81 protein-coding genes and 1 tRNA gene (2 of these 82 running past the window's edge) are annotated in these 115343 nt (G+C 64.8%); 44 read left to right on the top strand and 38 right to left on the bottom strand.

Features of this window, described 5'->3' with window-relative positions:
* Together ACPDIT_RS08320 and dapF are read right to left on the bottom strand one after the other, a co-directional pair.
* A protein-coding gene (locus ACPDIT_RS08320) for an endonuclease/exonuclease/phosphatase family protein (protein ID WP_423442738.1) crosses the window boundary here: on the bottom strand, positions 1-748 show its 5' portion. 248 nt of this gene lie to the left of the window's left edge; only the first 748 of its 996 coding nucleotides appear in the window; it begins with the start codon at positions 746-748; the stop codon falls past the left edge of the window.
* Positions 745-1557, bottom strand: coding sequence for a diaminopimelate epimerase (gene dapF, locus ACPDIT_RS08315; protein ID WP_423442737.1), 813 nt, complete (start codon positions 1555-1557; stop codon positions 745-747). The genes ACPDIT_RS08320 and dapF overlap by 4 nt, the downstream gene beginning before the upstream one ends.
* Before the next feature lie 610 nt (positions 1558-2167).
* Here dapF and ACPDIT_RS08310 point away from each other — a divergent pair.
* Positions 2168-2935, top strand: coding sequence for a M48 family metallopeptidase (locus ACPDIT_RS08310; protein WP_423442736.1), 768 nt, complete (start codon positions 2168-2170; stop codon positions 2933-2935).
* A gap of 475 nt (positions 2936-3410) precedes the next feature.
* Here ACPDIT_RS08310 and trpC read toward each other — a convergent pair whose 3' ends face one another.
* Together trpC and prfB are read right to left on the bottom strand one after the other, a co-directional pair.
* The gene (gene trpC, locus ACPDIT_RS08305; RefSeq protein WP_423442735.1) at positions 3411-4238 is read right to left on the bottom strand and encodes an indole-3-glycerol phosphate synthase TrpC; all 828 of its coding nucleotides are present in this window, start codon (positions 4236-4238) and stop codon (positions 3411-3413) included.
* Positions 4235-5371 (bottom strand): peptide chain release factor 2, encoded by a 1137-nt coding sequence (gene prfB, locus ACPDIT_RS08300; RefSeq protein WP_423442734.1) that lies wholly within the window; start codon positions 5369-5371, stop codon positions 4235-4237. The genes trpC and prfB overlap by 4 nt, the downstream gene beginning before the upstream one ends.
* A gap of 1831 nt (positions 5372-7202) precedes the next feature.
* Here prfB and ACPDIT_RS08295 point away from each other — a divergent pair.
* From ACPDIT_RS08295 to ACPDIT_RS08270, 6 genes are read left to right on the top strand one after another with little or no spacing between them, the layout of a single operon-like run.
* Entirely contained in the window at positions 7203-7442 is a 240-nt protein-coding gene (locus tag ACPDIT_RS08295; RefSeq protein ID WP_423442733.1) for a DUF2061 domain-containing protein, read from the top strand.
* A gap of 38 nt (positions 7443-7480) precedes the next feature.
* Entirely contained in the window at positions 7481-8443 is a 963-nt protein-coding gene (gene cysK, locus ACPDIT_RS08290) for a cysteine synthase A (protein WP_423442732.1), read from the top strand.
* A gap of 13 nt (positions 8444-8456) precedes the next feature.
* Positions 8457-10151, top strand: a complete 1695-nt coding sequence (locus ACPDIT_RS08285; RefSeq protein WP_423442731.1) for an NADPH-dependent assimilatory sulfite reductase hemoprotein subunit — start codon at positions 8457-8459, stop codon at positions 10149-10151.
* Positions 10148-10804, top strand: coding sequence for a phosphoadenosine phosphosulfate reductase family protein (locus ACPDIT_RS08280; RefSeq protein WP_423442730.1), 657 nt, complete (start codon positions 10148-10150; stop codon positions 10802-10804). Before ACPDIT_RS08285 ends, ACPDIT_RS08280 begins: the two co-directional genes overlap by 4 nt.
* 43 nt (positions 10805-10847) lie before the next feature.
* Positions 10848-11753: a sulfate adenylyltransferase subunit CysD gene (gene cysD / locus ACPDIT_RS08275; RefSeq protein ID WP_423442729.1), complete on the top strand. Its 906-nt coding sequence runs from the start codon at positions 10848-10850 to the stop codon at positions 11751-11753.
* A 20-nt stretch (positions 11754-11773) separates the two neighbouring features.
* Positions 11774-13090, top strand: coding sequence for a sulfate adenylyltransferase subunit 1 (locus tag ACPDIT_RS08270; protein WP_423442728.1), 1317 nt, complete (start codon positions 11774-11776; stop codon positions 13088-13090).
* 152 nt (positions 13091-13242) lie between these two features.
* Here the strand turns inward: ACPDIT_RS08270 and ACPDIT_RS08265 are convergent, their stop codons facing one another.
* Positions 13243-13446, bottom strand: coding sequence for a hypothetical protein (locus ACPDIT_RS08265; RefSeq protein ID WP_423442727.1), 204 nt, complete (start codon positions 13444-13446; stop codon positions 13243-13245).
* A gap of 301 nt (positions 13447-13747) precedes the next feature.
* Between ACPDIT_RS08265 and ACPDIT_RS08260 the strand changes: the two genes are divergently transcribed.
* The 6 genes from ACPDIT_RS08260 to ACPDIT_RS08235 all read left to right on the top strand — a co-directional run bounded on the left by ACPDIT_RS08260 (position 13748) and on the right by ACPDIT_RS08235 (position 20994).
* Positions 13748-14167, top strand: coding sequence for a hypothetical protein (locus ACPDIT_RS08260; RefSeq protein ID WP_423442726.1), 420 nt, complete (start codon positions 13748-13750; stop codon positions 14165-14167).
* Between the two features lie 13 nt (positions 14168-14180).
* Positions 14181-15053 (top strand): type II secretion system protein, encoded by an 873-nt coding sequence (locus ACPDIT_RS08255; protein WP_423442725.1) that lies wholly within the window; start codon positions 14181-14183, stop codon positions 15051-15053.
* A gap of 256 nt (positions 15054-15309) precedes the next feature.
* A complete protein-coding gene (locus tag ACPDIT_RS08250) occupies positions 15310-15762 on the top strand; it encodes a hypothetical protein (RefSeq protein WP_423442724.1) in 453 nt (150 codons plus the stop codon).
* An 86-nt stretch (positions 15763-15848) separates the two neighbouring features.
* Positions 15849-17147, top strand: coding sequence for a diaminopimelate decarboxylase (lysA, locus tag ACPDIT_RS08245; RefSeq protein ID WP_423442723.1), 1299 nt, complete (start codon positions 15849-15851; stop codon positions 17145-17147).
* 337 nt (positions 17148-17484) lie between these two features.
* Positions 17485-19449, top strand: a complete 1965-nt coding sequence (shc, locus tag ACPDIT_RS08240) for a squalene--hopene cyclase (protein WP_423442722.1) — start codon at positions 17485-17487, stop codon at positions 19447-19449.
* A gap of 81 nt (positions 19450-19530) precedes the next feature.
* Entirely contained in the window at positions 19531-20994 is a 1464-nt protein-coding gene (locus ACPDIT_RS08235; protein WP_423442721.1) for an NADP-dependent isocitrate dehydrogenase, read from the top strand.
* A 118-nt stretch (positions 20995-21112) separates the two neighbouring features.
* Here the strand turns inward: ACPDIT_RS08235 and ACPDIT_RS08230 are convergent, their stop codons facing one another.
* From ACPDIT_RS08230 to ACPDIT_RS08205, 6 genes are all read right to left on the bottom strand, one after another.
* On the bottom strand, positions 21113-22873 hold the full coding sequence (locus ACPDIT_RS08230; protein WP_423442720.1) for a hypothetical protein: 1761 nt from the start codon (positions 22871-22873) through the stop codon (positions 21113-21115).
* A gap of 193 nt (positions 22874-23066) precedes the next feature.
* The gene (locus tag ACPDIT_RS08225) at positions 23067-24434 is read right to left on the bottom strand and encodes a thymidine phosphorylase (RefSeq protein ID WP_423442719.1); all 1368 of its coding nucleotides are present in this window, start codon (positions 24432-24434) and stop codon (positions 23067-23069) included.
* Positions 24435-24478: 44 nt separating this feature from the next.
* Entirely contained in the window at positions 24479-25738 is a 1260-nt protein-coding gene (gene fabF / locus ACPDIT_RS08220) for a beta-ketoacyl-ACP synthase II (RefSeq protein WP_423442718.1), read from the bottom strand.
* A gap of 66 nt (positions 25739-25804) precedes the next feature.
* Complete coding sequence (acpP, locus tag ACPDIT_RS08215) at positions 25805-26050, bottom strand: acyl carrier protein (RefSeq protein ID WP_423442717.1); 246 nt, start codon at positions 26048-26050, stop codon at positions 25805-25807.
* Between the two features lie 101 nt (positions 26051-26151).
* Entirely contained in the window at positions 26152-26895 is a 744-nt protein-coding gene (gene fabG / locus ACPDIT_RS08210) for a 3-oxoacyl-[acyl-carrier-protein] reductase (RefSeq protein WP_423442716.1), read from the bottom strand.
* Between the two features lie 197 nt (positions 26896-27092).
* Positions 27093-27770, bottom strand: coding sequence for an HAD family hydrolase (locus ACPDIT_RS08205; RefSeq protein ID WP_423442715.1), 678 nt, complete (start codon positions 27768-27770; stop codon positions 27093-27095).
* A 378-nt stretch (positions 27771-28148) separates the two neighbouring features.
* Between ACPDIT_RS08205 and ACPDIT_RS08200 the strand changes: the two genes are divergently transcribed.
* The 4 genes from ACPDIT_RS08200 (at position 28149) to ACPDIT_RS08185 (ending at position 34186) form a co-directional block, all read left to right on the top strand.
* Entirely contained in the window at positions 28149-28601 is a 453-nt protein-coding gene (locus ACPDIT_RS08200) for a type IV pilus modification PilV family protein (protein ID WP_423442714.1), read from the top strand.
* On the top strand, positions 28598-29218 hold the full coding sequence (locus ACPDIT_RS08195; RefSeq protein ID WP_423442713.1) for a prepilin-type N-terminal cleavage/methylation domain-containing protein: 621 nt from the start codon (positions 28598-28600) through the stop codon (positions 29216-29218). Before ACPDIT_RS08200 ends, ACPDIT_RS08195 begins: the two co-directional genes overlap by 4 nt.
* A 9-nt stretch (positions 29219-29227) precedes the next feature.
* The gene (locus ACPDIT_RS08190) at positions 29228-30943 is read left to right on the top strand and encodes a hypothetical protein (protein ID WP_423442712.1); all 1716 of its coding nucleotides are present in this window, start codon (positions 29228-29230) and stop codon (positions 30941-30943) included.
* 672 nt (positions 30944-31615) lie between these two features.
* On the top strand, positions 31616-34186 hold the full coding sequence (locus tag ACPDIT_RS08185; RefSeq protein WP_423442711.1) for an alpha-L-arabinofuranosidase C-terminal domain-containing protein: 2571 nt from the start codon (positions 31616-31618) through the stop codon (positions 34184-34186).
* A gap of 574 nt (positions 34187-34760) precedes the next feature.
* On the opposite strand, the gene ACPDIT_RS08180 is transcribed toward ACPDIT_RS08185, so the two are convergent.
* The 5 genes from ACPDIT_RS08180 to ACPDIT_RS08160 form a co-directional block, all read right to left on the bottom strand.
* Positions 34761-35045, bottom strand: coding sequence for a hypothetical protein (locus ACPDIT_RS08180; protein WP_423442710.1), 285 nt, complete (start codon positions 35043-35045; stop codon positions 34761-34763).
* Between the two features lie 322 nt (positions 35046-35367).
* Positions 35368-36408 carry an arabinan endo-1,5-alpha-L-arabinosidase gene (locus ACPDIT_RS08175; RefSeq protein WP_423442709.1) on the bottom strand — a complete coding sequence of 347 codons (1041 nt, stop codon included), beginning with the start codon at positions 36406-36408 and terminating at the stop codon, positions 35368-35370.
* Between the two features lie 97 nt (positions 36409-36505).
* The gene (locus ACPDIT_RS08170) at positions 36506-39415 is read right to left on the bottom strand and encodes a LamG-like jellyroll fold domain-containing protein (RefSeq protein ID WP_423442708.1); all 2910 of its coding nucleotides are present in this window, start codon (positions 39413-39415) and stop codon (positions 36506-36508) included.
* A 182-nt stretch (positions 39416-39597) separates the two neighbouring features.
* On the bottom strand, positions 39598-40356 hold the full coding sequence (locus ACPDIT_RS08165) for a type II secretion system protein (RefSeq protein WP_423442707.1): 759 nt from the start codon (positions 40354-40356) through the stop codon (positions 39598-39600).
* A 602-nt stretch (positions 40357-40958) separates the two neighbouring features.
* On the bottom strand, positions 40959-42215 hold the full coding sequence (locus ACPDIT_RS08160; protein WP_423442706.1) for a substrate-binding domain-containing protein: 1257 nt from the start codon (positions 42213-42215) through the stop codon (positions 40959-40961).
* A gap of 552 nt (positions 42216-42767) precedes the next feature.
* Between ACPDIT_RS08160 and ACPDIT_RS08155 the strand changes: the two genes are divergently transcribed.
* The 3 genes from ACPDIT_RS08155 to ACPDIT_RS08145 all read left to right on the top strand — a co-directional run bounded on the left by ACPDIT_RS08155 (position 42768) and on the right by ACPDIT_RS08145 (position 48405).
* Positions 42768-46424 (top strand): InlB B-repeat-containing protein, encoded by a 3657-nt coding sequence (locus ACPDIT_RS08155; protein ID WP_423443158.1) that lies wholly within the window; start codon positions 42768-42770, stop codon positions 46422-46424.
* A gap of 198 nt (positions 46425-46622) precedes the next feature.
* A complete protein-coding gene (locus tag ACPDIT_RS08150) occupies positions 46623-47558 on the top strand; it encodes a DHH family phosphoesterase (protein WP_423442705.1) in 936 nt (311 codons plus the stop codon).
* Between the two features lie 166 nt (positions 47559-47724).
* On the top strand, positions 47725-48405 hold the full coding sequence (locus ACPDIT_RS08145) for a hypothetical protein (protein ID WP_423442704.1): 681 nt from the start codon (positions 47725-47727) through the stop codon (positions 48403-48405).
* Positions 48406-48850: 445 nt separating this feature from the next.
* On the opposite strand, the gene ACPDIT_RS08140 is transcribed toward ACPDIT_RS08145, so the two are convergent.
* Positions 48851-51292, bottom strand: coding sequence for a sodium-translocating pyrophosphatase (locus ACPDIT_RS08140; protein WP_423442703.1), 2442 nt, complete (start codon positions 51290-51292; stop codon positions 48851-48853).
* A 728-nt stretch (positions 51293-52020) separates the two neighbouring features.
* Here ACPDIT_RS08140 and ACPDIT_RS08135 point away from each other — a divergent pair.
* Complete coding sequence (locus ACPDIT_RS08135) at positions 52021-56148, top strand: PAS domain S-box protein (RefSeq protein WP_423442702.1); 4128 nt, start codon at positions 52021-52023, stop codon at positions 56146-56148.
* 11 nt (positions 56149-56159) lie between these two features.
* Here ACPDIT_RS08135 and ACPDIT_RS08130 read toward each other — a convergent pair whose 3' ends face one another.
* Entirely contained in the window at positions 56160-57248 is a 1089-nt protein-coding gene (locus tag ACPDIT_RS08130) for a pyridoxal-phosphate-dependent aminotransferase family protein (protein ID WP_423442701.1), read from the bottom strand.
* 203 nt (positions 57249-57451) lie between these two features.
* Here ACPDIT_RS08130 and ACPDIT_RS08125 point away from each other — a divergent pair, with 203 nt between their 5' ends.
* Entirely contained in the window at positions 57452-57985 is a 534-nt protein-coding gene (locus ACPDIT_RS08125) for a ribonuclease H-like domain-containing protein (RefSeq protein ID WP_423442700.1), read from the top strand.
* Between the two features lie 343 nt (positions 57986-58328).
* Here ACPDIT_RS08125 and ACPDIT_RS08120 read toward each other — a convergent pair whose 3' ends face one another.
* From ACPDIT_RS08120 to ACPDIT_RS08085, 8 genes are all read right to left on the bottom strand, one after another.
* A complete protein-coding gene (locus ACPDIT_RS08120) occupies positions 58329-59018 on the bottom strand; it encodes an alpha/beta hydrolase (RefSeq protein WP_423442699.1) in 690 nt (229 codons plus the stop codon).
* A gap of 83 nt (positions 59019-59101) precedes the next feature.
* Entirely contained in the window at positions 59102-59962 is an 861-nt protein-coding gene (locus tag ACPDIT_RS08115; RefSeq protein WP_423442698.1) for a PIG-L deacetylase family protein, read from the bottom strand.
* Positions 59959-61308, bottom strand: coding sequence for an ROK family protein (locus ACPDIT_RS08110; protein ID WP_423442697.1), 1350 nt, complete (start codon positions 61306-61308; stop codon positions 59959-59961). Before ACPDIT_RS08110 ends, ACPDIT_RS08115 begins: the two co-directional genes overlap by 4 nt.
* Positions 61309-61625: 317 nt before the next feature.
* A complete protein-coding gene (locus ACPDIT_RS08105) occupies positions 61626-62297 on the bottom strand; it encodes a class I SAM-dependent methyltransferase (protein WP_423442696.1) in 672 nt (223 codons plus the stop codon).
* A complete protein-coding gene (locus ACPDIT_RS08100; RefSeq protein ID WP_423442695.1) occupies positions 62294-62854 on the bottom strand; it encodes a GAF domain-containing protein in 561 nt (186 codons plus the stop codon). Before ACPDIT_RS08100 ends, ACPDIT_RS08105 begins: the two co-directional genes overlap by 4 nt.
* The gene (locus ACPDIT_RS08095) at positions 62847-63608 is read right to left on the bottom strand and encodes an energy-coupling factor ABC transporter ATP-binding protein (RefSeq protein ID WP_423442694.1); all 762 of its coding nucleotides are present in this window, start codon (positions 63606-63608) and stop codon (positions 62847-62849) included. Before ACPDIT_RS08095 ends, ACPDIT_RS08100 begins: the two co-directional genes overlap by 8 nt.
* The gene (locus ACPDIT_RS08090) at positions 63605-64213 is read right to left on the bottom strand and encodes an energy-coupling factor transporter transmembrane component T family protein (RefSeq protein WP_423442693.1); all 609 of its coding nucleotides are present in this window, start codon (positions 64211-64213) and stop codon (positions 63605-63607) included. Before ACPDIT_RS08090 ends, ACPDIT_RS08095 begins: the two co-directional genes overlap by 4 nt.
* Before the next feature lie 23 nt (positions 64214-64236).
* Entirely contained in the window at positions 64237-65214 is a 978-nt protein-coding gene (locus tag ACPDIT_RS08085) for an energy-coupling factor ABC transporter permease (RefSeq protein WP_423442692.1), read from the bottom strand.
* Positions 65215-65737: 523 nt separating this feature from the next.
* Here ACPDIT_RS08085 and ACPDIT_RS08080 point away from each other — a divergent pair.
* The 3 genes from ACPDIT_RS08080 to ACPDIT_RS08070 all read left to right on the top strand — a co-directional run bounded on the left by ACPDIT_RS08080 (position 65738) and on the right by ACPDIT_RS08070 (position 67782).
* Positions 65738-66481: a YggS family pyridoxal phosphate-dependent enzyme gene (locus ACPDIT_RS08080; protein WP_423442691.1), complete on the top strand. Its 744-nt coding sequence runs from the start codon at positions 65738-65740 to the stop codon at positions 66479-66481.
* 263 nt (positions 66482-66744) lie between these two features.
* Positions 66745-67149: a hypothetical protein gene (locus ACPDIT_RS08075; protein WP_423442690.1), complete on the top strand. Its 405-nt coding sequence runs from the start codon at positions 66745-66747 to the stop codon at positions 67147-67149.
* 183 nt (positions 67150-67332) lie between these two features.
* Positions 67333-67782 (top strand): RrF2 family transcriptional regulator, encoded by a 450-nt coding sequence (locus ACPDIT_RS08070; RefSeq protein ID WP_423442689.1) that lies wholly within the window; start codon positions 67333-67335, stop codon positions 67780-67782.
* Positions 67783-67974: 192 nt separating this feature from the next.
* On the opposite strand, the gene ACPDIT_RS08065 is transcribed toward ACPDIT_RS08070, so the two are convergent.
* Positions 67975-68949: a hypothetical protein gene (locus ACPDIT_RS08065; RefSeq protein WP_423442688.1), complete on the bottom strand. Its 975-nt coding sequence runs from the start codon at positions 68947-68949 to the stop codon at positions 67975-67977.
* 277 nt (positions 68950-69226) lie between these two features.
* Between ACPDIT_RS08065 and ACPDIT_RS08060 the strand changes: the two genes are divergently transcribed.
* Positions 69227-69913 carry a UDP-N-acetylglucosamine diphosphorylase gene (locus ACPDIT_RS08060; protein WP_423442687.1) on the top strand — a complete coding sequence of 229 codons (687 nt, stop codon included), beginning with the start codon at positions 69227-69229 and terminating at the stop codon, positions 69911-69913.
* Positions 69914-70285: 372 nt separating this feature from the next.
* Here ACPDIT_RS08060 and ACPDIT_RS08055 read toward each other — a convergent pair whose 3' ends face one another.
* From ACPDIT_RS08055 to ACPDIT_RS08045, 3 genes are all read right to left on the bottom strand, one after another.
* A complete protein-coding gene (locus ACPDIT_RS08055; protein ID WP_423442686.1) occupies positions 70286-72688 on the bottom strand; it encodes a CHASE2 domain-containing protein in 2403 nt (800 codons plus the stop codon).
* 82 nt (positions 72689-72770) lie between these two features.
* Positions 72771-73616: a FecR domain-containing protein gene (locus ACPDIT_RS08050; RefSeq protein WP_423442685.1), complete on the bottom strand. Its 846-nt coding sequence runs from the start codon at positions 73614-73616 to the stop codon at positions 72771-72773.
* A 219-nt stretch (positions 73617-73835) separates the two neighbouring features.
* Positions 73836-74864, bottom strand: a complete 1029-nt coding sequence (locus tag ACPDIT_RS08045; protein ID WP_423442684.1) for a uracil-DNA glycosylase — start codon at positions 74862-74864, stop codon at positions 73836-73838.
* A gap of 639 nt (positions 74865-75503) precedes the next feature.
* Between ACPDIT_RS08045 and ACPDIT_RS08040 the strand changes: the two genes are divergently transcribed.
* Positions 75504-76571, top strand: coding sequence for a helix-turn-helix transcriptional regulator (locus ACPDIT_RS08040; protein ID WP_423442683.1), 1068 nt, complete (start codon positions 75504-75506; stop codon positions 76569-76571).
* A 331-nt stretch (positions 76572-76902) separates the two neighbouring features.
* Here the strand turns inward: ACPDIT_RS08040 and ACPDIT_RS08035 are convergent, their stop codons facing one another.
* The 3 genes from ACPDIT_RS08035 to cysS form a co-directional block, all read right to left on the bottom strand.
* Positions 76903-80007 carry a vitamin B12-dependent ribonucleotide reductase gene (locus tag ACPDIT_RS08035; protein ID WP_423442682.1) on the bottom strand — a complete coding sequence of 1035 codons (3105 nt, stop codon included), beginning with the start codon at positions 80005-80007 and terminating at the stop codon, positions 76903-76905.
* Positions 80008-80361: 354 nt separating this feature from the next.
* Positions 80362-81012, bottom strand: a complete 651-nt coding sequence (tmk, locus tag ACPDIT_RS08030) for a dTMP kinase (RefSeq protein WP_423442681.1) — start codon at positions 81010-81012, stop codon at positions 80362-80364.
* A gap of 67 nt (positions 81013-81079) precedes the next feature.
* A complete protein-coding gene (gene cysS / locus ACPDIT_RS08025; RefSeq protein WP_423442680.1) occupies positions 81080-82522 on the bottom strand; it encodes a cysteine--tRNA ligase in 1443 nt (480 codons plus the stop codon).
* Positions 82523-83132: 610 nt separating this feature from the next.
* Here cysS and ACPDIT_RS08020 point away from each other — a divergent pair.
* The 5 genes from ACPDIT_RS08020 (at position 83133) to ACPDIT_RS08000 (ending at position 89276) form a co-directional block, all read left to right on the top strand.
* The gene (locus ACPDIT_RS08020) at positions 83133-83999 is read left to right on the top strand and encodes a rhomboid family intramembrane serine protease (RefSeq protein WP_423442679.1); all 867 of its coding nucleotides are present in this window, start codon (positions 83133-83135) and stop codon (positions 83997-83999) included.
* Positions 84000-84110: 111 nt separating this feature from the next.
* Positions 84111-84197, top strand: a tRNA-Leu gene (locus ACPDIT_RS08015).
* 87 nt (positions 84198-84284) lie between these two features.
* Positions 84285-85643 (top strand): Gfo/Idh/MocA family protein, encoded by a 1359-nt coding sequence (locus ACPDIT_RS08010; protein ID WP_423442678.1) that lies wholly within the window; start codon positions 84285-84287, stop codon positions 85641-85643.
* 128 nt (positions 85644-85771) lie between these two features.
* Positions 85772-88099, top strand: coding sequence for a HEAT repeat domain-containing protein (locus ACPDIT_RS08005; RefSeq protein WP_423442677.1), 2328 nt, complete (start codon positions 85772-85774; stop codon positions 88097-88099).
* 529 nt (positions 88100-88628) lie between these two features.
* Positions 88629-89276 carry a hypothetical protein gene (locus ACPDIT_RS08000; protein ID WP_423442676.1) on the top strand — a complete coding sequence of 216 codons (648 nt, stop codon included), beginning with the start codon at positions 88629-88631 and terminating at the stop codon, positions 89274-89276.
* An 849-nt stretch (positions 89277-90125) separates the two neighbouring features.
* On the opposite strand, the gene ACPDIT_RS07995 is transcribed toward ACPDIT_RS08000, so the two are convergent.
* A complete protein-coding gene (locus ACPDIT_RS07995; protein WP_423442675.1) occupies positions 90126-90824 on the bottom strand; it encodes a VPDSG-CTERM sorting domain-containing protein in 699 nt (232 codons plus the stop codon).
* A gap of 1196 nt (positions 90825-92020) precedes the next feature.
* On the opposite strand from ACPDIT_RS07995, the gene ACPDIT_RS07990 reads away from it, so the two are divergent.
* From ACPDIT_RS07990 to rpsT, 12 genes are all read left to right on the top strand, one after another.
* On the top strand, positions 92021-92965 hold the full coding sequence (locus ACPDIT_RS07990) for a ribose-phosphate diphosphokinase (RefSeq protein WP_423442674.1): 945 nt from the start codon (positions 92021-92023) through the stop codon (positions 92963-92965).
* Between the two features lie 26 nt (positions 92966-92991).
* Complete coding sequence (locus tag ACPDIT_RS07985; RefSeq protein WP_423442673.1) at positions 92992-93732, top strand: 50S ribosomal protein L25; 741 nt, start codon at positions 92992-92994, stop codon at positions 93730-93732.
* 54 nt (positions 93733-93786) lie between these two features.
* Positions 93787-94395 carry an aminoacyl-tRNA hydrolase gene (gene pth / locus ACPDIT_RS07980; protein ID WP_423442672.1) on the top strand — a complete coding sequence of 203 codons (609 nt, stop codon included), beginning with the start codon at positions 93787-93789 and terminating at the stop codon, positions 94393-94395.
* Positions 94392-94697, top strand: coding sequence for a 30S ribosomal protein S6 (gene rpsF / locus ACPDIT_RS07975; RefSeq protein ID WP_423442671.1), 306 nt, complete (start codon positions 94392-94394; stop codon positions 94695-94697). Before pth ends, rpsF begins: the two co-directional genes overlap by 4 nt.
* Positions 94698-94717: 20 nt before the next feature.
* The gene (gene ssb / locus ACPDIT_RS07970) at positions 94718-95143 is read left to right on the top strand and encodes a single-stranded DNA-binding protein (RefSeq protein WP_423442670.1); all 426 of its coding nucleotides are present in this window, start codon (positions 94718-94720) and stop codon (positions 95141-95143) included.
* Positions 95144-95176: 33 nt separating this feature from the next.
* Entirely contained in the window at positions 95177-95785 is a 609-nt protein-coding gene (gene rplI, locus ACPDIT_RS07965; RefSeq protein WP_423442669.1) for a 50S ribosomal protein L9, read from the top strand.
* Between the two features lie 632 nt (positions 95786-96417).
* Positions 96418-97758, top strand: a complete 1341-nt coding sequence (locus tag ACPDIT_RS07960) for a hypothetical protein (protein ID WP_423442668.1) — start codon at positions 96418-96420, stop codon at positions 97756-97758.
* A gap of 156 nt (positions 97759-97914) precedes the next feature.
* Positions 97915-101346, top strand: coding sequence for a S41 family peptidase (locus ACPDIT_RS07955; RefSeq protein ID WP_423442667.1), 3432 nt, complete (start codon positions 97915-97917; stop codon positions 101344-101346).
* 126 nt (positions 101347-101472) lie between these two features.
* Positions 101473-102423, top strand: a complete 951-nt coding sequence (locus ACPDIT_RS07950) for a phosphatidate cytidylyltransferase (protein ID WP_423442666.1) — start codon at positions 101473-101475, stop codon at positions 102421-102423.
* Complete coding sequence (locus ACPDIT_RS07945; RefSeq protein WP_423442665.1) at positions 102420-103568, top strand: 1-deoxy-D-xylulose-5-phosphate reductoisomerase; 1149 nt, start codon at positions 102420-102422, stop codon at positions 103566-103568. The genes ACPDIT_RS07950 and ACPDIT_RS07945 overlap by 4 nt, the downstream gene beginning before the upstream one ends.
* 133 nt (positions 103569-103701) lie before the next feature.
* Positions 103702-104766 (top strand): uroporphyrinogen decarboxylase family protein, encoded by a 1065-nt coding sequence (locus ACPDIT_RS07940; RefSeq protein ID WP_423442664.1) that lies wholly within the window; start codon positions 103702-103704, stop codon positions 104764-104766.
* Positions 104767-105331: 565 nt separating this feature from the next.
* Positions 105332-105601, top strand: coding sequence for a 30S ribosomal protein S20 (gene rpsT / locus ACPDIT_RS07935; RefSeq protein ID WP_423442663.1), 270 nt, complete (start codon positions 105332-105334; stop codon positions 105599-105601).
* 139 nt (positions 105602-105740) lie between these two features.
* Here the strand turns inward: rpsT and ACPDIT_RS07930 are convergent, their stop codons facing one another.
* The 4 genes from ACPDIT_RS07930 to ACPDIT_RS07915 form a co-directional block, all read right to left on the bottom strand.
* Positions 105741-106436 carry a protein-L-isoaspartate(D-aspartate) O-methyltransferase gene (locus ACPDIT_RS07930; RefSeq protein WP_423442662.1) on the bottom strand — a complete coding sequence of 232 codons (696 nt, stop codon included), beginning with the start codon at positions 106434-106436 and terminating at the stop codon, positions 105741-105743.
* A 138-nt stretch (positions 106437-106574) separates the two neighbouring features.
* Entirely contained in the window at positions 106575-107504 is a 930-nt protein-coding gene (locus tag ACPDIT_RS07925) for a 1-phosphofructokinase family hexose kinase (RefSeq protein WP_423442661.1), read from the bottom strand.
* Between the two features lie 52 nt (positions 107505-107556).
* Complete coding sequence (locus ACPDIT_RS07920) at positions 107557-114870, bottom strand: S8 family serine peptidase (RefSeq protein ID WP_423442660.1); 7314 nt, start codon at positions 114868-114870, stop codon at positions 107557-107559.
* 87 nt (positions 114871-114957) lie between these two features.
* A protein-coding gene (locus tag ACPDIT_RS07915) for a hypothetical protein (RefSeq protein WP_423442659.1) crosses the window boundary here: on the bottom strand, positions 114958-115343 show its 3' end. 3577 nt of this gene lie beyond the right edge of the window; the window shows 386 of its 3963 coding nt (coding positions 3578-3963); its start codon lies off the right edge, out of view; it ends in the stop codon at positions 114958-114960.

Genomic DNA, 115343 nt, shown 5'->3' with positions numbered 1-115343 from the left:
TGTCCGTCAATCGAATGCGGCCCGAACCCAGGATGGTCCGAACGGGGCGCGAGTTCTTCACATCATTCAAATCGCCGGCCACCAGCAGGTTCGCCTCCGGCTGAGCCGACAGCCGTTCCTCGATCTTTGCGCGTAGAATCCGCGCCTCCTGCAGGCGCATTTCTGCTTCATCGGCAACTCCCACCGGTCGCCGCGATTTCAGATGAACCCCGAACAAGGTGAAGCGGTAGGCGGAGGCCACCTCGATGTCCACCTCGGCGATGCCGCGGCTGACATGCAACCTGCGTCCCGCCAGAAGATAACTCTCGTTGGTATGATGCCGGCGAGCCACGATCGGAAACCGACTCAGCACGGCAACTTGGATGTTCGTGTCCCACCCCGGCACAATCTCCGCCCACGGGTAATCCAGACCTTCCCCCTTGAGACGGCCCCGCAACTCTTCCAGGGCGTCTGACCCGCCCATCTCCTGCAACACGAGGACGTCCGGCGCCAGCGCGCGGATCGCTGCACATACTTGGGCTCGCGATTCGGGACTTTTGACGGGGCGACCCGTCCCCTCCCGGAGGATGTAATTGGCCACGTTGTAGGTGGCGACCCGGAATTTCGGAGCTTCTCCCGACGCCACCACGGCCCAAAGCGCCAGGACCCACACGATCGATACCATCCAGGTCCGCCCCGGCCACCGCCCGAAGCCGGCCGGGGCAGCCTTCCTCCGTCGCTCTTTCGCTGAAACCTCGTGCGTTTTCACAGCTCAATCCGTCCTTCGAACACGAACTCCGCGGGCCCGGACAACTGCACGGTGTCAAAGGAGTCGCCCCGCCGTTCGAACCGAACCTCCAGCGTATCTCCGCTCTGCACCCGGACACGAACCGGAGATGCGAAATCGTGCTGGAGCGCCGTGATCAATGCCGATGCCGTAACCCCGGTGCCGCAAGCCAGTGTCTCTCCTTCCACGCCCCGCTCGAAGGTGCGCACCCGGATCCGGCCCGGCTCCAGCACCTGGACAAAGTTCACGTTCGTCCCCCGGGGAGCGAACTCCGGGTGCCATCGCAGCTCGGGTCCCAAGGTGCTGACGGCCGCCCGGTCCGCGTCCTCTACAAAGAGCACCGCGTGCGGCACGCCCGTGTTGATCGCATGCACTTCAGCCGGGCCGGTACTCAGGTGAAGTTTCAGTCCCAGCCGCAGATCCGTCGGCGGAGTCAGGTCGACCGCCACGCACGCATCCTCCAAACGAGCGCGCACCACACCGGCCAGCGTTTCGAAGCTCAGCGTGTCACGAGCCCAACCCGTCACCCGCTGGATAAACCGCGCAAAGCAGCGCGCTCCGTTTCCGCACATTTCCGCACAGCTCCCATCGCTGTTGTAAAACTCCCATGCCCAGTCCGCCCGGCCCGACTCGCAGCGCCGCAAACCAATGATGCCATCCGCCCCGACCCCCCGATGCCGATCGCAAAGGCGTCGAATCAAGGCCGGGGTCAATGAGACCTCCCCCGCGCGGTTGTCGAACAGGATAAAGTCATTGCCCGCGCCATTCATTTTCCAGAACTGCAGAACCATGGCTCCAACCTATCCGCCCCGGCTCCGGCAGAGAAGTGCAAAGCCCACCGACGCACCCGTGGTCAACCACCCCGCCGCACAGACGGCTGGCTGCCGGCTGACCCGGCCGCCACGAAAGTCCCCGTAAGACGCGGAGCCCGGACCGCCTGCCGGGCTTACCCGCCCAACGACACATCCTCGCGGGCACTCCGCGGGATTGAATTCCAGCGTCAGCCGCCCCGCCCCTGCCCACGTCCTTCGGGACCGGTTGGCGCGCGGCCGGTCACGCACACCTCAGGATGCCAGGGATCCCGTCAGAGCAACGCACCGGACCCGGCCATCGCGGCATCAGGACCACCTGATCGCACAGGGACCTGCAGGGGAGGCCAGGTCTGGGTGCAGCCGGGTTCTCTCCTGCGCGCGAGGGCATCAGACACCAACTTGCAAGGCCACCGGATCGCCCTCCACTCGAACCTCCGGCCCACGCCAGGCCACAGCTGCGGCTCGTCGGGTTTTGGAATTGCAATTTTGCCGGTCCTTCCCATGTTTGCGCCTCAGCGCAGGCACTATGAGGTACCGATCCAGACCAGTCGAAGAATGTGTCTTCGGTCCCGTGGGGGCCGTGGCTCTCATGATTTTGCTGCTGTTTCTGGGCGGGTGCGCCACGGTGCCCGAGACGGGCCGACAGCAGTTGCGTCTGATCTCCGCGGCCGAGGAGGTTCAACTCGGGCTGCGCAGTTTCGAGCAACTCAAAAAGGAGCTGAAGGTCAGCAAGGATGCCCGGGCGCAGGCGATGGTGGAAAAAGTGGGGCGCGCCATCGCGGCTGTCGCGCCCCTGCCTGATGCACAGTGGGAGTTTGTCCTCTTCGAGAGTCCGGAAGCCAACGCGTTCTGTTTGCCGGGCGGCAAGGTGGGCGTGTTTACCGGCCTGTTGCCCATCACGCAGGACGAGGCCGGGCTCGCCACTGTGCTGGGCCATGAGATCGCCCATGCAGTGGCCCGCCACGGTGCGGAGCGGCTGAGTCACGAGTTGCTGCGGCAGGCGGGGGGCCAGGTTCTGGCCGCGAGCATCTCGCACGCCGATCCCCGGGCCCGGCAACTGGCCACCGTGGCGTACGGTCTCGGCACCCAAATCGGGGCCATCCTGCCCTACAGCCGGCTCCATGAATCCGAGGCAGACCATTTGGGGCTGCTTTACATGGCCCGAGCCGGCTACGATCCGCGTGCGGCCATCGCTTTCTGGCAGCGCTTCGCGGAGTACAACCGCCGCCAGGGCGGCGCAGCGATGCCGGCGTGGTTGCGCACGCACCCCCTGGATGAAACGCGGATCCGGCAGCTCGAGGAATGGATGCCGCAGGCACTGGCCGAGTATGAACGGGCCAAAGGCAACGCCCCCTGAACCGCAGACTTGAAATGACTTTCGCGCAGCCCCGCATCACGGGCCGGGCAATCGGTGGGGGCCCATGAGGTCGGGGCCCGAAAGCCGTGGGTCAACCGCTCGTCGAACCCGGAACCCTCGGCGTCGCAGCCACCGTTTCTTGCCATATGGCCCACGCATGCCCGTTTGCATCCGCCGCTGCAGGCAAAGCCCTGGGAGCTCCTTGCCGGCCGCTCCGGAGGTTTGCAGGTTGGGCAAGAGCCACAGAGAAAGGCGCCACTCTTCCAGGGGCGTCGAGTGGAGCACCAACTCTCCAGCCCCGGGTTTCGCGCCGGAAAGCGTTCAGCACTCGGGCCGTGTTCCCAGCGCCAAGGACCGTGGATAAACCCGCTGGCCGCTCCTTCCGCGGGCCGCGATCCACCCTCGGACCATGAATTCGATGGCGCCTCTTACCGGTCTCATCCCGGACAAAGAGGCCGCCGAAGGCTGCGGCACCTCAGTCTCCCAATAATGCACGCATCTGCGCCCGAAGATCCGGACTGCGCATCAGACTTTCCCCCACCAAAATCGCGTCTGCGCCGGCCGCCTGCACCCTCTCCACGTCCGCGCGAGTATGAATTCCGCTTTCGGCAACCAGCAACGGGCGTTGGGCCGCATTGGGAAAATGCATCGCCAGGCGCCCGGCAAGTCGTTCCGTTGTCGCCAGGTCCACCTGAAACGTGCGGAGATCGCGGTTGTTCACGCCGATGAGATTCGCCCCTGCGCCCAGGGCAGTTTCCAACTCTTCCTCGTCATGCACTTCCACCAGCACGGCCAGGCCCGCGCTCCTGGCCAGGGCATGCAACTGCTGCAGTTGCTCCGCAGAAAGAATGGCTGCAATCAGCAACACCGCATCGGCCCCCCACTCCACCGCCTCCCGCAGCTGGCGACTGTCCAGAAGGAAGTCCTTGCGCAACAGAGGCAGATTCACCGCGGCACGCACCGCCCGTAAGTAACTCAACTGCCCCTGAAAAAACGGGGCATCCGTGAGGATCGACAGGCAGGTGGCCCCTGCGGCTTCATACTCTCGCGCAATGCTCACCGGGTCGAAGTCCGGCCGGATCACACCGGCGGAGGGAGAGGCCTTTTTCACCTCGGCGATCAGGGCGATCGAGCCCCGCCGGGGCCGGCGCAGCGCACCCGCAAAGTCGCGACGCGGGCCGTGCTCTTGGACGGCGGCCTGCAGTTCTTCCGGGCTCACCGGCCCGCCCGGCAGGCGCGCCACCTCCTCCCGTTTGCGGGCCACGATGCGGTCCAGGATGCTCGCCGTATGAGGGGGAATCATTCCTCGTCTTCCGTGTCCTTGATGCCCTGCTGGCGTTTGGTGGGACAGCCGGCCCGCAGCCATGCGTGTACGAACATGTCCAGGTCCCCGTCCAACACCGCATCGGTGTCGCCCGTCTGGACCCCCGTGCGGAGGTCCTTGACCATGCGATAGGGCTGCAGCACATAGCTGCGGATCTGGTTGCCCCAACTGATGCTGCCTTTCTCGCCGTAGAACCGTTCCATTTCGGCCCGCTGCTGGTCCTCACGCAGGGCCATGAGCTTGGAGATCAACAGCTTCATCGCCGTGGCACGGTTCTGGTGCTGGGACCGCTGGCTCTGGGAGGCCGCGACAATGCCGGTGGGCAGGTGGGTAATGCGCACCGCGGTTTCCACCTTGTTGACGTTTTGGCCGCCCTTGCCTCCCGAGCGGTAAAAGTCGATCTTGAGGTCGGCCGGATTGATCTCGATTTCCCCGGAGTCCTCGATCTCGGCGATGACGTCCACACTGGCGAAGCTGGTGTGGCGGCGTTTGTTGGCGTCGAAGGGCGAGATGCGCACCAGCCGGTGCACGCCGCGTTCGGCCTTGCAAAAGCCATACGCATTTTCCCCGCGGATGGTCAGCGTGGCGTGTCGGATGCCGGCCGCTTCCCCGGGCAGAATATCCTCGATTTCGACCTCCCAGCCGCGCGACTCGGCCCAGCGCTGGTACATCCGCAACAGCATCGCGGCCCAGTCGCAGGATTCGGTCCCCCCCGCGCCGGCGTTGATGCTCATGATGCAGTTGCGATGGTCGTGAGGCCCGTTCAACAGAATCCGCAACTCCAGCTTGTCCAGCTCCTTCAAGAACCGCTCGGTCTCCGCCGCCAGATCCGCGGCAATGGCCGGTTGAGCCGAAGGCGGTTCGGCGCGGCCCAGCTCCAGCATCAGGCGCAAATCTTCCAGTTGCTTTTCCGCCTTCAGCAGCGGCTCGATCTTCGAGCGAAGCTGACTGGATTCCTCGATGAGCTTTTGGGCCTGCTCACGGTTGGCCCAAAAGTTCTCCCCCGCCATCAGGGATTCGATCTCCCCGAGGCGTCGCTGAGCCCCGGCCACGTCAAAGAAACCTCCGTAGATACGCAAGCTTCTCCGCTGCCGAAGCAATCTGCGTCGCAATCACATCGAACATGCCCTTCAGCATACGTTTTTTTGCTTCTCTGGCAACGGCCCAGCGACCTGCGCAAGAATCGCGACTCCCCTGCGCTTCCCGGAAGACACCCCCGGCGACGGGTTTGTGAGGCTTGGCCACGGTCGTTCCGTCCTTCGTGTCCCGGGAACCCATGCCTGCTCCCACCGCAAACCCGGCGGGAAGGCTCTCCCACGAGTGGTCCACCCGCCCGTTTCCCTTGCGGAGCAAAGCCGCTCTATTCGGTTGCACTTTGACGGGCTCGCGGCGAAACGCTGGCTGCGATAAGCCCGGCGCTCGGAAGGTCCGCCGCTATCGGCTCCCAGGATCAACTTCCGACACCGCCCGCGAACTGGAGTCGAGCTCGCGCAGAGCCGAACCCGGCAGGGCCGAAGGCCATCCGGAGAATTACCGGATCCCGAGCGGGCTCCGAGTGCCTCAGCGGGCGAGAGGGTTTCCCTCCCGCACGCACATTCCGCAGGCTTCGGGTTCTTCGGCCGGCGCCGGACGAGATTGTGAAAAGAGCCGCAACCATTTTGTCGGGTCTCCCAACTCCAATGAGCTGTTCCCTCCAGTTTCCGTGCAAGGAGGTGTTGAGCCGCGCCTTCAGAGGCCCTCGCTCGGTCGGTTCAACAAGGGCCGTAATTTGGCTCTTCGACGCCCCGTGGGCCCTTTCGAGTTTCATCAACAATCATTTACCCCGGGTGCGGGCGCCCTGCGGGACACGTTCCAGAGGGCGCAGAGCATTCCGTCATCGACAGGGACAAAGGCCCATCCAAGTGGTACCGCCGCTGGAAACCTCGAGCGGACGCAAGGGGTCCGCAGAGAGATCCTCGAGCGAGGTTGCCCCGAGGAGTCGCGCGGGCTAGTCAGGCGGGCGGGACTGCGGACCTCCGGTCGGATTATCTGCAGGCTCCCCCGGGCCCGGTCCCCTTCCTGCCCGCGCCCGCGGTTGCTCCGGCTGGCGATCTCCGGTTTGCGGATGCGTTTGGCCGTCCCGGCTCAACCAGAAGTGCTGGCCGAATTGGGCAACAATGGGCGGGCTGCCTCCGGGTCGCGCCCACGGGTTTGGGCCGGGAGCCCATGCAAAGCGCACACATCCCGCAGTCGAGGCACCGACACTTGGACTCTCGAACAAGGCACGATTGACGATGCACTTCCGACCCTGAGGAAACCACGGGCGCGCGTCGGTTCGTGGCGAAAAGGCGAGGTTCGGCAGGAGGAATTGGGTCGTTCGAAACCGGGCGCCCAAACCGACTGACGCACATCCATTTGGCATGCAATGACTTGCGCTCAAGAACAGGCTTTTTCAGTAAAATGCACAATCTCTATTGACATTGTTGTGTTTTTCACTATGCTCTGTCTCGGATGATGTGCGGACAGCCGAGAAAGATGACACTGATCCCAACCAAACGGGCAATTCGGCCGGCCGCGACGGGCCGCCGTCGGAGCGTCGGGCAACGCCCATGCCGTTGCAGCCCGCCAGTTCTGGCCACCCGCTTATCACCAAGCTGCCAAGCGGTGCGCACCATCCGCGCCTCTTGGCGATCGATCCAGCCGCCACGATCTGAACCGGACAACGCCGAGGCCCGTGGCGTTCGGCTCCTTGACCGGGTCGCCCATCGCAAGACGAGCCACACGCCTGTCCGGAAAATGAGTTCGTACACCTCCAGTGGCCGGCGGTCGGGCCACGCGATGCCCGTGCGGGCATCCGCTTCCTTTCTCCCGGCGGGCTTGGGGCGGTCCGCCGGGGGGCCCGCGCCCGGAGGGAAGCTTCAACGAACCGACGCATGAACCGCGTGCCCCTTGCTGTGAAACTTCATGGCCAACGCAGTTACCGAAAAACCGTATCGCAGCCTGATCAAGGCAATTTCCTGGCGCATCACCGGCACGCTGGACACGATTTTCATCTCGTTCCTGGTGACGGGAAAACTGAAGGCCGCTGTCTCCATTGGAGTGATCGAGCTGGGTACCAAAATCCTCCTTTACTATTTGCATGAGCGGGTTTGGAATCGGATTCCCCTGGGCCGGGTGAAAGCTCAGGAGGATTACAGCATTTAGTCGCAGGGAAACCACAGGGAACACAGGAGACAACAGCCATGCCGATGTATCCGGACATCGTCGGAACCGTGGGGCGCACCCCGCTGGTGAAACTCAACCGCATCACGGCCGGGTTGGACGCCACCATCGCGGTCAAGTGCGAGTTTTTCAACCCGCTCAGCAGCGTCAAGGACCGCATCGGGTACTCGATGATTGCCGCGGCCGAGCGGGACGGGATTCTCACGCCGGACACCACCATCATCGAGCCCACTTCGGGCAATACGGGGATTGCCCTGGCCTTCGTGGCGGCGGCGCGCGGTTACAAGCTCATCCTGACCATGCCCGAAACGATGAGCCTGGAGCGACGCACCCTGCTGGCCATGCTGGGCGCCCGGCTGGTGCTCACCCCGGGACCCGAAGGCATGCGCGGCGCCATTCGCAAGGCGGAAGAATTGCATCGCGACATCCAACCCTCGTGGATCCCCCAGCAGTTCGAAAACCCGGCCAACCCCGAGATCCACCGCCGGACCACCGCAGAAGAGATTTGGGCCGACACGAACGGGAAGATCGACATCTTCGTGGCCGCGGTGGGCACCGGCGGGACCATTACCGGCGTCGGCGAGGTCATCAAGTCGCGGAAGAAAGATTTCAAGGTGATTGCGGTCGAACCCAAGGATTCTCCTGTGATCACGCAAACGTTGCGGGGTGAGCCCATCAAACCGGGCCCGCACAAGATCCAGGGGACCGGGGCCGGTTTCGTACCCAAGGTGTTGAACCTGCAAATCCTCGACGAGGTCATCACGGTCAGCAACGAAGACGCCTTTGCCATGGCGCGTCGGCTGGCCCTGGAGGAGGGCATTTTGGCCGGCATTTCCAGCGGGGCCAACGTTTGGGCGGCCCTGCAGGTGGCCAAACGCCCGGAGAACAAAGGAAAACTGATCGTGACGGTGGCCCCCAGCACGGGCGAGCGGTACCTGAGCACGCCGCTTGCGGATGAGGCCCGCCGTCAGGTCCAAGCGTAATCTCCCACTGGTCATGAGCGCACCGAACCCTTCCGCCCCTCTCACCCACAATGAGGAACTCAAGTCGGGTTGCCCCACCCTGGCCGGCACCATCGCCCCCACGCTGGCAGACCCGGCGCAGGACCACTTCAGTCATGACGACTATGAGTTCCTCAAATTCCACGGCATTTACCAACAGGACGATCGCGACCTGCGCAAAACCGGCAAGAAATACATCTTCATGGTGCGCGGTCGGATCCCGGGCGGGGTCATGACCGCCCGCCAATGGCTGGCCTTCGATGAGTTGTCGGCTCGCTACGGTAACAACACGCTGCGGATCACCACCCGGCAGAGCATTCAGTTTCACGGCGTGGTGAAAGCGGGACTGCGTCCCCTGGTCAAGGGCATCAACGACTGCCTGCTGTCCACTCTGGCGGCCTGCGGCGACGTAAACCGCAATGTGATGGCGCCGCCGACGCCGGCCTACACCCCGGCGCGGGCGGAGGTGCTGGCCGATTGCCAGCGGGTCGCCGAGGCCCTCAAACCCCGCACCCCGGCCTATCACACGATCTGGGTGGAGGGCGTGGAGTTGAAGCTCGATCAGCCCGGGAACCGCGATTTCGTGGACCCGCTCTACGGCCCCGGCTATCTGCCCCGCAAGTTCAAGACCGGCTTCGTCATCCCGCCGATCAACGACATCGACATCCTGACCAACGACCTGGGCTTTATCGCCATCGTGGAGAACGACCGGCTGGTCGGATACAACCTCGCCGTCGGGGGCGGCATGGGCCGAAGTCACGGCAATGCCCAAACCTATCCGCGCCTGGCCGATGTCCTGGGATTCCTGCCCCGGGAAAAAGTCGTCGAAGTCGCCAAGGCAGTGCTGACGATCCACCGGGACTACGGCGACCGCACCAATCGCAAACATGCACGGCTGAAGTACGTGGTGGCCGAGCGCGGCGTGGACTGGACCCGGGCCGAGGTCGAAAAACGTGCGGGCTTCCCCCTCGAGCCGCCCCGACCGTTCCATTTCACCACCACGGGCGATCTGCTGGGGTGGCACCGGCAGGTGGACGGTCGGTGGTTCTTCACCGTGTACGTGGAATCCGGCCGCGTGAAGGACACGCCCGGGCTGCGACTCAAGACTGCGTTGCGCCAAGTGGCAGAGCGCTGGCCCGACCTCGAGTTTCGTCTCACGCCGAATCAGAACGTCATCCTGGCCAATGTCCCCGAGTCGGCGCGTTCCGAGCTCGACGCACTGCTGCGCGAGCACGGTGTGCGCACCGATCGCCAGACCACCGTGATCCGGGCGGCCGCGCTCTCCTGCCCCGCCCTGCCCACCTGCGGGCTTGCCTTGGCCGAATCCGAGCGGTTGCTCCCCACGGTGCTCGACCGCCTGGAGGCCATTGTCGCCGAGCTCGGCCTGCAGGATCAGGAGATCATCGTGCGCATGACCGGATGCCCCAACGGCTGCGCCCGACCCTACATGGCCGAGATCGGCCTGGTGGGCAAGGCCCCGGGTCGATACCAGTTGTGGGTCGGCGGCGACGTCGCCGGCACACGGCTGAACCGGCTTTGGAAGGACACCGTCAAAGACACCGAACTGGAAGCGGAGCTGCGCGCCCTGCTCGAGCGTTACGCCCGGGAACGTCTCCCCGGCGAACGGTTCGGGGATTGGGCCGTGCGCGAGCTCTGGCCCCAGCTGACCGAACCCGCCCTGGTGGCATGAATCCCGACCTTTTGAAACGTTGGAATGCAGAACTCCGTCACCGGCCCGCTCCGGAGATTGTCCGGTGGGCCCTGGACCAGGCGGAGGGTCGCGCCGTGGTTTCCACCAATTTCCGTCCGTACGAGGCCGTGCTCCTCCACATGTGTGTCCAGGCCCAGCCTGACATCCCGGTCGTGTGGGTGGATCACGGGTACAACCGCCCGGCCACCTACCGGCATGCCGAGACCCTGCGGCGCCTGCTCAACCTCAATTTGAAGATCTACCTGCCGCGCATCTCGGCGGCCCATCGGGACGCCGTGTACGGTCCCATTCCCGGTCCCGAGGATGAAGAGGGCCTGCGCCGCTTCAGTGCCCTGATGAAATTGGAGCCCTTCCAACGCGCCATGCGCGAGCTGGCCCCGCGCGTCTGGCTCACGGCCCTGCGCAAAGTCCAGAACCCGCATCGCGCCACCCTCGACATCGTCACCTGGGACGAACAATTTCAGACCTTGAAAGTCAGCCCGGTCTTTTACTGGACCGACGCCGACATGGAAGCCTATCTCCAGGCCCATCAGCTTCCCAACGAGTGGGATTACCACGACCCGGCCAAGGCCGATGAGAAACGCGAGTGCGGCTTGCACGCCCCCTGGCGGGCGCCGGCCGCCTCCGCGTGAGGCCGTCCATTTCCCTCCGCCGGGTCCGCGGTGCTGATCGACCATGAGCGTGACTTATCACCTGGATCATTTACAGTATCTCGAAAGCGAGGCCATTCACGTGCTGCGCGAAGTGGCCGCCGAGTTCGAGCGGTCCTGCATTCTCTTCTCCGGCGGCAAGGATTCGATCTGCCTGCTCCGCCTGGCCGAAAAAGCCTTTCGCCCCTCTCCCATCCCGATGCCGCTGTTGAACATCGACACCGGCCATCATTTCCCGGAGCTCAACGAGTTCCGCGACCGCCGCGCGCGGGAGCTGGGGGCCCGCCTCATTGTCCGTACCGTTGAAGACGCCATCGCCCGCGGCATCGCCGTGCCCACGCCGGGCGAGATCAGTCGCAACCGTCTGCAAATCCCCACCCTGCTGGCGGCCATCGAGGAGTTCCGGTTCGATGCCTGTGTGGGCGGAGCCCGACGGGATGAGGAAAAGGCCCGGGCCAAGGAGCGGTTCTTCAGCTTTCGCGACAGCTTTGGCCAGTGGGATCCCCGCAACCAGCGGCCGGAGGTCTGGAACCTCTACAACACGCGGGTCAACCCCGGCGAACACATGCGGGTGTTTCCCCTGTCCAACTGGACCGAACTGGACGTTTGGGAATACATCCGCCGCGAAAAGCTGGAGGTGCCGAGCATCTACTTCAGTCACCAGCGGCTCTGCGTTCGTCGCCAGGGCCAGTGGATGCCGGTCACGGATCTGTTGCCGCCCCGGCCGGGCGAGGAAGTCCGGGAACTGCGGGTGCGCGTGCGCACCATCGGCGACATCATCAGCACCGGCATGATCGAGAGTCCCGCCGACAGCGTGGACGATATCATCGCCGAGATCGCCGCGGCCCGCGTGACCGAGCGCGGCTCGCGGGCCGATGACAAGAGCAGCGAGGCCGCCATGGAAGACCGCAAGAAGCTTGGGTATTTCTGAGACCGGATTCGAGTTGCGCCATGATCACGCCCCCCAGCATTGAAATCCTGCGCTTCAACACCTGCGGCAGCGTGGACGACGGAAAGTCCACGCTCATTGGTCGGCTCCTGTACGATTCCAAAAACCTGATGGAAGACCAGCTCGACGCCCTGGAACGATCGGCCGATCTGACCGGAGGCGGGCAGATCAACCTGGCCAATGTCACGGACGGGCTGCGGGCGGAGCGCGAACAGGGCATCACCATCGACGTGGCCTACCGGTACTTCGCCACCCCGCGCCGCCGGTTCATCGTCGCCGACACCCCGGGTCACGTGCAGTACACCCGCAACATGGTCACCGGCGCTTCCACCGCCAACCTGTCCATCGTCCTGGTGGATGCCCGGCAGGGGGTCACCGAGCAAACCCGTCGCCACAGCTGCATCGCCGCCCTGCTCGGCATCCCGCATATTGTCTTCGCCGTCAACAAAATGGACCTGGTGGATTGGAGCGAGGAGCGTTTCCTGCAAATCCGGGCCGACATCGAAGCCTTCCTGCCCAAGCTGGATGCGTTTCGTGACGTCAAGTTCATCCCCATCAGCGCCCTCCACGGTGACAACGTCGTCGACCCCTCGCCCCACATGCCCTGGTACGAGGGCCCCACGCTGCTCCGGCACCTGGAAACCGTTCACATCGCCAGCGACTGGAACCTCGCGGCACTGCGCTTCCCGGTGCAATGGGTCAACCGGCCCCATCGTCCGACCGACCCGCGCCTGCACGATTTTCGCGGGTTCAGCGGCCAACTGGCCGGCGGCATCGTCCGCGTCGGCCAGCCCGTGTTGGTGCTGCCTTCGGGATGGAAAACCCATGTGCGCGAAATCTGGACCCCGGCCGGGATCGAACCCGAGGCCTTTTGCCCGCAGAGCATCACGCTGGTCCTGGAACATGACCTCGACATCAGCCGGGGGGACATGATCGTGGGAGTCGATGCGCTGCCCGGCATGAGCCAGGACGTCGTCGCGCGGCTCTGCTGGATGCATCCCCGCCCGCTGACCGCCGGCCGCAAGTTTCTGCTCAAACACACCACGCAAACCGTCCAGGCGGTCGTCACCGGTTTGGAACACCGACTCGACATCGCCTCGTTCGAGCCCCAGCCCTGCCCGGCGGAGCTGCAGCTCAACGACATCGGCGAGGTCCGGATCCACACGGCCAGGCCCCTGATCTACGACGGTTACGCCAGCAACCGGCTCACCGGCTCCTTCATCCTCATCGAACCGGGGACCAACGCCACCGTCGCCGCCGGCATGCTCCGTCCGCCCACGGAACCGGCGCGGCTCGAGTACACGGACTTTGTGATCTGACGCAAGGGGCGGGGCCTCCCCGTGCCTCCGTCCGACGCCTGCGGCGCAGAACCGGCTGCACCGTGTTCTCCCCGGGCGTGGGCCCCACCGTTCGTTCCGAAGGAACGTCCGGCAGGGCCCGTTCTCCCTGAGGGTCCGCTCCGCTCCCGAAATCAGCGCGGAACCCCGCTCGGGGTGGGAGCGCCCACCACGGGCGACAGGGACCAACCCCGCACCGGCTCGCCCGCCGCGTCCACCACCCGTCGCATTTGGGCAAACCACCACGCCGCACGGGCCCGCCGCCGGTCGGCCGGCGTGTGGCGCCGGCGCGCTTCACGTCCGAGGGGCAGCTCCAGTTGCGTTGTCATCGTCTTCATGCGTTGCCTCTTTCCGATCATTGGCGGCTCCAGCGTAACGGAGGGGGTCGGACAAATACTGGGGTAGCCTCAAAAAACTCAGAAGCCCCGGAAACGCCACGCGTGTCCGCTCGCGGGGAATCCTTCAGGGGCAGGGCCCCGTTCTGTCCCCAATTCTCATGACATGCGCGGACCCCGCTTGTGGCGTAGGTTGCGGCGTACACCGGCCCGGTGGGTCGGCGCGAAGGGTCCTTGGCCTATGACCGGCAGCAACCGATTCAAGTCCCGCCCCTGGTCGCGTCGCGCAACGAGGGGAGCGCTGATGCTTCTGGTTCCGATGAGCCTGCTGACGAGCTGCCGGGAGCGCGGTTCGGACGAAACCGTGCCCGCCGCGCCTCCGCCGGGCGCGGCAGAGTCCGTGACGCCGCAGCATCCGGCAGCGGAACAATCCCCCGCGGCGATGCCGGCACCCGGCAACGCGCCCGTGCAAGGCAGGGGCGGGCGGTCCTCTCCGGCGCAGACCCAGGGCAACGTTTCCCCCTCCGTGCCGGGCTCGCCCGCAGTGGATTTGGACGCGCTAACCCAGGCCGTGCGCCGTTACGGCGCTGAAAAGCGGCGCGTCCCTTCGAACCTCAACGAAGTGGTCGCCGCGGGATACCTGAAAGTCCTGCCACCCCCGCCGCCCGGCATGCGCTACGTCATCGACCCGACCCGCTTGGAAGTGCTTTTGGTCAAGCAATAATCTGGCGCGGACCATGACCATCCCCCATCGCTGGAGTCTCCCTCTTCGGCCCTCTCCCCGAACGGCCCCGCTCAAATCGCTCCGGGCCTGGGGCCCTCCGGGGTTTACGCTGATCGAACTGCTGGTTGTCATCGCCATCATCGCCATCCTGGCAGGGCTGCTTTTGCCCGCTTTGTCCAGGGCCAAGGCCAAGGCCCACACCACCCAGTGCATGGCCAACATGAAGCAGATCGGCGTCGCCATGGCCATGCACGTGAACGAGAACAGCGACATGTACCCGTACGCCGCCATCTACACCGGCGACTACATGTACCAAATGTCCTGGGACGACCTGCTGCATCGCAGTCTGGGGGGCACGGCGCCTCAGCGGGAACTCGACCTGGCCATCATGGACAGCATCTACGTGCCGAAGTTGTTGAAGTGTCCCGCCGACCGCGTGCCGAACACCGTGGTCTGGGCCCAGTACGGCCAGCGGCGCACCTACTCGATGATTGAGGCGTCCCTGTCGGTCAACCGGTTCGGGGACCCGTTGCCTCCCACGTCACGGGGCGTGGGGGTCTATTACTGGTGGCGGGGCGTCTCGGGCCTGCCCAACTGGGATCAGCCCGGCTATAAAAGCAGCGTGGTTTTGCAGCCGGCCACCACGTTTCTCATCGCCGAAAACCCGAAGACCAACAACATCGCCGGCAACTGTTGGCCGGCGGCGGTGCCCAGCCCGGTCGTGCAACTCGACGGTTACGGAGGACCGGTCTATTTCCTCCACAACGGGCGGTTCAACTATCTGCTGCACGATGGGCACAGCGAATTACTGAAGGTGGAACGCACGATCGGCCGTGGTTCCATGAACGACCCGCGCGGCTATTGGACGGTGGTTCCGAACGACTAGGTCGAGGCGCCCATCCCGTTGGGGGGTTGCCCGATCCTCCCGCAAGCCCGCCAAGGCCGGTCGTCGTTTGTCCCGCCCGGTCGGATTCCTTCCTCCTTGAGCTCAGACCGACCCGCCCGGGAAAAGTCCCCTGGCCTCCGGTGTGAGAACCCGCGCCCGGGCCGGTGTCGGGGCGGGCTCCGAGGAACCTCGGTTGCTCGAACAGCGGCGGAAAATCGGTTGCGCGGGCGAACTCTTTGGCCTAGTAACTGGGCTCATGAGAGTCCATTGGTTGGTGGTGCTCGGCTGGGTGGCAGGCATTGGGCTGGCGCCAGGGCGAACGCCCGCCGCGGAAACCTCCTCTGCGGGCGCGTCCGTCGCCCGACGGCCCTTGTACGCACCCCATCATCCCTTTGGCACCGAGCGCGCCCGGCGCACACTGGACGCGAGCGCGGCTCCCGCAACTCGAACGGAACTCTCTACGGCCCGGTCGAAGCCGGACGAAGGACAAGCGCCCCCGGAATCGCGCGTCCCCTCGGCAGCGGCCCCGGCGCAGCCACAACCCGCAACTGCCCCTTCCGGCTCCCCGGCCCCTCTGCCTCCGGTGGAATCGCCGCTGACCGCCGAGCAACAAGCCCGCCTGGCTGAGCTTCTCGAACGGTACAAGGCCGACCAGATCACGCCACAAGAATACCACCGGGAGCGGGCCCGGATCCTCCGGCAACGGTGAGGGCGACCCGGCACAGGTAAACTTCCCTGCCCCGGGACGCGACGTCTGCTGCTGCGGTCCAGGAAACCTCCTCCAACCCACGATCCATGCACTTTTTCCGTTACCGAGGCAACGAGCTGTTTTGCGAAGACGTGTCGCTGGTCCACCTGGCCCGGCGGTATGGCACGCCGCTCTATGTCTATTCCCAACGCACGCTGGAGCAGAACTTCCGCCGGCTGGACGAGGCCATGGCGCCGCTCCGACACCTGCCCTGTTACGCAGTCAAGGCCAACTCGAACCTGGCGGTGTTGCGCGTCATGGCCGACCTGGGCGGCGGATTCGATGTCGTCAGCGGGGGGGAATTGCAGCGGGTTCTGGCCGCCGGCGGGAAGGCCGAGCGTTGCATTTTCGCCGGCGTGGCCAAGACCGAGAAAGAAATCGCTCAGGCACTCCGGGCCGGTATCTATTGTTTCAACGTTGAGAGCGTCCCCGAGCTGGAACGGATCGACCGGGTGGCCGCCGACCTGGGCACCGTGGCCCCGGTGGCCGTGCGCGTGAACCCGGACGTGGCCGCCCGCACCCACGCCAAGATCACCACGGGCACGTACCAGAACAAGTTTGGAATCGCCTTCGAACAGGTCGAGGGCGTGTACGCCCGGGCCGCCCGCCGTCGACATCTCTGGTTGCGGGGGCTGCAAATGCACATCGGCTCGCAACTGGTGCGGGTCGACCCCTTCGAACAAGCCGTGCGCAAGGTTGCCCCGCTGGCGCATCGTCTCAAAGACCGTTACGGCATCGAGTTCTTCAGCATCGGGGGCGGCCTGGGAATCGTCTATGAACAGGCGCTGGCCAGCGGTGACCCTGCCTGGTGGCAGTCGCCCCAGGGACGTCGCATGCTCACCCCCGAAGTGTACGCCCGGCGGCTCGTGCCCCTGCTGGAACCGCTGGGCCTGCGGATTCTTCTGGAGCCGGGCCGATTCTTGACCGGCAACGCTGGCGTCCTGGTCACGCGGGTCGAATACATCAAACAAACCGGTTCCAAAACGTTCGTGATCGTCGACGCCGCCATGACGGAGCTGATTCGACCCGCGTTTTACGATGCCTACCATGAAATCGTGCCCCTCCGGCGCCGCAAGACCCCGGCGGTGGTCTGCGACGTGGTGGGCGGCGTGTGCGAGTCGGGCGACTATTTTTGCAAGGACCGTGCGCTGCCGCGCGTGCGGCAAGGAGATTTGCTGGCCATCCTCAGCGCGGGGGCCTACGGATCGGTCATGGCCTCCAACTACAACACCCGGCCTCTGGCGGCCGAGGTACTGGTGTCTGGCTCTCGTGCCGCCCTGGTCCGCAAACGCCAACCGGTGGAAGCCATTTGGGGGTTGGAACAGCTGGCGCCGTGGCAGCAGTAACATCCCCGCCCGATCGGGATGCCCCACCAGCCGCTTCGGCTCCGCGTTGCCGTTTCCGACAGCCGCGCCTGCGAGTTTGCCGCGGCAAGACCCGTTGCACCATGGCGGTCCCGAGGCAGGAGCGGACTTTGGTGTTTGAGCCCGGATCCACGAATCCCGGGGAAACGCCCGTTTCCCCCAGCCTTCCCCTGCCGGGGACGCGCGGAATTCCGCCGAGGCTTCCAAGCCGTGCATAAACCTGAAATGCGCCCCGTAAGGAGGGGTGCCCCCGGCGGGTTTGAAGGCTTTACAGCGCCCCGGCCGCCCTGCATGCTGTGGCGCGATGACACAACGTTCCATGAACGCGGTCCCGGTGTCTTCCGTTCGGCCCGGGGCATCCGCTCCGGGAGACACGTGGTCGGCTCGGATCGACGAGGCCATCCGGCGTTCCCAGGAGTTCTGGCTCGGCCAGCAAAAGCCGGAAGGGTATTGGATCGGCGAGTTGATCGTGGACGTCACGCTCGTGGCGGACATGGTCGCGTTTCACCATTGGGACCGCAGCGTGGATCCGGCCTGGCAACGCAAGGCGGTCCGTCACATTTTCGACAAGCAACTGCCCGACGGAGGCTGGAACATTTACCACGGCGGCCCGGCGGAGGTGAACGCCACGATCAAGGCGTATCTGGCCCTGAAGCTGGCCGGCGTTTCTCCCACCCACCCGCGCATGTTGCGCGCACGCGAGGTGGCCCGGTCCCTCGGGGGGGTGCCCCGCTTGAACACCTTCTCCAAACTCTATCTGGCGCTGCTGGGACTGTACCCTTGGAAATACGTGCCCACCATCCCCTGCGAGGTGCTTCTCCTGGGCAAATGGTTCCGCGTCAACTTCTGGGACATGAGCAATTGGACCCGCGCCATGCTCGTGCCCCTGGCGATCATCAACCATTTTCGGCCCACCCGACCCTGTGGGGTGGATCTGGATGAACTGTATCCCGAGGGCTTCCACGAACGCGACCTGCGCCTGCCCCGGGATCCCGACTGGTTCACCTGGCGCAACTTTTTCCTCTGCCTGGACAAACTGCACAAATTCGCCGAGCTCTGGGCACGGGCGGGCATTCATCCCTTCCGCCGCCGCGCCCTGCGCAAGGCCGAGCAGTGGATGTTGGAGCGTTTTGAAGGCTCGGACGGTCTGGGAGCGATCTTCCCGGCCATGCTCAACTCGCTCATCGCCCTCAAGGCACTCGGTTACCCCGACGACCATCCGGAGGTCATCCGTGCCCGCCAGAAGCTGAAGGAGCTCGAGCACGAGACCGCCGATTCCATCCGCATCGAACCCTGTTTCTCCCCCGTGTGGGACACGGCCATCGTCACGATCGCACTGCGCGAATCCGGTCTGCCGGCCGATCACCCTGCCGTCGTGCGCGCGGCCAACTGGCTGCTGGACCGGGAAATCCGCTTCCGCGGGGACTGGCAGTACAAAAACCCCGCACCGGTGGAGCCCAGCGGCTGGGCCTTCGAGTTCAACAACAAATGGAACCCGGACGTGGATGACACCGCCATGGTCCTGCTGGCCCTGCGCCTGGTCCCCACAGAGGATCCCGCCCGACGGGATGCCGCATTCCGACGCGGGCTGAACTGGATGCTCACGTTCCAGTGCCGGGACGGCGGCTGGGCCGCCTTCGACAAGGACTGCACCAACAACATCCTCGAGAAGGTGCCCTTCGCCGATCACAACGCGATGTTGGACCCGGAGTGCGCGGACATCACGGCGCGCATTTTGGAATTGCTCGGCAGGGAGGGATTCCCCCTCGATCATCCGCAGGTCCGGCGGGCCATCGCCTATCTGCGCTCCCAGCAGGAAGCCGACGGGTCATGGTACGGCCGCTGGGGAGTCAATTACATCTACGGCACCTGGCAGGTGTTGCGCGGCTTGCATGCCCTCGGCATGGACATGCACCAGCCGTGGCTGTTGCGCGCTCGCGATTGGTTGGAAAGTGTGCAACACGAGGACGGCGGCTGGGGCGAACGCTGCAACACCTACGACGACCCTGTCTTCAAGGGCCAGGGCCCCAGCACCGCCTCCCAGACCGCCTGGGCGGTGATGGGGTTGTGTGCCTTCGGCGATCCCCATCGACCCTCCCTGCGAGCGGGCGTTGAATACCTGCTGCGCACTCAGAATCCGGATGGCACTTGGACGGAGGAGGAAACCACCGGTACGGGCTTCCCGAAGGTCTTCTATTTGAAATACGACAGCTACCGGAACGCCTGGCCGCTGCTGGCTCTGGCAACCTACCGCCAACTGTGTCAGCGTGCCCGGGGTACGTGAAGCCCGGATGGCACGGGAGGAACCGGCGGGGCAGAACCGGGCAGCCACAATTCCATCGGAATCAACCATCCTGACAGAGGCATGAGCACGTTCACTGCATCCAACAAGCGAACCGTCACAGTGATCCCCGGCGACGGCATCGGGCCGGAGTGTGTGCGAGCGGCACAACGCATTCTTGAAGCGGCCGGTGCGCCGATCGCGTGGGAAGAATGCGAGGCCGGTGCCAGCGTGTTCCGCAAGGGCATCGCCTCCGGGGTCCCCCACGAAACCATCGAGTCCATCCGGCGCACCCGGGTGGTCCTGAAGGGTCCCTTGGAAACGCCCGTCGGTTTCGGCGAAAAGAGCGCCAACGTCACGCTGCGCAAGCTCTTCGAGACGTACGGGAACATCCGGCCCGTGCGCGAGCTGCCGGGCGTCCCGACCCCGTACAGTGGCCGCGGCATTGACCTGGTGGTGGTCCGGGAAAACGTTGAGGACCTCTATGCCGGCATCGAGCACATGCAAACGCCGGGCGTGGCGCAGTGTCTGAAGCTGATCTCGGCCAAGGGCTGTGAAAAAATCGTACGCCTCGCCTTCGAGCTGGCCCGCGCGGAGGGACGCAAACGCGTTCATTGCGCCACCAAGTCCAACATCATGAAGCTGACCGAGGGCATGCTCAAACGGACCTTCGAGCGCATCAGCCCCGAATACCCGGACATCGAAGCCCAGCACATCATCATCGACAATTGCGCCCACCAGCTTGTCAAACGGCCGGAGCAGTTCGACGTCATCGTCACCACCAACATGAACGGCGACATCATCAGCGACCTGACCTCGGCCTTGATCGGCGGGCTGGGCTTTGCTCCCTCGGCCAACATCGGCAACGACGTCGCCATCTTTGAGGCCGTGCACGGTTCCGCCCCGAAGTATGCGGGCAAGAACGTCATCAACCCCACCGCGGTGATCCTTTCGGCGGTCCTGATGCTGCGGCACCTGGGGGAATTCGAAGTCGCCGCCAAGATCGAACACGCCCTCCTGGTCACCCTGGAGGAGGGCAAGGTCCGCACCGGCGACGTGGTGGGCTATGACAAGGGTGCCTCGACCACGGCCTTCACGGATGCGGTGATTGCCAATCTGGGTCGGCGCTCGGAACGCTGCCGCGTCCGCGACTACAAGCCCCTCCGACTGCCCCAGGTGGACGCCCGGCCGGACTTTGTCCGACCCCAGAAGCGGCGGGTGATCGGTGCCGATATCTTCGTCGAGTCGCCCCTGTCGGCCGAGGCATTGGGCCAGAGTCTGGAACGGCTGGCGGCCGACTCGCCGCTCAAGCTGAAAATGATCTCCAATCGCGGCACCAAGGTGTTCCCGCCCACCGGCGCCATCACCGACTGTGTGGATCACTGGCGGTGCCGGTTCGTGCTCCGGGACGGCGCCGGGGAAGTGACCGACGCGGCCTTGTTCGCCCTGCTTCAGCGCGTGGCGGCCGAACATCGCTGGATGCACGTGGAGAAGCTGCAGGAATTCGACGGCAGCCTCGGGTTCACCATGGCCCAGGGCGAGGACTGAACGTCCTTCGCCGGCGAAACGTTCTGCGGGGCCCCGACCCCCGTGGGCCCGGGGACGCAAGCGTGGCCGTCTCCCCCCCGCTCGTCATGCCGGGCCGGCGGGCCGGGAACCGCGGGGCTCAGGCCCGCACCGGCTGGCTCTCCAGGCCAACGTCGGCCGTCAGCCGCGCCGCGGCGGCCGGATCGACCCAGCGCACCACCGCCAGAAAATTCTGCAAGGTGGGACTGTCCGGCCGGACCTTGTGAATCTGGCGCAGGCTGTTGACCACGCGCTGGTACACCGCGGCGTATTTGTCGTGCATCAGGCGGCTGATGTAGCTTTGCAGGACCGGATGGGCGATGGGATCGGTCCTGCCGTCTTTCGTATAGGGCAGGGCCGAGCAAACGCGGATCAGCGTCATCGGGTCGGCCGTGCTCAGGGCCAGCCAGCTCTGGCGCAGTTCATCCGCATTGTAATGGGCATGCAGGCGCTCGCGAATCGCCTCGGCCACGGCGCGCGGGTCGGCGTGATGTTGCAACTGCTCTTGAATCCGCTCCCAGGCCCGTTCCCGTTCCAGTTCGGGAGGCAAAGCCGCGGGCGGCGTTTGCACCTCGAGCGGGGGCAGTCCCAGCGCCGCGGCCAGTTCCAGAGCCAGCGCGCGGGCCTTTTCCTTGGGAAGGCGGTCGGTCCCCATCAGAGCCCGGACGACCATCTTTTGCCGCTCCGGCGGCAACAGGCGCAACAACGGAACCCACTGGGCGGCCCTGGGCGGGGCCCCTGCGCCGGAGGGACACAGGTGGCGAATGAAGTCCAGAATGATCACGTCCAAATCCGTCGTTTCCGGAGCACGCAAACGCAGGATGAATTTGAGAGTGCGGGCCGGGCCCCCGGCCTTGCCCACGTTGTTGATGATCATCAGGCGGTGTTCCGGACTCAGCACCATCCCGAGCAGCTCCTCGATTTTGGCCACCAACCCTTCTTCCAGTTCGGCGCCGGGCCGGTTGAAAGCCAGTTGCTCCACCAACGCCGGCAGGCGCTGGGCGAACACCACGTCCACCGGCTCGGTGGACTGGTGCTCGTAAAAATGGAGGAGATCCAGGATGAAGGAGAGCCGGGTGAACGCCTCGCGCTGGGCCAGTGCCTCCGCGCTGTTGCCCCGGCTCTGCTGAATTCGTCGCTGCAACTCCAGCAGCTCGGCGCGTTGTTGCGGGCTCAAGGGATTGTCCTGCTGCAGCAACTGCTCCGCATCCGGCCGGAAGGCCAGGGCGATCTCCTCCGGCTTGGGCCGCGGGTTCAGCTTGGGATCGGTCGTCATGTCCTGGAAACAGAACAACGCTGCTTCGCCGAACTGCCGGACAATCCGCTCGCGGGGCACCTGTCCCTTGACGAAGCAACGCGTGGCGCGCACCACCGGAGGGGTGAAAAACCGTTCCGGCTCCTCGATGAGGGACTGCAGCATCTCCACTTCCAGGGGCGTTTCCAGGCGCATCAGCTCCTTGACCGCCTCCCGCGCCGCCTCCCGCAGCCGATTCTTCGTGCCCTCCAGGGCTTCCAGCAGCGGCGGCCGCAACAACTCCGCGTCGGTCTGCCCCTTCCCCAACGCGGTCAGGATGTCGCTGACATGCGTGTTGTGTTCAACGAGTCGGGAGACAAACACGCCGACGTCCTGAATGGGCAACTTGCTCACCAGGCCCGTCAGCAGGAGCACGAGTTCCCCGTGCGATTTCTGCCGGTGTTCAATCACCCGTTCCAGCAGCCGGCGCAGCGATTTGACCTCCTCCTCGAGCACCGCGCAGCGCGAGGCCAGTTGCTCCAACCGCAGCCGCACCTCCGGCCACTCTCGCTCGAGCTCTTCCCTCGTCAAAGGCGCGTTCCCGACCTGGATCGTATCCTGTGCCATGCTCGCTCAATCTGCCGCAGTAGAAGCCGGTTTTTCCAATCAAATTTCATCTCCGCACGCGCAGGAGCCGCAACCGATCGACCCCGGGTCCCGGCGGGCACGCCGTTCCTTGCGCCCATGACCTCCCCGTAGCGAGGTTCCGGCCACCCGGGCCCCCGCTACCCCGGATGGAAAACCGCCCCGGCCAACTTGCTCAAGCCCGAGCAGAAGCCGGCTCGGGCCAAAGGCAGTCTCGCACCAGCGGCGGGGGCGGTGCCGCAGCGTCCGCCAGTCGAAACGCCGCACGCAACCGGCGCACAGCTTCGGCCTTCTGCGACTCCTGGCGCAAATGGACCCGGCCGAGCAAATCGCCTTTGCGTACCCATTGCCCGCATCGGGCCAGTTCATCCACCCCGACCGCCGGATCCACTGAATCTTCCGCGGTCCTGCGCCCGCCTCCCAGATCCCGTACCAGTTCGCCGATCTGTCGGGCGTCGCAGTCCACAATCCAGCCTTCCCGATCGGCCAACACTTCGGCCACCACCGGGGCCAGACTATCCGCCTGCAACTGGGCCTCATAGGCATCCCACCGGGTCCCTTGAGCCAGCAGCATGGCTTTCCACCGTTCCCACGGAGCCCGGGACCCCAGGCAGGCTTCGGCTTGCTCGACGGCACGGCCCGGGTCTCGCGCCCGACCCGTCAGCACCAACAACCGTGCTGCACACTCGACCACCAGGGTCTTGAGATCCGACCACCCGTCCTCCGCCGGCATCTTCCCCCCGGCCGCCCGGGCGCAGCTTTCCAAAAACCGATGGCTTTCCCGAACCTCGAGCCAGTTGCCCACGGCCCGTCCCAACGGCACGTCCATGCCGGTGATCAAGGCACAGGTTCGCACGCCGCATGCATGGGCCAGTTCCACCATGGCCCGCGCAAGCGCATGCGCTTTTTCCGGGGTATCCATGAAAGCAGCGCGGCCGCATTTGACGTCCAGGACCAGCGCGTCCAACCCCTCCGCGAGTTTTTTGGACAAAATAGAACTCGTGATGAGGGGCAGGCTGGGCACCGTCCCGGTGACATCCCGCAGGGCGTAGAGTTTGCGGTCGGCCGGCACGAGATCCTCGGTCTGTCCCACGATGGCGCAGCCCACGGTTTGCACCTGCTCGACGAACCGCTCGGGCCCCAGCCGCGTGCAGTAGCCGGGGATCGACTCCAACTTGTCGAGCGTGCCGCCCGTGATGCCCAGGCTGCGGCCGGAGATCATGGGCACTCGAAACCCCAGGGCGGCCAGCAAGGGCGCCAGCGGCAGGGAGACCTTGTCGCCCACACCACCCGTGGAATGCTTGTCCACCACTGGGCGGGGATCGGCGGGCCATTGGAACGTGCGCCCGGAATCGCGCATGGCCAGGGTCAGGGCGGCGGTTTCGCCGGCATCCATTCCGCGAAAGTAGATCGCCATCAACAGGGCACTGATCTGATAGTCCGGAATGGATCCGTCCACCACACCCTGCACGAAGGCCCGCCAGTCGGCCTCGGTCAGCGCGCCGCCATCGCGCTTGGTCTCGATCCAAGCCACGGCCTTCATGAAGCAAGCCCCGCCGACCGGGCCACGCGTTGGGGAAAGCCGGCTCAGCCCTCGAATCGCCGGGCCACCACACTGGCGTTATGGCCGCCGAACCCGAAGGAGTTGTTGACGAACGCGTGGATCTTCAACTCCCGAGCCGTGTTCGGCACGTAGTCCAGGTCGCACTCAGGGTCCGGGACCTCGTAGTTGATGGTGGGCGGCACCACGCCATGCCACAGGGCCAACACGGAAGCGGCCATCTCGACCGCGCCGGCGGCCCCCAACATGTGCCCCACCGCACCCTTGATCGAGCTCACGGCGAGCTTTCGGGCATGCTCGCCGAAGACGGCCTTGATGGCCTGGGTTTCGGCCACATCCCCGGCGGGGGTGGACGTGCCGTGGGCGTTGATGTAGGTGATGTCCTCCGGGTTCAAGCGCGCATTTCGCAGGGCCATGCGCATGCAGCGGGCGGCCCCCTCGCCTCCCGGGGACGGTGCGGTCAAATGGTAGGCGTCAGCGGTGTTCCCATAGCCGACGACTTCGCAATAGATGCGGGCGCCCCGACGCTTGGCATGCTCCAGTTCTTCCAACACGATCACCCCGGCGCCCTCGCCCATGACGAAACCGTCCCGCTCCCGATCAAACGGCCGCGAAGCCCGCTGGGGGTCGTCATTGCGGGTGCTCATGGCCCGCATGGCGCAGAATCCGCCAATGCCGATCGGCACGATCGTCGCCTCCGCTCCCCCGGCGAACATCATCACCGCGTCGCCCGCCTTGATCGTTCGCCAGGCCTCGCCGATGGCATGGTTGGCCGTGGCACACGCCGAGCAGGTGGCGTAATTGGGCCCCTTCAGCCCGTAATACATGGAAAACATGCCCGAGGCCATGTTGCTGATGAGCATCGGGATCATAAACGCCGAGAGGCGATTGGGGCCCCGCTCGAGCAACACCTGGTGCTGCTGGGTCGTGGTCTCCAGGCCGCCGATACCGGACCCGATAATGACCCCGATTTCATCGCGATTGAGCCTGTCCAGATCGGCTCCCGAATCCTTGAGGGCGGCCCATGCCGCGTAAATGCCGAATTGCGCAAACCGATCCGTGCGCCGCAGCTCCTTGGCCGACGGGAACGCCGGGCTGGGATCGAAGTCACGCACTTCCGCCGCGATCTGCGTGGCGAAGGGCGACGGATCGAACCGGCTGATCCGTTGAATGCCACAGCGGCCGGCGATCAGATTCTGCCAAAAGGTCTCCAGCGTGGATCCCAGCGGGGTGACCACCCCCAGTCCGGTGACCACCACCCGGCGTTCACAGAGGCTCCCACCCATAAATTCAAAAAGGGGCAGCGCCCGCCGGTTCCGGCTGCCACTGCCCCGGCCTTCCGTCGTTGGCCCTCACTTCTCCTGCAGTTCTTCGATGTACTTGATGACGTCCCCGACCGTCTGCAGCTTTTCCGCCTGCTCGTCGGGGATGTCATGCCCAAACTCCTCCTCGAGGGCCATGACCAGCTCCACCGTGTCGAGCGAGTCGGCCCCCAGGTCATCAATGAACCGGGCTTCCGGCGTGACCTGGTCGGGATTCACGCCCAACTGCTCGACAATGATTTTTTTGACGCGCTGTTCAATGGTGTTGTCCGCCATGGGTGTCTCCAATTGCTCGGTCTAACGTTGCTTTGTGTCTATGGAACGGCCCCGGGGCCGTCAAGCCCCGAAAAAAACTCTCCCAACCTCCCCTCTTCGCCCTACATCACCATCCCGCCATCCACCACCAGAACCTGTCCGGTGATGTAGCGCGACTCCGGAAGAGCCAAAAACCAAACCGCATGCGCCACGTCCTCCGGCTTGCCAAACACGCCGAGCGGTACGCGGCTCAGAATGGCCTGCTTCTGCTCCGGCGCCAACACCGCCGTCATGTCGGTCTCAATGAACCCGGGAGCCACCGCGTTCACCGTCACCCCCCGGCTGGCAAACTCCCGCGCGCAGGCCTTCGTGAACCCGATCAAACCCGCCTTGCTCGCCGCATAGTTCGCCTGGCCCGCATTGCCCATCAGACCGATGACCGAGGTGATGTTGATGATGCGACCGGACCGCTGCTTCAAAAACGTCCGCGCCAGGGCGCGCGTAAACAGGAAGGCCCCCTTCAAATTTGTGTCGAGCACCGCATCCCAGTCGCCTTCCCCCATGCGCATCAACAAACCGTCCCGCGTAATGCCGGCGTTGTTCACCAAAATGTCCACCCGGCCCGCCTCGCGCAGAATCGTCTCCGCCGCTGCCTCCACACTGGGCGCCTGAGAAACATCGGCGGCCACCGCCCACGCACGCCGATTCATGGCGCGAATGGCTTCCACCGTGCCGGCACACGCCTCCACCGTCCGCGCGACCACGGCCACGTCCGCACCCGCCTCGGCCAGGCGCAATGCCACCGCACGGCCAATCCCCCGACTGCCGCCGGTCACCACCGCCACTTGCTGTTCCAAACCCTGCATGGCGGCGGGATTCTTAACCCAGCCGGGCGCCGAGATAAACATGAAAAATCGTCTCCGGTTCCGCGAAATCTCGCCCGCCCGCGCCGGCCCTTCTGAACACATCGACCCTTTGAAGCCGTACCCCGTCCCGTCAGGAAGTCTTTGGCCTGCTCCGCCCCGGCAACAGAACCAGCGCCTCGGCTCTTTCCCCGGCCGACTCAATCGCTCGTGCCCACCGGCCCCTCGAACCAGCCCGCCAGCTCTCCGACCCCCAACTCATCCAGGCGTCGCACCACGCGGTCGCAGTTGCTCAATCTCTCGGCCGGGTGAGTGCCTGCCACGCCCACCACCTTCATGCCCGCCCGCCGCGCCGCCTCGATCCCGACCGGCGCATCCTCAAAAACCACACAGCGCGCCGGCGCAATCCCCAGTCGCTCCGCCACCCGCAAAAACACCTCCGGGTCCGGTTTCCCCCGCTGCACATCCTCTCCGGTCACGATCACTCGAAAGAATCCACGCAGTCCCAACGGATCCAGTACACACTCGATGTTCGCCCGTGGAGTGGACGAGCCCACGCCACAGGGAACCCCGGCCCGCTGCAGCGATTCCAGAAATGCCCGCACCCCGGGCAACGGCTGAACGGGACGATGCCGAATTTCCTCGCGAAACAACTCCTCCTTCCTCGAGCTCAACCTTTCGATTTCTGCCGGGTCCTGCGTCCAAGCCAGCAACTCCCGGATGACGCGATCGTTTTTCATGCCGAAGCTCCGGAGAAAGAAGCCGGGGAACAAAACCCGCCCCTCCTCCGCGGCGAGTCGTTCCCAGGCCCGTTCATGCGCCGCCGAGGAGTCCAGTATTACACCATCCCAATCGAACACAGCCGCCCAGGTTGACATGGCCCATCTGCTTACGCAGGGCGGGTCCTGCACGCAAGCACGCTCCATCCGGTATCGTTTGCCCTTTCCCCCGCCGGCCTTGAGCTCCAGCCCGTCTCGAACTCCTGTCCGGAGCCGGAAGCGAGGTGCTCGCCGGCCCTCGGAGGGCGCACCTTGCGGGGTCTCGCCGAGGTGAATCCGCCGTGCCCTGGAGCCCTGGGACACGGGTCGCCCTGGCTCTCGCAGATACGCAAGCGCAGCTTGAATGCCCCGATCCGAGACACCCGCGCCACGGGACGAGTCAAGGGCTGGACATGAGACGCCGATCCCGGACTACTCTCAGCACCGGCACAATTCCTGCTTAACACGTTGGCGCAGAACGGGAAAACACTCGTTCGGATGAAACTGGTCTTTTCAGGAAGACAACGGCAATTCATGCACGGCCTGACACTGGCCGAAGTGATGATCGCCCTCGGCATCGGCGCCCTATTGTATGCCGGGATTCTGAGCGGATACATCCTCACCACCAGTCGGGCCGAATGGACGGCGTACTGGCTGGCAGCGCAGGCACTGGCCACCGACCGCCTCGAACAAACCCGCGCGGCCAAATGGGACACCCAGGCGTTTCCCCCGGTCGACCAACTCCTTCCCAGCAATTTTCCTCCGCGCGTGGACATCCTGGACCTGCCCATCAGCGGTGCCCTCATTCCCTATGCCACCTCCACCGTTACGATCACCCTGGTGTCCAGCAACCCACCGCTCAAGTGCATTCGGGTCGACACAACGTGGAGCTTCAAACACCGCGGCACTTTCACCAACACTGTCGTGACCTACCGTGGCCCTGACCAATGAATGTCCCGCGCAGCCAATGCCGCAGCCCATCGCGCAACGCCCGGGCAGCCTTCACTCTGCCCGAGCTGATGGTCACATCCTCCGTCCTGCTGATGTTGGTGGGAGGACTGCTCTCGGTCCACCTGCTTGCCCTGCGGTTGGACCGCATCGGACGCGCCAAATTGGCCGCCACCGATGACGCCCGTCGCTCTCTCGGGATTCTCGAGCAGGAGATTCGTTCGGCCGGCTGGGTTCAAGTCGGCAACGGGGATGCCTTCTCATTTGCCCCGGTGGCCCCCGGACAACCTCAGCAGGGCAATGCCATTCAAGTCTACCCTGACAAAGCCGTGACGAATCGGTTCATCCGTTACTATGTCGAACCGGACACGCAACTCCTGCTGCGGCTCGACTCCCAAGAGGGCGTCGCGTGCACCCTGGCCCGCTTTGTCACCAACTCGGTGGCCTTTGCGGCGGAGGACTTTGCCGGCAATGTGCAGACCAATCCATATAACAACCGGGTCATCAGCCTGACTCTGCACTTTTCCCAACTGTTGTTTCCCTCCATGGCTGTCGGCCCGGGCAGTCTGTACGACCTCTATCAGGTGCGTACCCGGATTACACGACGCGCCCTGGAGTAGCCCTGCCCCATGAAAACTCGCCGCTTACAACCCGCAGCGATCACCGGCTCGGCCTTGCTGTTGGTCGTTCTGTTCGGTGGCGTCGGGGTCGCCATCCTTGCCGCCGCCATGAGCTGGACCGCCGGCACGGCCAGTCTCACCCGTCGCAACCTGGATTATCAGGAGGCTGTTTATGCCGCCGAAGCAGCCACGGAGAAAGTCCTGGCCGAAATGATCACGGACTACAACCGCCAGGGCGTCAGTGTGGTTCAAGCCAAACTACCAACCTACCGCCTCCGCATTCCCCTGCCCGAGGAACACCCGATTTGGGCCAGGTTTCAATTCGGCGATCCTCTCCAGGGCGGGGATCTGCTCGTCGAACAGGCCACCCCCTGGACGATGACTGCGCTGCAATCCCAATACCGCGGACTTTCGGGGTACGCCGCCACTTTCCGCGTGCGCGCGGCCGCACGCAACACCGCTCGTGACCCGGCGGTCGCTGCCGCCGTCCAACAAGAAGTGCAATTTGCCCTGGTACCGATCTTTCAGTTCGCGATCTTTTACAACTTGGACCTCGAGATCAACCCGGGCGCCGCCATGACCATCGGAGGCCGTGTGCATGGCAATCGGGACATTTACTGCAATCCCAACTCCGGAGTGACACTGCGGTTCCTCAACGACGTGACGGCGGCCGGAACGGTGTATCTGCACAAACATCCGGACGATCCCGTCGCACGCGGCCTCGGGACCACGATCTTCCAGGCCCGCTCGGACAGCGGCGTGATGACCCTCAACGTTCCGCTGGGCATGCCCAATGATCCGCTTTCGGTGCGCGCTCTGATCGAGCCGGCGCCGCCCGGCGAGTTGCTCTCCAGCGAGTTGGCTCGTGCCCGCTTCTTCAACACCGCCGATCTGCGCGTCGTTTTGCAGGATACCGGCGTGGAGATCCGCGGCGGATCCCTCACCACCGCCGCGGGCGTCAGTCTGCCGTGGACCGCGGTCACCAACTTCATCTCCACCAATGCGACCTTCACCGACCAACGGGAAGCCAAGACCGTCCGGGCCGTCCAAATCGACGTCGGCAAACTGGCCACATGGGCGTCGGCCACCACCAACCCCATCCGCGCCGCGCTGGGGCGGCCCATCAGTTCGCTTTACGTGGCCGACCTTCGCTCGGCGCCGTCGGGCGTGCTTCCCGCCGTGCGTCTTGTCAACGGTGCCACCCTCCCGGCCAACGGCCTCACCGTGGCAACCCCCAACCCGCTCTACGTCCAGGGCCACTACAATGCCCCGGACGGTTACCGCGGCACCACCAACACCGTCTTCACCAAGCCCGCCGCTCTCATCGCCGACGCCATCACCATCCTCTCGGGAAATTGGAACGACGCCAACAGTTCGAAATCCATCTCCTACCGCCCTGCGTCGGACACGACGGTCAACGCGGCTTTCATGGCCGGTATCGTGCCCACGCAACCCGGAGCCTACAGTGGAGGGGTCGAAAACTTCCCTCGGTTTCTGGAGAACTGGAGCGGACGCACTGTTACCTACAACGGATCCATGATTGTGCTCTTCCCCAGCCAGATGGCTACAAATCGCTGGCCGGGCACGGGCTCGGTGTACAATGCCCCGAATCGCAACTGGCATTTCGACCTCAATTTCCTGGACCCCAACAAGCTGCCTCCCCTCTGCCCGTCCGTCCGGGCCGTGATTCGAGGCCGCTGGCAAACCCTGGCAGCAGCCCCCTGAGAGGTCCCCGGGGAGCATCCCTCATCGGGCCCGTGACACGGCCTTGCGCAGCGGTCTCCAGCACAGGCTCATGGCTGGGGTGGCCTGACTCTCTCAAGGGTTGGCCGGCCCACCTTTGAGCCGTGGCTCTTCTCTGGAGCTCTACCCCGGCGCGCACAACGACTCCAGCTTGGACCCGGGCAGCGATGGACAACCCCGTCTCGTGGTGCTTTGCGAGCGGGAATCCGGCTCAAGCAATGCGCCACGCTCGGTGCACCCATCGCGCACGAACCACGGAACGGTTCAAGGCAACGACAGATCACGATCCAGTTTCGCAGAGCCGGGCCCGAGCCGAGACACCCCGTGGCTCCACTTCAACCCCCGATTGCCCCACGATCGCGGGCCGGCAAGGGAACCCGGCAGAGAAAGCTCTTCGCCTTGCGAGCGAAAACCCGACTCTGACTTTGCTCAGCTAAAGAACGCTTCCTGAAGGCCCCGCCTTGTTGGCATGAGGAGGACTTCGGCTCTCTGGTGTCCTTCGACAACAAACTCGGAGCAACTTTCAGAGCTCGCCCGAGACGAAGCGAAGATGGATGTCGGGCTATAACCCGGCCGCCAGGGTACAGCAGCCCCAACAGCCCCGCCCAAAACCATTGATTGCCGCGGCCCAGATTCCTACCCTGCCTCGCCATCATGAAAGGGTGTCACAGAATTCTGGCCGCTGGATCCTTGCTGTGTCTCTGGCCAACCTTTGGAGGCACCGGAGCTTCGCCCGCCGTGCCGCCGTCGTCCGGCACACCCTCAATTCGGTTGACCATTGATCTCCGCCAACCGGGCAAGCCCATCAGCACAAATCTCATCGGCGTGTTTTTCGAAGACATCAATTACGCGGCGGACGGCGGACTGTACGCCGAGTTGGTACAGAACCGGTCCTTTGAGTATCAGCCCACGGCGCGCCCCGACTGGACGGCTCTGACCGCATGGGAAACCGTGCGGTGCGACGGTGCAGAAGGTTCGGTGGTCGTGGCAGACGCCTTTTCCATCCACCCCAACAACCCTCACTACGTCGTCCTCGAGACCCGGCAGCCCGGCCGTGGTTTCGGGCTGAGGAACCGGGGTTACGACGGCATCGCGGTGGAGGCAGGGAAGCCCTACGATTTCTCCCTCTGGGGCCGCCAGCTTTTCACGGGCAACCGCTGGGGCAACAGCGGGGTTTTGGACGGGCCGGCCGAGTTCACCGTGCTGCTGCAGGATTCTCGGGACGAGGTCCTGGCCTCCGCCACGGTGGCCATTCGGGGGCGGGAATGGCACCGGGCCACGGCCACGCTCGTCCCGTCGCGAAGTGAATCCGAAGCCCGGCTCGTCCTTCTCTCCCACACGCGGGGCGGCGTAGCCGTGGACGAAATCTCGCTCTTTCCCCGCGCGACTTTCAAGAATCGGCGCAACGGCCTGCGTGCCGACCTGGCGCAAGCCATTGCGGATCTCAAACCCCGCTTTGTGCGCTTTCCCGGTGGCTGCCTGGTCCATGGCTACGGACTGAACAACATGTACCGATGGCCCCGGACCATCGGACCGGTCGAGCAACGTCGCAGCCAGCCCAACCTCTGGGGATACCACCAGTCCATGGGGCTGGGCTACTTGGAGTATTTCCAGTTCTGCGAAGACATCGGGGCCGAACCGGTTCCGGTCGTGCCCGCCGGGGTGTGCTGCCAGAATGCCGATCACCAGGGCGGCACCGGCCAGCGCGGGTTACCCATGGAGGAAATGCCGGCTTATGTTCAGGAAGTCCTCGACCTGGTGGAGTGGGCCAAGGGGCCGCCGGATTCGAAGTGGGGTTCGCTCCGCGCCGCCGCCGGGCATCCCGAGCCCTTCCACCTCAAATACATCGCCGTCGGCAACGAGGAACACATCACGCCCGTCTTTCGCGAACGGTTTCGCATGATCTACGAAGCCCTGCGCCGCAAGCACCCGGAAATCACCGTGATCGGCACGGTCGGGCCGTCCCACAGCGGTCCCGACTATGACGCGGGTTGGGCCTTTGCCGACGAGCTGCGACTGCCCATGGTGGACGAACACTATTACGTCCCTCCGCGATGGTTTTGGGAGAACCTGATGCGATACGATCGCTACGACCGACAGCGCTCCCGGGTTTACCTGGGCGAATACGCAGCTCACGACGCAGGCCGCCGAAACACCTTGCGGTCGGCGCTGGCGGAGGCGGCGTACCTCACCAGCCTGGAGCGCAACGGGGATGTGGTCGCCATGGCCTCCTACGCACCGTTGCTCGGCAAACGCGGCCGGACCCAGTGGAATCCCAACCTGATCTATTTTTCGAACACACAGATCCTGCGCACCATCAACTACTACGTTCAGCAGCTGTTCAGCGTCCACGCAGGGGACACCTACCTTTCCGCAACCCTGGCGGAGGACACGACCTTCGCCCGCCCCTCCCCAGCGGAGGACCGTGTGTTCCTTGGCACCTGGGACACGCAGGCCGAGTTCGACGACGTGCGTCTGGTGGTCGAGGGAAGAACGGTGGTGGCCGAGGATTTCTCCGGGCCCACGGACCGTTGGGAGCCCATCTTCGGAACCTGGCAGCTTCAGAATGGCGTGTACCAGCAGCAAAGCCGCGAAACCCCGGCCTTGAGCCTGTTGAAAGCGCCGGCGGGCGCTTCTCGTTACACATTCAGCCTGAAAGCGCGAAAAACCGGCGGATCGGAGGGTTTCCTCATCGGATTCCGGTACCACGACGCACAGAATTATTTCTGGTGGAATCTGGGCGGGTGGGGGAATACCCGCCATGCCATCGAAAAGGCCACCGACGGAGCAAAGCAACAGCTTGGCCCGGAGAGGATCGGGCGCATCGAACCGGGTCGTTGGTACGATCTGCGGGTCGAAGTCGATGGAATGATCGCACGATGCTACCTCAACGGTCATCTGGTTCAGGAAATCGAAGACGCGGGGTTCCGGCCTCCCCCGGATTTTGCTCACTCCGCCGTCCGCGACTCTGCCACCGGTGACGTGATTCTGAAATGGGTAAACAACCGGCCCTCTGCCCGCTCTGTTCAAGTGGGACTGCCCGGACTTCCGTCGCGCATCCGGGCAACGGTGATTCACCTTGGCCATCAGGATCCGCTGATCGTGAACGATTTTGACTCCCCCGATCGTGTGGTGCCGCAGACGAATTTCCTCGAGGTGGCCGAGAACTTCGCATACACGGTACCCCCTTACTCGCTAACCGTCCTCAGGATCCCCGCCCGCTGAAGGATGGCCGGATCCACTGGGCCGGTCGACCCTCGCCATTTCCGCCCGCGCCCTGTCATCCCCAACGCCGTCGGGCCAAAGAAACGTTCCGCAGACATCGGGGCGCGGAGAACCCGGTGATGCCGCTCTCCACAAGGGGATCGGAGTCCGCGGGCGTTGCGGATGCTTCTCCTGCCCGCAAACAAGCGCAGCCTTTTCCTCACGAGGGTGTTGAAAAAGGCCGCGTCCCCAAAAAGGGCCCGCGCAGGTCCTTGAACCGCAGGCGACCCTTTCGGTGGAAAAACGCATTTCGCGGACACGCCGGGGCATTCCGTACCCGGCTACCGTCACGCTTGTCTGAAAGATTCCGCTGATTCTACAAATATCGGGGATCGTCGACACCCCTCCCCCTGAACCCGCACATCATCATCTTACGGGAAACCATGCCCATGGAAGGTCCCGATGTCGGGGGCGGTGCCGTGCAACAACCCCCTGTGCTCCCCGGGGCCGGCACCGCGGAGGATCGCCACCGCCCAATCAGGCCGCGTAAGCCGATTGTTTACAAACTACGACGAAGAACGGCCGCGTAGAACCATCAGGTTCGTTGCCGGGCCCGCTTGCAGATCCGCTCGAAGTTGGGATCCTTGACGGTAAGCCGCCCTTCATAATTTCCGCCGGCCATCAGAATGAAGGGCGCCGCATTTCCGATCTCGCAGTTCGGGATCTGGAGGTTTTTCACCGGGCCACGGATGTCGAAAATGGGCACGGATCCGAATGCGTACGGGTCGACGGAAGAGTTCGCGCCATAACCTTGGTTACAGGATTCGAAGCGAAAGATGTCCACGTGACTCTCGGTCCGCACCACGGATGCTTTGGCCACGAGCAGAGCCGAGTCACGTACCTGGAGGGGGCTGCAATTCACCGTCCATGGGCAGTGTTCGAAATCCCGGATGTACAATCGTTCGAGACGAACTCCCTCTCCGCCAAACCGGCCGCTGGTATGGATGACGATTGCACTGCCCTCTTTGACCGAGGCGCCTCGTTACAGAGCCGGGTCGTGCACGAGTATTTGGGATCCTGATCTCACGAGGAACAAGTTTGTGTTCGCCCGCTGTTCGAGCACCGTGATTCAAGGACCGGGAAGCGAGTCGTTAATTTAAAAAGGCCGCTTCTCGGCCCTACAGAGTTCTTCCAACAGGCTGTCAGGGGTCGCGCCGACCCTTCACTTGGGGCCAGCCTTCGGCATCCCATTGCACCGGCAGGATATCCAAAGCGCTTCGGCCGCCTTGGGCTCCGTCGTAAAAATGATAACTCATCCAGAGCTGGCCATCGGCTTCGAAGAAGGCCGCATGGCCCGGCCCGATGAAACGGCCCGAACTCCCGAGCAACAGGGTGCCGCCCCCTTTGCGCAGGTCCCGACCCTCCCGATCCACGTACGGCCCGGTCACGCTTCGGCTGCGGCCGACCCGGATCTCATACGTGCTGTTGGTGCCTCGACAGCATTGGCCCCAGTTGACAAACAGAAAGTAATCATCCCCCTGTCGCAACAGAGCGGCAGCCTCGATCGCCTCCTTCCACGCCAAATCGATCACAGTTCCCTTCGGCTCCTTGCGCAATCCCGTATCGGGGTCCAGCTCGACAAGTTTGATTCCCGACCAGTAAGAGCCGAACACCATCCATAGTCGGCCGTCCCGATCCTGAAACAGGGCGGGATCAATGGCGTTATAGTCGTCCTGGGGCGTGGTGCGGACCACGGGGCCGCGATCTTCCCAACCATGGTCGGGAGCCTCGGGATCCAAACGGCGTCCGACCAACAAGCCGATGGCGGACTGCCGCGAGCCCCAAGTGGAAACGGAGTAGTACAGGTAGTAACGATCCTTTACGCGAATGATGTCCGGCGCCCAATAGCGGAATCGGTGATCGGGAACCCACTCCGTCGCCCATGCCGGCGGCTCGCGCAAAACCGAAGGTCCCATCTCCCAGTCCACCCGGTTACTCGACCACAGGGTCAGGATTCCCCGGCCGGTGCCGAATACCCACCAACGGTTACCGTCGCGTACGATCGTCGAGGGATCGTGAATGCGGGTGGCTCCCCGCAGCATCGGAGCCGTTTCCACCTTCCCCGCGGTCGCAGCCGTACCCGGCACGGTAAACACCTCGGAGACCAATGCCGGGCCCACCAACATGCATACCGCGATCCGGAGTCGCAGGCGGTCCGAGGTCGGGTAAAGCCGGGTGGCCATGAGAGGACGCCTCAAAAAGGCAGGGTTGCATGGGGGACCGTCAGCGGCCCTCCATGCAACCCTTGGGAATCATGGCTGCGCTCTCAGTCCGGACAGCCTAGCGCTGCAACCGGAAGTACCGTTGCGGCGCGTCGCCCAGCGGCACGGCCAGCTCGAGCTGATCACCCACGACGGTGGGCGTACCCGAGACCGGCGACCAACTGGCGCCCGGCCCCAGCGCGGTGGTGGAGTAGGGCGCGAAACCGGCGGCACTGGTGGGCCAGCTCAGGATCAGCTGGTTGCCCTGGATGCGAGCGGCCAGTCTCGGAGCCTCCGCGGGCGGATTCGGGCCAATGGCGTAATTGGCCGCGATTTGAGCGGAGGTAAGGAGCCCGGAGTAGATCCGGAACTCGTCGTAGGCCGCTTGCAGATAGGGATCCCGCCACGGCGTGGGCATCGGTTCGGAGTAGAGCGACCGACCGAGCCAGTTGTTCGTGTCGTTGATCTGGCTCAGCGACAGGTTCGCCAGACCGGGCTGGCTCTGCTGCGAGAGCACGCCGTTCACGTAGTACTTGGCCTGTTTTTCCGTCTCGTTGTACAGCACTACCAGGTGCACCTTGGAACCGGTCGGCAGGGCCGCCCCCGCAATGCCACCGCTCACCCAGTCGAGGCGCGACCCGCGCGCAAAGAACAGGTTGGGCTCGGCAATCCACGTCGGACCACCGGGCAGACTCCCGAAGTCGAAGACGCGCGACCAGTAATCGGCATTGTAGGTGGTCACCCAGACTTCAAAGGTCGCATTATTCGTCAACCGCGAGATGATGCCGTCCGGAAGGTCGATGTATGCATCCGTGGCTCCCAGGGCCGCGTTGGTGTTGATGACCAGTTCGCCCTGCCCGGTCCAGTAGGCGTTCGTCACGCCGAGCGTGTTGGTGCCGATGGTGATGTAACCATGAGCACCACCAACGACATCCGCCACACGGTTACCCTCGGTTTCATTGAACGTCCAGCGATGCACAAGGGTGGCCGAGGGGGCGACCACGGTGATCTGCTTGGTGGCCTCGATGCCCTGATAACGGGCCCGAATCGTAGCCGTGCCGGGGGCCACCGCGGTGACCAGTCCGCCGGCACCCACGGTGGCGACCTCGGGATTGAGCGAAGTCAGTTGCAAATCCGGATCCGCCAAGAGATCCACGTTGGGCGCGTTTTGCCAGTTGCCGACCACGCGCGCCCGGGTTTGCCACTCCGCCGTGATCTGAGCGGGCACGTCAATATCCAGGCTGACAAAGTTGCCCGGCGCATTGTTGGTGTTGTTGGGCCCCGCCAGGTAGCTGGCCACGACCTCTTGCGCGCTCAGTGCTCCGTCCCAGATGCGGAATTCATCGATCGAACCGTTCAGGTAGGCGTCCGCACCATACAAGGAGCGGCCCAAGTAGCTGAAGTTGTTGATGATGGCGGTCAGCTCCCGCGTCATTGAGGCGTTCAGGCCCGCCAGGCGGCCGTTCGTGTACACCACAGCCAGGTCCCGACCGAAATCAAGAATCGCCACAATGTGTACGTTTGTCTGATTGTCCATGATCCCGGGAATAAAGACACCCTGTTCTCCGCCGCCACTCCAGCCCGGCTGCGTGTTGGAGATGATAAACCGGGTGTCCCCGCCGCCCGAGCGCGGGCAGAAGAACACGTAGTTGCCTCCGGCCCCGCCGACGGAGTTGCCGAAGTCAAACAGCCGGGCCCAGTTCCCGTTCACGCCGAAACTGGCCCATGCTTCGAAGGTGATGGCGTTGCGGGTGATGGTGTCCACCGTGATGAGGTTGGCGGGCAGGTCCACGTAAGACAGGGCCTGGCCGCTGAGCCAGACCTGGCCGTCCCGCTGCTCTGCCATGAGGTCCAGTGTGCCGTGAGCCCCGCCGACGCTGTCGATGGCGGTCATGCTGCCGTCGTCATTAAAGCTGTAGCGATGGATCAGGCGCGGCGGCAGGTTCAATACGGTGATCGTCCGCTGATCGGAACGCTGGACCCCGCCATGGTCGAAGGTGACGGTGATGGTGGCGGTACCCAAGCCGACGGCGCGGACCATGCCTGCGGCATCCACGGTCAGCACATTCGGGTCAGAAGATTGGTAGGTCAGGCCGGGCATGCCGGTGACATCCACCGGATTGGTCAACCGAGACGCGCTGGCGCGCACGCGCGCGCTGGCCCCGGAGCCTTTCGAGAGAGTCGCCGGCAGTTGCAGTTCCACAGCGGTGATGGTGCCGTAGTCGGTGCTTACGGTATTGGGACCGGAAACGTAGCTGCCCGCCACCTCCAGGGGAGTCAAGGCCCCCTCCCAGATCCGGAACTCGTTATAACTGGCCGACAGGTACGGGTCGGCGCCCCACTGTGAGCGGCCCAGCCAGTTGTTGGTGGTGGGCCCCATCATGGCCGGGGTGTTGGTGAATCCAATCGTCTCCCCTGCCAGGACACCATTCACGTAGATGCGAGCAATCCCCGACGCGCCGTCCGAGGTCCACACCAGGTGCGTTTCCGAACCGAGTGGCACAATGGGGCCGCCGACCTGCTGCGTGTTTCGGGCAGGCTGCATGATGGTGATGTCGCCGAGGACACCAGAGGCGCTGTCGCCGGAACGCATGAAGAAGTACGACGTCTGCGCTCCGCTGTTGTTCAAGCTGTTGCCAATGTCCCAAACGCGGCTCCACAATGCCGAGGCATAAGGAGTGTACCAAACCTCGATGGTGACGGCCGTATAACCGGTAAGGATGTTGGCCGGCAACGCCACGTAATCGCCGCTGGGATCACTGGAAGGAATCGTGCTGTTCAGCCATACCGACCCTGCGCCGTCGAAATACGCGCCATTCATGAGGGTGGCATGCCGTCCACCGACCGAATCAGTGGCCGTGGTTTGTCCGCTGGGCTCGTTGAAGCTGTAGCGATTCTTCAACGTGGCCCCGGAGAGGGTCCCATGGGCCCCCAGTAGCAGAACGCTGCCCAGGAGGATCAGTCGAGTGCTCACACTGGTTGTACGCATAGTCACAGGTGGTTTTGGGGTTTCAGGTTTCCTGACGGACGAATCGGAAAGGCAGAGCAGTGCGGAGGCAACCCGGAAAGGGGTGAGGCGTCGTATCGGTCCAATCCCGGCTCGCCCGGCCAGGGCAATGGCGGAAGCAACAGCCTGATGATGAACGGACTTCTCATGGCCCCGGGCAAGGGTTACCACCAGAAATAGGGGCCGGACAGAGTCCGGACACGCATCGGAGGGAATTTGCGCCACTCTCCGTGTCCGTCCAGCATCCCCACATTGCCACCGCTGGGGATCGGTCCGTTCAGGTGGGGAGAGCGGTGCGGCTTGCTCCATCCGCCCATGATGCGGGTGTAGTTGTTGATGCTGCGATTGGCCTCGTTGTTGCCGGTCGAGATGGTCGCACAGGCCAACAGGACGCGCTCCGAAGGCGACGGCGGCGGCAGCGTCAGACTGCCCACTGTGATGGGTTGTGGCGTGATCCGCTTGTTTACGTTCGTGGGATGAAGAATCGGCTGGCCGCTGAACCCGGTGCCATCGAAGGTAAATGCGTAGCCGACGACGCGAAAGCCCGTGCCTGCGGCATTCGTGGCAAATCCCCACAAGTCGTCACTGTTTTGATCGGGGAACCCGGGATCATACCAGACATCCCGAATGGCCCCTTCATTGCCCATGCGATCGGTTACCGCCTGGGGAATGTCCCAGAGCCAGTTGCCGTTGTTTTGCCAGCTGGGCAGCCGATCGTTGTTGTCATTGGCGTACATGAACAGGGCGTTGATCTGTTGCTTCACATTGTTGAGGCATTGAACGCGCTTGGCCCGCTCCTTGGCGCGGGACAACGCGGGCAGCAACATTCCCGCCAAGATGGCGATAATGGCAATCACCACCAGCAGCTCAATGAGGGTAAAGGCGTGATGACGCCGTCGGTAAGCACTGCGGACTTCAGGCATGGATCGGTCCCCTACTCGCATAACGGTCTGGTTGTTTGGCCGGCCGGCCGGAGCTCGGCCCACCAGCACACCAAAGCAAACTAAGGACTCTTAAGAATCGTGGCAACGCCATTTTGCGTAAAGATTTCGCCATTTTGCGAACGTGCGGATAGCCCCGGCCCGCGAGGCTCCGGTTCGAAGAGCAGCACAGTTCCCAAGACCGACAAGCACGAGAGGTTCGCGGTACAAAATGGCCAGCGCCGGAGCCGGGTGGCAACGGCAACCACGGCTGGCCCGGCGATCGCCTAGCGCTGACCCCGGTCCACCTCTCCTGCTCCCAGGGAGTGGCCGCGTGGCTGCCCTCCTGCATTGGAACCGCACCTTCGCCGGGCCGGCGAATGGCAGCCGGTTCGAGCGTTTGTTGAGCTCCGAAAGCACAGGGGAACGACCAACAGCAACCGGGCGGTCAGCCGGGTGCCAATTCTCCGAATAGTCGGAGGGCCTGGCGCTGCCCGCTTTCCAAAGACGGGAGTGGTCTGGGAAGCCGGGCGGGCCGCCTCGTTGGCGGAACCGCGGGTCAGCCGGCCGGGCCTGGATTCCAAAACGCGAGTTGCGGGGCCTCTTCAGGAAGGGCGCCCTCCATGGAGTTTTCTCCAGGCCAGCGGACTCATCCCTTTGGCGGCGCGGAAGTATCGGGCCACGTGCTGAACATCGGTAAACCCCAGCCGCTGCGCGATCTCCGCCACGGGCAGGTCGGTTTCCACCAGCATCCGGGCAATTTGGTCCGTGCGAACACGCCGAATCTCATGGAGGACCGACCGCCCCAACAAGCGCCGGAACCGTTTTTCCAATGCACGCCGGGAAATGCCAGCCGCCCGCGCCACGTCATCCACCAGAAAAGGCTCTCGAGCATGATCCCGAATGAACTGCAGGGCTCGCGCCAGAGCGGGGTCGTCCACAGCCAGGATGTCCGTGGAACGCCGCGGCACCACATGACTGGCGCGGACCAGGATCCGACCCGTCTCGCTCCGCCCTCTCCGCATCAACCGATCCAACACCTGCGCGGCCTCATAGCCGGCCTGCTCGAAGTTGATGTGCACACTGGACAACGGCGGATCACTCAGACCACAGACGACCTCGTCGTTGTCCGCGCCGATCACCGCCACATCGTCCGGCACCGACAGGCCCACCATCTTGCAGGCCGCCACCACCTCATGGCCCAGGTCGTCATTGCAGGCCATCAACGCGACAGGACGGGGAAGCGTCTGCAACCAGCGGGCGATCGCGGGACGCTGATCCTGCCACGGCGCTCCGGTCACCTCGGCCTGGACGCGAAAGACTGTGGCTTCAAATCCGGCCTGACCGATTCGGCGTTGGAAGGCCTCCCACCGGCTTTCCGACCAGGTACAGTCCTTGTACCCGCAAAAGGCGAAGTGTCGCATCCCGCAGGCCAGCAGATGCTCGGCGGCCAACTTCCCAATGACCTCGCCGTCGGTAACGACACTGATGACCCCCTCCATTTCGCCGTGCCGATGACAGACCACCACCGTCGGGAGGCCCCGGGCCAGAACCTGCTCCACTTGACCCGTGTCGCGCATGATCACCCCATCGGCGTCCAGCACCAGGGCCGAAGGCGAAGGATTCTCCAGCCCCCGGGCTTCCCAGTAGAAGGACCACGGCCCGTGGTGGTGCGCGTACCGGGCTATCCCACACAACAGGGCGCGTCCGGCGGCGCGGGAGGATTCGATCAGAAGTGCGACCCGCGGAATGCCGAGCGGGCGGGTTGGTTTGGCACGCGGACGCCGAACCTGCCGCGCCGAGGTATCGGGCCCGGGGTCGAGGATCTGGGATCCAGCCGGCTCTGGCGGTGCCGTGTTCATGGGACCAACCACGCTCTGTGCCTTACAATCCCCGGTTACGCCAGAACGTCAAGCTCCCTTTCACAAACAGGGGTTGGAACGGGAATGTCACCCCGCGGATCCGGACCCCGCCCTGGATCCTCAGGCCGCGCCGGAAACTGCGAGTCCATCAGGGCCCGGGCAAGCCGCGGGTCCCGGTTCGCCCGGACCCACGCGCCGTTGGGTAACCAGGGACCCTGCGGGGCCTGCCCACAGCGCATTGGAACAACTTTACATCCGGGCCTTGAAGTGCCCGACCGCCGCCGGACGAAACAGTCGCGCCCATTGGGAGAAGGCAGGCTCCCGGGCTCGGAGCATGGCCTCCGGCACACCCCGGTAACCTGACGAATCATGTGCCCCGCTGCATCCCGCCGGCGCGGAAAAAATCTCTCAAGTTCGACCGAGGTTGCGCCGATTCTCCCGTTGAGGGAAAGTCGCACCGTGGGCACAGGATCGAGGCGAAACCGTTTCAACCGCGGTTGGAAGAGTGGCGCGTTGGCACGGCGGGAGCGCGCGTTCAAGCGCTCCTCCTTGATGCGTCTCCTCCGGCCGGCCCTGTTGTGCCTTTGGCTCTCCGGTGCGGTTTCGCAGGCTCAACCCCAGCTTCCCGGAAGGGCCTCCAGCCCGGAGGTGTTCCGGCCGGGCGAATGGACCCGGTTGGAGGAGCTGCCTGCGGGTCGGCTCCGTAGCCAGCTCGATCTGCTGCCGCAGGTTGCTCGTGAACGCGCCCGGCAGTGGTTGCAGAGTTTCCAGTTTCCGGCCCACGACGTCGCCTCGCTGCACGCGGATCACGAAGGCGGCATCTACTACGCGTGCCGGTTCGAGCGGGTGCCACACGCGCACGCGGCCCTCGCAGCCACTGCAGAGCCGCAGCCCGGTGCGGCCGCTTTGCCGGTGTCGCCCTTTCCGGATTCGCTGAAGTTTCACAGCCGGCCCGGCGCACCCAACGTGATCTACCTGAATTTCGCCGGCGAAACGGTGACCAACACCCAGTGGAACACCGATCTCGGCCGTGCCGAAATCCCGGCGCTGCCGTTCAGCATGGACGGAGATTACGCCACTTACAGCGAGACCGAACAGGCTGTGATTCGTGCGGTCTGGCAGCGGGTGGCCGAGGACTACGCCCCGTTCGATGTGGACGTCACCACCGAGCGGCCTGCCACGCTCAACAATCGCACCGCCGTGGTCCTCATCACCCGGAACACGGATGCCAACGGGCTTCCCAACCCGGCCAGTGATTCGGGTGGGGTCAGTTACGTCAACGTGTTCGGCACCGTCTTCTACGCCAAGTATCGGCCCGCGTGGGTATACGCGAATAATCTGGGAAACGTGGAATCGTACATCGCGGAGGCCGCCTCGCACGAAGCGGGGCACAATCTGGGGCTCAGCCACGACGGCCGCACGGACGGCATCGAGTATTACGGCGGCCATGGGACCGGCGACACTTCCTGGGGGCCGATCATGGGCACCGGCTACAATCGCAACGTCTCCCAATGGTCCAAGGGCGAGTACTACCTCGCCAACAACACTCAAGACGACCTGGCCATCGTGGCGTCCAAGCTGAGCTACCGGGCCGACGATCATGGTTCATCGCCCGGCACGGCCACACCCCTGGTTCTCACTGGCGGCACCAACGTCGTGTCCACCACGCCCGAAACCGACCCGGCCAACACGAACCAGGTCAACAAGGGCATCATGGAGAAAACCGACGACGTGGATTGGTTCTCGTTTGTTACGGGCACCGGCCCCGTCGGGTTGACGGCGCGTCCCTGGGTCATGCCCAGTGGCACGCGCGGCGGGAATCTCGACCTTGGCCTGGAGCTGTACGACGCCACGGGCAATCTCTTGTTGACCAACAACCCCCCCGAAACCACCTCCGCCACCCTGTCCACGCAGTTGGCCGCGGGCCTGTATTTCGTGGCCGTCCGCAACAGCGGCGCGGGCAACCCCTTCAGCTCGACACCGACCGGTTACACCGCGTACGGCAGCCTGGGCCAGTATTTCTTCAGCGGCTGGGTGACCGATCCCCAGGGGGTCGCCATTCCCCCCGTGGCCGAGTTGAACACGACGAATCTGACCGAGACCGGACAATCGCAACACTTCCTCACAGTTACGTACTCCGACAACCTGGCCATTCAGGTGGCCACGATCGGAGACGGCGATCTCTGGGTCACCGGCCCCAACGGTTTCAGCCAAATTGCCCGGCTCGTCAGCCTCAATGATTTCACGGACGGCACGCCGCGCACCGCGGTCTATGCCGTGGCACCGCCCGAGGGGTCCGTCTGGTCCGCCGCACACAACGGGGTTTACGAGGTGTGGATGGCGGGACAACAAGTCGCCGACACCGAAGGTCAATGGGTGGTCCCCGGAAAACTGGGAGAGTTTCGCGTGGCCGTCCCGGTAGTGTACTACGAGGCGCGCATGGACGCGGACCCGGGCTGGTCGCTGGATCCCCTCTGGCAATTCGGAAAACCCGCCTATCCCAGCGGGGGCCCGAGCGCGGGAGCGACCGGCACGAACGTCGTCGGCTACAACCTCAACGGCACCTACGAGAACAACCTCGCCCCGCGCCATGCCACGACTCCCGCAATCAACACCCTGGGAAGCACAAGCCTGACGCTGCGGTTCCAACGATGGCTGCGCCTCCGCCGGGGCGACACCGCCACCATCGAGGTCTCCACCAATGGGCTCGACTGGCAGACGGTTTGGTCCACCACCAGCCAGGTGGCCGACAACTCGTGGCGTCGAGTCCAATATGATCTGCCGCCGGCTGTCGTCGGCAGTCCCACGTTGCGGATCCGGTGGGGGCTGGCTTCCAACCAGGCGCAAACCGATCTCGGCTGGCACCTGGACGACGTGGAGCTGCTCGGGCAGGGGGTCTTCGACAACGCGCCGCCAAGGCCCGCCCTCAGTGTCGCCAACATCACCCTCGCCGGTACCATTGCTCACTCCTGCAGTGTGCAGTTCACGGATGAGACCGCCGTCCGCCTGGGCTCACTCGACTCGGAAGATTTGCTCATAACGGGCCCGAACGGGTACCAGGCGTATGCCCAGTTCGTGGCTGCCGACGTGCCCATGGACGCCCCCCAGGTGACAGCCAGTTACACCATTCCGCCCCCCAACGGGGCGTGGGAATCGCAGCACAACGGCACCTACACGGTGACCCTGGTCGAGAGCGCCGTGGACGACGTGTGGGGCCACGCCACCCCTCAGACCGTGTTGGGCACATTCGAGGTCAACATCCCGGCTGCCGAACCCGGCATCCTCGCCGTTTGGCCCGATGCTGACTGGACCGTTTCGGGGCCGGTCGGAGGCCCCTTCGAGCCGGGAACGACGGTCTACATCCTCACCAATGCCGGCGGCTCCACCCTGCACTTCACCGTCAGCAGCAGCGCAGACTGGCTCACCGCAGATCCCGAAACGGGATCGTTGGCCCCCGGACAGGCGCAACCGATCCAACTCTCCCTCACCCCCACGGCCACCGAGTTGCCGGCCGGCACCCACACGGCAACGATCAGCTTTCTCAACGCCACCACCGGTCAGGGCAATGCCGCGCGGCTGGCCATTCTCGAGGTCCTCAGCAATCGTGTATTCCGCTTGACGGTGACCGCGCAGCCGCCCGAGTGGGGAACCGTCGAGCCCGCCGAGGGCGAATTTGCTGAAGGCGCACTGGTGGAGATCCGCGCGCTGCCGGGGCCGTGGTTTGACTTCGTCACCTGGACCGGGTCCGTGGTCCGAACCGAGAACCCTCTGAGCCTTGTTTTGACCCAGGACATCTCGCTGACGGCAGTTTTCGTGGAACGGCTGACCACCAACCATCCGACCCCACTTTGGTGGCTGGCCAGCTACGGCTACACGAACGATTTCGAAGCCGCCGTGGACTCGGTGGGTGCCAACGGACTTCCGCTTTGGCAGTCCTACATTGCCGGCCTGAACCCCTTGGATCCGGAGAGCCGATTCCAGTTGGACATTGTCCCCCTGCAGCCCGGCACGTCAGTGATCCTTCGCTGGCATCCGCAGCCGGGACGGTTGTACACGCTTTGGGAAGCAGCGGACCCCTCGGAAGAGTTTACCCCGGTTCCCGGAGCGGTGGATTTGACCGAGTCCGTGGCTTCATGGACCAACTCTTGGGATTCCGTTCCCGGCCCGCGTTACTTCCGTCTCAGTGTCCGGCGTGCCTCGGCGCCGTGACCTTTTGCTAACGCGGACCCGGGACTCCGGAGACCCAAAATGCCCCCGAAGTGCCCGGCGTGAATTCACCAGGCGAGCCTTGCGCAATCTTGTGTCGGCCATCCCCAAGTCCCACGCCGGCTCGAGCCTGTCAACGGCCGCTGTCGCCGACGCCACTCCGGGCTGGCCATTCGGTCTCCTCTACTCTACGTTGCCGCCATGGCGCCTTTGCCCAAGCCCGATGTGATTCTCACCCATGAGAGCGACCTGGATGGTTTGATCTCGGGTGTGCTTCTGCAGCGCCTGGCCGAAGCGGAGTTCGGCGTTCGCCCCCGTCTGGAAGCCTGGAACTATCACGGTCTGCGCCAACGTCCCCTGCACGAACCGTCGGCCTGGGTGGCCGACCTGGCCCTGGACCCGCGCATGGACCGGCCCAACTGGGTCATCATCGATCACCACGCATTCGACACACCGCCCAGAAACGCCGTGCTGATCCACGATCCCCACAAGTCCGCCGGCCGCCTTTGCTACGAGCTCTGCCAGGCTGCGGGATTGGGATCGCCCGAACTCGATCGCCTTGTGCATCTCAGCGATGTGGCCGATTTGTTCCGCGACGACGACCCCGACTTCGTCGTCGCCACCGACTATGCCAACCTGGTCAAGATCTACGGCTTCTGGAACCTGCTCACCCTTGTCGAGGGCCAAATCGAGCGGCTCCTGAACCATCCCCTGCTGGAGGTCATGGCCGTCAAACGTCAGGTGGAAAACCCCATCGGCCTGGCCTGGAGCCGTTCCAACGTCATTGAAATCACGCCCACGGTGGGGCTGGTCGAGACGGTGGTGGGCAATCCGAACCTGATCGTGCACGCGCTGCTGGACGATCCGGCCATCCGGTATTCCGTGCTCATGACGGCGGTGCGCCGGGGGAACGGATCGCTGGCAGTGAGTCTGCGCAGTCGGCACGGCGAAGCCCTGGCGGTGGCCGAACGACTCCAGGGCGGTGGTCATCCCAATGCCGCCGCGGCCACCCTGCCCCGCTCCGTGCGCACCACCGAAGACGCCGTTCAATACCTGCGCCAGGTGCTGAACCCCCGACCCGAACCCGCGCTGAACCGATTGAACGATCTGTTCGCAGGCGTCGAACCGCCCGCATGATTCCAGGTGCCTGGTTCCGCCCGGCTGTATGGGTCCGAACCTGCCTACGAAGCCGGTGCTTGCAAAGCCCGCAGGCCGGAGGTCGGCTCTCCGAAATTGGATGGATTTCCGGACCCGCGGGAAGCGGGATTTGACACCCCGGCCCGGCTATGTGTATTCGGAGCCCATGAGACATCCAGGATGCCGGCCCGCGGCGCTCGTGTTGCTCGCCGTTTGCCTGATCGCTGCCGCACTCCGAGCAGGCACGGACGAAACGGTCACCATCCCCCGCGCACGGTATGAGGAGCTTCTGCGCAAAGAAGAGGAATTGGCGCGATTGCGGGCGAAGCTGACCCCTGACATCCCCGACCGCCCGAGTGCCACAACCGGCGCCACGCGCGCGCTACTCCCCGGTGCAGGTGCCAGCGGCGAGGCGGCGAAGTCCTCGCCTCCCCCGGGTGCCGCCAACCTGCCGCCCCTTCCCGAAGACGGCCGCATCTCCGCTCCTCTGCTGGCCGAATATTTCCTGCGCGATCCCGCCACTGCTGCTGCCCGCCTGCAGAACCGAAACCTGCAAGTCATCGGGCGTGTGGTCGGTTTTGAAAAGCCATGGCTGACCCGGAATTACCAGGTGTTGCTCGAGACCGATCAACCCGCCGTCCGCGTTCGTGCCGTCGTGGAGCCGCCCCAGGGAATCCGGGGCGCCTACGTGGCCCAGGGAGGCACGGTGCTCATGGTCGCGGATGCATCCGGTCAGCGTCGCCCGCTGTTGCGCCTCGGGGACACGGCGACGGTGGAGGGACGCGTCAAGGGTCTCCGGGGCAATGTGGTGGAGATGAGCGGCTGCCGACTTCTCCCGCGTCCCTGAACGCAACGCGAGTCACGGCGCCCGGCCCCCGTACGCGCACACAAGTTCGCCTCACCGTGGAGCCGCAACCTTCTGCATCCGCCGCACTGGTTGGTTGGGGTCGGGAGGGGTTCCCTCCCGGCCATCGGCCCGACGGCAACAGGTAGGGATCCGACCCTTCCCCCGTTGTTGCAGCCAGCAACGCCTCCCCCGGAATCGAGGTCAAACTCCGGAGAGGCCGGCTGCACACCCCGAATCAGCCTCTGAGAAGTCCTCACCAACGAACTGGGCCCTTGAAGGAAGCTCGCGCCCGTGACCGGAAATGATTGGAAACGCAGAGCCACCCGGAAGTGCCCAAAACCCGTGCCCGGTTACATCGCCCAAGAGTCATCCGAAAAAGCGACCGGCCGGGCCCTTCGACCCGGCCGGGTTCAAGACTCGGGCAGCCGGAACCTGAAGGCTCTGCCTACTTCTCCTCCGGGATGCGCATGCCGTAGAACGACCGGTACACGAAGGTGAGCGCGATCAGGAGCAGAACCACCGCAATGCCGGTCTTGAGGCCGGTCTGACCCTGTTTCTGCATGGCCACCGCAATTTCCACCGCCAACAGCCCGAACAGCGTGGTGAACTTGATGATGGGGTTCATCGAGACGGAGCTGGTGTCCTTGAACGGATCTCCCACCGTGTCACCCACGACGGTCGCGGCATGCAGATCCGTGCCCTTCTGCCGCAGGTCCACTTCCACGATCTTCTTGGCGTTGTCCCACGCCCCACCCGCATTGGCCATGAAGATCGCCTGGAACAGCCCGAAGAACGCGATCGAGATCAGGTATCCGATGAAGAAGTAGGCGTTGAAGAAGGCCAGTGCGAGGGACAGGCAGAAAATGGCCACGAAAATGTTGATCATGCCCTTTTGCGCGTACACGGTGCAGATCCGGACCACTTCCTTGCTGTCCTCGATGGAGGCGGCCTTGGCCGTGAGGTCGAGGTTCTCCTTGATGTACACCACGGCGCGGTAGGCGCCGGTGACCACCGCCTGGGTCGAAGCGCCGGTAAACCAGTAGATCACCGCCCCGCCCATCAGGAAGCCGAGAACGATCTCCGGCTGCACCAGCGACAGCTTGCTGATGACGTCGCCGAACTCCTTGTCCAGCAGAAGGATGATCCCAAAGATCATCGTCGTCGCCCCCACCACGGCCGTACCGATCAACACCGGCTTGGCCGTGGCCTTGAACGTGTTGCCGGCCCCGTCGTTCTTCTCCAGGTTGTGCTTGGCCGCCTTGAAGTCGGGCTTGAAACCGAACTTGCTCTGGATGTCCTGTTCCACGTTGGGGACCGACTCGATCTGGCTCAATTCATAGACCGATTGCGCGTTGTCCGACACCGGACCAAAGCTGTCCACGGCAATGGTCACCGGGCCCATTCCGAGGAACCCGAAGGCGACCAGGCCGAACGCGAAAATCGGCGCGGCAAATCCGACCCCTTCCGGCATGATGGCTTGCAAGGCTTCGTGCCCGGCCATCACGGCTGCAATCAACATCAGGAACAGCATCAGCAGTCCCTCCCAGAAAGCCGAGAAATTCCCGGCCACGAACCCGGAGAGGATGTTCAGCGACGAGCCACCCTGTCGGGACGCGGTGACAATTTCCTGCGTGTGCCGGGCGTTGGTGCTGGTGAAGACCTTGGTGAATTCGGGGATCAGGGCGCCCGCGGCCGTGCCGCAGGAGATGATGATGGACAACACCCACCACAGATCCGGCTGCGGCCGCCCGTGGACATCCTTGAAATCGCCCAGCATCAAATAACTCACCACGAACGTGAGCACCATGGAAATGCCCGAAGTCAGCCACACCAGCCAGGTGAGCGGTTTTTCCGGGTGGAAGTCGCGGGCCGTACCGTACTTGGCGCCGAAAATGGCCTGGTTGACCCCGTAGGCGACCAGCGAGGTCACGATCATCATGATCCGCATCACGAAGATCCACGTGATCAGCTTGGCGCAAATGGCCCCGGTGAGTCCCTCCGCCCCCAGGGTCAACGCCAGGAACGAAATCAGCGCCACCCCGGTCACCCCGTACGTCTCGAACCCGTCCGCTGTCGGGCCCACCGAATCGCCCGCGTTGTCCCCGGTGCAGTCCGCAATCACCCCGGGGTTCTTCGGGTCATCCTCCGGCAGCTTGAAGACGATCTTCATCAGGTCCGACCCGATGTCGGCGATCTTGGTGAAGATGCCGCCGCAAATGCGCAGGGCCGAGGCACCCAGCGACTCGCCGATGGCGAACCCGATAAAGCACGGACCGGTCAGCTCCGGCGGCAGGAAGATCAGGATGCAGATCATGAAGAAGAGCTCCACGCTGATCAGCAACAAACCCACGCTCATGCCCGAGCGCATCGGAATCGCCAGCGGCGGCCACGGCAACCCGCGCAACGCCGCAAAGGCCGACCGGCTGTTGGCCTGTGTGTTGATGCGCATGCCGAACCAGGCCACTCCGTAACTGCCCAAAATGCCGAGGACCGACGACAGCAGAATCACCACCACGCTGCCGGCCGGCATGTGACGCAGCGAACCGAAGTAATAAATGATGCAAATCCCGATCAGCGCCCACAGCAGGGCGAGGAACTTGCCCTGCTGGATCAGGTAACTCTTGCACGTCTCCCAGATCAACGTGGAGACATTCCGCATGGCCTCGTGCACGGGCAGGGCCTTCGTCTGCAGGTATTGCACCAGCCCGAACAGAGCCCCGACGGCGCAGACCCCGATGCCCAACAACATCAGCGCATACCCACTGGCATCGCCCAGGCCGGGGAAATGGACCTCACGCAAACTGGGCAGCCGCAGTTCCGCTTCGCTGGCCCATGCGGAAAGCAAACCGCCCCCGAACAGCATCAGAACTGTTGTCAGCGCGCGCATAGAATGTTGCCTTTGCATAAACAAGAACGTGCCTGCAGAGTGCCGACCCGGGCGGGGCAGGCCAACACTTTTTTTGCGCCTCTGCCAACCATTCTTGGCGTGGTCACCGTTTTTCCCCGGCCCCGGGGTGCCGGCCGGGATCGCGCTTTTCCAGAGCACCAGGGCGGCGTTCTCCCCAATCGGGATTCGGGAGGAGGAGGCTCTCTGGCGCCCGTTTCCAGTGGGACGAACGAGGTCTCCAGGCCTCCGGAGTGCCATCGCACCCCGAACACGGGTGGGGCGGGCTTGTCCCCGGGCCCCGTACGCGAAGCCGGCGGCGGTCTTGGAGATGGCCGGTATTTTACCCGGATCGGCCGGCGCGGTCCCCTCGACCCGCAACCGTTCTGCACCTGACCCAGCGCCACCGCGCCGTTTGGGGAACTGAGGGTCGCCACGGCGCCGGTTGACAGCGTCCCAACCCGTGTCAGATTGAGCGTGCCAGTGGCATGTGCACTGCCGAGCGCCTCAGCCCGTCCGAGCGCCCCACAAACCCGCCCAACCGGTTTGTGCCGAGCGGAGAACGCTTCGAAGCGCCGGCCGTTGTGTGGAAGGAGGTCGTCGTCGTCTTCCGGAACATTCGCCCGAAGACGTCGTTGCCCCGACGCGACAGAACAGTAGACGGACCGATCTCCACAAATGCTCTCGCGTCACTCCTGGTGCAGCCGCGGAGCGAACGGTGAGACAATGCAATGACTTTTAATGTCGATCTTGCGCATTCTCAGGACCCTGATCCGCAGCGGCCGGAACGCCCCGCCGCGGACTCGCATGGGTTTGACTTGTTCCCCCACCCCTTGGTGCTTCTGGACGCCGGAGGCCGCGTGCGCGACGCAAACGCGGCCTTTTGTGCCCTTACGGGACTGAACAAAGAGGCCGTGCTGGGGCGCAGGTTGGAGCACCTCTGCGACTTCTCCCCAGCCGTTCCGGAACCGTCGCCGGGAATGCCGGTCCCGGCACACGGCCAAACCCCGCCGTCGCGGCTTCGCTTGCGTCGCCCCGACGGTACGGAGACGGTTTGGTGGCTCAGCGTCGTGCCCCTGCCCGACGGCAGCCGGCTGGTGCGGTTTTTGTCGGAACCAGTTGGTTCCACGGCCACGGTCCCCGAGACCGAGGCGCGTTTCCAGACGATCCTCCAGAGCATCGGGGACGCCGTTCTGACCACGGACGCGCATGGCCGGGTGGATTTCATGAACGCGGTGGCCGAGCGTCTGACCGGTTGGTCGGCCGAAGAAGCCCACGGCCGACCCATCGAGGAAGTCTTTCGCATCGTTCACGAGGAGACCGGCCAGCCGGTGGAATCGCCCGTAACGCGCGTCCTGCGGGAAGGCGTGGTCGTGGGGCTGGCCAACCACACCGTGCTGCGCTCGCGCGACGGCCGCGAGATCCCCATCAGCGACGCCGGGGCCCCGATTCGCGACGCGGCCGGCCGGGTCCTCGGAGTGGTCCTGGTGTTTCGCGATCAAACGGCGGAGCGGAGCTGGCAACGCCACCGCGAAGCCGAACGGCAGTTGCTGGAACAGCATGCCGCCGCCCTCCCTCTGGAGGAATGGTTGACCCGCCTGTGCCTGGCTTACGAAAGGCTTCACCCGGGCGCATTGTGTTCGGTGCTGCGGCTGGACCGGCGCAGGCTCTATACCGCAGCCGCTCCTTCCCTGCCCGCAGCCTACTCCAGCGCCATCGATGGCGTGCAGATCGGCCCCTGCGTGGGCTCCTGCGGAACCGCAGCCCACCGGAATGAACCGGTGATCGTGGAAAACATCGCCACCAGCCCCCTCTGGGCCGGCTATCAAGAGCTGGCGGCCACCCACCAGTTGGCCGCGTGCTGGTCCTTTCCCATTCGCGATTCCCGGGGTCGGGTGCTCGGGACCTTTGCGGTGTACTATCGGCAGCCCCGGGGACCCACCGAGGAGGAGTTTCGCACCCTGGAGCGTTGGGCCCATCTGGCCAGCCTGGTCATGGAACATCACCAGACCTTGGACGCGCTTCGCCAAAGCGAGGCCAGGCTGGCGGCCGCCCAGGCCCGGGCCCGGCTCGGGAGTTGGGAGCTGGATTTGATCGAGGGCCGTGCCGAGTGGTCGGCCGAGATGGCCCGGCTCCATTCCTACGACCCGGACAAGCCGGCTCCGAGTTTCGAGGAATTCCTGGAACTGGTGCATCCAGACGACCAGGCACGCCTGCGAGCGGTCCACCAGCGGATTACTCAGGCGCGGGCTCCGTTTTTGATCGAGTACCGCACCCACCCGGACCGCGGGCCCGTGCGGACGATTCAAGCACGAGTGGAGGTGCTGCGAGACGAAACGGGCCGAGCCGTCCGCATCGCGGGCACGTCCCTGGACATCACGGAGCTGAAACGACTGGAAGAGTCGGTCCGGCGCAGTGAGGAGCAGTTCCGGCGGCTCATCCAGTTTGCCCCCGAGGCCATCGTGTTGTTGGACGTGGCCGCCGGCCGATTCGTGATGGCCAATCCCGCAGCGGAGCGTCTGTTCGGAATGCCGGCCCGGGAGCTGTTGCGCCACGGCCCGGTGGAGCTGAGCCCGCCGGTGCAACCGGACGGACAACCCTCCGACCGGAAAGCCCACCAATTCATCGCCGCCGCGCTGGCGGGCGAGACGCCCGCGTTCGAATGGGTGCATCGCAACGCCGAAGGCCGCGACATCCCTTGCGAGGTGCGGCTCCTGCGACTGGAATTCGACGGGCGGACCGTCATCCGGGGCAGCATTCTCGACATCTCCGAACGCAAAGCCGCCGAGGAACGCATCGCCCGCCTGACCCGCACGTATGCGCTGCTCAGCGAGATCAATCAACTGATCGTGCGCGAGCGGGATCCGGCGGTCCTCTTTCAGGGCACCTGCCGAATTGCCGTGGAAACGGGCGGCCTGGCCCTGGCCTGGCTGGGCCGGCGCGTCCCTGAAACCGGTCAGTGGCAGGAACTGGCCAGGGCCGCCACTCACCCGGACGCACCCGAGCTTTGCCGCATCCTCGGTTCAGGTTCCAATCAATGTTGCGCTTTCGTGGAGCGAGCCTGGACCACTCTGGCACCGGCGATCTGCAGCGACCTGCAAACCGCACCGGAGATGGCCCCGTGCCGGGAAGAAGTGCTCCGGTTCGGCCTTCGCTCGGTGGGATGTTTCCCCGTCGTCACCGCGGGCGGCATCGTTGCCGTGTTGGCACTGTTTGCCGATCAACCCGGGTTTTTCGACGCCGACATGCAGCGGTTGTTCCAGGAACTGACGGCGGATTTGGCGCTGGCGCTGGAGAATCTGGAGCGGGAGCGGCAGCGCCAGGAAGCCGTGGCCCAACTGCGTCAAAGCGAAGAGCGGTTCCGCAAGCTCATCGAGAATGCCACCGATCTGATCGCCGTGGTGGATGCTCGGGGAACGATCCATTACGGCAGTCCTTCCGTGACGCGTCTGTTGGGCTACGATCCCGTTGCGCTCGTGGGCCAGTCGGCGCTGCAGTTTGTTCACCCGGAGGATTTGCCCGCGGTCCGGGAAGCCCTGGAACGGGCCGTCACCCGGAAGGACGGACTCCCGGTGGCGGTGAGTTTTCGCATTCGGCATCAAAGCGGTACCTGGCATCACTTGGAGGCGGTGGGGCGGTTCGTGTCCGACCTGGCCCCTGGAGGCGGGATCGTCGTGAATGCCCGCGACGTGACCGAACTGCGCCAACTGGAAGAACAACTGCGCCAGGCTCAGAAGCTCGAGGCCATCGGGCGCCTGGCGGGCGGCGTCGCCCACGACTTCAACAACGTTCTCGCCGTCATCCTGATGCAGACCGAGCTGCTCAGCATGGAGGAGACCCTGCCGGCGGACGTGCGCGATGGCCTTCACCAAATCCGGTCCGCGGCCGAGCGGGCGGCCACCCTGACCCGCCAGCTGCTCATGTTCAGTCGCAAGCAAATCATGCAAACGCGCGAGTTGGATCTCAACGAGCTGCTCACCAGCCTCGTCAAAATGGTCCAACGCATCATCGGCGAAGACATCCAACTCCAACTTCGACTCCACCCCCGCCCCCTCATCGTGCGAGCCGACCCCGGCATGCTGGACCAGGTCGTCATGAACCTGGTGGTCAACGCGCGCGATGCCATGCCCCAGGGCGGCGTGCTGATCCTGGAGACGGATCTGGTGCGTCTCGAGCCCGGGCACCCCGAAGCTCCCGCCGATCTTGTTCCCGGCCCCTATGCCTTGCTGCGCGTCAGTGACACCGGGGTGGGCATTCCGGCCGAGCACCTGGAGCGAATCTTCGAACCGTTCTTCACCACCAAAGAGCCCGGCAAAGGCACCGGTTTGGGCCTTTCCACGGTTTTCGGCGTCGCCAAACAGCACCGCGGCACCGTGACCGTGCGCAGCGTGGTGGGCGAAGGAAGCACCTTCGAGGTTTGGCTGCCCCTTCACTCCACAGAGGCGGCGGCGGGCGAGGCACAAACTCGAACCCGGCCGCCCGGCGGCACCGAAACCATCCTCCTGGTCGAAGACGATGAATCCGTTCGCACGTTGATGCGGGCCATCCTGGAATCAGCCGGCTATCGCGTCCTGGCGGCCTGCGACGCAGCGGAAGCCATGGAAATCTGGCGGGCCCAATCCCCGGAGATTCGGCTGCTCTTGACGGACGTCGTAATGCCCGGGGGGATCAACGGGCACGAACTTGCGGCGCGCCTCCGCCGCGACAATCCCGGCCTCCGGGTCCTTTTCACCAGCGGCTACAGCGCGGAAATGGCAGGACGCGAACTCAACCTGGCCGCCGGCCAGACGTTCGTGCCCAAGCCGGCCAACCCGCATGAACTCCTGGAAGCCGTACGCCGCTGCCTGGATGCCCGCTGAGGAGGCGCGGTTCAGAGCAGCTTCATGGCCTCGTCCATCGCCGCCAGAAGCTCGGCCATGGTTGCCTCGGTCTCGTCGCCCATGTTGGAGATCCGGAAGGTCTTGCCCTTGATCTTGCCGTAACCCCCGTCGATCAAGAATCCGCGCTCCTTCACCAACTGCTGCAGCCGGGGCACATCCACCACGCGGCCGCCCGGCTTGGCCCCGTTGTTCACGCAGGTGAGGGTCCGGGACTCGAACCCCGGCTCGGGGAACAAGGTGAAACCGTGCCGGGCAGCCCAATCACGCACCATCTGGTTGGTTCGGCGGTGCCGCTCGAACCTGGCTTCCAGCCCCTCGGCAAGGATCTCGTCCAGCTTCGCGTCCAGTGCATACACGTGGGCGATGCTGGGCGTGCTGGGGGTCATGTTCTGTTCGGCGTTTTTCTGGAATTCCAGGAAGTCAAAGTAGTAGCCGCGATCCGGGACGGTGGCGGCCCGCTGCAGGGCGGCCTCCGAGCACACAAACACGGTCATGCCCGGTGGCAGGGCAAAGGCCTTCTGCGTGCCCGCCAGCATCACATCGATGCCGAGCTCGTCGAAGGGCAGCTTCACCGCCGACATGGAGCTGACCGTGTCCACGATGAACATCACGTCCGGGTACTTGCGTTTCAGCGCCGCGATTTCCTCGATCGGGCTCATGACGCCGGTGCTGGTCTCGTTGTGGATCACGGTGAGGGCGTCGAACCGGCCCGTGGCCAGCTTCGCATCCACCGCCTCGGCGCGGATGGGGGAGCCCCACGGCACCTGCAGGGGTTCGGCCTCCTTGCCGCAGCGCAGCGCCACGTCGTACCACTTATCCGAAAAGGCCCCGCACATGCAGGTGAGCACCTTGCGCTTCACCAGATTCCGGATGGCCGCCTCCATCACCCCCCACGCGCTCGAGGTGGACAGGTAGACCGGCCGCCTGGTGTACAGCAACTGCTGCAGTTTGGGCTGCAGACGGGCGTACAGGTCTTTGAAACCCTGCCCGCGATGCCCGATCATCGGCTGGCAAAACGCCCGGAAGGTCCGTTCGCTGACCTCCACCGGACCCGGTATGTGCAATTTCACATGGCCCATAGACAACGCACCGCCGGCGCGCTCCTTCGCTCCGGGCGGCTTGCGCGCAAGGGTTTCACAACCGCGGCCCTTTGGCAAGTTCGCGCCATGGTCCGGGTCGTATGACGCCCTCCCGACGAACCCCGCGCACCGCTCTTCGCGCCTCCAGAAGGTGCGCTCCATGCTTGCCTGCACGGCGCCCGGCGGTTTTTCATCCTCCAACCGTGAGCAACATCGTCTATTTCGACCTCGAAACGCAAAAGTCCGCGGGCGAAGTCGGCGGCTGGCACCACATCAGTCGCATGGGCATGAGCATCGGCGTCACCTACAGCACCGCCCGGGGCGAATACCGCATCTACACCGAGGCCGACGTGGACGAGCTGATCCGGGACCTCCAGCGGGCCGATCTGGTGGTCGGGTTTAACATCCTGCGGTTCGACTACGAAGTGCTGCACGGTTACACGCCGCTGGATCTGCGTCAGTTGCCCACCCTCGACCTGCTGGTGAGTCTGCAGGACAAACTCCAGCATCGTCTTTCCCTGGATGCTCTCGTCTCGGCCACCTTCGGACTGGAAAAAACCGCGGAAGGATTGCAGGCCCTCGAATGGTACAAACAGGGTCGGTTGCTCGAAATCGCCGAATACTGCTGCTATGACGTGAAACTGACCCGCATGCTACACGAGTACGGACGCGCGCACGGACATGTGTACTACCGCAATCGCCTGGGTAAAAAACTGAGCATCCCGGTTTCGTGGTGAGCAGGTGTTGAGTACGGGCCGGGGGTGCTCTCCGAGAAACGCGCCTCCGCGGGCAATTCGAAAACCCACCGCACGGGCTCACGTAGCGCCCGACCCGTGGATCCGTCTCACCAGAATCCCGCGCCCCCTCCCACCTGCCCGATTTTTTATGAAGCGAGCACGGCGGATCGTCTGCCGAGCGGTGGCGCCGCAGCCAAGCATCAGGCCGAATCACGCCTTCGCGGGCCGGCTTGGCCGACGCCACCAGCCCCGGGGATGCAACCGGCCGCCGCGCCCCTCACCACGGGGCCTTCGGGCGATCGCGCCATGCCGGCAACCCCGCGCACTCGGGCTCGAATCACGTTCAATCACGCGCCGGTTCGGTGGAAGGATCGCCGCCCGTCCGGCCGGGCGCACCGACTCCCGCCTCCCCGCAACACGACTGGATGAACCTCCGGAGCAGCGCCAGCTCCGTTTCCCCCGCAATGGTGTGAGCCTTTTCGAATTCCACCCATTCGATCGGGATGCCCCCCTGTTGAAGCCGGCGGATCTGACGGCGGGTGGTTTCGATGGGCAGCACATCGTCGTACCGACCATGGGTGGCCAGAATCCGTTGCTGACGCGCCACCGGCGATTGCTCGCGCAGAAGTCCTTCCGGATCGCACACCGCGCCGCTGATGCAAATCACTCCGGCGAATCGGTGCGGATAACGCAGCGCCACCTCCAGGGCCATCAACCCGCCCTGGGAAAATCCACCCACGACCATTTGGTCCGCGGGCCAGCCCCGCTGCTGCAACTCGTCCAGCAGCTCGGCCAACCACGCATAACTGCGACGCACCCCGGGGACGGGATCCCCGAAGATGTCGAACCATGAGTATCCCCCGTAATAGGGGTCCGGAGCATCGGGCAGTGCGTAATGCAGCCACGGCAGTTGCAACGCTGAGGGCAGCCAGAGGTATCCCTCGTGACTGTCGCCCAGGCCGTGCATCATCAGCAACAGCCGCCGTGATTCCGGCTCTGCGGCCGGCAGAAAATGACATCGGAGTCGGGCCATGAATCTTCCGGCGAAAACATCCGTGCGCCCCGGGCTCGCTCCGCAAGGCGCCTCGAGGCAGTTGTCCTGCTCTCAGTTCCGGTTCAGGCGAGCAACTTGGCGGCTGAAACCGTCGCAGGCAACAGCTTTTCCGTCCACGGCGCAGGTTCCCACCGGCCGCCGCGCCACAAACGAAACCGAAACAATTGGGCGAACAGAAAAGAGGGCGCTGCGGCTCCCTGCCCTCCGACCAGTTCCGCCCCGCGCCGCACGTTGTCCATCATCCAGGCCGGCAGGGTCAGATGATAGGGATTCCGCTGGACCTCACCGACGTGAAAGGTGGTGGCGGCGATGAGGTCCGCCAACAGGGAGGGCGCGATCTCCACCATGAGATTCGGATCCTCCATGGCCCCCCAAAACTCCGTCTCGAACACGCGGCAGCCAAAGCCGGGTCCCATGCGGCCCAACGCATCCACGATCAGGTAATGGGTGCCCACATGGGTGGAGTTCCAGTCGCGGTCATGGGGGAAAAAGACCGCCACCGGGTGGTAGCGGTCCAGGAGTTGTGCCATCCGATCCACCATGCTCTGCCAGCGGGTCGGCTCATGCTGACGGGTGCCGACGTGCACCTCCTCGAACCCGTCCGGCGCGCTCAGCTCCAGTTCGTACCCCAGGAACGCACAGGCCTGGCGCAACTCCGCGAGCCGGGCCTGGCGACGTTCCTTCTTTCGTCCCAACGTCACCGCGACGTTCACAATGCGCACGCCCGCCTCCCGGAAGAGCCGCAGGGCCAGTGCTCCGATGATGCTCTCGTCGTCCGGGTGAGGGGCGAAGTACAGTACGCACGGCGCGTCGGGTGCCAAGGGCGGCCGCGCGCAGGGGGTAAATCCGCCGCAGGGCAGTTGCGCGCCCCGTTGCCACCAGCCTTCCAGGTCTCGAATCCATTCGTGATACGGCGTGCTCATGGGATCTCCGTCAGGGGCTGAATTTCCGGCAGGCTCGCCGCGGCGATGGCCTGCCCGTGTCGTTTGAACCGTTCCTCCGGTAAGTGGAGGGACAATCGCGTCGCCAGGGCCGGGAACTCGACGTGCAGGACCTGCCGGGCATGTTCCACCATGACCTGGCCGCCCGGCCCGCTGGTCACGCGGCCCAGCACCAGCACGTGTTCCATGGGATAAAACTCGGCCAGATACGCCAGCTGGTAACCCAGATACGCTCCCAGCGTTTCGTAAATGCGCCGTGCCCGTTCGTCCCCGCCTGCCAGGAGGGCCTGGACATGCCGGAGTTTTTCCGGCAACGACATCGCGGCCGGAACCTCGATTCCCGCCGGCTCCAACAATCGGCCCACCGCCTGCTGCGAAAAGTACTGCGCGCCCACGCCGCAGTCGCCCGACCATTCGTCGCGGGGGGCCTGGGGCTGGAGATCCACCGGGACAAACGCCAGCTCGTTGATCCATGAAGTGAGGTTGCCCTCCCGGTTCACCCAGCCACCCGCAGTGCTGGTCCCCAGGGCGATTCCCAACACGCTCGTGCACCCCAAGAGCATCGACCCGGCCAGGGCCGTGACCTCTCCGTCGTTCATGACCACCATGGGTACGCCGCCCCAGGCCCGCTGCACCTCAAGGAACAAATCCTTCACCCGCCGCTCGAACAGCTCCGGGGGAACCCCTCGAAACAGCGAGGCCACTTTCACGCGATTGTTCACGTACACCCCCGCGGCGCTGCCTCCGATGGCGTCCACCCGCGGCAGGTGCGCGGCAGCCCGACGCAGCGAGTCCATGATACCCTCGTAGTGGTACTGCGGATCCTTCTGAAAATACGGATCCCACGGGGTCTCCTCGCTGAAAAGGACCTCGCCGTCCTTCACTGCAGCCACCTTGCGATCGCTGCCGCCCAGGTCGAACCCGATGCGACAGCCCTCCCAGTGACGACCCAGCCGCAGGCTCGATGCACGCTCGGGCGGCGGATGGCAGGTGGCCACGATTTCCAGGGGATGATCGAACATGCGCCGCGCCACCGTCTCTTCGTCGAACCGGCCGGTCGGGGATTCCCGGTAGTGCCGCTGCAAGGCCGCCACCAGTTCCGGCGGGCCGTCAATGTGAAGTCGCCAGCCACCCCGCGACCAGAGCAGCGTTTTCACCACCCGCTCCAGCACGGGGAAGTTCGCGGATGCCCGCGGATCGTCCGCCGGAAACATCCACATCCGATGATGCGAGACGAGGCCGTCCAACTGTTCCAACGCCAGGGTGACGGGACGGGCCCCGGGCGTTTCGCTCGCCGCTTCGAGAAACTTTCGGTATGCCAGCGCCATCGGACGAAAGCCGGGGTCCAGCGGCGGGCGCACTCGGGGAGCAACCGACAGCCATGTCTCCGACCACTGCATCGCGCCTTTTCCACTACGCGGGGCACCCGGTCCAAGGCAATGCCGTCCGCAGACCGGCCTGCTAGCAACGCCAGGAAGGGCCGTTCACTCGAAGCACCCCCGCGGGGGCAATCGGCCCGAGGCCACGCCCCGGACCTCGCAGGGACGGGCCCAAACGGGCACACATGCCTCGGATCGAACTCCGGTGAGGTGAGCCCCCCGGCCCGGCCGGTTTCCCTGAACGGCCGCTTTGGGAGACACACCGGCTATTCGTTCAACCGACCGCTGACGAACAGATGACGATCGCTGATGACTTCGACCGTGAAACCGCCCAGCCCGGCCGCACGCAATTGGGCGCTTACTTCCGCCGGCGTAAACGCCGCCAGTAGCGAGCGGTAAAAGTCGCGCCGCAAGACCTCCGGTGCCCCGGCCGCGTACCGTTCCGTGAGCCGGCGGGCTTCTTGAACGGTGCGCGGCCGCCGCAAATCCGCCACCATCACCACCGTGCCGGTGCCTCCGTATTGTCGTACGGCGTTCCACAACACCATCGGATCCGCCAGATGATGCAGGAAGCTGGTAGCCAGGATGACGTCATACGGCCCCCGGGGCAATCGTGCTCCCGGCAAACGACCCAACCGGTAGCGAATCCGCGCCCGCAGATCGGGCCAGGGTTGCGTCAACCGGCGAGCCTCGCGGAGCATCGCCGGCGAGCCGTCCACGGCCACAATCTCGTACCCGGGGCACGCCCGCGCAAAACGTCGCGTGACATCCCCGGGGCCGCATCCCAGGTCCAGGGCACGGCCCCGGGGCGGCAGATCGGGGAACTTTTCCAGCAACAAAGCGACGTAGCGGCTGTGCGGCTCGGGAAAGTCGGCCTCCGCGTATGCTCGGGCCTGCGCCCTCTCGGTCATCAGCTCCGGTTCGAGTACCCGTTTCATCGTTCCACCCGGTCGCGGTCCGTGCGACGAGCCCGGGCTCTCGACCGCCCCCGGGGCGCCGGAGCGCCCTCCCATGCGCTGTTCGCCAACAGAATTTCCAGCAGGCACTCCAGTCCCGCCTGATCTTCGGCATCGAAGCGCCCCGGTTCGGGACTGTCCATGTCCCAGACCCCCAACAAACGGTCTCCCACAATCAGCGGGATGACGATTTCCGACCGCGAAGCCGGGTCGCAGGCGATGTGCCCGGGAAAGGCCGTCACATCCGGCACCACAATGGTGGCACGGCGCGCTACGGCCGTGCCGCACACGCCCTGACCGGGTCGGATCCGCGTACAGGCGGGTTTGCCCTGAAACGGGCCCAGCACCAACTCACCGTCCAACCACCGATAAAACCCCACCCAGTTGAGCCGGGGCAAACCATGGTAGAGCAGCGCCGCGGTGTTGGCGGCGTTGGCCAGAAAATCGCGTTCCCCCGCCAGCAAACTTCGCAAGGCTTCCGCCAGTGCCCTGTACCGGGCGGGCTTGGAACGCGCGGACAACCGGGGCATTTCAAACATGGTTGGGATGGGGATGAACGTGTTGCAGAATGTGCGGCCGCTCCAGGCCGTGGGCCAGCATGAACGCCTCGTCGTTCAACAACTCCAAGGTCGCCCCGTCGGCCACCAGGCGACCTTGATCCAGAATCAAGCAGCGCGGACACAACTCCACCGCCAGCTCCAGGTCGTGCGTGGCGATGAGCTTCGTGCCGGGCAACCGACGCAACAAGGCCTTCAATTCCCGCCGCCCCCGCGGATCCAATCCGCTGGTCGGCTCGTCCAGCACCAGGATGGAAGGCTCACATGCGAGCAGACCGGCCAGACACGCCCGTCGTTTCTCTCCGTGACTCAGATGATGCGTCGCGCGGTCCCCCAGCCCCGCCAGCCCCACCGCGGCAAGCGACCGTTCCACGCGCGCGCGTACTTCCGACTCGGGCAGGCCAAGTTGGCGCGGACCAAATGCCACATCTTCCGCCACCGTGGCACAAAACAGCTGATCGTCCGGATCCTGAAACAACAACCCCACCTGCTGCCGAATCCAGGGCAAATGCGCCGGCTGAACCGGCCTGCCCAGGATTCGCACCTGTCCGTTGGCCGGCCCCTCCTCGGGCAGGATGCCGTTCAAGTGGAGCAGCAGTGTCGATTTGCCCGATCCATTCGGCCCCAACAAACCCACGCACTCCCCCACCTCCACCCGAAAACTCACACCCCACAAGGCTTCCGTCCCGTCATGGTAACGGTAGCACAGATCCCGAACCTCGACGGCTGCAGTCATGACCACCCTCGCGCCAGCATCGCCTGGTAAATGCGGCCGGCCCGCGCCAGCGCCCGCACAAACAAATGCCCCACCACCGAGGCCTGGATCTCCCACACCCGACGCCGCACCGGCCGGAACGTCCGACTGGCCCGCGCGCGCCGCATCCGTTCCATCTCCTCCAGCAACACGAACAAATATCGGTGCATCAACGCCAGGGTGCTCACCAACAGGACCGGCACACGCAACCGCCGGGCCAGGCGCAACATTTCCCCAAACGGCGTGGTGTTGGCCAGAAGAATCACGGTCACCAAACTCGTCACCGCCTTGCCCGCCAGCACCCACCACGGAGGTCCCCCTGTCGGCCGCCACATCCCCGTCACCAACACACCCAGCACGAAGGGCGACAACCACAGCAAACGCCCCAGCACGAAGCCCAACGGCAGCCGACTCTTCCACCAGGCCCAGGCCAAAACCAGCCACACCGGCCCGAACCAGAACAGGGTCAAGCGGGGCTGGACCACAGTGCCCAACAGAATCAGCATTGCGCCGGCCAGCTTCGCTTCCGCCGGCCAGCGGTACACGCCACTGACCGGCCGTGGGTGGATGTGTCCGGGCAAACGCATCGGTTCCCGTCCGCAGGGTCGGGTCACACGAGCGGCGACGCCTCGGGCGGCTTTTGCCCGCCAGCCCGGCGACTCTCGGTCCGCGCGAGAGTCCGACCCAGCCACATGGCCAGCCCGAACACCACGGCGGTCCCCACCAAGCCGGCCATCCCCACGGCCAATGCGGACCACGGAATGCCGGGCAGCTCGTAATCCGGGATCGGCGCCCAGGCCGCCGTCGTGGCCCGCTCCGCAAATCCGAACCTCTCGGCCACCCGCTCCAGCCCGTCCGGCCAACTCGACGCCCACGGCGCCAGCAACACTGCCAAAACCAAACTCACGCCCAATCCCCAGGCCCACACCGGCTCGGCCCTTCGCCCCACGCCCGTGAACACGGTCCCTTCTCCCAGGTCGGGGCGCACCTGCATCACCGCGCGATACACCAGGGCACTGATCAACCCCTCCGCCAGCCCGATCACCGCGTGAATCCCCACCATCGCGGGGAGCGCCACGGAAAGGGCCACCGTGCGCGACCAGGCCAGCTCCAGTGAGCATGCCACCGCTGCCAATACAATGGAACACCACGCCCCGAAAGCCACACCGGCCACCCGACCCGCCATGCCGCGCATCCAACGACTCACGCCACGGTACACCACCCATCCGCTCACCGCCCCCACGACGCCCAAATTCAAAATGTTCGCCCCCAGGGCTGTGACCCCGCCATCCGCAAACAACACGCATTGCACCACCAGCACCGTGGTCAGCACCACCACCGCGGCCGCCGGCCCCAACAGGACCGCCACCAGGGTTCCCCCCGCCAAATGTCCGGAGGTCCCGCCCAGCACGGGAAAATTCACCATCTGCGCCGCAAACACGAACGCCGCACTCAGGCCCAGGAGCGGGACGCCCGCAGGGGAGAGCTGGCGTCGCGCCTCGCGCAGGGCCAGGGCGACCGCCCCGGCTGCCAGGGCCGAAGTGACGCCCACGGTTTTCGCATCCAAAAAGTTGTCCGGAATGTGCATGGCCGGTCTCCCGCCACGAGCCCTGGTTCACATGGCTCGCGCCAACCGTAACATCCGCTCCAGTCCGGGGCAACCCTCGCAGCACGCCCGGGCCGTCGCCTCGAGCCCCGCGAACACCCCTCGGGCCGTGCGGCCCGGGCGCGGCAACCAAGACACGTCCTCCGACGTCCGCACGGCCCGCGCTCCACGGTGGGGCGGGTTCCTCTGGCACGGGGAGCCGTTTTTCCCCGACCTCTGCCAGGCGCTCGACGGGCTGCACGCTTCAGCAATCGAAGCCTCCGAATCACAAGATCACCCGGGAGCTCAGAACGAGAGCACACTACCGCCCCGGGCGTGAGGCTTTGGAAAGACCGGCTTTCTCGGCATCGCCGTCCCGCTACACGCCCCGCCATGCGACAAGGCCCTGGACGCCGCCCGGCCGTCGGCTCTGCCCCGAGACGTTGCCGGCCCCAGGGTCTCTTTGACCCAAACGCCGCGCGCTTCCAGCCTTTCGAGTGGCCCCAACTCCCGATACGATGCAGGCGTGGACTGGACCGAACGCATCGCTGCGAACCTGGCTGCGGTGAACGAACGAATCCGGGCCGCCTGCGCGCGCGCCGGACGCGATCCCGCACAGATCACCATCGTCGCGGTCACGAAAACGCATCCGCCGGAGGTCGTGCGGGCCGCAGCCGTCTGCGGTTTGCGTGTCTTTGGCGAAAACCGCGTCCAGGAGGCGAAGGCCAAGATTCCCCACTGCCCCTCCTCGATCCACTGGCACCTGATCGGCCACCTCCAGACCAACAAGGTGCGGGACGCCGTGGCCCTGTTCGAAATGATTCAAAGCGTGGACAGCTTGCGATTGGCGGAGGAAATCCAGCGGCGGGCCGAACAGGCCGGGCGGCGCCTGCCCGTGCTCCTGGAGGTGAACGTGGCCGGCGAAGCCAGCAAATCTGGTTATTCGCCCGACCGTCTGTTGGAAGAACTCAGTGCCCTGAACGCGTTGCCCCGCCTCGAGATCCAGGGCCTGATGACCGTACCGCCCTGGTCTCCCGACCCTGAACGGGTGCGCCCGTGGTTTCGCAAACTCCGGGAACTCAAAGATGCTTGCGAGGATCGACTCGGAGCGCCCCTCCCGCACCTCAGCATGGGGATGAGCCAGGATTTCGAAGTGGCCGTGGAGGAAGGTGCCACCATGGTCCGGCTCGGCACGGTGCTCTTCGGTCCCCGGGCCTCAACCGTGCGACCCATTCCGGTGGAAGGTGCGGACCCCGGTACGGGCGACTGACAGGTTTCGCCCCCGCTTGCTTCTGCGCCCGCGCAGACCGGCGCGCCAGCCCGTTTCCATCGGGACCCGAGGGGGCTCGGCTCCAAACAGGACCCGCCACACCCCTGCTCGCATCATCGCGGATCCGCAGCAGCCCGAGCCACAGCCTCGGGCCCTTCCGAATTCCGCGCAAACGCCCCGGAAAACCGTCGGAATCCCGGGCGTTCCCGACAAACCTGCTACCACGCCTGGACAAAGCGAACCGACCGTCGCAGCGGAAAACCGTGCGAACGATCCCGCTCGGGTGGTTCGGGGTGCCACTTGAGTTTCGCCGGTTCCAGTTTAATCTGGCGGATGTGACGCCGGACGATTTCAAACCTGAAATGGAAGCCGCGATTCGGGCCTACGACCGCTGCGTGGTGTGTCTGGAACGGCCCACGCCGGATTTCGAGCGGTCGCTGCGCTCTTTGATGGCGCGGGCGATCCAGGCCTACGAAAACCGCGGCCCCGGCATGCGGCACGGCGTGGCGCTGGACAAGTATGTGACGGTGATTCTGAGCGTCTCCGACACGGACCGCCCGCTTTGTGGCATCTATTTCAACCTGCACTCCCCCTACTACGGCAAGCCGCTGCCCAAAACCGTCCAAGAGGTGCGCCCTTCGACCCAGGACAAGTTCGACGAGGAATGACGGGCCGGCAGCCACGGGACTCCTCCCCTCGCATGGGAGTCTGGCGGTGGGTTCCGGTCGACTCGAACCCGCATCCCGGCGCCGCAATCCGGCGCAACGGTGGGAACGGTTCACCTGCGGCCGGTGGCCCGATCCGACGCCGGGCTTGACGACAAGCCGTGGAAACGCGTTCCATCGGGTTCCGTGAAGCTTTCCGTTCGCTGTGAATACGCGTTGCGGGCCCTGATGGCGCTGGCCGAAGCGCCGGATGGCGCTTTGCTGCGCATCCAGGCCATTGCGGAGCGCCAGCGAATCCCCAAACGCTTCTTGGAGCAGATCCTCAATGACCTCCGCAGCGGCGGGTTCGTCGAAAGTCGGCGCGGTGTGACCGGCGGCTATCGACTGGCCCGGCCCGCCCACGCGATCAGTGTCCGCGAGGTGGTCGAGTATCTCGAAGTTCCGGGGGCCACCAACACCGGCAGGAACACGTCTCCGGGAAACCGGGAAGCCAGCGATGAAGTCCTGCACGAGGTGTGGGCGCAGGCGCAATCGGCGCTTTTGCACGCCCTGCAGCAATGGAGCATTGCGGCCCTGTGCGACCGGGCGCGCGAATTGCGTCGGCAGCGGGGCGAGCTGATGGATTTTGTCATTTAGGCCGCTGTTTCCGCTGCGCGAAGGATCCGCAACGATTCCCACGGCGAGCTTTCAAGTCGGAGCGCACCCACTTCACGGACCCGGCGGTTCCGACGAGCGGGAGCCGGCCCTGCCCTTAGGCACCTGCGCTGCGCAGGTAGAACGACTCATTCGGGAAGGCCCGCAGGGATCTCCGCCGGCCCCTGCGGAGCGTCAGGCGCACCACGGACGAGTCCGCTTGTGGTTGGGTGCGAGGACGGTTCGCAAGACGCGCCGGGCCAACGCAGCGTTTTCCGGGATCTGCCAGTCGAACATCCCCACCAGGATGAAATCCGCCCCGCTTTGAAATGCATACGGGAAGGCGTTGCGGGGATGGATCGCCCCGGCCGCAAGGATCTTGAACGCGATCCAGGGCTTTCGGACTCCGGCCATGAACTTCACCACGGCTTCCGGATCCAGGCACCAATAGTTGTCGGCGCGTCCCACCGCCTCGGTTTCACCACCGCGGGGCGCACTGAAATAGTCGTGCGTGTGCAGGGTCTTCACGTAGAAATCGGGTTGGAACCCGCGCCGTTCGCTTTCCATCACCACCTTCAAATCATGGGCCCCGATACCGGCCGGGCACCGCTGCGCCCGAATAAACTCCACCATCTCCCCGACCCGGTCGAATTGCTCCCGGTACAGCATCTGCTCTGCCGCATCCCCCGTAACGTGAACCGCCGTCGCTCCCTCCGCCACGGCGCGCCGTACCTGGTCGAATCCGTCCGCTCCCCCGAAGCGGACCTGCGCAATCCACTTCATCCGGCCCCCGTTCCTCCAGTGGTCGAACAACGGCCGGTTGTCATCCATGACCCACGAATTCAGGGTGTCGATGCCGTGACTCTCGGCCAGTTCCAGCGTCTGACGGATCTTGGCTTCGGTATGGTAGGCCCGCATCAAGTCCCGTACATACGCCAGGTCCCGCGCGTGCGCGTGGCCCGAGAGCAGGTTGCCCCCCAACATCAGCCGGCTGAACGAGCAGGAACCGATTCGCCCCTGAGGCAGCCGCTCCTCCACATTCCCCTTGGATGCATCGCTGCCCTGCGAGCCGGAACCATCCGTCCCCGCGGCCGCTGTCAGCCACGGGGCCGCCACCGTGGCCAAAACGGCCGATTGCATGAAGGCGCGGCGGGAAAGCTTCTGTGTCATGAGACCCGTTTAATTATACGCAGTAACATGTCAAGTGTTCTTTTCCAAAAACACCGCCCGTCGGATGCCGGCCCCTCCGGACGTCGGAGAGAATGCCCGGGCGGGCCTCCGGCCGCCCGCGGTTTTCGGACGGCCTGGCCCCAGGGCGAAGCGCACGGACCGGTTGCATGCCGGAACCGCCAGCCGCGTTCGAACCCGAGTCCAAAGGAACGGTGACGAAACCGCCCCGAGCCAAATTGGCGTTGCCGGAACCCCGGCTTGGCCTACCTTGGGCGCCATGTTGCGAGCGGAAGACCTCTTCGACTTGAGCCAGACGGAGCATCGAGATCTGTTTCGTGACCTGGTGTATCCCTGGGACGCCTTGCGGCAGCTGGCGGAGTACATCGAGGCCCGGGTCCAGCCGATCCTGAAGAACCGATGCGACGGCGTCGCCTACATCGGGGACAAGGTGTACATCGGCGAGGGTACGCTGGTGGAGGACGGTGCGATGATCAAAGGCCCGGCCATCATTGGCCGCAATTGCCGCATCCGACACAACGCCTACATTCGGGAACATGTCCTCATTGGCGACAACTGCGTGGTGGGCAATGCCTGCGAACTGAAGCACTGTATTCTTTTCAACGGGGCCCAGGTGCCGCATTTCAACTACGTGGGCGACTCCATTCTGGGTCACCGCGCCCATCTGGGCGCCGGGGTCATCCTGTCCAACTTCCGCTCGCTGCCGGGCACCATCTGGGTCGAGGTGGAGGGAGAACGCATCGACACCGGCCTGCGCAAACTGGGAGCGCTGGTGGGGGACTTCGCCGAAGTCGGTTGTCAGGCCGTGCTGAATCCGGGCAGTATCCTCGGGCGTCGCGCCGTGGTTTATCCCTGCGTCAACTGGCGGGGTTATCTTCCGGCGGATCGGATCGCAAAGAACCGTGCGGCGATTGAAATCGTGGAGCGAAGGCCCGCGGAAGGTTGATGCGGTTGCATGGCGCCCCGGTCGTGGTTTCAGTGCCCAGGGCCGCCGGTCCCCGGTCGCGGTGAGCCCGGAAACGGCGGGGGACAAAGTGCCCAAGGCGACCGGAACCCGAGGGGCGATCGCATGCCTGCGCCCACGGCCGCGTTACGCTCGCAGGCTCAGCCTCGCCCCGTAACCGGTCTTACTTCATAACCCGCAGCGAGCGGAGGGAAAAGCCCTGCCATGGGCGGCGCGCACATGAAAGGCCTCCATTCGACGAGTGTGGTCCCCCGGTAGCCTGACGCGTTGAAGACTTTCCGGCACCTCCGGAATCAGGAAGTGGCCCGTTCGAATCGGACAGCTTTCCCACCCGTGGAGCCCTTGGAGTTCTTGCTACGCCGCCCGGGGCCGCTGTCCCGGCGGTGGAGAGTCCAACTTCGCCGCTGACAGAGCCTCATCGTCACCATCCTGCCACAGGACTTCGTACACGGCGATCGGCTCCCGAATGCCTTTGACCGTAACCGGAGGCAGGGGCCGACACCGCCGCGCCAGCGCCGGGTCGTGTCGAAGCAGATGTTCGTAGGTCACCTGACTGATGAGAATGCGTCCCTGCCCGGAAATGTTCTCCAACCGGCTGGCCAGATTCACCTCCCGACCGAACACGGTGTAATTGAGCAGGTGCTGATCCGATCCCATCAGTCCCACCGTTACCACGCCGGTGTGGATGCCGGTTCCCAGATGCAAGGGGGGCAGATGCGGCCGGGGCGGCAAACCGGTTTGGCGCCGTCTTTCATTCTCCATCTCACGGATGCGGTTCTCCGCCTCTCGACGTTCGTTCAACGCACGCACGGCGCGCTGCGCGTCGATCGCCGCCCGCACGCACGCGGCGGCGTGGTCCTTGCGGGCCGTCGGCGCCCCCCAGAACGCCATCACGCAATCGCCAATGTACTTGTCGAGCGTACCCTGGTGGCGCTTGATCACGTCGGCCACACAGGCCAGGTATTCGTTGACGGTGGTCAACGTCTCGCGGGCGCACTCGGCGTAGCAGGCTTCCGCTTCAGGACCGGACCACCCGCGCTCCCGAACCAGTGCCTCGGCCTCGGCCTGCGCGCGGTCGGTCAGCTCCGTAAACCCGCGGATGTCCGCAAAGAACACGGTGACCTCGCGACGCTGGCCGCCCAGGGACAATTCGCGCGCCCGGAGCAGCTCCTGCACCACATCCGGAGAAACAATCCGACTGAAGACGGATTTCACCCGCCGCTTTTCGCGTTGTTCGAACAGGGCCTGGTACGCCAGCAATACGCCATGGGTCAGCCCCAGCCCGCCCGCCACCGGGGCCACCAAGGGAAGCCAGAGCCGGTGCTCCTGATAGGCCCACGTCACCGCCGCGGTGTACAGCAGCCCGCCACCAAGCACCCCCAGGGGCGACCACGGCGGCCGCCCCAACAGGGTGATTGCCGCGGCCACCGCCACCGCGCCGGCCAACACCAAGAGATCCACCCCAAAACCGCTCCGCTGTACGAACCGGCCGGTGAGGATCGAGTGCGCCACATTCCAGTGTTTGCTCAGCAGGAAGGTCTCGCGCGCCAGCGGGGTGGCACCCAAATCGGTCAGGTCATTGCCGGTGGCCGTGGAACCGATGACCACCAACCGGCCCTTCCACAACCCGGGCTGGTCCATCGGCTCTCCTGCTTCCCGCGCCAGATCCTGACCCAGAACCTCGATGAAGTTGCGGGCCACCAGCCCGGGTTGATTCGGTTGAATGGTCCAGTCGATGAGAAAAAAGCCCTGCTGGTCCACCGGAATCACTCGCGTCACACCGGGTCCCCGCAAAACGATCCGACCACCCTTCAAATCCACTTCGGCGGTCTCCAGGTCCAGTTGCAGGGCCCGGGCCGCCAACACGATCCCCATATGCCACACCCGGCGTTCCTCGAAAGGCCGGGCCCGCTCCGGCCAGCCCGCCGGCAGGGTATCGCCCACCAGATCGGACAAGGAAAAGCGGCCCTCCCGATCCAGGGAAATGGGCGGCAGCTCGGTGCCGTCAGGGAGCCTCAGCACAATCCGATCTGCTTCGATCCGTGCCTGCTGAAGATCCACGCCGAACTGGTCGGCGGCCTTCTGAAACAGCGGGTGCCAAACCCGGTACATTTGAAAGGCGCGCGCCCGACGGAGCACGCCGTCCATGTCCTTCTCGGCCGAGATGTCACCGATGGCAGCCGCATTGGTGGCCAGCAACGAATAGGGGAGCACACCGCGATCCGCGGCCAAGATGCCAATGCCGGTGCGATGCAGCTGCCAGGCGAAAAAGGCGTCGGATTCGACGAGCGCCATCTTGCGATCCTCCTCGTCGAACAACGCAGGACGCAGAAACTCGGGCAACCCCCGCCAAAAGGGGTCGTTCACCGCCGCCTGTCCGGCCGGCAACTTGACCGGCGCATGGTCATCCCGGGGATCGGCAAACAAGATGTCCAGCCCAACGGCAGTCGCGCCCTGCGCATGCAACTCCCGGAGGACCCGGCCATAGAGGTGGCGGGGCCAGTAAAGGCCGAATCGGAATCTCGGATCGATCGCACCGCTTTTGAGAAGCCGGATGCTTTCGTCGTTGATGTCCACGAAGCCCAGGTTGGTCACCGCCGGCGGCGGAAAGCGCGCTGCCCAACGCACCCGCCAGTCGTAGGTCAGGGCCTCCACCCGTTCCAACGGGCCCCAGCGGAGCCGCAGCGGAACCGCCACGACCACCAAAACCAGGGCGGCCAAACCCGGCCCGATGCAATGTCGCCAATCGATTCTCACCCGCTGGAAAGCGCGAAGGCCAGGGCAACCGTTGCTGCTACCCTGGCCTTCGTTGGAGAGACTGACACTTCAGCCACGAGGATCAGCCGCCATTGCCACCGCCGCTACCGCCACCGCTGCTCCCGCTACCGGAGCTGCCCGTGGTGGGCGACACGAAGATGGTGGTTTGATCCTGCGTGTAAACCGTCGGAGGCGCCATCTCACCCGTGCCCACGGTTTGCGCTGCCGTGGACATCTCCTGCGCCAACGTGTCGGGCAGCGGCGTCAACTGCCCGGTCCGCACATCATATTGGTAGCCGGCGTGGATGACCTGGGTAATGACCCGACCGTCCTGGCCGACCACCGAGAGCACCACCGTACCCACCAGCACGCTCACGACGCCCTGGGCGTTGATGTGATAGATGGTCCCGCGGATGCCGGCCACGCCATTGGGAATCTTGACCTCATACCGGGAAGCCGCCGTCATCCGCTTCACCTTGCCGAAGATCGCGCCCGCACGCAGGTCGAGCACCGTTTCCCGGACCTCATCCATGCCCGTAGCCGTCGAGATCAGCCGATCGATCGCCAGCGTGGTGTCCGAATAAAGCCGCACGGTGTCGGGCCCGGTGATGGGCTGGAAAATGACCTCTGCCGGCGGCAGGACCGTAATGTTCTCCGTAACCTGCGGGGCCAGCCGAATGGTGTCCTCGGGCCCCAGAACCAGGTCCACCATGGAGTTTGCCGCCGTCTGGATGACCGTGCCCGGAGAAAGCGTTTGACCCGTCTTCAACGTCTTCCACGTGGTCCCATCCGTGGAATAACGAGCAGCCCCTTTGATGCGGGTGACCTTGGCGGTGAGATTCTTGGTTTCTGCAAACGCACTACCGGCAATGGCCAGGGCGGCAACGGCGACCAGGAAGCTTTTAATCCACGTGGCTGTTGTTTTCATAGGCTCTCCGAGACTGTGCTGCTAGTGCTCTGTCAGTCGCCGCCACTTTAGGCTTAAGCACCGATTTGTCAACAGGATAATTCAACGTCTGCGCGAAAAAACTTCGTTCGCACGCCGACAGCGCGAATTCCGGGGCGGCGCCAAGGGCCGCCCCCTCTGCGGGGCATCCAAACAAGACCGTCTCCTCTTCTGACCCCGCCGCAGCCGGGGCGATCCGATTCAGGTCCGTTCCGTGCCGGCCCGTGTGAAATAGTTCCGCTGGCGTTCGGTAATGGGTCGTCCCAGCCGCTCCAGAACCTGCAGCATGTCCTCCCACACCTTTCGTTTTTCAACCAGGGATTGGTTCCGCAGCAAGTAGGCTGGGTGATACGTCGGCATCACGGGAATGCCCTCCCACTGTTGCCATTGCCCGCGCAGCCGGGTGATGCCGACGGTGCTTTTGCCCAGCAACCCCTCCACGGCCGTGGCGCCCAGGGCCACAATCACCTTGGGCCGAATGAGCAGCAGCTGCTCGCGCAGCCAGGGAAAACAGGTGGCCATCTCCGTGGGCGTGGGCTTGCGATTCCCACTGGTCTGACCCGGGGTATCCGGCCGGCACTTCAGGATGTTCGCGATATACACCTGCTCACGCGTGAAACCCATCGCCTGGATGATCTTCGTCAGCAACTGCCCCGCAGCCCCCACGAAGGGCTCGCCCTGCTCGTCTTCGTCCACTCCCGGCGCCTCGCCCACAAACACCAGCTCCGCCTCCGGGGAGCCCACGCCAAAGACCACGTTTTTGCGCGTGGCCGCCAAATGGGGGCATTTGACGCACTGCAAAACGCGCTGACGCAGTTCGGCCAGGGCGGCGATGCGCGCCTCCCGGCTCAAACCCGCAGCCACGCCCGACACGGAAGCCGCGCCAGGGAACAGCTCTGGCGACAATTTGCTGGCGGGCGGCGCCACCGCAGCGTCCACCACCCCCCCAGCGGCCTCCGCCCCCTGTGTCCCCGTGACACCTTGGGTCCGGCTCGAAGTAGCCGCGGCCATCGACGGCGGGTTTGGGGCTTCTTTGGAAACGGCCGCGGGCCCGCTCGCTGTCACGGGGCGCGCCCGCGATTCGACCCGCGCCTCGGTAGGTAACGACTCCAATTGTTCCAGCAGCGCCGCAGCCCGGGCAGAAACACCCACATACAGCACACCCAGCGATCTCCGGCGCTCCAATTCGCTGATCAACGCGTCGAGCAATGCGATCCAACTGCCGTTCATTCGCCACCCCATGGTATTCTTCCAGGCGCTCGCGTACACCTCCAAAAGCGGGTACGAACGCAGGATCTTTGACTCGCTCCGGCCCCCCGGGAAAAGCCCGACCGGCCACATGGCGAATCCCCGGTCGCCGCGGCGTTCTGTGCGAGGTGCGCGCCGAGGCGAATGAACGACCGGACGTTCCCGGCACGCACCCAATCCCGCCGGCGCCAAATGCCTTTATTGAGCTCCAGTGCGTAAATCACCCAGGCAAAACGGCGCCCGGTCCCTCTTTTGTCCCGACCTACAGGCGTGCAGTTCGCCCGCGGGTTCATGTTTCCACGCAAGAGGTTGAAGGGCTGGAAAGCCGACCACCTCCAAGGGCAATCAGCGAGATCTCCGCTGAAGTCGCTGCCCGTAGTTGAAACCTCCCCCGGCCGCAGGCGCCGGTGACGGAATTGCGGCCCGGCTTCCGCCACGGCTGGCGCGGCAGGGCGCACCGCTCCACGCGCGTTTCCCAAAGCCCCGGAAGCGCTTCGGCTGCCAACCCGAGCTCCCCGGCCCTGCAGGAAACCTCCCTGCGGAGGGTTTGCACCGGGTCCGTTTCTGGACAACTAATGGGCGGGGATCACCTTTATCCTGCAAACCGCGGGTGGAGCACACATGAAAGGAAGACCTACGGCCAGCGGCGCCTCCGCCGGTTCTCCGGAAACCCCGGGAACCGGACCGATCGCTTTTAGCGAAACCAGGTTCTGGCGGCCGTTGGGCAACGGGTGGCAACGGGTCTTCGGCAGCTTCAAGGGCTCCGGCTACAGCATCGAGTGGCATGACTTCCAGACCGCACGCGATCTGGATTGGGGGGCCAGTTTCCACCCGGGAAGCATCGAGGTCTGTCTGAACCTGGCCGGACGGGGATACGTGCGAACGGGCGAGGCTCTCCTCGAGTTCGAACCCGACACCGTCGCGTTCTATCATCGCGGAGAACAGCCCCTGGAAGCCCGGCGTGTCGGTGGCGAGCGCCACCAGTTTTTGACGGTGGAATTCGCGCCCGGCTTCCTGCGGGAACATCTGCCCGGGGCGGAATCCGTGCTGCATCCCCTGGTTCGGGCGGTCATCGAGGGTCAACCGGTCAAAAACCCCCTGGGACCGTTGGGCCGTCTGACCGTGGAACAACGGCAAATGGTCGAGACCCTCCGGCATCCCCCCGTCTATGCCGCCGCCCAGCCCATTTGGTATCGATGCAAGGCAGTGGAGCTGGCGGTGCTTTTCCTCTTCCGTCCCCCGCCCGAGGCCGAGCTGTTCTGCACGCGCCAACAGCGTCTGGCTCAGGAACGCGTGGATCGGGTCATCGAAATCCTGAAACAAAACCTGGCCGAGCCGCCTTCCCTGGAAGAGCTGGGGCGACGCGTCGGCTGCAGTCCGTTTTACCTGAGCCGCATCTTTTCGGCCCAAACCGGTCGGACCATTCCCCAATATCTGCGGCAGCTGCGGTTGGAGCGGGCCGCCGAATTGCTTCGCAGCGGTCGCTACAACGTGACCGAAGTGGCCCTGGAGGTCGGCTACAACAGCCTCAGTCACTTCAGCCAGGCGTTTCACGAATACCACGGATGTTGCCCCGGGCTGTATCCGGTCCGCACGCCGACGCAATCGCAAGCCATGGATTGGCGCGAACCGAGGCCGACGCAGCCGCCCCCTGCCGGCGCTTCCGGAGCGGGTCGGACGTCACTTTGAGCCCTGCCCTCACGGCCAAGCGCGGCCCGGGGCTTGGTCGTGCCTGCAAGCCCTCCGGGAACACCGGCCGCGCAATCCGCAAACTCTGGGCTCAGGAGGTCGATTCGGCTCTGCCGCAAACCAGCCCCTGCCACGCCCGAGCCGGTCATTGGCGGCGATCCCCCTCGCCTCCCCTTGCGTTGCCACCAATCCCGTTGGGAGGGGTGCCGTCCACGGACAAAGCGGCCCGTTCGCGGTTGCCGCGAAGAACACGCCGGCCCGCCTCCTGCTGGAGGAGGCGGGCCGGGACGACGGATTTTCGCGGGAAGCCTGCGGACCGCTCCGGCTGCGATTACGAGCAGCCCAGGCTCTCCCCGCAGTTGAGGCATTTGTAGCAGGCGCCGTTGCGCACGGTGACGTGGCCGCAGTTGGGGCAGGTCGGCGCGTCGAGTTGGAAGTGCGCCACTGCCTCGCTCAGCGAGCGGGGCCCGGCCGCCGGGGCGCCGGGTGCCGGGGTTTGTGCGACGGAGGCTGCCGCTCCGGCAGCGGCCACCGGCATCACCTCCGTGTCGTCCCCGGTCCGGGGCAACTCCGGCACGGGGCGGTTGATCTTCTTCTTCAGCTCCTCGATGAGACCGGGGATGGCCAGCTCGGGCTGTTGCGCGGCCGCCTGTTGTTCCCGGTAGCCGGGCAGGAACTGCAGCGCCATCCAGCGGAACACATAGTCCGTGATGGAAGAGGCGTTGCGAATCTCGGGATTCTTCGTGAATCCGCTGGGTTCGAACCGCTGATGCGCGAACTTCTTGACCAGCGCCTCCAGGGGCACGCCGTATTGCAAGGCCAGGCTGGTCAGCGTCCCAATGGCGTCCATCAGGCCCCCGATGGTGGAACCCTCCTTGGCCATGGTGATGAACAGCTCGCCCGGCGTGCCATCGTCGAAAAGGCCCACCGTGAGATAGCCCTCGTGGCCGGCAATGTCGAACTTGTGCGTGATGGCGGTGCGGGTTTCGGGCAACCGGCGTCGGATCGGTTGGCCCACCTGCTGGCGCAGGCGCTCCACTTCGGCCTCCAGCTCCTGAATCCGCTGCCGCAGGGTGGCGATGTTGGCCTCCTCGCCGCTGCCCGCCCCGTCACTCTTGCGCGTGCTCAGGGGCTGCGAGCGTTTCGACCCATCCCGGTAAATGGCCACGCATTTCAAGCCCATCTTCCAGGCCTGCACGTACGCGTCGCGGATCTCCTCGATGGTGCTGTCGTGCGGCATGTTGACGGTCTTGGAGATGGCACCGCTGAGGAAGGGCTGGGCGGCAGCCATCATTTTCAGGTGTGCCATGTAGTGGATGGCACGCCGGCCCCGGGCGGGTTTGAACGCGCAATCAAACACCGGCAGGTGCTCCGGCTTGAGCCCGCTGGCGATGCGCTGGCCGTTTTCTTCGACGTCTTCGATGGTGTCGTACTTTTCGATGTGGGCCACGATGCGTTCGATTTCCGCCGGGCTGTACCCCAGCCGGCGCAGTGCCTCCGGCACGGTGCGGTTGACAATCTTCAGCATGCCGCCCCCGGCCAGCAGTTTGTATTTGACCAGCGCAATGTCCGGTTCGATCCCGGTGGTATCACAGTCCATCATGAAGGCGATGGTCCCGGTGGGGGCCAGGACCGTCACCTGGGCATTCCGATAACCGTAACAACGGCCCAGTTGGAGGGCGCGGTCCCAACAGGCGCGGGCTTCCTCCTTCAAATAGGCGAACTCGGCGCTGGGCTGGATCTGCTCCACGGCGTCGCGGTGCAGTTGAATGACCTCGAACATGGACTCGACATTGTCCGGTTTGAGCGGCTTGGGCACGTGCGCGCATCGGGCATCGTGCAGGCCGGGGAAGGGCCCGAGCGCCCTGGCCAGCCGGGCCGATTGTTCATAGGCGGTACCCGTCATGATCGCGGTGATCGCTCCCGCCAGGGCCCGAGCCTCGTCCGAGTCGTAGGGCAACCCGTAACTCATGATCAACGAGCCCAAATTCGCATACCCGAGCCCCAACGTCCGGAAAATGTGCGAATTCTCGGCAATCTCCTTGGTGGGATAGCTGGCATTGTCCACGATGATGTCCTGCGCGGTAATGAACACGCGCACGGCCGCCTGAAACCGCTCCACGTCAAACCGTCCGTCCGGCCGCTTGAACTTCATCAGGTTCAACGACGCCAGATTGCAGGCGGTGTTGTTGATGAACACATACTCCGAACAGGGGTTGGTGGAGTAGATCGGCTCGGTCCCTTTGCACGTGTGCCACTTCTGGATGGCCCCGTCGAACTGCATCCCCGGATCGCCACAAATCCAGGTGCCCTCGGCGATTTTCCACAGCAGTTTGGCGGCGTCTTTTTTCTCCAACGGCTTGCCCGTGGTCACGGCGCGCGTCCACCATTCGCCTCCGGCCAGGGCGGCCTCCATGAAGGCGTCCGTGGCGCGCACCGAGAGGTTCTCATTCTGATACATCACGCTGCCGTAGGCCTCGCCGTTGTAACTGCCGTCGTATCCCTGCTCGATCAGCGCCCAAGCCTTCTTCTCCTCCTTGGCCTTGGCTTCGATGAACTCTTCGATGTCCCCGTGCCAGTCATACAGGGTGTTCATCTTGGCCGCCCGGCGGGTTTTGCCCCCGCTTTTGACCACGTTGGCCACCTGATCGTACACCTTCAGGAAACTGAGCGGACCGCTCGGCCGGCCCCCTCCGCTGAGCTTCTCTTTGCTGGACCGGATGGGCGACAGGTCCGTGCCGGTGCCGGAGCCGAACTTGAACAGCATTGCCTCCGAATAGGCCAACCGCATGATCGACTCCATGTTGTCCTCCACGGACTGAATGAAACAGGCGCTGCACTGCGGATATTCGTACTGGGTCCGCGCCCGTTCCGCCTGGCCGGTCCTGGGGTTGTAGTACCAATTGCCCGGGGCCGACCGCGTGCCGATGCCGTACTGATGGTACAAACCGACGTTGAACCACACCGGCGAGTTGAACGACCCGTACTGGTTCAGGCACAGCCAGACCAGCTCGTTGTAGAACACCTCGCCGTCTTCGGGCGTGAAGTACCCGTCCTTGATGCCCCAGTCCGCGATGGTCCGGCAGACACGGTGAATCAATTGGCGCACCGAGGTCTCCCGTTCGGGGGTGCCCATCTCGCCGTAAAAGTACTTCGACACCACCACCTTCGTGGCCAGATGCGACCAACTCTTGGGCACCTCCACGTTCTCCTGCTTGAAAATGACCTTGCCCGAATCGTCGGCGATCTCTGCCGTCCGGCGCTCCCATTCGATCTGATCGAACGGGCTGACATTCGGGTCGCTGAAGACCCGCGGCCACGGCAGGGGTCGTCGCTCCGGGGTCACCGGCGATTCTTCGCCCCCGGCCGGGCGAGAGGACACAGAACTATGACGCGACGGTCGGGCCGCCACTTCAGGAGTCGGTGCTTCGATCATGGCTGCTGTGTTCATTTGGGTTCGCCGGCCGGCCCAGGGACACCGCATCCACAGGTCCAGCCGACGGGGGTTGCTAAAAGTTACGCTTTCAAACTTGGGCCGTTACCCGGGCGAACCAGCCGCCCGGAAAGGCTCATTGCCCAACCTGTAGGGCAACGACGCGACGATATCCCCAATATATAGGGTTGCAAGCGAAAAAATGAAAAAAATCTCCGATAACGAAAAATCTCCGGTAATGAAAAATCTCCGATAATGAAAAATCTCCGCTAATGAGAAATCTTCGATGATCCCAAATCTCCGATTACGATATCCGACGCGGCTTTTCGCTCCTCCGGCCAACTCAGCAAGACCGGCTCACGGCTCGCTCAAGGCCACCAGGGGCGCCACCTCCCGCCAAATGGCCGCTCGCACCTGCTCGATGGAACCCGTGGCGTCAATGACCTTGACCCGCTTGGGATCCGCTTGCGCAATGGCTCGATAGCCCTGAGCCACACGTTCGAAAAATGCCGGGTCAGCCTCCTCCATTCGATCCCGCACAAAAGGCAGCGTGGCCTGCCGGGACCGCAAACGTTCGGCGCTGACCTCGGGCGGCACGTGCAAGAGAAGGGTCAAATCCGGCCACGTACCGCCCACCGCCACCTCGACGACCCGACGCACCATCTCCAGATCCAGGCCCCGACCGTACCCCTGATAAGCAATCGTCGAGTCGGCAAACCGGTCGCACAACACGATCTCCCCGGCCGCCAGCGCGGGCCGGATCACCTCGCGCACCAACTGGGCCCGGCTGGCATTCATCAGCAGCAGCTCGGTCTCCCAGGTCATGGCGTGGTTGTGCTGACTGTGCTTGAGTGTGTGGCGAATCTCTTCCCCGATGGGGGTTCCGCCGGGTTCACGGACCACGCGCACGCGTCGCCCCCACTCGCGCAATCGCTGGGCCAGCAGGGCCACTTGTGTGGTCTTTCCACTGCCCTCCGTGCCTTCAAACGTGATGAAGAGCCCTTTCACAAACCTCGTTACAACCTGGGGTGCACACCGGCAGACCCGCACAACTTGCGGCCGCCGGGACCGGCGCTCAGCTCTGAATGCGTTTCAAGCGGGGCCCCTTGGGAGTGTCCTCGACCAGCCAACCCGCTGCCCTCAATTGCTCCCGCAAGGCGTCGGCGCGCGCAAAGTCCCGGGCCTTGCGTGCCGCCTGCCGCGCTTCCACCAGAGACTGGATCTCGGGCGGCACTTGCAGCTCCTGCACTTCGCCCACCCCGAGGACCTGATCGACGCGCTGCCACTGATCCAGGGCGACCCGGGCCTGGTCCGGCGTCAGTTCCCCGGCCGCCATGGCCCGATTCAATTGCCGCACCCACTCGAACACCGCAGCCCACGCCGCCGAAATGTTCAGGTCTTCATCCATGGCCGCCGTAAACGGCCCCACCAGGTCCGGGACCGACACCGCCTGCGCCGCGGTCGGAGCGCCGTTGCCGGTGGCGGCGGCTGCAACCTCGCGCAGCCGTGTCAGGCACTCGTCCAGCCGCCCCAACGCGCCGCGGGCGGCCTGGAGGCCTTCCAGCGTGAAGTTGAAGGTCTCCCGGTAATGCGCCGTCAGCAGCGTGTAACGGATCTCGCGCCCGCTGAACCCGCGCGCCAGAAGATCGCGCAGGGTGAAAAAGTTGCCGAGCGACTTGCTCATCTTGCGACCCTCGACCAACAGGAACGCCCCGTGCAGCCAGTACTTCACAAACCGCTGGCCGGGGGGCTGCAGCGCAGCTCCTTCGCTCTGCGCGATCTCGTCCTCGTGATGCGGGAACATCAGATCCTCGCCCCCCAGATGCAGATCGAAACTCGGCCCCAGGGCCTTCATGCTCATGGCGGAACATTCGATGTGCCAGCCGGGTCGGCCCTCGCCCCAGGGACTGGGCCAAAAGATCTCGCCATCCTCGGGCGTCCGGGCCTTCCAGAGGGCAAAATCCACCGGCGTTTCCTTGGCGTATTCGTCGCTTCGCACCCGTTCCCCCGGGCGCAATTGATCGAACTGAACCCGCACCAGCTGCCCGTAGTGGCCCCCGGCGGCGCGATACTTCTCGATGCTGAAGTACACCGAGCCATCTGCGGCCCGATAGGCCAGGCCGCGCGCCATCAGCCGCTCGATCAGAGCGATGATGTCCGGGATGTGTTCCGTGGCCCGCGGGGTCAGATGCGGCCGCCGGCACCGCAGCGTCTCGAAATCCTCGAAGAAGGCCGCCTCGTACCGGGCCGTGTATTCGCGCAGGGACATCCCCGTCTCACGGACGCGGCGGATGATCTTGTCCTCCACATCGGTGATGTTCATCACATGCCGGACCCCATAGCCGCGGAATTCAAGGTAGCGGCGCAGCAGGTCGGCAAACACGAACGTGCGCCAGTTGCCGATGTGGGCGTAGTCATACACCGTGGGGCCGCAACAATACATGCCCACGTGGCGGCCGCCCGGGTCCAGCGGCACAAACTCCTCCAGCGTTCGCGTCAGCGTGTTGAACAGTTTCATCCGTCGCAACGGGCGCGCAGGGTACGCCGACGGGCCGATCCGAAAAAGTCCAAACCTTGGCCGCGCCCTGGCATGCCCCGAAGCGCAACGGCCCCTGGAGAGGTCCTCACCCGTGCGGGTGGCACGCAAGGGCCGTGTTCGCAGGCCCGTGCAAGGTGCCACCGCTCCCGGCACTGCTGCTGTCCATCCCGCCCGGCTGTCCCCGCCCCGCTGCTTGCCATCCGGCGCCGCCGGTTACGGACCTGACTGGGAACGCCATCACTTGTCATAGCGCCCCCATCGCCCGGCGTCAGCCTTGCACACCCCCCAGGTCGAACGCAGCAGATTCGTCACGAACCCGGCGCAGGTCTGTCTGTCATCTCGTTGTGCCCCAACACGGTGGAGCCCTTGGCTTCAGAAGCACCGCGGTACGCGGTCCTCGGATTCAGAGTTGGACGCGGCAAACTCGCAAACCCGGATGTCCCAAAACCTGTGGCGGCACCCAGCTTCGCCAAAGACTCCGTCCCACGGCGCGAACGTATGCTGTCCAACGTCGGAGCCCGAAACCACGTTTGATTCGGCCGCTCAAAAACGGTAGCTTGGCACTGGGATGCTCGAGGACCGGGATTACATGCGGAGCGCGTCGTACGGCCGCACTGGCTGGCCCGTGGCGGTGTGGCTCATTGTGGCCAATGCCGTGGCGTTCCTGGTGCAGAACGTCCTTTACCGAGTTTTCCCGGGCTTCCCCACGGATCCCCTGCTGGCGCTGAGTCTCGAGGGATTGAGCCGCGGCTATGTGTGGCAGTTGATCACCTTTCAGTTCATGCACGGTGGGCTTTTGCACCTGCTGCTGAATGCGTTCGTGATCTACGTATTCGGCCGCGCCCTGGAGGAGGAGCTGGGCTGCCGCCGGTTTCTGACGCTGTACTTCATCGGTGGGTTCGCAGGCGGCCTGTTGCAGGTGCTGGCGGCCGCCATTTCTCCGCGGTGGTTCGGTGGAGCCGTGATGGGGGCCTCCGCCGGCGCTTTCGCCCTCATGTCAGCCTTCGCCATGCTCCACCCGGAGCGGCCGCTCACCCTGCTTCTGTTCTTCGTGCTGCCACTGACGCTCAAAGCGAAGTACCTGCTGCTCATCAGTGCGCTGTTGGCCCTGTTTGGGATCCTCTTCCCCGGAGATTCCATCGCGCACGCGGCGCACCTGGGCGGAATGCTGGCCGGCGTGATCTATGCGCGCTGGGGGCTGGATTGGTCCTGGCCGGGGCTGCGGATCCGCTTTCAGAGTCGCTCTTCGAAGCCCCGTTCCACGCCCCGCTTGATGACCTCTCCCCGCGCCGCTGCCCCCGAACCGCGTTTGCCGGATGACCTGCCACCCGACGAGTTCCTCAGCCGGGAGGTGGATCCCATCCTGGACAAAATCTCCGCGCACGGCATTCAAAGCCTCACCCCGCGCGAGCGAAAGATCCTGGAGGCCGCCCGACAGCGCATCGCCCGCCGTTGACGAGGTCCGCCGCCGGCACGCGGAGCTGTGGAGCTGAAGTGCGTCCGCGCCCCGACTTCATCAGGGGGTTTACAGAATGGCGCAGATGTGTATGCTAAAAGTGTCGTCGGTGCCGATGTGGCGGAATTGGCAGACGCGCTAGACTCAAAATCTGGTGCCCGCAAGGGCTTGGGGGTTCGACTCCCTCCATCGGCACCAATTCTTTTTTGCCTCAACATGCGCGGCCCCCTCGAACCCCTCGCACCGAGAATGGAACAGCCGCGCACATCCCATCCCCGGCCGCTCATGACCCAACGCAAGCTGACTCGGTCCCCGGGTGTGTCCCGACGCAGGTTCCTGGCGACGGCCGCACGAGGATGGGCCGCCCTCTGCGCAGCGCCGTGGATCATCCCGGCGACGGCCCTGGGCCGGGGCGGGCTGCGGCCGCCCAGTGCGCGAATCCAAATGGGCTTCATCGGTCTGGGCGGTCAGGGCATGGGACACCTGCTGGGGGGCGCGTGGACCTATGTGCCGGGCGGGTACGTTGCCCGTGCCGACGTGCAAGTGCTGGCCGTGTGCGACGTCCGCAGAGACCGACGCGAGCACGCGCGCCAGCGCTGCCTTCAAGTGTACGCCGAGAAACTCGGCCAACCGAACTACCGCGGCGTCGAGGCCTACGCCGACTTTCGAGAACTCCTGGCCCGCCCGGACATCGACGCCGTCCTGCTGGCCCTGCCCTACCACTGGGCCGCCCCCATGTCCGTGCTCGCCATGCGCGCCGGCAAGGATGTCTATTGCGAGAAACCCGTCGCGATCACGATCCGTGAGGGCGGACTGGTACTCGACACGGCCCGCCAATGGGGCGCCGTCTATCAGGCGGGCACCCAGCAGCGCTGCGAGTATTCCGGACGCTTCCGCCTCGCTTGCGAACTGGTGCGCAACGGCCGCATCGGAACCTTGCGAGAAGTTTTCGCGTATCGCCTGCCCGGCGCGTTTTGGCCGCAGCCGTGGACCACCACCGAGCAACAACCCGTGCCCGAGGGATTCGACTGGGACCTCTGGCTCGGGCCCCTGCCCTGGCGGCCCTACGCCGGCGAGCCCGGCCATGCCCTGCCCGGATGTTTCGTGGGGGACGTCAACTGGAGCCCGCATCACTACGACATTGTGCTCTGGGGCACCGGTCTGACCGCGGAGGCCACCGTGGAGATCGAGTTTGTCCCGCCCACCGGCCCCGGCAGGCAGCCTGCCGTCCGATATCACCTGCCGGGCGGCGTCGTGGTTCATTCGGATCTCCACCCCGGCGAGCCGGTCGGACAAGAAGGCGGTGTTTGTTTCGTCGGCACGGCCGGCAGAATCGCCGTCGACCGGTCGCAAATCGTGGCCGACCCGCCCGACCTGTTGCGCACACCCCTCCGACCTGGAGAAACCCGGCTGCACAGCGCCAGCAGTCATTCGGGCAACTTCCTCGACTGCATCCGCACCCGTCGCGCGCCCGTGTGCAATCCCGTCGTTGCGGTGCAAACCATGGACTTCATCCTGGCCGGCGGCATCGCCCTGGCCCTTCAACGTTCGTTGCGGTGGAACGGAAGCCAACGCCGGTTCGAGGGCGACGCCGAAGCCAATCGGTTTCTGTCTTACGTCCCGCGTCCACCCTGGGGATTATGAACCTTGCCGCCTGCCCACCATGGAGTCGGTTCGCGAAATCCCTCGCGGGCACCTGGGTTTTGGGCATTTCGTTGGGGGCAACCAGCGTCGGTTGGGCAGAAACACTGCGGGAGAATCCGGCCGAGCTAATGAGCCGGTTGCGCGCGACCACGAATGCAACCGAACAAGCCAACCTGTGCGCCCGGTTGCGCACCGTGGCCGGCCCCGAGGCCGTGCCCGTGCTCACTCCGCTGCTCCAGGACCCGCTCACCGCTCATGCCGCGCTTCATGCGTTGGAGGTGGTGCCGGGCCACGAGGTCACCGCCGCCCTGCATGCCGCCCTGGCCCAGGCCACCGGCGCCGTTCGCCTCGCAATCGTGCAAACGCTCGGGCTGCGGGGGGATCCGGCCAGCGCGGCACATCTGGCGCCGCTGCTCGGTCCGTCGGATCCGGCTCTGCTGGCTGCGACGAGTCTGGCGCTGGCCCGCATCGGTTCCGCCGAGGCAGAAGCGGCGCTGGAAAGGGCATGGATCCGGCTGGGTCCACAAGGGGCCCGCTTGATTGCGCCGGCAGTCCTGCTGCTGGCAGACATGCGCAGGAGCGCGGGGCAAACCTCCGAAGCGCTGGCATGGTTCGAGCGCTTGATGAGTTCGGACCAGCCCGCGGCCATCCGCCGTGCTGCCTGGATCGGCAAATTGCGATCAGCCGGCCCCCGGCTCCTCGAGGAGGCCGCGCAGGCGCTCACAGGCTCCGATCCGGAGGCCATCCCGGCCGTGCTGGCCTTGTGGCCGGAATGGCCGGTGGAGGCCCGCACTGCACTGGCGATCCATGCCTTGTCGAGAGCGGGCCCGCTCACGCAGGCGGCCGCCCTGGCCCACTTGGAGTACGGCGCCGGCCCTGAAACTGCGCCCGCGGTTCGCCAGTTGATCCATGAGGGAGAGCCTCCCGTCCGTGTCGCTGCCATTCGTGCGCTTGCCGTAGTGGGAGACGCAAGCGACACCGAGCTCCTGCTCCAACGGGCCGCCCATGGGGTCGGAGCCGAACAGGAAGCCGCCCGCTGGGCCCTCGCCCATATGGCACACCCCGGAGTCACCCCAGCCCTGATCGAACAGCTGCGGCGCGCCTCGGGAAGCGTCCAACTCGAGCTGGTCCGGGTTCTGAGCGCCCGACACGACACCGCAGCGGTGCCGCCACTGATCCACGTGGTGAGAACCGGCCCCGCGTCTGCCCAATCGGCCGCACTGCGCGCGCTGATCGAGCTGGCCGGCCCCGCCGAGTTCGCTCCCTTGGTCCGGTGGATCGCCGAGGTGTCCCAAGCCGAGGTCCGACGCGAAGGCGTCGAGTTCTTTCAGCGCTGGCTGGAGCGGCTCGACCCGCGATCCCTGGATCCCTCGCCGTTGCTCGAGGCCATGACTACGACCGCTGGAGACACCGCCGTCGCGCTGCACCAAATCGCCGGCTGGCTCCGCCACGAAGGTGTCCGCGCCGCGATCCGCCGCGCATTGACTGCCGCCGACCCGGCCCGACGTTCCCTCGCCCTGGAAGCCCTGACCCAAACGCGCGACCCTGCCCTGCTCCCGGACCTGGTTCGGGAATGCGAGAAAACGCAGAATCCCAAACAACGTGCCCGCTTGTTCGAAGCAGCCATCCGCTTGTTGAGTGAGCACGCTGCGACGGCGCCAGAGTCCGAGGAATCCCGAGTAACGGCGCTGCGTCTGCTGGCCGTGGCCGACACGCCCGCGCTGCGGCGGTTGGGCTTGTCGGTCCTGCCCCGGTTTCCGCACCCGGACACGCTCCGTGCGGTCGAACAACTGCGCCGCGACGACCCGACGGTACGGGCAGAGGCTGAATCGGCCTCCTGCCAACTGGCCAGCGCCCTGGCAGACTCCTGGTCACCAGCCGAGGACATCCTCGCAACGCTGGCCGCCGAAGGCACCACACCCGCGATCCGTGCGCAAGCGGCGGATCGCCTGCGCCAGCTCCATTCCGGCTGGCAGGTGGCCGGCCCTTATCGCGTGCAAGGCCGGGAGGGGCCGGCATTGTTCGACGTGCCCTTCCCACCAGAGGAAACCGGGACCCAGCAGATCGCTTGGCGAACGAAACCAGCCGCATCCCCCAATCAGCCCGGCCATGTGGATCTGACCGACTTGCAGCCGGGTGACCATTGTGTGCTGTACGCCCGCACCGGGGTGTACGCGCCCGTGAACCTGCCGGTGCTTTTGCGCATCGGCAGCGACGACGGGATCAAACTCTGGATCAACGGCCGGCTCGTCCATGCCCACAACGCGATCCGCGGCCTGGTCCGGGGACAAGATCATGCCCCGGCTCACCTGCAGCGCGGCTGGAACACTCTGCTCGTCAAACTCACCCAACACACCGCCGGCTGCGGTTTTTGGATCGAGATCCTTCGACCCGATGGCAGTCCCATCCCGGACCTGGTCTGGGACCCCCGCGGCCGGGAATCGCAGGGACCTTAGGAGGTTGCCGGAAAGCCGTTTTGCCAGGAAAAGACATGGGGGCTCTCGAGAGAATCGAAGCACGTTTTCGGGAAACCCCTTTTTTCGACCGCTCGCTCACGCGCAGGTCCACCGGTCCCAAAGAAGCCCGGAGCAGTCCAAAAACCGCGACACTCGGGTTCTGAGGGCGCAGCCCCCGGCCCGCAGGCCGGCGAAATACAGGAATGGAAAACGCCAAGTTCTTGCTGGTCAATAGCTTGCCAGGATGACTCCAGGGGAATCGGCATGCTTCGGAATCACCGCCGGCCCGAAGCGCTTCCCACCATCGTTGCTTCTCGCGCTGAGGCCGCATGCCGCTGCGGCATCCACGGCCGATGAGGATTCGGGCCACCGACCCGGCGACAGTCGTCCCATCAGGACTGGCACCGTGCAAAAGCAGCCACGGCGGCGGGCTCATCCAGAGTCTCCCGAGCCGCCGGTAAAAAGAATCGTGGCCTGAAAAAACTGTTGACTGCCGCATGGGCTCTGCTAAAAAAGCCGCAGCGATGCCATGAAAATCACGGCTCTTCTGAAAGCGACGGCGCTCGCAGCAGCTCTCTGTGCACCCCAATTGCGCGCGGGGATCGTGATTGCAGACAACCTGAATCAAGATTTTGCCGCCTCTGTGGAACTTGACCCAACTACCTTTTGGGCGGCGCAGTCATTCTTCAGCGGGAGTTATGGTGCACTGGCAGCGGTTCATTTAAACCTCTACAGTGACACGGAAGGCCAGTACAACGTTGAGCTATGGAACGCTTCGGGCGCCGGGGGCAGACCGGGGTCAATGGTGGCCGTGCTGGCTGGCGGGCTCAGCAATCCAATAACCGACAACGAGGATAACGTCGTTAGCATCACCGGCCTCAATGTGCCGATCACCAAACTGCGGCATTACTATATCGTTGTTAAGCCGCTCAGCGGGTCCATTCACTGGGGTTACACGGAGTCCACATCGGGAACCGGATTCCCGAGCCGGTTTTCCTATTATGATGTTGGCGGGGGGAATTGGAGCGAACCTTCATTATCAGATCCCCAACGCATGATGGTCGAGGCTGTTCCCGAGGCTTCTACCTGGCTGGCCGGCGCATTTGCCGGTCTCGCTCTGGCGGGTGGTTGGGCGCGCAGGAAATGGCAGGCCCGCCAGGCCCGGTCTCTCAATTAGCTGGTTTTGATCGCTTCTCCTCGGGGGATGGCCCGGCGCCATCCCCCGTTCGTTTTTCCTCGGTCCAGCCCGGGGCCCTTAAAGAGTGTACCATCCCAGCCGCTGCTACGCTTGGTGCACGCAGCGTTCCACCTCGAGCGCGGCCCGGAATTGGAACTGTTCGAGCAGGCCGCAAAGTTGGTGGTTCTGCTGCAAATCCACGCCGGACATCGTGTTCGGTGCTCGAGAGAGCTCAATTCAGCCGGAGCCTGTCCTCCGAAGGACGTTACCGGCCCAGACTGCTCGGGCTCGCAGCCAGGCCCGAACCCTGCAAAAACTGAATCCCGGGGCGACGTGCGGGCACCACGGTAAACGCGCGCGGTCGGACTCGGTCACGAGCCGGTCGCAGGTGGAGCTCAAGCCATGCCGAGACAGGTCTCCAAGCGAAGCTGATCGCCCGAGGCGCCCTGTGACGAATGTTCATCCAACACCGCAATGCACCCTTCGACGGCCTGTTTCAAGTTTGGAAAGTAGTGCAGCACGGGCCGGTGGCTTTGGACGGGAGATCGACAGGGCTGTGGCCTCGCACAGGAAGGCCTGTTCCGCGACGAATGGCACACCATTGTCGCATCGCGCCCTCGCCGCGATCCAGTGGACTTGCGGCGTTGGTGATCTGCAGAGTCGGTCGACGGCAAACGGCGTCGCTGCCGGGCCTCTGGTAAAGTCCGCCCATACAGTCGGTACATCGGCAGAAGTCAGGGAGCGAATCCACAGTTTCAGAAGAAGGCAGAAGCGGCTCACCCCGTCCGAGCGAGCCGCTTCGGTAAAAAAAAAGCCGCCCGCTTTACAGGCGGGCGGCAGCGGAGCGCGTTACCGTGACCGTCGCCAAATCTGCAGGCCGATCAAACTCAACCCCAGCAGTACCGCAGTGGTCCCCCCATCGGGCATTTGGTGCCGAGGAGTGTAGGGCAACCCACCGCCAGTAATGCCGCCCCCCGGCAGAGGGGGGTCGCCAAGCTGACGGTACCGATCAAACCATACCGCGGCATAAGGCCCGTCCACGGGAGCCAAGGGTGAAATGAACCCAAAGCCGTCCGCAGACGGTTCATACTGATTCTCGGCGAAAAACGCGTTATACCCGGTTGGCACAATGCGCTTGTTCCTGCTGATCCCGCGAATCAGTTCAGCATCGTACCACTGAAGAACGTACAAGGCATCGAAAGGGTTCTCCACCCCGTACAGATTAACATATTCTTCGGCGCTCAGGATTTGCCAATCCCATGTGGGCGGTGCAGTAATTGCCGTTACGACACCCGGCGAGTCCAAGGGGATCTCCCAACCGATGATTTGGGGCCAGACCCACATCTTGCGATTGCCAGGATCCCTCTGGCGTTCGGAGTCGTTCCAGACGACATAGCTGTAATGATAAAAGCCGTTCCCCAAGTCAGTCACGACAGTCTCGACTCGGGACAGGCGCACGATCTCGGGTGGGGCCATCACAGCTGCCTGCGCTGTGATCAAGCCGGCGGTAAACATCAGGCCGCTCAGGGCTCTCAAGTTCTTTTTCATGGCCACCTTTCCTTTCCAAACTTTTCGGTTCACGGTTTCGCGCTTTTCTTCAGCTGAAACCATCATGAGCTGATTTCATGCCAACGCGGCATATCAATCGTAAGTAATTGTACATTAGAATGTTACGGATTTGCTGTGGAAAGCGGCAGCCAACAGATGTGTAAGGAAAAGATTACACTTTTCCCCACCGAATCCGTAGTTGACCCGATGGCGGCCATGCATCCGATTGTCTTGTAACCAGTTACCGCAATCTCAGCCAACCCACCAAAAGTGTAAACCTGGCCGACGGGTTGTCGGAAAACCAAACACTTTGCGTGGCCCGAACCCCGGCCAAATTGGCTGTGGTGGACTTCGGACGGCCAGCCCTGCCGAGCCCGAGGAATTGCCAAGCGCGCGCAGGAGCATCTGTCGGGCCGCGAACTGAGCGCGCTCGAAGTAGCGGTCTCCGATGTCGAACCGACGCATCTCTCGAGTCTTTCATCTCGGAATCTCGAGGCCGGGAAACCTTGCAGACTCCAATACGCCACCCGCCGTGCCGATGCAGCCCCCCTTTCCCGGCCGCCCTTTGCGCGACGGTTCGGTCCCGGGTTTTGCTCCGCGGAGGCGAGGAGAACGGCCACTCCCAGCCCCCTGGCCATGACATCCATCTCTCGAAGGGGAAGGGCCTCTCGCCCATGGGTGGGCGACCGAACCCGGGCTTTGGAGCCAACTCAACACCCGCCAAACGGCGGCCCCAACAGGTCGGGGTCGCCGGCTGCACGCCACAGCCAGCCGGGCCGATCGAGACGGTCACCGTCGCCTCCACTGACTCCCAAGAAATCCGGAAGCAGCCGCTCGAGACGCCCGATTTCGACGGAGGGACCCGAACCGGCCATTGCCCGACCCCGACCGACCCGCGGTCACGGTGGGCGCACGGCTTTGGAGCCCCCGGATTCAAGAACCCGGGTGCAATGCCCTTTACCCTCGGTTTTCTCATGCCGAGGGGACGCCCGGAATTGCGCCGGGCTTTTTGGGGCACGTCCGCAACCTGCAATACGGCCGACGGCAGACCGGTCCGAAGATGCCACTTGCACGGACCATGGATCCTGGTAAAGTGGAAGCCGCCTTTACCACCGAGGATCGGTGGCTTTTTGTTTTGAGCCGCTCGGTTTGCAAGCCTCCGAGCGCGAAACCCGGCATCAGGACAACACGGTTACGTGAAGGTTTTCAGCGGCACGGCCAACGAGCCCCTGGCTCGGGCAATCTGTCAGTACATCGGGATCGAACTGGGAAAGGCCACCATCCGGCCTTTTCCGGACGGGGAGACGTTTGTCAAGATCGAGGAGAACGTCCGCGGTCAGGACGTGTTCGTGGTGCAGCCCACTTCGCCGCCCACGAACCACAACCTGATGGAGTTGTTCATCATGATGGACGCGTTGCGGCGGGCCAGCGCGCAACGCATCACGGCGGTCGTGCCCTTCTACGGCTACGCCCGACAGGACCGCAAAGATCAGCCGCGGGTGCCCATTACTGCCAAGCTCGTGGCCAACCTGATGGTTGCGGCCGGGGCCAATCGGCTGTTGACGATGGACCTGCATGCCCAGCAGATCCAGGGCTTTTTTGACATCCCCGTGGATCATCTGTATGCGGCGCCGGTCATGTACGCCTACCTGCGCCAGAAGAACATTCCCAACCTGGTGGTGGTGAGCCCGGACGTGGGGGGCCTGAAGATGGCCTATGCCTACGCCCAGACCCTGGAGGCCGGGCTGGCCATCGTGGCCAAGCGCCGCCGCAGCGCCACCGAGGTGGAATCGCTGGCCGTCATCGGCGAGGTCCGCGGGAAGAACTGCTTGTTGGTGGACGATCTGACCGAGACGGCCGGTACGTTGGTGCAGGCGGCCGAGCTGCTCAAGCGCAAGGGGGCCCGCCAGATCCTGGCCTGCGTGTCCCACGCCATCCTGAACGATCAGGCCATCGAGCGGCTCCGCAACTCCGAGATTGACGAACTGATCACAACTGATACCGTGCTGCGTCCGGTCATCACCGGCGTGAACATCACCACGCTGTCGGTGGCCGGACTCTTGGGCGAGGCGATCAAGCGCATCCACAACAACGAATCGGTCAACTCGCTCTTCGAGTTCAAGGGCGGGCGTACCAGTTGAACGCCCCCGAGACCTGAGACACTGAAATGAAAGCCGTACCGCTGAAAGCAGTTCCGCGCAATGAAACGCGTCGCAGCGGCACCCGCCGCGTGCGGGCTTCCGGGCACGTGCCCGCTGTCATTTACGGCCGGCACACCCGGCCGCAAACCCTCCAAGTGCCGCGGCGCGAACTGGAGAATCTTTTGCACCACACCGCCTCGGACAACATTTTGGTCGACCTCACCGTCGAGGGCGACGCCCGGCCGCAACGGCTGGCGCTTCTGCAGGACATCCAGCGTCACCCCTTGACGGGCGCCATCCTGCACGTCGATTTCCACGAGGTGGCCGAGACCGAAAAGGTGACCGTGTACGTGCCGGTCGAGACCGTGGGCGAGGCCGTGGGGGTCAAGACCGGCGGCGGCATCCTCGAACACGTGCTGTTCCGGGTCAAGGTGCGTGCCCTGCCCAAGGATTTGCCCGAACAGATCGTGGTGGACGTGACGAACCTTCAGGCCGGCCAGACGATTCATCTGGGCGAATTGCCGGTGCCGCCGGGCGTGGAGATCCTGGGGGAGAAATCCGCCCCGGTCATCACGATCGCCGTGCCGAAGGTGGAGGCGGAAGAAGCCGCGGCCGCAGCCGCTCCGGTGGAAGCCGGCGCCGTCGAGATGATCAAGGAAAAGAAGGAAGAAGCTGCCGCCGAGCCGGCCGAGAAAAAGGCTGCGCCGGAACCCGCCGAGAAAAAGCCTGCGGCGGAGAAGAAACCCGCAGCCGAAAAGAAGAAATAGCCCCGTCGCCGATGGCACCGCGGCGCCCAACCGTCTCTGTAGCCCGGCCTGTCCATGGAATCCTGGTATCTGGTGGCCGGATTGGGCAATCCGGGACCCGCGTACGAACGCACCCGGCACAACGCGGGGTTTCTCGTGGCCGAGCGGTTGGCGCAGCGGTGGCAGGCCAAGTGGACCTGGGAACGGGCCTTCGAGGCGAGGCTGGCGCGGGTCCCGCGCGGCCCCAACCGGGTCTTGCTCTGTCAGCCCCAAACCTATATGAATGCCAGCGGCCGGTCCGTGGCCGCCGTCGCCCGGTACCATCAAATTCCCGTCGACCGGGTCCTCATTGTGGTGGACGACGCGGATTTGCCGCTGGGGCAAATTCGCATGCGCCCCGGGGGCGGCACGGGTGGCCATCACGGACTGGAGTCGGTCACGGCGCATCTGGGGACCACCGCGTTCCCCAGGCTGCGCATTGGGATCGGACGCCAGCCCGGTGCGCGAGAGATCACCGACTACGTCCTGGGCCGATTCAGCCCCGACGAATGGGAACGACTGCAGAAGGTGCTCGAAAAGGCGGCGGACCAGATCGAGTGCTGGCTGGACTTCGGATTGCAATTGGCGATGAACCGATATAACGGATGGGTCGAACGCCCAGCCGAAAGGACAGACGAGACGTGAGACGATACGAAGGACTCTTCATCCTCAACACGGCCGGTCGCGAAGAAGGCATCAAGGAGGCCATCGACCGGATCACGGCCGAAATCACCCAGGCGGGTGGCCGCGTCGAAACCATTCAGAAAATGGATCGCCGCAGCTTCGCCCGCGTGGCCAACAAGAAGGTCACCTCGGGCTTCTACGTGAACTTTATTTTCGAGGCGCCGCCAGAGGCGCTGGCCCAGCTGCGCAACCGGTTCGCCCTGAACGAGGAGATCTTCCGCGTCATGTTCACGCTGGCACCGCCCGTCAAAGCCGCCGCCTGACCACTGAAAGGAGGTGCGCGATGGCCAATTTCAACAAAGTCATCCTGGCCGGGAACCTGACCCGGGACCCGGAACTGCGCTACACGCCCAAGGGCACCGCCGTCGCGCGCCTGGGTTTGGCTATCAACCGCCGTTGGCGCACCGAAACCGGGGAATTGAAGGACGAGACCACCTTCGTGGACGTGGACGCCTTCGGCAAAACCGCGGAAACCATCGCCCAATACCTCAAGAAGGGGCGGTCCGTGCTGATCGAAGGACGCCTGCGCTACGACACCTGGGAGGACAAGCAAACCGGGCAGAAACGCTCCAAGCTGAGCGTCGTGCTGGAAAGTTTTTCGTTTTTGGATTCCGGGCGCGCCGAGAACGCCAATGCCGGCGCCGGCAAACCGGCCCCCGAGCCGGTCGAACCCGAGCCGCTGCCCCCGGAAGACGATGTACCTTTTTGAGCCCTCAACCCGGGGTTTTTCGGAGTTTTCTTTATGGCCAAGATGCAAGTCATTCTCACCAGCAATATCGTCGGCCTGGGCGCCGAATCCGACCAGGTCACCGTGGCCGCCGGCTACGCACGGAACTACTTGTTCCCGCGCGGCCTGGCCATCCCTCTGACCGCCGCAAACAAGCGGCGGCTGGAAGTACTGCGGCAGCGCCGTGCCGAACGCGAGGCCCAGGAGTACAACACGATGTGCGAACTGGCCCGCTCCCTCGCCAAACTCGTTTGTGTCATCACCGTCAAGACGGGCGAGGATGGCAAGCTGTTCGGCAGCGTCACCAACGGGACCATCGCCGACGCACTGAAGACCCAGTTCGACGTGGTGCTGGACAAGAAGCAGATCCATCTCGAGCACCCCATCAAGAGCCTCGGGGAATACGAGGTGGAGCTGCGGCTGCACCCGGAAGTCAAGGGCACGCTCAAGGTGCGCGTGGAGAGCAGCAATCCGCCTCCCGCGGCCGAGACTGCAGCCGCACCAGCCCCGGCCGAGCCAAAGACCGAGAAACGGGCCGGCGCACGCCGATCTGGCGAAGCAGCGGCAGAATCCGCTGCCCCGGAAACCGACAAAGCCTCGAAAAAATCTGCCAAGAAGGCCTAGCCCGGCAGGCGAAGGTTTTCCCCACGCCCGTTTGGAAAACCACGCCGGTTTGCCGAGCGGCCGTGAAGCGGCATCGGGCACGGCCGGATCGACCGGCTTTCTGAGGCTTGCGCAAGCAGGCTGGCGCCGAAGAACAGCCGGCCCGTTGTGCAGGGTCGGCGCATTGAAGCGGATCGGGCTCTGCGCTCCGGCGCTCAGGATGCATTCAACGGCTCTGCCCGGGCCGACGGGCCGGCAGCTCTTGGCCGGGCCGTGGCGCGCCCTCGAGCCTGCGGGGCGGCGTCGGACACTTGGCGAATGGGGGAATCCGGGGTCACTTCTGCCCGGGCGATTCGAATCCCCGGACTCATACTTCGCCGAGGAATTTTTCTCAGGGACCCTCCCCCAGACACGACCCGCATCGAGCCGGAGATGTCCCGGGTGGGCCTTTACGCCCGTAGTGCTCACTTGACGAGCCGGACCCTTGGATCACGCCCCTGAGTGGAGTTCCACACGCGTTTGCGGAACGAGCGAACGGGTAAGACCCGCAGGGCCTTTCCTCCTGCCGGAACATCCAGAGGCGTTGCGGTTGGCGGGACGGCACTCCGGACTGGCCCTTGAAGGCGCCCCTTTACAGACTGGGGGCGCGAGGCATGCATCGTCTGGACGCGCAACAACTGGTGGCCCTGGGAGCCCCCCACAAGGGCGGCGCCCAACAGATCGAGGAATGGCTGCGAGGCTTGCTCAAAGGCGGGACCGTGCGGCTGCAGGATGGAGTCGTGGAATTGCGCGGCAGCCAGCCCGTGGTGACGACGTTGGGCGATTTGAAGCGGGCCTGTGGGGTGGCGGTGGAAACCGTGAAACAGGGCTTGCGGCCGCTGGAGCTGGACCATTACGTCCTGTTGGTCGATGGTGTTCACACGCGCCTGTTGGGCCCGCCCCGGTTCCGCGTCAGCCTTTCCCGGGAGAACATTTCCGGCAGCGTCGGCCGCGCCATCCAGGTCTCGCCCATGGATGGCCTGAATCCCCTGGAGAGTGTGGATTACGACCAATTGTACCGGGGCGGCCGGGTCCGATGTCGAAAATCGCTACTCACCGTCGAACCAGTGACCCTCTCCTGGTCTGCCCGGTTGCGGCTGGCCGATGGAAAGGAACGGGTGTTGGCGCCCGACACCCCGCTGGTACTGGCCGCCGGCAGCCGTGTCGCGTGGGAAGGACATCAGGGATTGCTCGAATCCGATTTGGAGGTGCGGAGCACCTCGGGCCGGGAGGTGCGCACCGCGCGGCCCGGTCAGCTCATCACCCGCAATGGTCAGAGCCTGCCCTTGCGGACCGGAGTCCGGCTGCAGTTGGAATCGAGCAACCTGGTCCGGCTCGGGACCGGCCAAACCGGGCTGCTCGAGGTGGAATCGCGAGCCCAACTGGAGAGCGGCGAGGTGATCGATTGGGGTTGCGACAGCACCTGGCTGGGCCGTTTCATGGACGGGGTCCCGCTGGTGCTGCTGCGCCGGGCCGTGGTGGCCGAGCTGGAAGGCATTGTGGCCGAGACCTGTGCCGGCGTGGGCGGCGAGAGCGGCGAGGTTTGGCGGCTGCTGCTCGGAGTGCACGACTGTTTCCTCGACGCGTCGATTCCCTTCCGCGCCGGTCGTTGTTCCATGCACCGCTCCGCGCAGCACCTCCTCCGTTGCCTGCGCGCCTTTCAGGACACCACCTCGCTCCGCGAGGAAATGGAGCGCCAGTACGGATACACCGTGCACACGGCCGATGTACGCGTTTCTCCCACCCGCTTCGCCAGCGGTCCCCTGCGCGATCTCCTGCGCCGGCTTGCGGGAGACCCGAACCTGAATTCCGAACTGCTCACGGTGGGCCACAAGGTCCCCTGCTGGACGCAGCTGGGTGCCTATTACGCCAAGGGTCAGGCCTGGCCGTGGGAGGTCACCCGCGAGATCTACTTCACCTTCGTGGACGTTCATTACCAGCAGCCGGGGCCATGAGGGTTCGGCCAGTTCCAACGAACGGATGCGCCCCCGAATTCCGCTGCCGCCCGGAGGCCTGCGGAGACCCCCCGCATTTCCGGGCTTGGTTTTTCCCCTTTGCCTGACGCACATTCAGGCCCGTCTTGTATGCTGCACCTTGGATTGGTCCTCACCGTGCTCGCCACCGCGAGCGTTGCGTTCACCCCGCTCCGCGCCGCTGACGATCCGCCGCGCGCGCTCGACGCGCGGATGATGCGGCAGCCGGATGTCTCGGCCACGCACATTGTGTTCGTGTATGCCGGCGACATCTGGCTGGTACCGAAGAGCGGAGGCGAAGCCGTCCGACTCAGCTCGCCGCGGGGTGAAGAGTCCTTCCCCAAATTCTCTCCCGACGGCAGCCAAATCGCTTTTAGCGGCAACTACGACGGCAACCTGGACATCTACGTCATGCCGGTGTCCGGCGGCCTGCCCCGACGCGTCACCCATCACGGCGCGCCGGATCGCATGGTGGATTGGTACCCGGACGGCAAGCACCTCCTCTACGCCACCACCATGACCAGCTACAAAGATCGGTTCAACCAGCTTTACAAAGTTCCCGCCGAAGGGGGCCTGCCGGAGAAACTTCCCGTGCCCTACGGCGAATTCGGCGCGATCGGGCCGGACGGTCGCACCCTTGCCTACCACCCCATCAGCGTGGATTTCCGCACCTGGAAGCGATACCGGGGCGGGATGAATCCCGACATCTGGCTTTTCGATCTTGCAACGTACAAGGCGCGCAATCTGACACGATCCGACGCCTCAGAATCCATCCCCATGTGGCACGGCCAAACGCTGTACTTCCTGTCCGATCGCGGCCCCGACAAACGCTTCAACATATGGGCCTATGACTTCGGCCGGGACCGCTTCCGCCAGGTCACGTTTTTCAAGGAATTCGACGTGCGGTTCCCCAGCATCGGCCCGGGGGACATCGTCTTCGAATGCGGCGGGCGCCTGTACCTGCTGGATTTGCGCACGGAGCAAACCCGCGAAGTCCCCGTTACGGTCCGCACCGACCGCGCCACCCTCAAGCCGCGCGCCCAAAACGTCTCCAACTTCATTCAAAATGCCGCGCCCTCGCCCTCCGGCAAACGCGCTCTGTTCGAGGCCCGCGGCGAGATCTTTTCCGTGCCGGCCGAGCACGGCGTCATCCGCAACCTCACCCGCAATTCCGGGTCTGCCGAGCGATTCCCCGCCTGGTCTCCTGACGGCCGCTGGATTGCCTGCTTCAGCGATCGCACCGGCGAATATGAGCTCACCCTCCTGCCTGCCGAGCCCGGCCCCGGCACCAATGCCGAACCGCGCACGCTGACCCGGCTCGGCCCCGGGTTCCGCTACCAACCCCAGTGGTCGCCGGATTCGAAAAAGATCCTCTGGATCGATCAGGCCATGAAGATCTGGGTGTACGATTTCGACACCCGGACCAACCGCTGCATCGACCAGCAAATGTGGATGTACCACGGCGCGCTCCAGCGCTTCCGCGTGAGCTGGTCCCCCGACAGCCGTTGGATCGCTTACGCCGCCGACTGCGAAAACCGGCAAACCGCCATTGTCCTCTACGACTATCAAAACCACCGCCGCCATCAGGTCACCAGCGGCTTCTACAACGACGACCTCCCCGTGTTCGATCCCGACGGCAAATACCTGTTCTTCCGCACCACGCGGCATTTTGCCCCGTTGTACAGCGAACTGGACAACACCTGGATTTACGCCAACGGCGCCCGGCTGGCCGCCGTGCCGCTGCGGAAGGACGTCCCCTCCCCGGTGGGGCCTCGCAACGACGAGGAACCCGTCAAAGAAAAGGAGGCTGACAAGCCCAAGGACGGCGACAAACCGAAGGAGGACAAGTCCGGGGGGACCGGGATGGATCCCGCCGGGGTCTCCGAAGAACTCGCGCCGGTTGCCGCCGGCCTTGTCCTCGCCGACACGAACACACCCCCGGCCGAGAGCGCCGGCTCCGGCACCACCAACGCGGCGCCCGCTGCAGCGAAAAAGCCCGACACCGCTCCGGGCAAGGCGCCCAAACCCGTCGAAATCGATTTGGAGGGATTCGAATCGCGCGTCGTACTCCTGCCCACCAAACCGGGTCGTTACGACGACCTGGCCGCGGTGTCCGGCAAGTTGATCTACCGGTGGCTCCCCCGCTTGGGCAGCGATGCCACCGCCAGCCCGATCGAGTACTACGACCTGGAAAAACGCGAAACCAAACGGATCCTCGACGACGCGGACGATCTCCAACTGACCGCGGACCGCTCCAGGCTGCTAGTGCGCAAGGGCAACAACTACGCCTTCATCGAGCCGAAGGAAAACCAGCGCATGGACAAACGGCTGGCCACCGATCGGCTCGAGGCCACCATCGATCCCGTGGCCGAGTGGCGTCAGATCTTCAACGACGCCTGGCGGCTGCAACGCGACTATTTCTACGATCCCAACCTCCACGGCGTGGACTGGACCGCCATGCGCGAACGGTACGGCCGCTTGCTGGAGGACGCCGTGACACGATGGGACGTCAACTACATCATCGGGGAACTGATTGCCGAACTGAACGCCTCGCACACCTACCGGAGTGGAGGCGACACGGAGCGTCCCCCGGAACGGGGCGTGGGCTATCTGGGCTGTGACTTTGTCCTGACCAACGGGGCGTATCAAATCGCCCGGATCCTGGAAGCTGCCCCGTGGGACGTGGAAGTGCGCTCGCCTTTGCGCGAGCCCGGTGTCACCAACGTGCAGGTCGGAGATTACCTTCTCGCCGTCAACGGAGAACCTCTCGACCCCGCCAAGGATCCCTGGGCCGCGTTCCAAGGCCTGGCCGGGCAACCGGTGCTTCTCACCGTCAACGACAAGCCCGTGTTCGAAGGCGCCCGGCAGGTCCTGGTGCAAACCCTCGATCTGGCACAAGAGTCGCGTCTCCGTCACCTGGCCTGGATCCACGAGAACCGGCTTCGCGTGGAAAAACTCAGCGGCGGCCGCATCGGGTACATTTACGTCCCCGACACGGGCCAGAACGGCCAAACCGAGCTGGTGCGCCAGTGGCGCGGGCAGATTACCAAGGAGGGCCTGATCATTGACGAGCGCTTCAACAGCGGCGGCCAGATTCCCGATCGCTTCGTGGAACTGCTGAACCGACCCCTCCGCAATTTCTGGGGCGTGCGCGACGGACGCGACTGGGCCTGGCCGCCCGTGGCCCATTTCGGTCCCAAGGCCATGCTCATCAACGGCTGGAGCGGCTCCGGGGGCGACTGTTTCCCCTACTATTTCAAGCAGTCGGGCCTTGGGCCGCTGATCGGTCAGCGCACCTGGGGCGGCCTGATCGGCATCACCGGCGCGCCGCCCCTGGTCGACGGCGGCTCCGTCACGGTTCCCACCTTCGGCATCTACAGCAAGACCGGGGAGTGGATCATCGAGGGCTACGGTGTGGACCCGGATATCGAAGTGGTGGACGATCCGGGAGAAATGGCCCGGGGCGGCGATCCGCAACTGGAACGGGCTGTGCAAGAAGTCCTGAAGGCGCTCAAGCAGAACCCACCGCCCAGGATTCAAAAGCCGCCCTACCCCAACCGGGCCTCCTGAGCCGACACACCCGGAAGCCGAACCGTCGCTGTCGGGTATGCGACTGAAGATCCGCAGTGATTCCCCCTGCCGACGCGGCAGACTGGCTCTTCTGCCGGAAGCAGGCGCGCTCCGAAGGGCAATGCCATGAACGCGGACTCACCAGCGCCTCTCGGCACCGGCGTCGCATCCCCGGGCAACGGCCCCGGCGCGAAAACGCGCACCTTTCTCCGGCGGCTGGCCTCGTCGGTCCTCCTGTGGTCTGCGGTCCTCCTGGCCTTGTTTTCCAAGCATCCGACGGTGGCTCAATGGATCTTCCTCGCGATCATGGTCGTGCTGGCCGGAGCGGGCCTGATGGAGTTCTACGGCCTGGCCCAAAAACGCGGGCTGCCGTGCTTTCGCGGGTGTGGTCTGGCCGGAGGACTGCTGCTCATGGTGGGGACCTTTCTCCATTGCACGGGCCAGCTCGGCATCCACGGCACTCCCGCGCGGGTCAATGATTTCGAGACCAGTTTCCTCATCGTGTTTGTGCTCGGTCTGGCGGTCCGACTGCTCGTGGCCGGCCCCACCGGTCACGGCCTGCCGGCACTGGCGGTCAGCCTGTTGGGCCTGATGTACGTGCCGTGGCTGCTCAACTTCATCCAGAAAATCCACTTCTTCCCGGGCATTGATCACCTCGGCAAGTACTACGTGCTCTATTTCATCGTCGTCACCAAGCTCAGCGACACCGGAGCTTATGTCGTCGGCTCCCTCTGCGGACGCCACAAGCTGGCACCCCGGCTCAGCCCGGGAAAAACCTGGGAAGGTCTGGTCGGCGCCCTGGGACTGTCCACCGCTGCCAGTTTGACGCTGGCCGCCGTGCTGGGAAACCATCTTCCCGGCATGAATGGCGTCCACGCGCTGATCCTGGGGCTGCTTTTGGGAGCCGGAGCCGTGGTGGGCGATCTGATCGAATCTCTGCTCAAGCGCGAGGCGGGCGTGAAGGATTCGGGGCGATGGTTTCCCGGAATCGGAGGGTTGCTCGACCTTCTGGACAGCCTGTTGTTCAATGCGCCGTTGATGTATTTGTATTTGCGCCACGTCCTGACGCGGCCATGAAGAACGTTGTCATTCTGGGCAGTACGGGCTCCATTGGCACCAGCGCCTTGAAGGTTGTGGGCGACCTCCGAGACCGCCTGCGTGTGGTGGGTCTGGCCGCCGGCAGCAACATTTCCCGCCTTTTGGAACAGGCCCGGCAGTATCAGCCCCGGGCCGTGTGCGTGCGCGATACCCGGGCCGCCGCGGACCTGGCGACCGCCCTGGGCGCCGACTGTCAGGTTTTCAGTGGCGAAGAGGGACTGATCCGACTGGCCACACTCCCGGATGCCCACATTGTGTTGGTGGCCATCGTGGGCACCACCGGGCTCCGACCTGCGCTGGAGGCCATTCGCGCCGGCAAGGATCTGGCCCTGGCTTCCAAGGAAATCCTGGTCATGGCCGGCGAAATCGTCATGCGCGAGGCCCGGGCCCACGGCGTTCGCGTCCTGGCCGTCGACAGTGAACACTCGGCCATTTTCCAATGCCTGGACGGCAAGCCGATCAGCTCCGTGCGCAAGCTCTGGCTGACCGCCTCCGGAGGGCCTTTTCGCGATGCACGCCTGTGGCCCAAGTGGCGATTCCGCGAGATCACATTGCAGGACGCCCTGCAACATCCCAGTTGGGTCATGGGCCGCAAAATCACCATCGACTCGGCCACCCTTTTCAACAAGGGACTCGAAATGATCGAGGCCCGGTGGCTGTTCGACATTCCCATTGACCAGGTCGAAGTCCTGATCCATCCCCAGAGCGTGGTCCATTCGATGGTCGAGTTCGTGGACGGTTCCTGGCTGGCACAGCTTTCGACGCCCGACATGTGTCTGCCCATCCAGTATGCGCTGACCTACCCGGAGCGGGTCCCCAGCGCGCGCGTCCAAACCGACTTTGTCAAGCTGGGGACACTGACGTTCGAAGCCCCGGACACGGAACGGTTCCCCGCACTCGAGCTGGCCCGTCGCGCCGGCCGCATCGGCGGGACCCTGCCCGCCGTGTTGAACGCGGCCAACGAAGTCGCCGTGGCCGCCTTTGCCGAGGGCCGTTTGTCCTTTGCCGAAATCCCCGAGCGCGTCCGCCGCACCATGGACGCTCACCGGGTCATCGATCATCCCTCGCTGGAACAGATCCTGGAAGCCGACGCCTGGGCGCGGCGTGTGGCTCTGGATATCTGACGACCCTGCAACCTGGCTTCGGAAACCGTGGCTGTCCTCTCCATGCCTCCACCGCCGGTCCGGCAATCGTCGAAGCTGCGTGTCTGCCCAAGCAACCTCCTCAACCGACATCCTCCCCACCTGCGCAAATCTTATGCGTCCTGAACAATGGCAGCGATTCAAGGCCGCCGCCAAACGCCAGCCTCTCGAGGGCCCCGTGCCCGTCGCGTTCATCGTCGATTGCCCCTGGATCCCGCCGTATTGCGGCGTCCGCCATCGCGATTACTTCTTCGACCCGGACACCTGGTTTCGCTGCCACCTGCGCGTGATTCAGGATTTTCCCGAAGTCATCTGGTTCCCTTCCTGGTGGTCCGAGGTCGGCATGGGGGCCGAACCTTCCGCCCTCGGGGCCCGGTTGCGTTTCCATGATGATCGGGTCCCCGATGTCGAACCCCTGCCGGTGGCGGTCGAGCGGCTGCACGAGGCCACTGCCCCGGACGCCGTCCATGACGGGTTCATGGCCCTGTGCCTCTACCGCTACGAAAAACTCAAACACCGCATTGCCGAAGCCGGCTGCTGTGTCCCTGTGGTGGCAGCACGGGGCCCGTTGACGATCGCCTCGTTCGTGCGCGGCGTCACACAATTGATGGAGGACATCATCGACCATCCCGAGCAAACCCTGCAGTTGCTCGAGCTCACCACCCGGCTGGGGATTCAGTGGTTGCAAGCCCAGGCGCAAGTGCTCGGCGAACAGGTCGAGGGCATCCTGGTCCTCGACGACCTGGCCGGCTTCATCGGCCGACGTCATTACCTGCAGTTTGCCCATCCGTTTCTCAAGCGTTACGCGGAGGCCTTCCCGCCGCATTGGGTCAAGGTCTTCCACAACGACGCCAGCGTGAAGGCCTGCCTGGATCTTCTTCCCGACACCGGATTCGATGTGCTCAACTGGGGCGTGGAAACCCCCATGGCAGAGGCCTGTCAACGGATTCAGGGCCGAATGACCCTGATGGGGAACGTGCCGCCGTTGGACCTAGGTGTGCGAGGAACTCCGGAGGCGAATTATGCGGCGGCGTGGCAGGCCCTGGAAACAGCGGGGAATCATCCCCTCATCCTGTCCTTCGCCGGTGCCACCACCACGGGCGTCAGCCCGGAAAACATTCGAGCCATCGCCCGGGCCGCACAAGACTTTTACCACCAGCGTCGGTCCAGGGCCGTGTAGTGGGGACCCACGACAAGCCTGCGATCCCCAGACCCTTGCGACAACTTGATCGCCAAAGCTCCCTGGGAAAGCCATGGCCGAATCCGATGGCGCGCTCGGCTACGGCAGGCAGTGCCTGCGGGAGAAGCACCCAGGTCCCGCTCCGCCGCTCAGGAGACGGACGCCTCTCCGTACATACAGCCCCGGCGGCAATCAATTCTTTCGGAACCGGCGCCAAACCCGACGATCCACCCGCGGGCTCGCCGGCAGGCACCGAAAGCAGACATGGCCGGAGTCCCATCCAAATCGGTCAACCCGGTCGCTCTCGGCGGGAAAAGGCGATTGCGCGACCGCGGCCCCAGCGGCCGTGTGAAGCCACCTCCGCCGGTCAGGGACCGGGAGATAAAAACCCGTTCCGTCCGGAGACCAGGTCGGGGCCAGATACGACCTGCACTTGTGGGTTTCCCAAGCGGATCCCACTGGGCGCATCGCGCAGAACCCCCAAACAGGGCGTTGACATCATCCAGTCGCCGTGTACCCTAGCCGCCCTTGAATTCGACCGGAGCAAGCTTGAGACCGTTTTGCTATGGCCAATACAAGATCGGCAGCACGCGCAGCCCGAGTGAGTGAACGACGCCGTCGCCGGAACCGGGCAGTCAAGACCCGCGTCCGACGGCTGCAAAAGGCTTACCTGCAGGCGTTGACCAGCGGCGACCGCAAAGCCGCCGAGGAGGCCCTCCGGGCATACACCTCGGCCGTCGACAAGGCCGTACAGGCGGGTGTGCTTCATTGGCGCACAGCGGCTCGCGCCAAATCCCGTCTCAGCACACGCCTCAGCACGCTGGCGACCGCCTGACCCGGTGCCCGCAGCGTGACGCCGTACCGGCAAAGGGGCGTGCTACTGAATCTTCGGTTTCCTCCCGCCGCGCGCAAGCACCCGGCTTGGGGCCAAAACCTGAACGGGCCGTGTTGCGCTGAAAGCTCCATCGCCGCCTTCAGGGTTTGACAGGCTGGGCCCGCGGACCTGTCATCGGCACGAACAACACCGGCAACACTGCACGCCGTTCCAGTTTCCCCTCCTTTTTCCGCAACACCACCAATTGTTGCATGCCCGGCGGCCCCACCGGGATGATCATTCGGCCGCCCTCGCGCAACTGCTCCACCAAGGGTTGCGGCACGTGATCCGGCGCGCAGGTGACCATGATCGCGTCGAACGGCGCGGCCTCCGGCCAGCCAAGATAACCGTCGCCCGCGCGTACCTGGACATTCGTGTAGCCCAGCCGACGCAAGGTGGCGGCGGCCGTTTCGGCCAGCGGCTCCAGAATCTCGATCGTGTACACATGGGCCCCAAGCTCGGCCAGGATGGCTGCCTGATAGCCCGATCCGGTGCCCACTTCCAGAACCTTCTCTCCGGGCTGCGGATCCAGCTGGGCGGTCATGAAGGCCACGATGAACGGCTGCGAGATCGTTTGGCCGTAGCCAATGGGCAGGGGGCGATCTTCATAGGCCTGGGCGCGAAGCGCCTCCGGGACGAACTCGTGCCGGGGAACCTTTTCCATGGCCCGAAGCACGCGTGGATGCGTAATGTCCCGGCCCGGCGCCTTGAGCTGTTCCTCCACCATGCGCCGACGCAGGTCCACCATGGAAAGCGGCTCATCCAACGGCGCACAACTCACCAGCGAGACACCCATGATCCAACCCAGATAGCCAACGGCTCGGTCCCACACACGCACACGCCTCACGTCTCCAACATTACACCGAATCCCCCGCCCCGCCACCGCTGATTTGGAACCCGGCCTCCCCCGGCAAAAGACCCCTGCCCTCTCCACTCACAGGGGTCTCGAGCCTCCCGCGGCCCGCAGAACCGTCTTCAACCTCGCGCGCGGCGGCAACACCCCGCCCGGATACTGCGTGGCCATCGAACCCACCAAAAGACCCGACCGCAGCCAGCTGTCCGGAGGACCATCGTGGAGGATCGCCCGGCAAACTCCGGCCACCAACGCATCCCCGGCCCCCAACCGGTTGCGCGGGCGGACATGCGGCGGTCTCATGGCCCTTTCGATCCCGAGCCGGGCGTGCACCAAGAGAGCCGGCCGACCGCCCCGCGAGACCAGCACCCAACCCCCGGTCATTTCGGACATCCGCCGGGCCGCATCTTTCAGGGACAGCTCCGCGCGGAAGAAGGTCCGGGCCCATTCCCTCAGTTCGGCCTCGTTGGGCTTGACCAAAAAGGGACCGGCCGGCACGGCATGCCTGAGGGTCGGCCCATCGCAATCCAAGACCACCCGTACGCCCATACGCCGCGCCCGCCGCACCAGCTCTGCATAGCCCCGAGCGGGAACGCCCGGCGGCAGGCTTCCGGAAAGAATCAACAACGAACTTCGCTGCAGTTCTTCTACCACAGCTGCCACGGCCGACCGCCACTCCGCAAGGCCGACCCTGGGGCCCTCCGGATTGAACCGCCACTGGCGCCCCCGGGGATCCGTCACCAGCACGTTCACTCGCGTAGCGCCACTCACGGGAATGCAATGATACCGAATCCCCTCCCTGCGCAGGAGCTGAAGCAACGTCCGCCCGGGTTCTCCCCCCGCCAGAAGCACCAGGCGCGCGGGAACCCGCAGCCACCCCAACCATCGCGCCACGTTGACCCCTTTGCCTCCCGCCCATTGCCGCTTGCGAAGGACTCGATTCTTCTCCTCCCGGCGGACCCCATCCACTTCCCATTCCTCATCCAGGGCGGGATTGGCACACAGAATCACGACCTTGCGCGATGAAGCCACCGCAATCGGGCCGTCGGGCGTGGCTTGGGAATCAGGGTTCGGGCACAATGCCCTCCACCACTCGGAAGAAGGAGTACTCCGAGGGCAACGGGATGCACCACTGCAGATTCGTCGAGGTGGCGGTCAACGTGGACGAGACCGGCGTCCACGAGCTGCCGTCCAGGGCTTCCACGCCTTCCACGAAGTACCGCGCGCCGGGCAGCGAGCTCCAGGTGAGACAAAGATTCGTCGCGGTGGCGGAAACGGAGGTGATGACCACCGGCCGGCCGGTTACGGCCCAGGCCGTGGCAACCACGCTGTACGACGCCGGCACGCCATCTGCGCTCACCGCGGACACATACCACTCGCCCGGAGCCAGCGGTACGGGATCGCTGTTGCTCAGAACCAGGATGTACTCCTCACTACGGCCGGGGTTTGCGCTCAGGTAATCAAAGTTGGCCATCGTGGCCGGCGGCCAACCGCGACGGAGCACAAGATTCACATCCGCACCGGGCTGTCGAATCTCGAATTGCGCCCGGGCCGCGTCTGCCGGGACCACGAACCGGTAGTAATCCACCTCGTCGGCGGGCACCGTGCTCGAATAAGGCACTCCGTTGGTCAAGGTGATGATCGGCCGCGCCCACGCCTGCTCCTGAGCCAGCAGGGTGTACTCTGCGGGCGCCGTGTCCCGGTTAAAGAGTCCCAGCAACCAGACGCCCGGCCGCAACGGGACAGGGGCCGAATTGGTGAGGATGACGATTTCCTCGTCCGCCAAGCCGGGGTTGAAACTGCCGTAGTCGAAGGACAAGAGGTTCGGCAAATCCGGGGCGCGCCGCACCACGAGATCTGCGTTCGCGGTCAGCTCCGCGAGCCGGAAGACCACCGCCGCCGCAGCGGGCGATACCACGAAGCTGAAATAGCGAGGTCCCCGCCCCGGCGGTTCCACGCCGTAGAGGGGCACACCGTTGGTCAACGGCGTGATGTTGAAATCCACGCGCAGGCTGTAGGTCACTGCGTTGGTGTTGGTGTTTTGCACTCCCAGATAGTACCGGGTGCCGGGTTGAAGGGCCGGCACGCTGCCGGGTGTGAGCGTCACACTGCCGGCGGTCACCTGGGACAACAGCAGGTAATCGCCGGCATTGGTGCCAAAAGGCGGCTGGCTCTGGTTGAACCACAGGTTGAGTGGCCGGGTGGCTGCGAGGAGCTGGTTGGTGGCCGCCAGGGCCCAATCCGGCACGTCCACCGTATAGAACCGCATTTGACCGGCCGGCAGTGTATTCGTCAACGCCTGGCCGGTGGCCAGCCGATCCGGCAACGCAGTCTCGTTCTGGAACACGAAGCGGAGCTGCCAGCTCAGCAACACCGGCTGCACATTCGTGGCACCCGCGCGCATGTCCCAGATCTCCAGCTTCCACTCGCCGAAGGCCTCCTCGCCGGTCAGTGCACGCAGCGATTCCTCGGGCAATGCATACATGGGACTCGGGAACTCCGTCAGCGTGAAGGTGTCCAGCCAGATGCGCGAACCCTGGGGCGGCGATTCCAGAACAATCGTCGTTGCCGGCCCCCGCGCCTGGAAGGAGAGCATGTTGGTGACCCAGTTGGTCGAGGCGTTGTAGATCACATTGGTCACAATCCCGGCCACTGCGGCCGCGAACCGGGTTTCTCCGCCGCAGACCGCCGGTGGATTCGGCAGCCCACACTTGCCGCGCGCACCGGCCTCGAAGATGGCGCGCACCTCTTCAGCCGTCAGTGCACGCCCGTACAGCGTTGGCTCGTCGATGTAACCGGCAAAGGGAGACAAGAGAGTGTTATTGGAGACCTCTCCGCCAATCACCAGGTCGTTGTTCCCGGGCCAGATCGAACCCGGCAGAAGGACCTCGCTCGCCAGCGCGCCGTTGACGTACAGGCGGATGTACTGACCATCATAAGTGCCCGCCAGATGCGTCCAAGTCCGGAGCGGCAGTGGTGCCGTTGCCCGGGCCATGCACGGGGTGGGCGAGCAATCGAACCCGTTCGTGCTGATCACGAAGTAGGGACGGCCCAGAGGATCCAGAGAGAGCCCAAAACTCCGATCGTCAAGGCCGAAGGCGCCCCAGCGCGTCAAAATGTCGTGAAAGGCCCCGTGAGCCAGAGGGTACACCCACGCGTCGACCGTGATGGCGTCCCGCACTTTCAGAAGGTCGCTCACCGGCACCCGGATGGCATCGATGGAGCCGTCAAAGCCAAAGGCGCGGCCCACCACCCCGTTGGTAAAGCGCGTCGCAGCGGTTCCGAGGAAGGCTCCATTCTGTCGGTTGACGATGTCCACTGCGTCATCCTCCCCGGGCCACCAGCTGATGATTCCCTCCAGCGCGGGCGCAGCGCGCGATGCGAACTGGAGCATGTAATGGCGGCCGCTGACCGTGGACAGCGTCCGCGCCAAACCGCCGTCGTGCAGGGCCAGAAATTGAGCCCCCGTATGCGCCCAAGCCGCGTTGCTCACCACCTGTACGGGGCCCGACTCCAGGACCGTCCAACCCTCCACCACCTGCCCGGGATCATACCACCCGGGCGACACGCTCTCGAACCCGCCCAAGAAGGTTTCGGTCCGATTGGTCGGCGGGGCAAACGGCGGAGCAATGAACTTGATCGGACCGGGGGCGAGATTGGTGTTTTCCGTGAAGATCAAGTAGTTGTGCACTTCTCGTATGGAGGTGAGAACGTATTTCCATAATGTGTTGGTTTCTGGATTTCCCCCCTCGTTGACCGTGATGGTGAGAAGCGTGGAAGCCCCGGGCCCGTAATCGACCTGGATCCGTCCAGCCCCGCTGATCATTCCGGTATCATGGAGCAACTGTCCCTCGTAATAAACCTTGAGCCGATCCGGGAGCTGATAGAAATCGTAATCGATGGTTACTGTTCCCTGGTTGATGCCCAGATCCACTACATTCGTCACCGCCTCTGCTCCGCCGCTATACTGCACCGGCACAATATTCGTAATCAGATAGGTCGACCCCATGCCGGCGGTGGACGCCCACCCGCGCGCCTCGCTCAGCAAAATCCGGGTCCCTTTCGGACTGACCAACGTAAGGGCCAGATCGGACACCCGCGGATGGTCGATCCGCACCCCCACCTCGACCGAGCCGATCCGGCCACGGTTTGTCACGAGCAAACTCGCATTGGTGACCGCATCATCCAGCAGCGGTGTCTCTCCAGTGGCGGTAACCACCAAGGGCACAATCCCGCGCGGGTCCCGGTCCAGCGTGACGACGATCTGCACATGTTGGGCAAAGGGCTGCGGATTGTACACGCCGATGTAGTAACGTCCCGCCCGCAGCGGGGGCACACTGCTGCGCCCGATGCTGAGGCAGGCCGTGGGCACGGGAACCGCCAAGAAATGGTCGTACACTTGGCGCGTGGGGAAGTCTCCGTGGCGCACGTAAAGCTCCACCGGCGCGTTCGTCGTGGTCACGCAAATGGTCAGGTTCGTGGCATCCTCGGGCACATCGATCACCTCGTAAAAGAAACTGAACGGTTGGATGCCGCGCCACGCATTCGTCTCATCCAGCCGCTGCGGCTCGATCCGCAAGAAGAGGTGCTGCACCGCTCCCGTCTGTGTCAGTGCATCGTCCAGGGCCTGGAGCACCCACAGTCCCGCGGCCTGCTCACCCACGAAGTCCCGCAAACTGCCCGGGCCGTCCGTCCGCTGTGCCCCGGGAATGTCGCGTTCGCCTTGATCCTCGTAGACGGTCCATGCGGTCAGGGGAGGCGGCACTGCCGGGTAGGTATGATTGCGCAGCACCGCGAAGCGATTCTCGTGGTGGAGGCTCACCACAAGATCGCCAAAGCTCTGATGAGTCAGGGCATTCGTCACCACGACACGCCGCACCTGCATGGGGAACGTGGCCACGCCGAAGACGTACGCAGCCCCGGGGGCCGCCGGGCTGCCGTCCGGAATCCACGTCGGCACGGGGAAGCCACGCACGATCTGGTTGCCCTCCTCCAGCGTGCTGAACGGCAGCAGGCTGAACACGCCCAGGAAACCGAAGTCCGAGGCCATCTGATCCTCGGCCTTGACCCCCACGTAGTACACCCCGCCCGGCGCGGCATTGGAGTACACGAGGATCTCCGTGCCCCCGCGGCCTCTCGACTTGTCCGCCGTGGCCAGCGCTGCCGGGTCGAGGTTTGTCAGGGCCGGATTGCGCGACACGTACAAATCGATATCGGCCTCCAGGCGCGTCGCGTTCTCCTGCTCGTTTTCATTCACCCCCATCCGTGGAATGGAGAGGTTGTGCGGAAGGAAGGTGATGAACGCCGCGTTGGTGTAATTCTGCGTGTTCGTAAGCACATAGAACCGCCATTGCGAGGGAAGTCCGTTGGTAATCCCCAACAGCGCCGGATTCGCGCCCACCCGCTGACCCAGTAACAACATCCCGGTGTAACCCGGCGTCGTTTCCGGGGTGAAGTTGAAGGCGTTTGTGGTTCCGGCAAAGCTGGCATTGGTCGAGCTGGCTCCCGGAAGTTCGGTCACCGTGATGGCATCCTCCAGGTCGCCGTCGCCGCTGGAGATCACCAGGGCGTAATCCTGGGCGATGTTGTTCGTGTGTGCGGTGACGGCATTCACATTGACGCGACGGCCGATCACGGCCACGACGTAATTGGTGCCCAGGGGCGGGGCCAGGAAAACGTTCTCCACGTTGTTGATCATGTCGGTCGTGGGAGGTTCGTTGGTACGCCAGGGCTGGTTGAAGTCGCTGCCGCCCGGGATGTCGTTCCCGAAATAAACCTCGCCCGTATCCACATTGGTCACCACCAGGTCGAGGTCGTTGACCAGTTTCACGCCGGCCACGGGGTTCCCCGGCGGGTCGGTCCAGACCAGAGTTACGCGCAAGGGCAGGGCCCGGGCGGCTTCGGTGAGAGTGAGGCGCCGAAGATGGCGGTCGCCCGTGACCAGAGCGTTGGTGGGATTCTGGTCATAGAGGATCATGGCGCCTCGATTGGGAGGCGTGGTGTTGGTCAGAGCCGGAGGCAACGTCGTGGGCAGGTTCACGCGGCCCCAGCCCTGGTAGTTGTGAAGCGTGCGGACTTCAAAATCATAGACGGGGTTGAGGGATCGGGCGCCGTTGATCAGGAGGGCCTTCATGAGGGCCGGACTGTTGGTGCGGCCGCGGCTTTCGAAAAACTCCTGCATGAGGGCCAGCGTCCCGGCCACATGCGCCGCCGCCATACTGCTGCCACTTTCGTACCGGTACCAGGGAGCCAGGGTGGCGTTCAGTTGACGGCGCACTTCCAGCTCGTTCCCGAGGTCGTTGGTCGTGCGCAGCGTAATGCGTAGATTGAAGGTGACCGCCACGGCGGTGGGATTGCCCACGCCGATGTTCCAACTGACGTCCCGCGGCGACAGGTCCGGAGTCAGGTCCGGGGGGATGGAGACCCGGTTCGTGCCGGCCAGGTCGGCCGCCGTGGGGAACTCGCCGGCACGGACGAAAATCGGCAGCCCCGGAAACGGCACCGGCGATTCCGGGTGCGGGAGCAATTCGATTTCGAGCTGAACGGCATTGAACGGCACAAACACCGAATACCGGTTGACTTCCCCGGGCGGGACAACGAGCCCGGTGAACTCGTCTCCGTACACGTTGGTGGGATTGTAATAGGCGTCTTCATCCCACTGTTGGGAGCGTGTGGAAACCACCCATTGGCCGGGCGCCACCACGTCCGGTTTGAATCGACCGAACTCGCCTTCCACGCCGATGCCGGTGTTGCCCCGACTGGACATGGCCGCCACCTGGTCCCGGCTGTCGGTGTCCTCCCGCCAGGGCGTGTTGGTCACACACAATTCAATGTTGTTGGTCCCCGTGTCGAAGGGGCGGCAGAGCACCACCTCGGCGTCGATTTGACGAGGTTGCTCGATCGAGCCCACGGTGATGACGTTCTTGGCCGTGCCCGGAGACCGGATGGAGTCGGCCTCTCCCCCCAGGCCGGAAGGGTTGCCGTTCCCGAAGTTGCCAGCGGCAAAAACAAACAGCAGCGGCTGGGAACCGGGGACACCCGGCAGCGCGTCGCGAGTGGCGGCATCGTAACGGGCGGCAGCCAGGTCGTAGCCGGTGTTGCCGCCGTAGTGCCAACTGTTGTTCGAAATGAATGCGTTGGTCCGGGCCGCCTGCTCCTGTAACACGGAATCGGGGAGGATCGGCCGGGCGCCCGCCCGTGCGGGCCGCTGCTCCATCAGTACCGGTTGGACGAACACACGCGCCTTCGGCGCCACACCTCGGAACTGTCCGGGCTCGGCCGGCATGGGGGATCCGCTGGCGTTGGCCACGGTCGGGGACATCTCTCCGGTGCCGGCAATGGTGCCAATGACGTGGGTGCCGTGCCCGTTGGGATCACTCAAGTCCTCGGGTCGCAACGCCAGCATCCGTCCCGCCAGATCCGGGTGGGTGGCGTCCACGCCGGAATCGTTCACATTGACCAGCACGTTGGTTCCCGTCAGCCCGAACCAGTTGTCCGGAGCGACCGGGGTCGGAGCCACGCCGAGCGTCACCCGGCCCAAGTCGTTGGCCGGGACCCGGTCCGTGGCGATCTCGAGAAGTTGCACCCCGGAAAGCAACGCCAAATCCAACCATCGGTCCGGAGGCGGTTCCACGATCATCACGGGACCGAACGGCGACGGCTCCTCGGCCACCAGGCGAGCTCCCAAGCCGGTCAGTGCCTCCGAGACCTGAGCGCGCGCATCTTCGAAAACCGCCACGTGGAGACGTTCGCCCAACGGCAAGGGCGCCCGCATCACTGCGCGTGGCAAGAGTTCGCCCCGCAGCTTGTAGTAGGGCTCATAGGCCAGAACCGCTTGGACGTCCGGATGCAACCGGAGCCGCTCCGCCACTTCCCGCGAGGCCCGCACCAAATAGGCGTTGTTGGGGATGTACGCCACCACGGCCGCGTTCATCGCGCGCAGTTGTGCCTGGAAGGCGGCGGTGAGCTCCCCCTTGCGCTGCACAATGTAGGCACCGGGATCTCCCTGTGCCTGAAGATGGGGCGGGATGGCCGGCGGCTGGCCTGCGGCCGTGTCCACGAGAGCGTTTTCCAGCAGGATGGCCGTGGGCAGGCGCAGCCATGTTTCGGGCAAATGGCTGGCATTGCGCAGCCGGAGTTCCTTGCGGGAAGGCAGGGCGGGCCCCGAGCTCGATGTGCTGCTCAGAAGACGGTCACCGAAACTCAGCCGCAACGCGCGGGGCGTGGCATCCAGAACCTGGGGGGCTGAAGAGGCGGCAGCGCCGGTGCTCGCGGGCGGGACCGCTCCGCGGGCTCGCTCGGCCCAACGCCAGATTGCCAACGACGCTGCGAAGAGCGTCAAGCTTGCCGCCAACCAGATGAACGGTCGCGCCCGCATAAGCCTCCTCAATCCTTGGCGTTTTCAAACTCCCACAAGCAGCCGCATTTGCAAGCAAGCATTTCCATCCATGGCGCCCGGAAGTCCTCAGTCCGGGCCCAGCCAGTTGTATTGTTCCACAACCATGCGCGGGTTTTCCGGCGTGCCTTCCATCCTCACGACGGCTCGCAGCGCGCTTTCCGCGGTGATCTGGTAGTTGTCGTACATGCCGGCGAAGGGACCGCTGGCGATCCGGCTATTGGGCGCCGGCCGCAGTGCCTGGCCGTACGCATAGATCACGAACCGAGGCTGGTCGATCTTCAGCAGGCCCAGAATCTGCTGGGGCAATCGTTCCACGGCAGCATCCGTCAATCCGTACTGGAGCTGCAACGCGGACCAGTTCAAAAAGGGTGAACGGTCGGTGAGTTCCGGCACGGCCAAGATGTCGCCCGTCCGCTCGAACACCTGTCGCGGGAAAAGATTCGTGCTGGACC

Source organism: Limisphaera sp. VF-2, assembly GCF_049537125.1.
Taxonomy (GTDB): Bacteria; Verrucomicrobiota; Verrucomicrobiia; order Limisphaerales; family Limisphaeraceae; genus Limisphaera.
This window is presented reverse-complemented; position numbering and strand designations above follow the sequence as displayed.

Excerpts from the sequence above, each read along its gene's own strand:
- dapF (WP_423442737.1), bottom strand. The coding sequence starts at position 1,557 with ATGGTTCTGCAGTTCTGGAAAATGAATGGCGCGGGCAATGACTTTATC.
- ACPDIT_RS08310 (WP_423442736.1), top strand. The coding sequence starts at position 2,168 with ATGATTTTGCTGCTGTTTCTGGGCGGGTGCGCCACGGTGCCCGAGACG.
- trpC (WP_423442735.1), bottom strand. The coding sequence starts at position 4,238 with ATGATTCCCCCTCATACGGCGAGCATCCTGGACCGCATCGTGGCCCGC.
- ACPDIT_RS08295 (WP_423442733.1), top strand. The coding sequence starts at position 7,203 with ATGGCCAACGCAGTTACCGAAAAACCGTATCGCAGCCTGATCAAGGCA.
- cysK (WP_423442732.1), top strand. The coding sequence starts at position 7,481 with ATGCCGATGTATCCGGACATCGTCGGAACCGTGGGGCGCACCCCGCTG.
- ACPDIT_RS08285 (WP_423442731.1), top strand. The coding sequence starts at position 8,457 with ATGAGCGCACCGAACCCTTCCGCCCCTCTCACCCACAATGAGGAACTC.
- ACPDIT_RS08280 (WP_423442730.1), top strand. The coding sequence starts at position 10,148 with ATGAATCCCGACCTTTTGAAACGTTGGAATGCAGAACTCCGTCACCGG.
- cysD (WP_423442729.1), top strand. The coding sequence starts at position 10,848 with ATGAGCGTGACTTATCACCTGGATCATTTACAGTATCTCGAAAGCGAG.
- ACPDIT_RS08270 (WP_423442728.1), top strand. The coding sequence starts at position 11,774 with ATGATCACGCCCCCCAGCATTGAAATCCTGCGCTTCAACACCTGCGGC.
- ACPDIT_RS08265 (WP_423442727.1), bottom strand. The coding sequence starts at position 13,446 with ATGAAGACGATGACAACGCAACTGGAGCTGCCCCTCGGACGTGAAGCG.
- ACPDIT_RS08260 (WP_423442726.1), top strand. The coding sequence starts at position 13,748 with ATGCTTCTGGTTCCGATGAGCCTGCTGACGAGCTGCCGGGAGCGCGGT.
- ACPDIT_RS08255 (WP_423442725.1), top strand. The coding sequence starts at position 14,181 with ATGACCATCCCCCATCGCTGGAGTCTCCCTCTTCGGCCCTCTCCCCGA.
- ACPDIT_RS08250 (WP_423442724.1), top strand. The coding sequence starts at position 15,310 with ATGAGAGTCCATTGGTTGGTGGTGCTCGGCTGGGTGGCAGGCATTGGG.
- lysA (WP_423442723.1), top strand. The coding sequence starts at position 15,849 with ATGCACTTTTTCCGTTACCGAGGCAACGAGCTGTTTTGCGAAGACGTG.
- shc (WP_423442722.1), top strand. The coding sequence starts at position 17,485 with ATGAACGCGGTCCCGGTGTCTTCCGTTCGGCCCGGGGCATCCGCTCCG.
- ACPDIT_RS08235 (WP_423442721.1), top strand. The coding sequence starts at position 19,531 with ATGAGCACGTTCACTGCATCCAACAAGCGAACCGTCACAGTGATCCCC.
- ACPDIT_RS08230 (WP_423442720.1), bottom strand. The coding sequence starts at position 22,873 with ATGGCACAGGATACGATCCAGGTCGGGAACGCGCCTTTGACGAGGGAA.
- ACPDIT_RS08225 (WP_423442719.1), bottom strand. The coding sequence starts at position 24,434 with ATGAAGGCCGTGGCTTGGATCGAGACCAAGCGCGATGGCGGCGCGCTG.
- fabF (WP_423442718.1), bottom strand. The coding sequence starts at position 25,738 with ATGGGTGGGAGCCTCTGTGAACGCCGGGTGGTGGTCACCGGACTGGGG.
- acpP (WP_423442717.1), bottom strand. The coding sequence starts at position 26,050 with ATGGCGGACAACACCATTGAACAGCGCGTCAAAAAAATCATTGTCGAG.
- fabG (WP_423442716.1), bottom strand. The coding sequence starts at position 26,895 with ATGCAGGGTTTGGAACAGCAAGTGGCGGTGGTGACCGGCGGCAGTCGG.
- ACPDIT_RS08205 (WP_423442715.1), bottom strand. The coding sequence starts at position 27,770 with ATGTCAACCTGGGCGGCTGTGTTCGATTGGGATGGTGTAATACTGGAC.
- ACPDIT_RS08200 (WP_423442714.1), top strand. The coding sequence starts at position 28,149 with ATGAAACTGGTCTTTTCAGGAAGACAACGGCAATTCATGCACGGCCTG.
- ACPDIT_RS08195 (WP_423442713.1), top strand. The coding sequence starts at position 28,598 with ATGAATGTCCCGCGCAGCCAATGCCGCAGCCCATCGCGCAACGCCCGG.
- ACPDIT_RS08190 (WP_423442712.1), top strand. The coding sequence starts at position 29,228 with ATGAAAACTCGCCGCTTACAACCCGCAGCGATCACCGGCTCGGCCTTG.
- ACPDIT_RS08185 (WP_423442711.1), top strand. The coding sequence starts at position 31,616 with ATGAAAGGGTGTCACAGAATTCTGGCCGCTGGATCCTTGCTGTGTCTC.
- ACPDIT_RS08175 (WP_423442709.1), bottom strand. The coding sequence starts at position 36,408 with ATGGCCACCCGGCTTTACCCGACCTCGGACCGCCTGCGACTCCGGATC.
- ACPDIT_RS08170 (WP_423442708.1), bottom strand. The coding sequence starts at position 39,415 with ATGCGTACAACCAGTGTGAGCACTCGACTGATCCTCCTGGGCAGCGTT.
- ACPDIT_RS08165 (WP_423442707.1), bottom strand. The coding sequence starts at position 40,356 with ATGCCTGAAGTCCGCAGTGCTTACCGACGGCGTCATCACGCCTTTACC.
- ACPDIT_RS08160 (WP_423442706.1), bottom strand. The coding sequence starts at position 42,215 with ATGAACACGGCACCGCCAGAGCCGGCTGGATCCCAGATCCTCGACCCC.
- ACPDIT_RS08155 (WP_423443158.1), top strand. The coding sequence starts at position 42,768 with ATGCGTCTCCTCCGGCCGGCCCTGTTGTGCCTTTGGCTCTCCGGTGCG.
- ACPDIT_RS08150 (WP_423442705.1), top strand. The coding sequence starts at position 46,623 with ATGGCGCCTTTGCCCAAGCCCGATGTGATTCTCACCCATGAGAGCGAC.
- ACPDIT_RS08145 (WP_423442704.1), top strand. The coding sequence starts at position 47,725 with ATGAGACATCCAGGATGCCGGCCCGCGGCGCTCGTGTTGCTCGCCGTT.
- ACPDIT_RS08140 (WP_423442703.1), bottom strand. The coding sequence starts at position 51,292 with ATGCGCGCGCTGACAACAGTTCTGATGCTGTTCGGGGGCGGTTTGCTT.
- ACPDIT_RS08135 (WP_423442702.1), top strand. The coding sequence starts at position 52,021 with ATGACTTTTAATGTCGATCTTGCGCATTCTCAGGACCCTGATCCGCAG.
- ACPDIT_RS08130 (WP_423442701.1), bottom strand. The coding sequence starts at position 57,248 with ATGGGCCATGTGAAATTGCACATACCGGGTCCGGTGGAGGTCAGCGAA.
- ACPDIT_RS08120 (WP_423442699.1), bottom strand. The coding sequence starts at position 59,018 with ATGGCCCGACTCCGATGTCATTTTCTGCCGGCCGCAGAGCCGGAATCA.
- ACPDIT_RS08115 (WP_423442698.1), bottom strand. The coding sequence starts at position 59,962 with ATGAGCACGCCGTATCACGAATGGATTCGAGACCTGGAAGGCTGGTGG.
- ACPDIT_RS08110 (WP_423442697.1), bottom strand. The coding sequence starts at position 61,308 with ATGGCGCTGGCATACCGAAAGTTTCTCGAAGCGGCGAGCGAAACGCCC.
- ACPDIT_RS08105 (WP_423442696.1), bottom strand. The coding sequence starts at position 62,297 with ATGAAACGGGTACTCGAACCGGAGCTGATGACCGAGAGGGCGCAGGCC.
- ACPDIT_RS08100 (WP_423442695.1), bottom strand. The coding sequence starts at position 62,854 with ATGTTTGAAATGCCCCGGTTGTCCGCGCGTTCCAAGCCCGCCCGGTAC.
- ACPDIT_RS08095 (WP_423442694.1), bottom strand. The coding sequence starts at position 63,608 with ATGACTGCAGCCGTCGAGGTTCGGGATCTGTGCTACCGTTACCATGAC.
- ACPDIT_RS08090 (WP_423442693.1), bottom strand. The coding sequence starts at position 64,213 with ATGCGTTTGCCCGGACACATCCACCCACGGCCGGTCAGTGGCGTGTAC.
- ACPDIT_RS08085 (WP_423442692.1), bottom strand. The coding sequence starts at position 65,214 with ATGCACATTCCGGACAACTTTTTGGATGCGAAAACCGTGGGCGTCACT.
- ACPDIT_RS08065 (WP_423442688.1), bottom strand. The coding sequence starts at position 68,949 with ATGACACAGAAGCTTTCCCGCCGCGCCTTCATGCAATCGGCCGTTTTG.
- ACPDIT_RS08060 (WP_423442687.1), top strand. The coding sequence starts at position 69,227 with ATGTTGCGAGCGGAAGACCTCTTCGACTTGAGCCAGACGGAGCATCGA.
- ACPDIT_RS08050 (WP_423442685.1), bottom strand. The coding sequence starts at position 73,616 with ATGAAAACAACAGCCACGTGGATTAAAAGCTTCCTGGTCGCCGTTGCC.
- ACPDIT_RS08045 (WP_423442684.1), bottom strand. The coding sequence starts at position 74,864 with ATGAACGGCAGTTGGATCGCATTGCTCGACGCGTTGATCAGCGAATTG.
- ACPDIT_RS08040 (WP_423442683.1), top strand. The coding sequence starts at position 75,504 with ATGAAAGGAAGACCTACGGCCAGCGGCGCCTCCGCCGGTTCTCCGGAA.
- ACPDIT_RS08035 (WP_423442682.1), bottom strand. The coding sequence starts at position 80,007 with ATGATCGAAGCACCGACTCCTGAAGTGGCGGCCCGACCGTCGCGTCAT.
- cysS (WP_423442680.1), bottom strand. The coding sequence starts at position 82,522 with ATGAAACTGTTCAACACGCTGACGCGAACGCTGGAGGAGTTTGTGCCG.
- ACPDIT_RS08020 (WP_423442679.1), top strand. The coding sequence starts at position 83,133 with ATGCGGAGCGCGTCGTACGGCCGCACTGGCTGGCCCGTGGCGGTGTGG.
- ACPDIT_RS08010 (WP_423442678.1), top strand. The coding sequence starts at position 84,285 with ATGACCCAACGCAAGCTGACTCGGTCCCCGGGTGTGTCCCGACGCAGG.
- ACPDIT_RS08005 (WP_423442677.1), top strand. The coding sequence starts at position 85,772 with ATGAGCCGGTTGCGCGCGACCACGAATGCAACCGAACAAGCCAACCTG.
- ACPDIT_RS08000 (WP_423442676.1), top strand. The coding sequence starts at position 88,629 with ATGAAAATCACGGCTCTTCTGAAAGCGACGGCGCTCGCAGCAGCTCTC.
- ACPDIT_RS07995 (WP_423442675.1), bottom strand. The coding sequence starts at position 90,824 with ATGAAAAAGAACTTGAGAGCCCTGAGCGGCCTGATGTTTACCGCCGGC.
- ACPDIT_RS07985 (WP_423442673.1), top strand. The coding sequence starts at position 92,992 with ATGAAAGCCGTACCGCTGAAAGCAGTTCCGCGCAATGAAACGCGTCGC.
- pth (WP_423442672.1), top strand. The coding sequence starts at position 93,787 with ATGGAATCCTGGTATCTGGTGGCCGGATTGGGCAATCCGGGACCCGCG.
- ssb (WP_423442670.1), top strand. The coding sequence starts at position 94,718 with ATGGCCAATTTCAACAAAGTCATCCTGGCCGGGAACCTGACCCGGGAC.
- rplI (WP_423442669.1), top strand. The coding sequence starts at position 95,177 with ATGGCCAAGATGCAAGTCATTCTCACCAGCAATATCGTCGGCCTGGGC.
- ACPDIT_RS07960 (WP_423442668.1), top strand. The coding sequence starts at position 96,418 with ATGCATCGTCTGGACGCGCAACAACTGGTGGCCCTGGGAGCCCCCCAC.
- ACPDIT_RS07950 (WP_423442666.1), top strand. The coding sequence starts at position 101,473 with ATGAACGCGGACTCACCAGCGCCTCTCGGCACCGGCGTCGCATCCCCG.
- ACPDIT_RS07945 (WP_423442665.1), top strand. The coding sequence starts at position 102,420 with ATGAAGAACGTTGTCATTCTGGGCAGTACGGGCTCCATTGGCACCAGC.
- ACPDIT_RS07940 (WP_423442664.1), top strand. The coding sequence starts at position 103,702 with ATGCGTCCTGAACAATGGCAGCGATTCAAGGCCGCCGCCAAACGCCAG.
- rpsT (WP_423442663.1), top strand. The coding sequence starts at position 105,332 with ATGGCCAATACAAGATCGGCAGCACGCGCAGCCCGAGTGAGTGAACGA.
- ACPDIT_RS07930 (WP_423442662.1), bottom strand. The coding sequence starts at position 106,436 with ATGGGTGTCTCGCTGGTGAGTTGTGCGCCGTTGGATGAGCCGCTTTCC.
- ACPDIT_RS07920 (WP_423442660.1), bottom strand. The coding sequence starts at position 114,870 with ATGCGGGCGCGACCGTTCATCTGGTTGGCGGCAAGCTTGACGCTCTTC.